We start from the raw sequence: 112,738 nt of genomic DNA, 5'->3' as shown, positions 1-112,738 counted from the left end.
GTGCGCGGCGAAGGGGCCGCATCGTGCGCTGGAGTTCGCCCGCGCCGCCGGCCGAACGCTGGTGATGGTCTCCAAGATTCGCGAGGCCGAGGAGCACGCCTTCTACGAGCAGCACATCATGTGGACGTGAAGAACCGGCAGGCACTGGAGCTGGCCATTCGCCGAGACTGGGGTGTGCCCACCGCCGTGGGTCGATTCGAGCGGCCTCGAGAAGCTCGACCGGACGGCCTTGGTGCGCAGGAGTTCTCGATCGTGCGGAAGTGATGTCCGCATCTCGCGTTTGATGGCGAATGTCACTTGCCATGGTTACCTTGTCATCTCACGTCCACGACCCGGTACGCGTGAGGATCCTTCGTGCAGCAGCGGCAGTTTGTTCAGTCGTGGGAAACCGACCGCGGCGGCTGCCGGAGACAGGTGCTCACGATGACAGAATTGGGCCCGCTGGACACGGGATTCATGACCATGGAGGACACCGATCGCCATATCAGCATGGGGATCGGTACGGTGGCGATCATGGCGCGACCGCGACCGTCACGCGGGGAACTCCGCACCTGCCTCGCCCGCGGGGTGGAACGTCATCGCAGGCTGCGCCAACGCGTACGCCGCGCACCGCTGGACCTCAAGGCACCGGCCTGGGAGGACGACCCGAATTTCGATCTGGGACACCACATCCGGTGGACCGCGCTGCCCGATCCGGCCGACGAGTCGGCGTTGCGAGAACTGGTCGCGACGGAACTCACCGAACGATTGGATCGCGACCATCCGCTGTGGGAAGTCGTCGTGGTCGACCGTCTGAGCGATGACCGCTGGGCGCTGATCGTCAAGGCACACCACACCATGGTCGACGGGATCTCCGGTGTCACGCTGTTCGAAAGCTTCTGCGACGCAGCGGAAGACGAGCCGCGCGGGTGGCGTGCACCGGGCCGAACACGGTCATATACCAGTCTACCGCGAGTGGTGGCCGGGGTGATCCGGCTGCCCTACATCGTGCCGCGCGTCACCGTCGGCACCGTTCGCATCCTTGCGCCGGTGCTGCTCGCGGCCGTCACACCGGTGGCCGAATCCTCGCTGAACGGCCCGATCGGGCGGCAACGCCGCTATGTCGTGGCGCGGACGTTGCTGCCGCAGGTACGTGAGATCGGTGCCGCCTTCGGCGTGACCGTCAACGACGTGGCCGTCGCGGCCATCGCCGCCGCCTACCGCCGCTTGCTGCTCAGCCGGGGCGAGGAGCCCACCGCGGGCAAACTGCGGATCATGGTGCCGGTGTCGATGCGGACGGCGAATGCGAAAGAAGTTCTGGACAACCGGGTTTCGGCGATGATTCCGTACCTGCCGATCGAGATCGAGGATCCGGTCGAACGCCTGCTCGTCGCCCACCAGAGGATCGCGCGGCATCGGTCCCGAGGCGAACCCGAGGCCGAGGCATCGGTGCTGCGGGTGGCCGGGTGGCTGCCGTCCGGGTTCGTGGGATTGGTGTTCCGGCTGGCATCGTGGATCCCGCAGCGCGGGGTCGGTGCCCTGGCAACCAATATTCCCGGACCACGCCACCAGCTGTCGCTGGGCGGTCGGGAGGTACTGGAAATGTGGCCCTGCATCCCGATCGCGCTGCGGGTGCGCATCACGATCGCGATCCTCAGTTACGCCGAGCGGCTGACCTTCGGCATCACCGGTGACTACGACACCGCGCCCGATATCGACGTGATCGCCTCGGGTATCGCCACCGAAATCGCCGTACTGCTGGCCCATGCCCGCGGGCGGCGCCCACCGCGCCGACTGGTGCTTGTTCCGGGCCGCGGCGTCGGCTCCCATACCTCACAATCGCGGAACATACGGTGAGAACCCCGGTATGCCCGAGGCGATCCCCCGGGCATACCGGCGGTGTTCAGGCCACCCGGCGCAGACCCTGGCTCTTCTCCAGTGTCTGGGCTTCGTCGATCTGCCGACGGGCCATTCCTTCGAAGAAACCGAGGATCGGCTGCCAGAAGTAGGCCGCGCCGGCGATGATCAGGCCGGTGAATACGATGCCGAGCGGGTGGTTGCGGATGTGCAGGCCCCATGCGGCGAACACGTCGAAGTCGGTGATCCACGTGGCGGCGATCCCGAGCACGACGTAGGCGACGGCGATGAACTCCCGCGCCATTTCCAGATACCGGACCACCAGCCGCGACACGATCAGGGCCGCGAGTCCGAGCAGAGCGATCAGTCCGAATGCTTCCATGGTTCGAATCTCCTTGTTTCGAATGGTCGAGCCGGCCTTTACGATCCGCCGCCGAGGCCGGGGCCGACGACTCAATACGGGACGAACTGCACCTATACCGTCACCGTGGCCGTCGACGACTATCACCCCGTGGTGCTCTACGACACCACCGGCGCGGCCGTGCTCTACCCGAGCGGCACCATCGATCCGGTCTTCGATATCCACACCCTGCAGGGCACGGCGACGGTCAGCTGGACCCCGACACGGCCGGGTATGCACCGCATCTACACCGCCCAGCCGCCCTATGCCGGACCGGTGATCGATGTGTTGGTCGGAAACGGGATCAATACGGGATCGGCTTGCATTGTGCTGCCCTGACAAAGTAGTCGCGTCTGCGGGGACAACGGATGATGTTTTGCCCTTGGTCCTGTTATGCGGGAAAGCCAGGCTGGGTGCTGTCGGGTGACGGATCCGTGTCAGGATCACCGATTTTCGAGAGGACTAGAAGAATATGAAACCGTTGTCGGAATCGCTGATGGATCTCGCGGCTCGGGTGAAGCAGGTCGAGGAGGCATCCGCCGCGGCCCGGGAGAAGAATCGCGCGGCGCTGCAGGCTCGTCGTGAAGCGCTGGAGACCACCGTCGAACATGAAGGAAGCGAGTTCGAAAAGACCGCTGCGGAACTGCGGGTGGCCGCGCGAAGGTGGTGGTCGGAGACCCGGGAGGCCATCGAACGCCAGATCGGCGTGATGCGTGGCGACTTCGAGAAATGGCAAGCCGAGATCAAAGCGCAGCGAGCGACCCGGACCGCCAAGGACGACAAGACACCTGCGGCGGCCCACTCGACTCGCAGTGCTGCCGAGGAGCAGTCGGATCAGAGCAGATCGATGCAATCCCCGCGGGATCTGCAAGTGATCTCATACACAGAGGAGCAGCCGTGACCACTGCCCGTGACCTTATGCAGGTCGATGTCGAGACTATCGCCGAGGACGAGTCGCTGGCCGAGGCCGCGCGTCGTATGCGTGCGGCCGGTATCGGCGCATTGCCGATCTGCGACCGGGTCGGCACTCCGGTCGGCATCGTCACCGACCGCGACATCATCATCAAATGTGTCGCCGTCGACAAGGATCCGGCCCGTACCAGCGCCGGTTCGGTGGAGCAGGACGTGGTGTACACCGTGGACGTCGACACCGATCTCGCGGACGTCCTGGCGATTATGGAGGACTACCAGATCCGACGGCTTCCGGTCACCGAGGACGAGCGGCTGGTCGGCATCATCACCGAGGCCGACGTGGCACGCGCATTACCGGAGAAGACCGTCGGCGAATTCGTCGCCGCGGTGTGCGCGCCCTGACCCAGAGGAGATGATCCACGATGTACGCACGCGATATTCTCACCCGCCCGGTCGTCACCGTCCGGCCGGAAACTCCACTGCCGGAAGCGATTGTGCTGTTGACCGAGCACGGGTTCGCGGCGTTGCCGGTCATCGACGATGCCGAGCACGTGCTGGGCATGCTGTCGGAATCCGATGCACTCGGCGCCGGGTCCGCGCTGCACACCGCGACGGTCGAGGCCGTGATGGCGGTTCCGGCGCAGGTCGTCCATCCCGGCACCGCGGTGGCGACGATCGCCACCCGCATGCTCGACCACCATCTGCGATCCCTGCCGGTCGTGGAGGCCGGAGTGCTCGTCGGGATCGTCGCCCGCCGCGACCTGCTGCGGGCACTGGCCCACGCCGACACCGACATCGAGGCGAAAATCCGTGCCCTGCTGGACATCTACGCCGGCAGCCGACCTGTGAGAACCGTTGCCGCCCTGCGCTTCACATACGCGTAGTAGCCCGACTTCGATACCTGCAGAAGCTGTGCCATGCGGCGAATCGAAAACCGATGCCCTGCAGGCTGATCAGTACCAGCAACGCCGGTGACATCGTCGGGGCCGGCGTACTCGGCCATCAGATCGAACCTGGCCGGTTCGTCTGCATCGCGGCAAAGTACGCCGACGCTTTTTTCAGGAACGCAATGTCTTTGTCCTGCTCAGCGACCTGCCTTCGCAGTCGCTGCAACTCGGCTCGCTCCGCGGCACCCAGAGGCTTCTCGCCATGCACCTCGGCCGCAGCGATCCTGCGCCGCTCGTCCTTGACCCACGTCCCCAGCAAACTCTCGTGAATACCCAGTTCCCGGGCAACTTCAGCGACCGTGCGACCGGAATCGATCACACGATGCGCAGCCTCGACCTTGTACTCGGCCGTAAACGACCGACGCTTACGAGGAGGCATGCGGACATCCTTTCAACAGGATCGGTGATCCTGTCAACTCGGTGTCCACAACCCGGGGTGAACCTCACCGCACATACGCCCGCGCCCGCAACCGCGGCTCCGCACGACAGAACCGGCCCGCTACCCGCCCGAACAGATCATCCAACCCGGCCACCCACGCCGAGAGATCCTCATCGATCGACACAAACCACGCACGCTACCGCCGACCCGATCCGACGTCAGCCGAATCGATGAACCACTACATCACGAAATGATGCTGGAGTACTAGGAGGGTACCGGCCCGGACTACCAGATCTCCGACGTAGGTTGCTGGATCGACAACAACACCCTCGAAGGGCGCGTCGACGGCTCAGTGGTCGATGGTGCATTCCAAGTTCGTCACCAATCAGCCCATTGTCGGTCGATGCGGCTCTCTCTACGGCTGAGCACTTCCAACACCCGCGACACCGGCACATCGCGCGGTACCGGAAGACGGGTCGCTCGGGCTCTGAGCCCGAGCGACCCGTCTGTGTCCGGGCTGGCCGAGCGCGACAAGCGAGCTGTCGATCCGGCAGGCACTCCCGCCCGATACGGCAGCGGCACGTGTCCATTTCCTAGGTCTGGCAACGTGGCGAGTTGGTGCTCAATGCGTTCGATATCCCTCGTCGCCTTGGTTTTTCGATGCCATATGCCATCGATCGCGTGCGCGGGCGCTTTGGCAAGGAACGCGGTGTTGCCCAGCTTGATGTTGGTGCTGTCGAGGTCCTTCTGCGCTGCGGCGAGGTCCAATTCGAGGCGACGCATGTTGCAGCGCGGCGCGCCAATTGCGAGATGAACGGTGCAGTGATTGTCTCCTGCGTCTGGCCGCAGACCGCTGAACCGATGATCGAATCGTCCCGAATCCTGTGTGGGGGACTGCTGATCGACGTCCGATTTGCCGTGGACCAATCATGGACCAATGCCCTTCTGCGTGACGGACTTGTGGACCGATCATGGACCACCCGATCTACGCGTAATGCCCGTGACCTGCTGGTACGCTGGGCGAATATGCGAGCACAACGGGTATTGCGTGCACGAAATATCCCTTTCGAGCGCTATTCTCGGACTGGGGGTCACGGGGTTTGAATGGCGGGGGCGGGAGTTGTAGACAAGCTTGCTGATGCGTTGCTGCATTGGCGAAACTGACACACGCGTCGGTGTGTCGCCACGCCGGACGAGCCGTTGTTCTATAAGTCGATCCATGCGTTCGAACTGCCGCCTCTGGGAGACGACCGCTCTGGGGTGCGGCGTCGGTGCCGCTGGAAGGGGAAGCTGGTGAGCTCGGCGCCGGGACGGGGGAGCGGTGGGTGAAAGGATTATTCGGCACAGGCTGCACCGTCGCATCGTGTGCACTGCTGCCGATCACGCGCATTTTCGCAGGTCGATCCGTGTGGTTAAAGTATGTATCCCCCTCCGGACACAACCAGTACGCCCACGGGTGGGTTTGGGGTAGTTTCCGCCGCAACCACCCGTGTTTCGTGGTTGTAGGTCAGTTTCAGGCCCAGTTGCCTGTAGATCTCCAGCTTGTCGGCCGGGTCTGCTGAACGCAGGATCGACAGCAGTCCGCCGAAGGAGTCCACGAGCAGGCGGATCTCTTCTCGGCTCATTCGTTGGTTTGCAACGGCTTGGTCTCGATCGCGGCGATACGCGCTGTGTCCCAGGCCGCGATGAGCGTGGGATCCGCGCCAGCTTCCAGCGCTGCCCGATGCCCGGGCGAGTTTCTGGTCGTGTTCGGCCGGTGATCGATGCGATGGCGATGGCGGTGAGCGAGACAGAGGTTCGCATGGCGAGGATTGCCCAAACTGTGGGTGAATGGCGCGGGGGAGTTTGCGTCATCCGAGGCAGGATCGGACAGCGTCGGCGAGGTTCGATGCTCGCGGGTCGTCGGGCCGGAGATTCCAGAGGTTGGTGACGTAGCTGAAGCCGACACCGGAATCGGGGTCCGCGAAGGCGATCGATCCACCGGAGCCTGGGTGGCCGAACGATGCCGGCCCGGCCATCGGTAGCGAGGGGCAGGCTCGCCAGAATCCGAGCGACATGTAAAAGGAGCGGTCCGGTGGATGTTCAGTTCCGGTGGGAGCCCGTACATCCACGTCTTGTCGGTCTGAACGATGCTGGCCCGCGTGACGATTGACGGATCGAGCAGCGTACTGCGGAGCTGGACAAGAAGTACCCGTACCAGCACTGAATTCCGGTCTGTCCGCTGACGGCCGCCTGCCCCCGGGTTCGGGGCAGGCGGACCTTGCTCGTATTTACGGTTTACGCACGGCCAGTTCCGAAAGGTCATGCGACGCAAAAGAATAAAATTCACCTGTCGGCGGCGTCCGGCCGCCGGAAAGGTGGGGCGTGTGATGAAGGGGAAGGTTCTCGACGCCGTGCTCGTGGTCGGCTTCGCGATCGCGTTCTTCACGGTCGCGATCGTCCATCCGGGCCTGGGTAACGCGCTCATCGCCTGGGGCGGTTTGGTCGTACTCGGCTACTACAACTCGTTCGTACGACACGATCGGGGCCTGGAACGCGCCCAGCTCAGCGTTCCCGGCCGGCCGATCGATGTGCGAGACACACTGCGCGGCGCGTGGCGCTAGGGTGATCCTGGTGCGGGTCAGACCTATTCGGCAATTCTGGTCAAAGCGTCGGGCATGAGGTCGATCTTGGCGATCAGGGTGCGGTAGCGGCGCAACACATCCTCGCGGTCGGATCCTTCGGAGATCGACTCCACGGTCGAGCGTTCGATCATCGCGGCCTGGTTCAGCAGCACCCGGCGGCGGTCGGGATCGGTTGTCCGATCGGAGATTTCGGCAAGCGCGTCGAGTTGGCGGATCATGATCGCGGGCATACCGCGCCCGGCCTGACGGATCTTCTCGAAAGCCCGCTGGACCAGGCGCTCATAGCTCACTTGCGTCGCGATGACACGGATCAGCCCGTCACCGTCGCGGCGCACCGGGCTGGGATCCCAGCGGGCCGCGATTCGGCACAGGCAGTCGCCCAGCCAGTCGATACAGGTCAGGGCTGTGAACGTGTCGTTGACGGCGGGAGACAGTGCGCGCAAGGCGATTTCGACGATCTGGTCGATACCGAAGGAAATGTCCTGGGTGAGTGTGCGTGTGGGGCCCGCGATATGTCCGCGTGTGAAGTTCTCCGAGATCGGTCCGGCGGCCTCGGCAGGCCAAACGCGTGCTACGACCTGTCCCTCGGTGAGGAAATGGCCGGGTCGGTAGGGCAGGTGGATGACCGCGTCCGCGGCGGCGGCCATCCGGAGCAATTTCTCGTAGCGGATGTATTGCAGATATCCGCTTCCGGCGACGCGGACCTGCCCGCCGGATTCGGCCAGGCGGGTCAGCAGTTGCTCGGCGGACGGCCCGCGCGGCGGGGTCGGGTTCGGGCCGTCCTGATTGGCTTCGATCGCGATCGAGACCTCGGTGGCGATCTCGGCGATCACATTCGGCAACTGGATGGCCGTCGCGATGTGGTTGATGAAGTAGATCAGCACGGCCAGGTCGGCGACCAGCGAGGCGATCGACACTGTCGTGGAGATGTGCGGCACGAAGTCGGCGCTCACGGTTACCAGAGCCGCGATCGCGTACACGAAGGTCGCGACGAAGGTGCCGAGTGTGATCTGGGTGCCCCGGTCGCGGATGAAGTTGCGCAGCATACGCGGACCGAATTGGGTCGACGCAAGGGTGAGCGCCACGATCGTGATCGAGAAGACCACACCGACCACGGTGATGATCGCCGCCGCGATCGCGGTCAGGACCTGCCTGGCCGCATCGGGTGTACCGCCGATGACCCAGGAAGGAATCGTCAAGTCGCCACGATAGACCGCGCGGTCGAGGGCGTAGGTGAGCACGAACAATCCCACCGCCGTGACGACCTCGAGGGCGGGAACGAACCACAGATTGGTCCGCAACATTTCTCGGCGACGATCGAATTCGAGATGAGTGCCGGCCACAGTACCTCTCGGGGGTCTCGTCTTGGCTGAAACGTGCCGACCAGACTTCCCGGCTCTCCACTGTGAAATCTACACCGCGCAGCAGCATCGACGGCTCAGCATTGCTGAGCCGAACGCTGTACTGGGCTGTGCCGCGAGAGTATCGAGTAATTCCACGACGTAGCGGTGGCTGACGAGTTCACGCAGCCACGGGAGGTCGGGATGGTCGTTCATCGGGGAAATGCCGCCTCTGTCGGTCCGAACTGTTGACACGTGAAGCTAGGACGGCGCCGGCACTCCGCCGGTGTGTTGTCCGAGCTCGACGAGGAACAGGATTGCCAACAGCAACCCTGTCGAGGAGCCGGGCTATGCTGCTGGCCGGGTGCTGGACGAGTCTGGGCCACAGCGTTTTTCGATCAAGTCCAGCAGACCGTCCACCGCTGCCAGTGAGGACCATTCGTCGCGGTAGACCAAGCCCGGGTACGAGTCGGACCGTGCGACGAACGCCGATTCCCGCGACGACCAGTCGACGTGGACAGACGACAGGCTGATTACGTGATCGATGGAGACCATGGCGCCGCCTCTGTGGGAACAAAAGACCCAGAACTTCATTCAATAGCGAACTGCATTGGTGTACAACGACATTTATGATTTCTCTACCCCCACCCGGTCGGTGTTTGCGCTTCTTTGCCGGGCGTGTTCGCCTTCCGATTGTGCCGCCCTGAAGCTTCAGCGGCGGACGCGAAGCACCATCCGCATCGAGAGATACCGCCGCAGCAACGTATGTCGCAGGGAGCGAGCCGGAGGCGTTGGCGCGGTGGCGAGTTCGGCTACCGCTTGTTTCGGTGAATTGGTTCGGGGAGAGGTGAACAGTGCCGCGACCTCGGTGGCGGTGTCGGGTTCGGCGAGGACGAGGACCTCGTCGCCGATGCGTAGCACGGTGTCGGGGGTGACGGTGACCAGGCGGCCGTGGCGGATGATGACACTGATCCACAGGTCATCGGACGGCAAGTCGGCGACGGTGGTGCCGTCGGCGATCGATCCGGCGGTGATGGTGAAGCGGTGCAAGCTTTCGGGTTCTTCCTCGAATCGGGCGTTCATTCCCCATGGCCGCGGGTTCACCGTGTGCAGCGGGACACCCAGGCGCCGGGCGAGGGCGGGCACCGCGCCGCCCTGCACGATGACCGAGAACGCCACGACCACGAAGATGATCTCGTAGGCCCGCCGGCCATCACCGACTTGTGCCTGGAGGATGAACATGCCGAGCAGGATCGGTACGGCGCCCTTCAGTCCGGTCCACAATACGAAAAGCCGCTCGCCGCGCTCGAGATCGACCCGCCACAGCAATGCCCCCAGCAGCATCGGGCGAATGACGAGGGCCAGCAATATCGCGAGCGCCAGGCCGATCCACAACGCATGTCCTTCGATGACACCGTGCGGCCCGGTGAGCTGAATGGTCAGGCCGAGCATGACGAACGCGACGATCTCGGCCAGATTCGCCAACGCCGAATGGAAACGCTCGATTTCGGCCTTGTACGGAGCGCGCTGATCGCCCACCACGATGCCGGCCACCAGGACCGCGAGGAAGCCGGAGCCGTGGGCCAGCGTGGTGAGCCCATAGATGGCCACCACGCACATCAGCACCCGTAGCGAGTAGAGCCCGGCCGCGGGCAACAGCACGGTCCGCATGAACCACAACAGTCCCAGGCCGCCGACCAGCCCCGCGCTCGCGCCGACGAGGATCTGCACCGTGAACGCGCCCGCCACCGAACCGAACGCGCCCCAATCGAACTGGGTCGTACCGAGCAGGACGACCAGCAGCGCGATGCCGACCGGATCGTTGGCGCCGGATTCACCCTGCAGCAGAACCCCACTGCGCCCGAGGATTTGGCGGCGCCCCAGCACGGAAAACACCACGGCCGGATCCGTCGGCGACAGGGCCGTACCCAACAGCAACGCGATCCGCCAGTCCAATCCGAACACCAGGTGCGCGGTCAACGCCAGCGCGATTGCGGTGGCCAATGTGCCCACCGCGCCGATCCAGACGATCGCCGCGGCATTCGCGCGAATCTGGCGCCAGCCGATCTGCATCCCGCCGTCGAACAGAATCACCACCAGGGCGACGGTGACCACCCGCTCCACCTGCTCGATCGGCACCGCCTCCAGCCGCGGCCAGACATCCGAGGCCGCCGCCGCACCCAACAAGAACACCGCCGACACCGGCACCGGGAACCGATCACCCAGCCGATGCGACAACACCGCCGCCAAACCGACTCCGGCGACGATCGCCAACATCACCGCGAACGGCACCACATCATTCATCACTACCGGCCGGAACGACGGGACCGATGTCGATCACGAGGGGCGGGTACCTGGTGGGGCCGTCACACGCACAACGCACCGACATGTGTCCTCCTGGATCTCACGACCGAAACACAAAGTCGCCGACCAGTCTTCCCGGCACACCCACGTCAACCTTAACGGCATGGTGACGCCGATACGGCCCCCATACCAGCATTCGCGGTTACCGCAACCGCGGCGGACGCACCGTCAAGGTGCCACGGGGCGTTCGTCGGCGACGTAGCGGATCAGCACCTCGACCGGGTCGACGGTGACCAAGCCGTTGGTGACGATGTCGTCGATCTGAGGCAGGAAGTCGCGAATGCTGTCTTCGGCGTCGACGATGATGACCACAACCGGAATGTCTTTGGACGGTGCGAAGAATCGTCGGCTGTGGATGCGGTAGTGCGTTCCGTAGCCCTCCATGCCGCGAAACACCGAGGCGCCGGCCAATCCGGCTGCGTGGGCGCGGCGCACGATCTCCCGCCACACGGGCTCGCGCCCGCACGTGTCGCCGTCGCCGACGAAGATCGACAACCGTAATGCCTTGCCCGCCACCCGCATCACTGCTCACCCTCTCCACAGCCCGTCGGGGCGATCGTCACCCTGGTCCGTACCGGCGGCGGCCTCTCGACTGCTGTCGATGGGGGCCGCTCCAGATGGAAGTACCCACCGGCCGACCATCCCGATCCAACTCCGCCGCACGGCCGGCGATCAAGGGGTGCGTGAGCGTGAGCCGCGCGGTATATACGGCATCTTTACGAACGGCCGGTCAGCAGAGGCGAAGTCGGTGTCGGACGAATGCCATGCCTGCCGTGCGGGTGCCTGGCTGTCGGAGTCGCGCTATCGCACTGATCGGACGCGAAGGGCTTGCTGCCGATCGTTTCCGCGCGCGGCCACGATGATCATGCCGTCGACCGGCTCGCCGCGATCGAGTCGAAGGAAGGTGGCCCGGGACAAGAGAATGTCGAGTCCCAGCGCCTCGCAGGCCGCAGCGGCGATCAGATCGAACGCCTCGACCTGTCCGACAAGGAACGTCGCAAGGTTGTTGCCGACCAGCGACTGCTCGAACCGTGGCGTGTAGTCGTCGAACAGTGCTTGGACGTAGGCGATTTGTGGCAGAATTGCCCGTCTTGTCATTTGGTTCGACAAACTACCGAATAGGCTCCGCACCAAAGGAATTGGTTACGAGTTCCATACGGCTATCAGTGGCCGTACGAACCGCTGTTCTTTACGGTTCCGAGGGTGTCAAGGAACCGTTAAACCGGGCCGGGAGTATTGCCGGGGGCGGCCGGATAGGGTGTTATCCCAGTGTGATTGCAACCGTCGGCCCTCGTCGCCCCCTGTGCGTCGTTGCCGACGTTGCCCGGCACTGGGTCGAGCAGATGCCGTCCGCTCTGGAGCTGTTCGGCTTCCAGAGTGAGGACGAGCCGCCGAGTCCGGTGTAGCCGGTCCGTCATATCCCTTGCCGTGCACGTATCTGTGCGGCGGTGTCGCCATTGTCCGTGCGACGTTCCACACCTTCCCGCGAGTTATCGCGAACCTCTCGTGTGCTGCTCCCGCCTCTGCGCGGACCGCACGCCCTCATGATCGGAGAGCTATGCCCGCAAGCCCGTCCAGCAGCCGCACCGTCCTCGTGACCGGGGCCGATACGCGCCTCGGTGTCGCGACGGCGCAGCAGATACTCGCTGACGGAGATACCGTCATCGCACACATCCTGGACAAGAATCACGCCGACGAGACACTGCACCGCCTGCAGGCCGCGGCCGAACCCGGTCGAGTACGCATGGTGCAGGCCGACTTCGCCCGGTTGACCGAGGTCGACGAACTGGGCCGTACCCTCGCCACGGAATTCGCCCGGCTGGATGCCCTGATCAATGTCGCGTCGATCGCTGCTCCCGATGCGCGCACCCATACCGAGGACGGGCACGAATTGACGTTCCAGGTCAACTATCTGGCCCCGCAGCGCCTGACCATGGCACTGATTCCCGCGCTCGCCGCCGCTCGGGGCCGGGTCGTCACCGTCACGTCGAAACTGCACGCCGCCGGGAACATCGACTACTCGGATCTGGATCGCACGCGCGGAATCTACACGCCCCTCGCCATCTACGCCCAGTCCAAGCTGGCGCTGACCATGTTCAGCCGTTCCCTCGCCGAAACCGGGCCGGACGGACTGGTTTCGCTCAGCGTGGATCCGGCCGACTTCGAGATCGACCTGCCCCGGCTGCGCAGCCACCGCACCGCGCCACTCGACAGCGCCGCGGCCCTGCTGGTCCAGCTGGCCACGCCCGGCACGCCGGTGACAAACGGCGGCTACTACGAGGGCGCCGAACCCGCCAGCGCCCCGGCGTTGGTGCGCAATTCACGTGCGCGCACCCGGCTCGCTGCGTGGAGCAACCAGCTCACCCACGTCGCCTGACCCATCGAGCAATCCTCCAGGAGGAATACATGTCCAAACGAGCCAGTAAGAAGCGCGGCCGTCGTAAGAAGAAGGCGAACCACGGCCACAAGCCGAACCAGCGCTGATCGACCTCGGGCACAGCCACCACAGGCGGGTTCAGGGTGTGCCAGGGCTGGAGCCGCCGCGAGCCCGAAAGGATTGCGGCGGCTTCGCCGTTCGCGATTTCGTGTGCCGGAATGCGGCGTCACCTGGCCGCACGGTGCTCACAAACGCCTCCAACCGTATGAATCTTGCAAAAAAGCCGGTCAGCAGCGCCAAGGGGACGTCAAAGCGCCTCATACGACCGCACGGACGCGTCTAACTTTCAGTTCCTGTTCCGGTCGTCTCCGGGCAGCGAGGAGATGGTTCGAATGGTCGGCGAGGGCAACGATTCGGTGATGCTGGACGGGTTGGCACAACATCGCCACGTCATCCAGATTCTCGACCTCCTGTCCGAATCCGGTTGCAATACCGCGCTTCTGATGAGATTCGTACCGGCGCGGAGCGGGGATCTGGCGTCGGCTCTCGACCTGATCGCAGCGCATGGACTCCTGGTAACCGATGACCACGGCAGGTGCGACGACCCCATGACAATTCCCGGGGTGCTCCGACTGACCGACCGGGGTGAGGCGGTCGCGCGAGCGCTGGCCGACCGCACGGTCACGACGACCGAATACAACGGTGACCGACTCGCAGGGCATCGCTGCTCGGCCCTGGGCAGAACCGTCGCGTGGGTACTGAACTTGCGCCGTCACAGGGTGACAGGACTTCCCCCGATGTCTCGCGCATGACGTGGCACCTCGGGTAGTACCCCGATCGACCTGCTCCAGCGGGTACGGCGCCGCTGCTGGAGAGCCGGATCTTCACGGCGACGAGGATTACCGTGCAGGACGATGTCGGACTCGGATTGGCTGCCTAGGGCGTCGGGCGCCAATCCCGGCCGCCGCGGCCGCCGATACACCCAGCGGCCCCAACGCACGGGATCCGAAATCATATTCCTTTGTCATACGGCAGGTTTGGCTATGCCGGCACTTCGGTTGTTCACAATGACGCAGGATTTCTTCGGCTCGATCGCGCGGCTCTATTCCACATGTCGCGCTCGACTTCGCTGAATCGCGACGCCCTGGGCTTGGCGCGATGCGGCTTTCAGCAGCCGCGGTACCGAGGGCGAAAGGAGACCGAAGTCCTCGACGAACCGTCTCGCGATCGAGGGCTGTGTGACCCCTTGGGCAGCCCGCCAGCATCAGTCACGCCAGATGCTCGAGTCGAGGACCATGTCCCATGTCGGGTGCAACGGGCTCGGGTGACGCGAGTGGATGATGTCCGCGGCGAGGGTGCCGGGGGATGCTTTGCGGGGGTTGGCGAGGGCTTGGGTCTCGATGACCTGTGTCATCGCCCGGCTGCCGCCCAGGCGTGGGTACGCGTGGTGGACCAGTGTCGCGTATTCCGGTGACACGCCCCCGTCGGTGAAGCCGACGTCGATGCCGATGCCTGCCACCGCGATCCAGATCTCCGGTGGCCGCCGCCGTCGATACACGGGTGAGCCGATGAATCCGGAGGTGTGTGCGGCGATGGCGTCCCAGACGATATCGACACGCGAGTCGGTGACGCCGTTGTCTTCCAAGAATTGTGCGGCGTGATCGGCGCCGTCGACTTCGAATCGCTGGTCTCCGTTGGCGTTTTCGGAGAGTCCGAGGTCGTGCAGGGCGCAGATCAGATACATGATTTCTTCGTCGTAGTCGATGCCGGGACGGAACCCTTGGTGTGCGGCGGCCGCGCGGCCGAAGAGGAAGCCGCGCACGCTGTGGTTGCGCAGGTGGGGTGTCAGGGTCCGGTCGATGAGATCGCTCGCCTTGTCCGCCAGCGGTGTCGAGGGCAGGGTCAATGAAATCGGTTGTGCCGCTACGGATGTCCGGGCCGGAACAGGTGCGGCGACGCTTTGTCGCGGCGGAGTGTGGGAAAGGCTCACGCCGCCGAAGTGTGGTCATCGAGGTCGGTCGGGGCCAGCGTCATGTCCGTCATCTTGCGCATCGTGTCCCCGCTGATGCCATAGCGGTCCACCAGCGCGCTCCGCAGGGTTTGGGGGGAACCGAATCCGCAGCGCCGTGCGATCGCCGCGAGGGGGAGTTCGGTGGAACGGATCAGCTGCGCGGCGGCCTCCGCACGGGCCGAGCGCACCGCCCGCGCCGGGGTGGTGCTCAGATGGGTGGCGAACAGCCGGGTCAGATGCCGTGCGCTCACCCCCGCCCGGGCCGCGAGGGCAGGCGGGGTCAGGTCCTGGCCGAGGTGGCTGGTGATGTAGCCCAGCAGATCTCGCACCAAACGATCCTCGGGCGGTGGCGCGGCCAGGAACATGCTGATCTGCGCCTGATCGGCGGGGCGGTGCAGATAGGTGACCAGCGCTCCTTGGGCCGAGCACCGACCTTCACCGGCAACGACTACGGTGCAACCGGCCGCATGTCGACCTACGGCAACTCATGTGCGGGCATCGTCGGGCACCGGCAAGGCATCGTCTCTGCCGATGGAACCGCGCTGACACAGGCTGCCGCCGGCGCTATCGGCCATTCAGCCGGGCGCACTGAACCGTGGGCGTGCCTACCTGAAAACCCCTATAAGAAAAGCAGTTCGACGACCTATGGCGGGAAACATGCTGGTCCGCAATCGATTTCGATACGGCCGAAGGACATCTGTGCTTCCATGCTGAACCATGACACATCTGCCGAAATGGACGGCCGGAATCCTGACCTGCGCCGTAATCGCCTTACTGACAACAACATTCGCTGCCACGCCGGCTGTCGCAGAGCCGCCGACCGATGATCAGCCACCGAGTCACTCCGCACCGGGGTCGGGGCGCACGCCGTGGAAGTTCCAGCCCGACGGCACCTCAGCCATCGATCTCGCGATCCCGAACAACAACGAGATCGTCGCAATGCGAACTCATTTCACCGTCCCGCCGCGGCCGCCCAAGCGCGGCACGCTGTTCCTGTGGCCCGGGCTGGAACCCGCTCCCGGCGGCGGCGACTACGACCCGATCGGACTCGGCGTGCTGCAACCCGTACTCACCTGGGGCGACAGCTGCGCACCCACTGCGCAGCCGCGGACCTACTCGACCTGGTGGATCTCCGGCCAATACGTCAATGTCGGCGACGATCCCGATTACCAGGGCTGTCACTCCGGCCGGGCCATGTCGGTGGCGGTGGGTGAGGCCCTCGACATCGACTTCGCTCTGGATCGCTCCAGCGGTGTGTGGACCCAGACCGTCACCGGGCGATCGGGTTCGGTGCGCTACGCGATCAACATGCGCAGCCAGAATCAGAATCGCGCGATTTTCGCCGTCGAGCCTTGGGACAACGCGCAATTCGCGCGGCAGCTGGTCTTCTCCGACACCACGATCACCTTCCGCGACGCGGACGCACGGGCTTGCACCGATCCCGACGTGAGTTACTCCGGGACCGGTGGCGCTATCTCGAAGCCGACGACGACCGACGGTCGGACGTGTCACATCGGCACCGCCACGGTCAACGGCACCGAAGGGCGCAACGCCCCGCAGTGATCGAGCGCAGTGGAATCGGCGCCACGCAACCGCCGTGCCACGACACGCACGAGCTGATCAGCCTGCCGTCACCGTCTCCCGGGTAGTGCTGGCCCCACGCTGGACCGGGCGGTGGCCGCAGTGGCGATCCGCATGCTGACGGGATGGAGCGCGGCGGCGCGGAATCCTACCGTGAGGGTGTTGTAACTGCCCGCCGACCTTCGCCCCCCCGGAACCGGCTGGCGCTACAGCAACACCGGCTACCTACTGGCGGGCATGATCATCGAAAAAGTCACCGGCACACCGTGGTACGAGGAAGTCGACCGCAGGATCCTCACCCCTCTCGGGCTCGTACATACCAGCTACCCTGGCAGCGCGGTCACGATTCCCGCCCCGCACGCCACCGGATATACGCAATGGCCCACAGGCGGACTGGTCGACACCACCGAGAACCGGCTCGGCGTATTCGCCGCCGTCGCGGGCGCGCTGATCACCACCACGGCCGACCTCAACACTTTCCTTCGGGCATTGCTCGGCGGCAAACTCTTGCAGCCCGAACAACTTGCCGAAATGAGGAAGACCGTCGACACCGACGCCGAGGTCGGATCGATCTTCCCCGGCGCCCGCTACGGCCCTGGGCCTTTTCTCGATCGAATTGTCCTGCGGTGGAGGGTATTGGATGCACGGCGGCGACATCCCGGGCTACAAAACCAGAGACGGCGTCACCGACGACGGCACGCGCAGCGTCGTGGTATCCATGTCCACCCTCCTGCAAGACTCCGACGCCCACCGGATCGCCCAGGAGAGAATACCGCCATGACCCTCGTCGGGGCATTCGGATTCGGCTGTTCCGACGTGCCGGAGCACGCCTCACTCACCGGCTGGCCGCAGGGGCCCGGCCTTGCCGCGGGTGCGTGGTCGGCGTGGCGGGCGGGGGCGGGTGTCGGTCGGCGCGGGGTGATGGGCGTGGAGGAGTTCGAGGACCGCCAGGCTGGTGCTGTGGAGGAGCGTGTCGAGTTCGTCGAGCATGTCGGCGGTGGCGGCGCCGGCGGCTTGGAGTTGTTCGCGCGTGGCGTCGTGGCGGTCGAAGACCATGCGGAGCTTGTTCAACCGTAGTCCGGCGTCGAGCATGCACCGGACGAGTTTGTCGGCCGATCCGGTGGCTTCGACGAGCCCCGGTGCGGCCTGCGGTGGGCGTATCGGGTGGATGTGCTTGTCGGGCAGATCGAGTGCATCAGTCATCGACACGACTCCTCGCTGACTGTGTTCCCTCCCGCAGCTTCCGAGGCGGCCCTGCCGGTTCGCGCACGCGTCGATCATCGTCCCGGCAGGGGCCGCGCAGCGAAGACAACGGTGGATCATCGTATTTCGGATTGTCGCGCCCCCTTTCGGTCTGAAGGAACGCAGTACCGTTATAGCACCGGTCCGCCGACCATGAAAAGCGCAAATCCGCGCCGAAATAGTGGCGCGGAAGATGGTGAGCAGCAACGCTATTCACGTTCCGATCCAATGCCTGCGGGAATCGTTCCGGGACCGGCGCGGTGTCGCGGACGCGTGTCACGAAATGTATGCCAAGGCTTCGTCGGGCTCGACACCGGCGCTCCGACTCGCGCTCGCGCGGCGGCCTCCCGACGTGCTCTGCGCATCACCGTCACCGACACGGGCAAATGAAAACGCCCGCGCACAATCCTTATCGCGGCCGAGGCATCGCTCTCATGCGCTCTTTGATGAACGACGTCGAAGCAGTCATAGGCCCAACCGGCACCACCGTCATACTCTGCGCGGCGATCACCAATTCGATGCCCAGTCCGTGAGCGCATGCCGAACTCGGCTCGGGATCCAACGCCCGGCACGAACCCGACGCGGTGGCCCGGCAACTTGCGCGGCAAGGAGTGGTCATCCGTTATCGCGCATGCATCGCGGTGTCGCGCCACGGGGTTAGCAGGGCGGCCTCGGCGATGTGCTCGGGGTCGTAGGTGTTGAGTTCCAGGCTGTCGAAGAGGGCGACGATTCGTTCGCCCTGCTGGTCGGGGGGCATGTCGGTCGAACGGTACAGCGAGCCGGCCGCGCGGGCGCCCGCACGGACGCGGCGGCTGCGGTCGATGCGCAGGGTCTCGTAGCGGCGCAGGCGGGCGGGGACGTCGGCGGGGCGGGCATCGCGCAGGAGTACGGCCAGGGTGATGGCGTCCTCGACCGACTGGTTGGCGCCCTGACCCAGATGCGGGGTCACCGCATGGGCCGCGTCACCCAGCAGAGTGATGCGGTCGGTCGACCAGGTCGGCAGGGGAGCGCGGTCATAGATGCCCCAGCGGAAGGTGTTCTCCATGGTTGCGATGATGTCGCGAACCGGGGTGTCCCAGGTCTCGAAGGCGGTGGCCAGGGCGCTGACCTCGCCGGGAGCGCTCCAGGACTCCTCGATGTCCAGGTTTGTGGGGACGAACGCGACGAGGTTCAGCAGCGCGCCGTCGGAAACCGGATACACCAGGAAACTCTGTTTCGGGCCAACCCACATCGCCATGACATCGAGGTCGGTGATTTCGGCCAGGCGGTCGGCGGGGATGAGGCCGCGATAGGCCATGATTCCCTCGCTGACCGGCGCGGACTTCGGGCCCACCAGCGGCTGGACGGCCGAGTGGATGCCGTCGGCGCCGACCAGCACGTCCGCTCGCGCGGACGAGCCGTCGGCGAAGTCGATCCGCACACCATCGGCGTCCTCGACCGCGCCCACGAACTGGCGTCCCAGGCGCACCGTGCCGGGCGGCAGTGCGGAGAGGAGCAGGTTCTGGAATTCCGCCCGGTGCAGCGGGAAAGTGTGTTCCACCGGATATGGCGGTCGGTAGCCGGGGATCGGCTCGCCGCGCCAGTTCTGCATCGTCACGTTCGAGAGCTTTCCGGCGATCGAGGCCACCGAGTCCAGCAGGCCCAGCCCCGCGTAGACGCGTGCGCCGTTCGCGCCGATGGCCACGCCCGCGCCCAATTCCCGCAGCTCGCTTGCTTTTTCGTAGATCGTCACGTCCACGCCGTGCCGGTGTAGCGCGATACCCGCAGTCAGCCCGCCGATTCCGGCCCCTACGATCGCGACCTTTACCTCACCCATCTGGCACTCCTCCCAATCGCGTACGTGCGCCGCATTTCTGGCGCCGATTCCAGACTCACCCCGCGCCCGGTGCGCTAGCCAGGGTGTATGTCACCCAGGATGCGAGCGGCGCGACCTACCATGGCCAAGTGGCCGCGAACAGGTTGGGAGAGTTCCTCCGCGCTCGTCGTGAAGCGGCTCCTTCGCAGAACGGGTCTGCGCACCAGCGGCGGCGGACGCCGGGGCTGCGCCGGGAGGAAGTGGCCGCGCGGGCGGCCGTCAGCACCGATTACTACACCCGGCTCGAACAGGGGCGGGAACGGCATCCGTCTCCACAGGTGCTCGACGCTCTCGCCGTAGCGCTCGAACTGTCCAGTGCCGAGGCCGGCTATCTGCGCGGTCTGGTCGCCCCGGCGGGGACGCCGCGGACCTTGGCCGACACTGTGCCCAATGAATTCCTGCGGCTGGTCACGCGGTCGTGGGAATTGGGTCCCGCCTACGTGGTCAATCATCGCGGCGACATTCTGGTGAGCAATCGACACGCGCAGCAGATCCTCGAGCACTTCGAGATCTCGGACAATATGCTGCGCATGCTGTTTCTGGACCCGCTGGCGCGGCGGATGTGGGGCGATTGGGAGACATTCGCGCGATTCCTGGTGGGTGGTATTCGCAGGAATCTCGGTCCGGACCTCGACAACTACCCGGATATCGCCGCGATGATCGCGGAGATGTCCGAGCGGAGCCAGGAATTCAGTCGGTTGTGGCACAGCCACGAGATCGATGTGCGCGAACACAAGCAGAAGCTGTTCCGGCACAGCGATTTCGGCGAGATCCGGCTCGACTTCGAGCTGCTGACGGCGATCGACAGTCCGGGGCAGCTGCTCGTCCTGCATCGGACGAATCGTGAAGGGCTGGACGCCGAGGAGATCTGACCGCCGGGATCGGTTCCTACGGCGACTCCATCACGTCGGTCACGCCCACCTTGGTCTCCTTGTCCGCGGCCGAGGTCGGTGCGATGGAGGGTGGCGCGCCGGAGTCGAGGAACGCCGTGGCGACGGCGCAGAGGGCCAACAGGCCGACCGAGAGGTAGAGCGAATCGGACAGTGCCGCGCTGTAGGGCGCCGCGAGGAAGTCGGGGAGATGGTCGCCCGCGGAGGACGAGCCGTTGGGTAGTGCATGTGTCGTCATGCGCGCGGCGAGTAGTGCGCCGATACCTGCGCTGCCGAGCGCCGAACCGAGTTGGCGGTTGGTGTTGTAGACGCCCGAGGCCGTCCCCATCTGTTCGATCGGCAGGGTTCGCATGGTGGCCGCGGGTAGCGGCGCCCAGATGAATGCGTTGCCGACACCGCAGACCGCCCCCACCACGCACATCAGCGGGATGGATCCGTGCGGGGTGACGAGGGTGATGAACCACCACATCCCTGCCGCGAACAGGGTGAAACCGAAGGTCAGCAGATAACGGGGTGAGACCTTGTCCGACAGTTTGCCGACCAGGGGTGACAAACTGCCGGACACGATCGCCATGGGGGCGACGACCAGCGCTGCCCTGGTCGGGGACAGATCGCGTACCGCCTGCAGGTAGAAGTACGACGGTACCGCCTGCGCCGTGGCGGCCGCCGACAGCGCGCTGGTAGCGATATTGCCGAGGGAGAAGTTGCGGTTTCGAAACACACTCAGTGGCATCAGCGGCTCGATGCTGTTGCGGCTCTGGTGGATCAGGAATACCGCGAGGACGGCGAGGCCGCCGAGAATCAGGCCCCACACCCAGCCCGCCCAGTGGTAGCTGTTGCCCTCCTGGATGCCGATCACGAGCGCCGACATCCCGATTGCGACCAGCGCCATGCCCGGGATGTCGATGCGGTGGTCAGTGGTCGGCAGCACCGGAATCGACCGTGCGCCCAACGCGAACGCGATCACCCCGATCGGCAGATTCACAAAGAAGATCCACTGCCAACCGCCGCTGTCGACGAGCACACCACCGAATATCGGGCCGATCAGCGCCCCGACGCCCGCGACACCACCCCACACTCCCATGGCCGCACCGCGCTTGTCCCACGGGAAGATTCGACCGATCACCGCCATCGTCTGGGGTGCGATGAGCGCCGCGCCCAGGCCCTGGACCGCCCGCGCCGCGATCAGCGATTCGATGCTGCCCGCCAGGCCGCACCACAGCGATGCCATCGTGAAGATCGAAACACCGCCAAGGTACAGGTATTTCGGCCCGAACCGATCACCGAGACGGCCCGTGACGAGCAGCGGCACGGCGAAGGTGAGTAGGTAGGCGCTGGTCACCCAGATGACTTTGGGCATATCGGTGTGCAGGCCGATCATGATCGCCGGGTTTGCCACCGCGACGATGGTCATGTCGAGCAGGATCATGAAGTAGCCCACGCACAATGCGCCCAGCGCCGCCCAGGGGTTCATCCCCTTTTCTTTTTGTCGATCCGAATGCATCCGCGACCTTTCCCCGACCGCCCCGATTTGATGGCGCACCCGATGAGTGGGTGATACAGCCAAGCCCCGCAAGCAGTCTCGTCCGGCGGGTGATGTTGGTCAAGCATTTGCTTGGCCAATATTGCTGCCAGAAAAGCCAATTCAAGTTCCCCCCGCGGGTGACCTGTTGCCGCAACTACTTCAGAGCGATGGTCGCGATGCCGCGCAGCGTGACCGTGCCGTCGGCCAGGGTGGCGGCAAGTTCGAGTTCGGCCAGGTCGCCCTCGACAGCGGTCACCGTCGCGGTGCACACGGGTTCGGCGTGGACAGGAGTGATGGCGCTGAAGCGGACGTGCCAGGACCGGATGTATTCCTGGGGAACCCAATCGGTGAGCACGCGGCCCAGGTAGGCCATGGAGAGCATGCCGTGGGCGAAGACGTCGTCGATGCCGACGGCCCGACACGCGTCGATATCGATGTGGATCCGGTTGTGATCTCCGGACGCGCCCGCGTAGAGCGCGAGCGTCGTCCGGCTGATCGGGGGGAGTTTCAGGACACGGGTGTCACCGAGGTTCAGCGGAGCAATGCACATCACGCACCGGCCTTCTCAGCGGCTCGCGCGGGGGTCGCGGACGATGGTGGTCGCGCGCAGGCACGCGATCGGCGCGCCGTCCCGGGTAACCGCGGTCGTGCGGACGACGAATTTCAGTGCGCCGCCCTTCTTTTCGTAGTAGTCGCTGACCGAGCTCGAAAAGGTCAGCGGTTCACCGGCATACGCGAGCCGGTGGAAGAAGAACTGCTGCTCGCCATGCAGGATCGTCAGCGGGTCGATGCCGAGCACCCGCACGACGTTCTGGTCCGGGTCGGGCCGGTCCATTTCCATGCAGAACAGGAATGTCGGGGGAATGGGCAGGTCGGGGTGCCCGGCCGCCCGCGCGGCATCGAGGTCGCGGTACACCGGGTCGTGCTGGCCGGTCGCGTCTGCGAAGAAACGGAGCCGGCCGCGCTCGGCGGCGACGGTGTGTGCGGGGATGGCCGTGCCGATCACACCCGAATCCAATCTGGGCATCCGCCCTCCTTTACTGCTGTGGATCGACTCGGCCCGGGACGTCAGCGCCCGCCGAGGCGTTCGCCGGGCAACCCGCTACCCACCGCACAACGTAGCGTGCGGAACCTCTTGGACGGCAACGGTTATCGTGAGCCTGCGCCGCGATCTCGGCGGAACCGAAATCCGGCGTCGCCGCCGATTCCCGACCCTGCTTCCCCCGTATCGAAAGGCCCACTCGCATGGGAACTTTGACCGACAAGGTCGCCGTCGTCACCGGCTCCGGCCGCGGCATCGGCCGCGAGATCGCGCGCAAACTCGCCGCCGAAGGCGCTCGCGTGGTCGTCAACGACCTCGACGCCGAACCGGCCGCCGACACCGTCGACACCATCGTGGCGGCCGGTGGCCGGGCGGTCGCCTGCTCCGGATCGGTCACCGAATCCGGCTTCGCCGAGCGTGTTACCGGTACCGCGATCGACACCTTCGGTGGTCTGGACATCATCGTCAACAACGCGGGTTACACCTGGGACACCGTCATCCAGAAGATGACCGACGAACAGTGGGACACCATCATCGACCTCCATCTGGGGGCGCCCTTCCGGATCCTGCGGGCCGCGCAGCCCTACTTCAGGGCGAATCCGGTGGACTACCACCGCAAGGTCGTGAACATATCGTCCACCTCGGGCGTCTACGGCAACCTCGGCCAGGTCAACTACGGAGCCGCCAAGGCCGGCGTGATCGGCCTGACCAAGACGCTCGCCAAGGAGTGGGGCCGCTACAGGGTCAATGTGAACGCGGTCGCGTTCGGCTTCATCCTCACCCGCATGACCGAGGCTGTGGCCTCGGACAATTCGACGCTCGAGATCGACGGCCGCCATATCAAGATCGGACTGAATCCGGCGAAGGCGGCATCGGCGGCCTCGATCATTCCGCTCGGCCGCGCCGGCACGCCGGTGGAGGCGGCGGGCGCGGTGTATCTGCTGTGCACCCCGGACGCCGACTACATCAACGGGCAGTGTCTGGTGGTCGACGGCGGCCGAGTCTAGAAACAGCGGTGAGGTACAGCGCAGGGCCGAAAGTGGCAGTGGCACAACGGCGCGGTAGAACAGCATGGAAACATTCGGCTGGAGTGCCCGACGTCCGTTGACCGTGTCGGAGGCCAGGTTCGGAAATTCCGAATCCGGCCCCCGAATCAGTCGGACCTGATGACCTGGGAAACGTGTGTGAGAACTCTGGATGAGCGGCTCGGCTACCTCGTTGTTCGAGCGGGGCTGCGAGTGCGCAAGCGTTACGTTGCTGAGCTTGCCGGGCTGGAAATGCTGCCCCACCACCATGCGATCCTCAGCAGGCTGCGGCAGCACGGGCCGACCTATCAGGCGGAACTGGCAGCTCAGGCGGGCCTGGCGCCGGCCGAAGCAGTGGGCTATTTCGACAGTCTTCGACACGTCGGATACGTCGTGCGGGATCGAGACCCGGTCGACCGACGCAAATGGATCGTCATCCTGACCCAGGCGGGCGCCGACGCGCTCGCCGAGGCGGACCAGGTTCTGGATGCGTTGGAGGCCGGCATCTTCGCCTGCCTCACCGAGGCCGAGAAGGGTGTGTTGGCGACGCTGGTCGTGCGGCTGGCGCAGACGCTACCGGCCTGACGCTCAGCGGGAGGCGCTACGGCACGCCGGGTCCCACCCCGGCCGACAAATCGCCGGCGGGCCAAGCACTTCCGAGAATGGTTGGCGGTGCAAATAAAACACGTTCTAGTTACAGTGGGCGATGGCAGAGGATGTCGGCGATGAGGATCGTCGCCCTACCGCGCACCAGGTCCGGGAGTCTCGGGTGCGTGCCCGCGAGGGGGTCTGCGGTGATCGACAGTTAGTGGAGGGGCCATGGAGTGTGTCGACGAGTCGGAAGAAACAGCGGGTAGATCGCGCTGCCCGGCGGACGATCACCGCAGCGGTGCGATCTTGTCGGTTGTCTCGATCTCCTTGTCCCAGTTACGAATCGGTGATTCACCCCGAGCGTCCGGCGCGGATGAGCGGCATATATCGGCGCTGGTCGAGGCCGGTGACGCGGTGCCGCCCATCCTGGTCCATCGATCGACGATGCAGGTCATCGACGGCGTTCACCGGGTGCGGGCCGCGCAGCTACGTGGCCTGAAAGTCATTCCGGCAGTGCTGTTCGACGGTGACGAGCGCGAGGCATACGTCAAGGCTGTACAGATGAACAGCACGCACGGTCTGCCGTTGTCGCTGTCCGACCGCAAGATCGCGGCCGCGCGCATCCTGACCTACTTTCCGGATTGGTCGAACCGGCGGCTGGGCCTGCTGGTCGGCCTGTCCGACAAGACCGTCGCGTCGATACGGGAGTGTTCGGGTGGCGGCGCGTCGCCGGCGGCCAATCGGCGGGTCGGGCGCCGCCACGCGGAGCAGCTGGTCCGTGCCGATCCCCGGGTGTCGGCCAAGGAACTGGCGCTCGCCGCAGGCATCTCGCTCAGCACCGCCAAGGAGATTCGCCGAGCGGTTCGGCTCGAAGCCGCGTCCGCTACGGACAGTGGAACCGGCGCGCCGGACAAGGCTCCCGAGCAGGATCTCCGGGAGAAGCCACGCGGATATGCCAGTGTTGCGAGGGGGGACGATCTGCGCGACTCGACTCGGCTGATCCGTGGTCTTCGAGCAGATCCTTCGTTGCGGTTCAGTGACCACGGGCGGCGGCTCCTGCGAATTCTCGACCTGCTGCCCCGGGAGGCTCGGGCCTGGACCTCGATGGCGGAGGGGCTCCCGTTGCATTGCGCTCCGCTGATTGCCGGGTTGGCCCGGCAGTACTCGAAAGATCTGGAATACTTTGCGCAGGCGGTCGATAGGAACGTCGAGGCCGCGGAAATGCAGAACATTCGAGTCCCGCGTTCGTCTTGATCGGAGATCGGATGTGGTCGGCGCCGTGCGGTCCGACCACTTCCATATCGGCAGATCGACCGATACGGTCGTGGCCAATGCCTTTGTCATTCAATTGAGTTGCAGCTGAGCGGCCGATCGCTGCTGGCCGATCGCGCCTGATTTCAGCTGTCGTTTCGTATGCGATAAAGCGGGGAGGAAACTTGAGAATCGGCTTCACGGACGGTCAGGAGAAATTGCGTATCGAGCTGCGTCAATACTTTTCGGACTTGATGACCGAAGAACGCAGGACGGCACTCGCAGGGCCTGGCGGTGAATTCGGAGACGGTGTCGCATACAAGGAGATCGCTCGTCGGCTCGGGCGGGACGGATACCTGGCGATGGGCTGGCCGCGCGAATACGGTGGTCAGGGGCGTTCGATGATCGATCAGCTCATATTCACCGAGGAAGCGGCCATCGCGGAGGTGCCGGTTCCCTTCCTCACGGTCAATACCGTCGGGCCCGCGATCATGCGGTACGGCACCGAAGCGCAGAAGAACTACTTTCTGCCGCGGATCGCGCGCGGTGAATTACATTTCGCCATCGGCTATTCGGAGCCGGAGGCCGGCACCGACCTGGCGTCTCTGCGCACCCGTGCCGTACGTGACGGGGACGAGTATGTGATCAACGGCCAGAAGATGTGGACGTCGTTGATCGAATACGCCGATTACATCTGGCTGGCGGCGCGCACCGATCCGGAGGCGAAGCGGCACAAGGGCTTGTCCATCCTCATCGTGCCGACCGAGGCGAACGGATTCTCCTGGACCAAGATTCACACGGTCGCCGGCCTCGGGACGAGTGCCACCTATTACTCCGACGTTCGCGTTCCGGCGGACAATGTGGTCGGCGGCGAAAACGTCGGATGGAACCTGATCACGAACCAACTCAATCACGAGCGGGTGGCACTGTCGGCGGCCGCACCCACGCAGGAGGCGTTGCGCCAGGTCCGGCAATGGGCGCAGACCACGAAGTCGCCCGACGGGTCTCGCGTCGTGGATGCCGAATGGGTCCAGACCCATCTGGCCCGCGTTCATGCCAACGTGGAATATCAGAAGCTGCGCAGCTGGAAGATCGCCTCCGACGCGGATTCCGGCGAGATCACCATGGCCGACGCATCCGCCACCAAGGTCTTCGGGACGGAATTCGCGCTCGAATGCTACCGGCTTCTGATGGAAGTGCTCGGAGCCGGCGCCATCGTCCGCTACGACTCCGTCGGAACGATGCTGCGTGGCCGAATCGAGCGCTACCAGCGCTCCTCGCTGATCCTCACCTTCGGTGGCGGGACGAACGAAGTGCAGCGCGAGATCATCGCGGCCACCCTCGGCCTGCCCGTCACCAGATAGAACGAGGACACAGCAATGGATTTCAGTCTTACCGAAGCACAACAGGACCTCACCGGGATCGCTACGAAGGTGCTCCGGGAGTGGGCCGACAAGAACTCGCGGCGCGACACGACCGGATTCGACGCGCAACTGTGGCGGTCCTTCGTCACCACCGGCCTGCTCGATGCGGCACTTCCGAAGACGGTCGGCGGCAACGGCTTCGGGATTCTCGAGCAGTGCTCGATCCTCACCGAGATCGGTCGATTCACAGCGCCGGTCCCGTATTTGAGCAGCATTCTGGTCGGTGTCGCCGCCATTGCGGAGTTCGGCGACGCCGACCAGATCGAACGGTGGGCGCTGCCGGTCGTGCAGGGCGACCTCGCGATCGGTCTGGCCCTCGGCGCGGGCGTTACGGTGACCGAATCGAGGCTGAGCGGGACGCAAACGGCAGTCACGGCAGGAGCATTCGCCGATGCCTTCCTCGTGGTGGCCGACGGCGGCCTCCATCTCGTCGACCGGCTGCAGTACGGCGTCACAGTCACCCCCCAGCGCCTGCTCGACGCGGACGACGGCGCACTGCTGGAACTGGACAACGTCGAGGCGGTTTTTCTGGGCGGCGCCCACGCTGTCGCGTGGGCGCTGCGGCGGGCCACTCTCGGCTGGTGCGCGTGGCAGCTGGGCGTGCTGGAACAGGCGTTGTCCCTGACCACCGAATATGCCCGGACCCGTAAGCAATTCGGGATCCCGATCGGAGGTTTCCAGGCTGTACGGGCGCGGATCGCCGAGACCTATATCGATGTCGAAGCGGTACGGCTCACCCAGTGGCAGGCCGCCTACCGAGAGGCAGCGGGACTCGCCAGCGAGGCGGAGATCGCCATCGCGAAATTCTGGGCGTCCGAGGCAGGTCACCGGGTCGCACACACCGCCGTCCACATCCACGGCGGCGTCGGAATCGACACCGACGGTCCGGTCCACCGCTATTACGTGGCCGCCAAGCGCGCGGAGTTCTCGCTGGGTGGCGCCACCGCACAGCTACGGGCCCTCGGCGCCCTCCTCGCACACGAGCCGGCGTGAGGGGGAGCTTGTGACTCTGTGGACCGTTCACCACGACCTGCGGGCACCGGAATTCGGCACCCCCGCCGACCGGCTGTACCGAGCGGCGCTGGAGATCAGTCAGTGGGCCGACGAGCACGGCGCCAGTGGAATAGTCGTCTCGGAACATCACGGTTCGGCCGACGGTTTCCTGCCGTCACCGTTGACCATGGCCGCGGCCGTCGCCGCCCGCACCCGGCACGTGACGATCACGGTATCGGCGCTGATCCTGACGCTGCGTGATCCGATCGCGACCGCCGAGGACGCGATCGTCGTGGACATCCTCTCCGGCGGCCGGCTCATTGTGGTCCTCGCGCCCGGCTACGTCCCCGGCGAGTGCGAGATGTTCGACATCGACTTCGATCGCCGCGGGGAAATCTTCGAGGAGAAGACAGCGGTATTCCTGCGGGCACTGTCCGGCGAGAAGTTCGAATACCGCGGGCGCACAGTGCATGTGACGCCACAGGCGATCCAGCGGCCACGTCCGGTCGTGATGATGGGCGGGGCGGCGCCCAAACGCGCGGCCCGCCTGGCCGACGGATACGTTCCCGCGACCGGTGATCGAGCGTTGGCCGATGCGTATCTGGCGGAACGACGACGGCTGGGCAAGCCGGCGGGGATCGTCGGCCGCTCCGGCGGACCGCAGTGGGTCTTCGTCACCGAGGATCCGGACCGAGCGTGGGCCCGGCTCGCGCCCCATGTCCTGCACGAGGCCAATGCCTATGGGGCCTGGTCAGCGGCGGCGCCCGGGGCCAGCCCCTTCGCCGTCTTCGAGAATGTGGACCAGGTCCGGCGCAGCGGACTGTTCGCGGTCGTCACCCCCGCGGAATGTATCGACCTGACCCGCAGCGGAACTCAGCCGGCCAACGTCGTGTTCAAGCCGCTGGTCGGTGGGCTGGATCCCGAGATCGGCTGGGAATCACTGCAACTGTTCGTCGATCGAGTGCTGCCGGAAATCACAGGTAAGGAGAGCTGATGGCGATATTCGCCGAGCACGAGGGCGGATTCGAACCCCTTCCCTTCGCGGGTGGTCAGTGGGCCGCCGGGACGGTCAACGGATCGGCGCTGGCCGGTCTCGCCGCGAATGCGCTGGAAACGGCGCATGGTGAGCCCGGGTTCCGGGTCGCCAGATTCACGATGGACATCTTCCGGCTACCGACCTTCGCGCCGCTGCACCTCGACACCACACTGGTGCGAGCGGGTCGCAGCGTCCGCATCGCCGATGTCGCTGTGCGGCAGGGTGATCGCCCCATCGCACGGGCGTCGATGGTCTGCGCCCGAGCCTCGCGGGATCCGGACGGCACGCGGTGGCAACCACATCGCGCGCCCATGGCGCTTCCGGAGCGGCTGGCCGGATCCGACCTCGTCGACCCCGTGGTCTGCTGGGGCAGCGATGCCCACCCGGACGGGTGGAGCGAGACGATGTCCGAACATCAGAATTCGAGCCGAAAGCGGTTGTGGTTCAACCAACCTCGGCTGCTCGCGGCCCGGGACAACAGCCCGTTCGTGCGCGCCGCCATGGTGGGCGAGATGACCAACACCCTGACCAGTTGGGGGGACCGTGGTATCGCCTACATCAACCATGACGTCACGGTGGTGCTGACCCGGCTGCCGATCGGGACCGTGGTCGGGATCGAAGCGGAGAACCATCTCGCCGCGGACGGTGTCGCCGCCGGTGTCGCGACCATGTGGGATCGCGCCGGATGTTTCGGAATCAGCACCGTCAGTTCGATGGCACTCGGCACCGGCGCCCTGGATGTTGCTCGTAATCCCCACGATTGGGAAAAGACCGAAGAAATGAGTACACAATGGTGACCCCGTTGCTGGTCCGCGGTGCCTCCCCTGCCGGAGATCCGGCCTGGATCGTGCGGGATCATCGGACGTGCCGGAGCCTGCTCAACGACGATCGGCTGCGCCGGTACCCGTGCTCGGATATCGAGAACCCGTCGAGCTTCACCACATCGGTCAGCCTGCAGTTCCGCCCGGGTGATTCGAATCCGTGGCCGGACGATCTGGTCCGCCGCATGCTGGGCGCCTCCTTTTCCCCGCCCCGGATGAAGGCGCTGGAGCCGGCCATCGAGGTGATCGTCCTCGAACTGATCGGCGACATGCGCCGCGCCGGTCCGCCGGCCGATATCCGCGGGGCACTGGCCGAGCCGCTCGCGGCGCTGACCATCAGCCGGATCATGGGTATTCCACGTCAGGACCACGAACGGGTGATGCGGTGGTCGGACGGCTGCCTCGACATCGCGAACCCCGAGCGCGCGGCGGAAGCGGACCGGCAGCTCATGACGTACATGGAAGATCTGCTGGACGAGAAGCTGCGAAATCCCGCCGAGGACTTGATTTCCGACATGATCGGATTCGTGCGCGACAATCCGGGGGAGACCACCCGGGTCGACACCATCCGCCTGGCCGCCGGGCTCCGATTCGCCAGTCAGCTCAATACCCCCGCCGCCATCGATCGCGGAATCTATCTGCTGCTCACTCATCCGGAACACCTGACGGACATCGGAACTCGGCCGGGTGCGATCCGGCAGGTGATCGAAGAGGTACTGCGGCACCCACATCCGCTCGCACCCCGCGTCGCGGGAGTCCCGCGGTATGCCCACGAGGACATCGCGGTCGGTGAAATCGACATTGCCCGTGGTGATCTGGTGATCTTCGATCTCGATGCGGCCAACCGTGACGAGGACGCTTTCGACCAGCCGCTCGAGTTCCGCCCCGCGCGCCAGAGCAATCAGCACCTGTCCTTCGGTTACGGCGCGCACTACTGCATCGCGGCATCGCTGGCCCGGCTCGAACTCAAGGTGGTCTTCGAGAGGATCTTCGATCTGCTGCCGAATCTGCGGCTCGCCGCCGGCATCGACGAGCTGGTGGGCCAGACCAACCGGCTCTCCGGCGGAATGGTCCAGCTGCCCGTGACGTGGGACTCGGAACAGGAGAACTGATCATGTCCGGATGCCCGATTCACAAGTATCCGTCGGGGGGACCTCGCGGTCTGAAGATCGACCCCGTCATGCGGCGGATCGCCGACGACGGAGGCGTCGCGCGCCTGCAGTTGCCACACGGCGACGCGTGCTGGGTGGTCACCGGATTCGACGACGCTCGATTCGTCTACTCCAGCAAGAGCTTCAGCCGCATCGGGATGAACACCGACTCCGCTCCACGCTTGACCGAGGGCCTGCTTCTGCAAGGCGCCATCGGGTGCATGGAGGACCGCGATCACGTCAAGCTACGGCGTGCGGTGCTGCGCGAGCTGGACGCGCCGCGCCTGGCGGCCCTGGAGGCACACGCCGAGGCGATGATGTCGGAGCTGTTGGCGGCGTTCGCTGCCAACGGAGGTGGTGACTATCTGTCGGAGGTCGCCCGGCCGTTCGCGCTGCGCGTCCTGTCCGAGCTGCTCGGGCTGCCCTGGGCGACAGCGGAAATGATGTCCGCCTGGGTACAGACGCTGTTGACCGCCTCGGGTCGGGGCGCGGATCCGGCGATCATCACCGAGGCTTATACGGGGTTGGGGCGCTGTGTGACCGAACTGGTCGCGCAGCGCCGGGCGACCCCGGGGCAGGACTTCATCTCGGCAGTCGCCAATCGCCGCGAACTCGGCACGAAAGAGATCGCTATCGTCGTGATCTCGCTGCTGGCAGGTGGTTTCGAGTCGTCGGTCACGATGTTGAGCAAATCGGTCCTGTTGCTGCTGACCCGGCCCGATCTGCGGAAGGAACTGCGGAGGGATCCGACCCTGGTACCGGTGGCGGTCGAGGAATTTCTGCGCACGATATCGCTGGCCGGCGGCGAGTCGATTCCCTGGCTCGTGCGGGAGCCCGTCACGCTGGCGGGGGTCGAGATGGCGGTCGGCGACCACGTCATGCCGGCCGCGGGTGCGGCCAACCTCGATCCGACCGTGTTCGACGATCCCGAGGACGTACGGTTCGATCGAAAGAACACATCGCACTTGGCTTTCGGCCACGGTTCTCACCTGTGCCTCGGCTACCAGATCGCACGCATGGAATTGCGGGTGGGTGTGCGCGCCTTCGTCGAGCGTTTCGAAGATCCACTTCTCGGCCTCCCCGCCGAATCCTTGAGCTGGCGGGAGGATTCGGCAGTATGGCAGCTGAACGAGCTACCAGTTTCAGTTGGGAGAAACCAGTGAACGACTCCGCCCGCACTGCCGCCGACGCCGCCACCCGGCCCGAGCCGACCGGATTCTTCGAGCCGGCCGATCACGGTTACTCGCCGCTCGAGACGGCTCGGGGACCATGGGGACAAGACACGCTCGGCGGACAAGCCTTGGCGGCCTTGGCGGCCCGTGAGCTGGAACATCATTGTCCGATTGCCTTCGGCGGCGGCCGTATTACCGTCGACTTCATTCGGGCGACGACTTTCGGCCCCCTCGAATCGCGCGTGGAGGTCGCACGGAGCAGCTCGCGGATCGCGCTGGTCCTCGTCGATCTGGTGCAATCGGATCGCGTGGTGCTGAAGGCATCCGGACTGTTCGTGGCTCAACCGGCGGGTGACAACGGTGGTGGCAACGCGTGGTCTCCGGACTCGGAATTCGTGTATCCGGCCCTGCCGCCGGCGGCGCCCGGTCCGCAGCCCGCGCTGATGAGTTCGGCCGGCTACCCGGACGATTGGTCCAGCGACTTCTCCGCGCACCGCAACAATGCGCGCAAGCGCATGTGGGCGCCGGCGATGATCTCGGCCGTGCACGGCGAGGAGGCGTCTGCGTTCGTTCGGGTGTCGACCCTCGCCGAGGGGACGAGCTTCATTACCAACTGGGGAGGTGAGGCCGTGCCATATATGAATGTCGATTTCACGATGAACCTGCTGCGCATTCCGGAGCCGGGTGGGCTGGGACTCGAATCCAGCGGTCAGTTTGTCGCGAACGGGATTTCGGTCGGATCCGCATCCCTGTACGACGAGAAGGGAATCGTCGGAGTCTCGTCCGTGACGTGTCTCGCACTACCGAATCGTAGTGTCAAATTTTGACAGGTGTGATGGTGAATCAATCGAAGAGTTCTGACGTCCGGCATGTTGTCGTAACCGGCGCCGCGGGCAGTCTGGCCCGGCCGGTGGTGCGATCGCTTGCCGAACGCGGTTATCGGGTACACGCCGCGGTGCATCGCCCGGAGCAATTGGATATCTATGCCGATGTTCCGGGCGTCCAGTGCGATGTCATGGACGTGACGGACGCGGTGAGCGTCGGCGCGTACGGTGACGCCATCCGTTCGGCGAGCGGCGGCCTGTACGCACTGGTGAATTGCGCCGGTATCGCGGTGCAGGGCCCGCTCGAGCTGATGGGCGAAAACGAGTTCATCCGAGTGGTGGACATCAACGTGGGCGGGATTCTGCGGGCCACCAACGGATTGTTGCCCGCCCTGCGTACCTATGCGGGTCCCGGACGTCCCCGGATCGTCAATATCAGTGCCGGAACCGGGCGTACCGCGGTGCCGCTGTTCGGGCTGGCGTCGGCGAGCAAATCCGCGGTGGATTCCCTGAGCGCGGCGTACCGGCTGGAACTCGCCCGCTTCGGGATACATGTGGTGTCCGTCGCCATGGGTGCGGTCGAGAGCGACATCCACGAGAAGTCGGCGGCCGCGCTGCGGCGAACCGCACTCGAGCGGCCCGATCTCAGCGACATGCTGTACCGCGACACGATCGAGCACCTGACGGCCCGCATGGACAAGTACAACCTCATGGATCCCCGCGTGGCGGCCGAGCATGTCGTCGGCATTGTCGAGCGGGAGAATCCTCGAGCTCGCTGTGCCGTCGGCCGGGATGCTCGGGTGCTGGCCGGAATCGCGTTCTTACCGGACAGGATTCGAGACGTCCTGATGTCCCGTGGCATGGGACTGGTATAGGGAGGCGGCTGCGATGAGTATTGATGAAAACAGGTGTCCGGTGGACCGCGGGGCCATCGAACCGATCGCGGGGTCGGGCGCCGGCAAAGAGATTCCAGGCCGAACGGAAAAGCTGGGACTCGCCATCGCCGTGGAGACCAAACGCCATGGGCCGCTGTATGTTCTGGAGAAACTGTGGCGGGAACACGGGGATGTGTCCCAGCTGCATATCGGACCCAAGCGAATGATTCTGCTGGCGCACCCGGAGCATGCCCGGCGGGTCAATCTCGAGCATGCCGACAATTACACGAAGGGGCCGAGCTACGACCAGATCCGAAAATACTGGGTAGGCGGCAACGACGGACTGGTCACCAGCGTCGGCGCGGAGTGGCGGAAACAACGTCAATTGTTGGCGCCGCACTTCACCCGCCGGGCGGTAATCCGGGATCACGTACCGGTGTTCTCGGACGACATCGCGTGGTTCGCCGAGCGCTGGGCCCGGATGGCACGGGTCGGTGCGTCCATCGAAATGCCCGCGGAAATGGCGATGCTGGCCGGATCGATCCTGCTCAAGAGCCTCTTCAGTACGACGGCCCGGGATACCATCGCCGAGCTGGAGAGCGCTGTCGAAACGCTGGTGCAGTACAGTTCGGGCCGCCATACGGACCGATTCAAACTGCCGCAGTGGTTGCCCTCGGCGAGTCGAGAGAAGTACGAGGCCGCCCGCAAGCGGGTGGACGAATTCATTCTGCGACTCATCGTCGACCGGCGCGCGATGCCCACCGATGAACGGCCGACGGACCTCCTGACCCACATGATCGCGGGGGAGGACCCGGACATTGCCCGCGATGCCGCCGATCGACGCCTGCGCGATCAATGCGTGACGATGTTCATCGCGGGCTACGAAACGACGGCCAAGGCACTGTCGTTCGTGTGGTACCTGGTGGCGAAGTATCCGGAGGTCGCGGCGAATCTGCACGCGGAGGTCGATGCGCTGCCCGAAGACGTCGAGCCCGGCGATCTGGAGACCGCCGCGCCCTACTCGCTGGCGGTCGTGAAGGAAAGCCTGCGCCTCTATCCCACCGCATCGATCTATGTCCGGGATGTGGTGGAGGACGATTTCATCGACTCGCATGTGATTCCGGCCGGCGGGGTCGTCGTCCTTGCGCCGTACCTGACGCACCGGCACCCGGAGTTCTGGTCCGATCCACTGCGTTTCGATCCGGAACGATGGATAGGCAACGCGGAGAAGGGAAGACACCCGTTCGCCTTCCATCCCTTTGCGGGCGGACCACGAGTATGCATCGGAAAGAGCTTCGCGTATCTGGAATCCCAGGCCATCCTGGTCCACCTGGCGCGTAGGTTCGAACCTGTCACGCCCTACGGCTACGAGCCGAAACTGCGCATGCACGGAGTGCTGGAACCGGGCAACGGAATGCCGATGTTCCTAAGGGAGCGAAACGTATAACGCTTCCTTCGGTCTGCCCTCTGTTTCATTGGGCGTTCTTTGGAGCTGTGATGATAAAATCTGATCAAAATACCTCCGCCGTGTTGCGCGCGCTCGCTCCGAGCGAATGTATGTTCGTCGGCCTTGCCACCGGGAAGACAGTTCGAGTCCGCGGTGTGCTGGACATCGAGGCGCTGGGCGAGGCATACACCGCGCTGTGCCGTCGTTACCCGTTTCTGGGTGCCTATCTGGAGCCGACGGAAAAGGGCTATGTATTGGTCCGGCCACCGGTTTTCATGGGTAAGGTGCGGCAGGAAAGCCCCAAGTCGACAGACTTTCAACCCTGGCTCGAGCGGCGACCGCAGAGCGCCGTTTGCGTAGAACAAGACTCCGACGGCGCGCGGGTATCGCTGCTGACCCATCATTGCGTGGCGGATTCACGGTACGGCAGTGCCGCATTCCAGGACCTGTGGCGGCTCTACACGCAGATTGTGTTGAACGGCAAGGTCGAAGACATATCGGAACTGCCGGAGCCCCAGCCGATCGAATCCCTACTGACTGCGCGTGGCGTCGGGGATATATCGAGCAACCACGCGGGCGGAACACGGTTCGGGCAGCCGAACTCTGCCGCGACGTTGTCGCTGGAAACTGCTCGGAGGCGGTTCACTGTCGCCGAGACGAATGCTCTCACCGAGTTCGGTGGAAGAAACGGACTGACAGTACACGGCATCCTTGCGGCCGCGATAATTCTGGCTGAAAAGGAAGTCGGTGGTCAGCTGCTGTCAGAGCTGTACTACACCTATCCCGTCGACCTGCGGGAGCGTCTGACTCCGCCCGTGGCTCCCGCGGGCGGCACCAACGTCCTGGGTTATGTGCAGTTCAACCCGGATCCCACTGTCGCGCCCGAACTCTCGGCAATCGGGACGGCCGTGAACGAACAGCTGACAGCGGGGTTGTCGACGGGTGCGATCGTCCACTCGTTGATCTATGCGGCCAGTGCTGTCGGTACTTCGCCGTCTCCAACGCCGGGCAAGATCATGACGACAAGCGCCGGTCGAATAGCTGATTTCATTACGCCGCCGGGCCTCATTGTCGAGGATCTGACCACCATAGTCTCTCCACGGATGCTCGATCCGACAAACCGTCGCGGCCTCTACGCCATCAACAGCTTCGGCGGCCGACTGTCCATAGAGATCCATCATCGACCCGGTGCGGCGGATATCGAGAACCAGCGACTTGCCGCGTTGACCGATCGCCTGATTGCTTCCGCTGTCCTATCCGGTAGGTCTCGATGACTCATGAGCCGATGGCCGTCACCGGTCTTGGATTCACCCTGCCCGGACTGGTCACCACGGTGGACGGTTTCTGGGAGCGCATTCGCGGCGGTCACCCGGCCCTAAGACCGTGCACTGTCCATGACCGCATCACCGTCATGGCCGGGCAGCTCGGTCACGACCCGGTGGTCGCTGGACTCAACCCGGCACATGAGAAGAAATACTCCCGCGACATCCTGGCCACGATGGCCAGCATCGGCCAGGCCCTCGAGGACGCCGGTCTTCCGATGACCGATCCTGGCCGTATCGCGATCGCTGCCGCTTCCTCGCGAGGTCCGATGGCCTGGTGGTCCCGTAGGGAATGCGCCGGCACAGGGATCGGCTCGGTGATAAACGGCCTGGCCGGCACACCCGCAAGCATGGCGGCGATTCATTTCGGCATCCGCGGCATGGTGAGCACCCTGTCCTCTGCCTGTGTCAGCGGGGCGCACGCGTTGCGGCTGGCAGCAGCCCAGCTTGCCGACGGCGAGGCCGACGCGGTCGTGGTGGCCGGTCACGATTTCCCCCTGACAGCGGAATTCGTGGCGACCTACTGCGATCCGGCAACACGTGTGATCAGCGTTGGCCGCACGGTCGAGACCTCGATCCGCCCTTACGACATCGACCGGGATGGCACGACATTCGGTGAAGGCGCAGTCTCACTGATCGTCGAACGAGAGTCCGACGCCCGCGCCCGGGGCGCGCGGATTTACGCGTGTATCTCGGCCATCGGTAACGGCAATGAAGCCGATCACCCGACCAGCATGGACAAGACGGGGGTGAAGACCGAGCAGTTGGCCCGCAGGGTCGTGCAGCGGGCCGGGTTGTCGACGGCGGATATCGACTATGTCTGCGGTCATGGCACCGGGACTCGGCTCAACGACTTGTCCGAGAGCAGAGCCGTCCGGGGGTTGCTTGGTGAACAGACCGATGTTCCGTTGACTTCGGTCAAACCGGTGTTCGGGCACCTGTTGGGAGCGTCGACATTGATCAATGTTGCCGCTACTGCGCTCATGATCCGTCACCAGACCGTGGCCCCGACCGCGAACTGCCGACAACCCGATCCCGAATGTGGCTTGGATCCCGTGTCGGGTGCGGCTCGTTCTCGTACGATCGATGCCGCGCTGTCGTTAGGGTTTTCCATCGGCGGCAATACCTCGGTAATCGCGATGACCCGCTGAGTGGCCACCCTGGAAATCTGAACCAGGCGAATTGCCGGTTTTCGGAATCATTGACCGATAATGTTGCTGGACAGCAGAATCCCTGGCGGGGAGGCCGCGATCGCGAATTACCCTCCGGGACAAGGGCTCACGTATCGAACGGATGCTCATAATTAAAATCGTCTTCGAGAAGCTGGAGATCGCGTTGAAGTCCGCTCCGAGTGTAGCGTCGCGAACTATGGCCGACAGTTCCCCGCTCATCACCGAGGTTTCCGACACCGCCCGCTGGGTCGCCGCCTACCGTGCCGCCGAATCCGCCCGCCCCGACGCCCTGTTCCACGATCCGCTCGCGGATCGGCTGGCGGGCCCGCGCGGGCGGGCAATCGTCGGCGCCGCGCCGCGCATGATGCGCAATGGCTGGAATCTGGCGGTCCGCACCAAACTGATCGACGATCTCATCGCCGCCGCGGTGGGCGATGGCTGCGACCGGGTACTGAACCTCGCCGCTGGCCTGGACACCCGGCCCTATCGGCTCGACCTGTCCGCCGAATTCCCTTGGATCGAAGCCGAACTGCCAGAGTTGGTCGCCGAGAAGAACTCGCTGTTGGCCGACGAGAAGCCGCGCTGCGCCCTGACCCGCTACGCCGTCGACCTGGCGGACGCCGATGCGCGCGCTGCCTTCCTGGAGGAGGCGCTGGCCGGGGCGACCAAGGCGCTCGTGCTCACCGAGGGCTTGCTCTACTACCTGCACGAGCCCGATGTCGCAGGGCTCGCCGAGAGCCTCCGGCGACCCGAAATCGGCTGGTGGGTCATGGATGTCGTGAACAGCAGGGCGATGAACGGCATGAACGAACACGTCGGCGAGCTGATATCCAACGCGCCCTGGCACTTCGGACCGGACGATCCGCTGGCGTACCTGGCCGAGCGCGGGTGGCAAGCGCTCGAGGTGCATGACCAGTTCGCCGCAGCCGCCCGCCTGCACCGGCTGCCACCGTCCTTCAAGCCGTTCAGCGATCTGCCGCGGCCCGATCCCCGCGAGCGGGTCGCCGACCGCCTGTGGAGCGCGGTCATCCGGGTTACCCACTGACCAGCATCTCACCGCGTGCCGAGTTGCCGAATCAGGTGGCTGCGTCGGTAGCGGGCGTACCCGATGCCGAGGGCTTTGCCGACCAAGCCGCCCGACAGGACCGCGGTGACACCGCCGACGATCATGCCGAGAATGGAACCGGATCCGGGCGGTGCGAGCCCGGCCAGCAGCGTGAGCGGATAACCCAGGCCCGCGAGCGCGGCTACGACAGTTCCCGTGCCGCAACCGCATTCGCGTCCGAGCCGGTCGATCTCGGCGTGTATGTCCTTATCCGGCATGGCCTCACTCAATGGGAGAGTCCGTCGACTCGGCGCCCAAGCAGTGGGGCGGGAAGTTGGCGACGATGTAGTCCCAGGCGGCCTTGGCCTCGTCGAAGACGAAGCTGGGTTCGCCGGTGAGATAGATATCCGGGACCAGCCACCAGCTCCACCAACTGTTCTGCCTGGAGGAGTACATGATTCGGTTGACGCCGTCGGTATGGCAGAGCCCGAAGTAGTGGCCGAGTTCGTGGATCGGCACGTACTTCCAGATCTGGTTGGGCCGGTTGTCGATGAATGTCGCGCCGGAGGTGATGTTTCCCGGCAGTCCGCAGGCCGTGCGCTCCAGCGTGGCCGTCAAACCGCGCAGGGTATCGGTGTAGCGAAAGATGCCGACCACCACCGGATGGCAGAGTTGATGATCGGCCCCGGGGCGATCCACCGTCTTATCGATGCGCCCGACCTTGTCGATCAGGAATCTGGCCAGCGCGCTGTTGGCGTCCGCGGTATCGAAGCCGTGCTGGACGATGTGGCCCGCCGAGTCGACCGGTACCCGGTCGGTGTCGAAGCTCATCATCAATCCGAGTTCACGACCCTTCTCCTCGGCGGTGCTCACCCGTTCGTCGAGGGCTCCGTCGCGCATCGGCAGCACGATGAACGGCGGTCCCTGCCGTCCGCGCGAGGAAAGGTAGGTGTCGAGGTCATCTTCGGAGATCGGATTATCGAATTCTCCACCGCCACCCCCGCCGACGACGATTTCTTTCTTCAATGTTTTGTAGCTCTTGCGATTCCAGAAGCCCTCGTCGAATTCGAAGCCGCACAATGCACGCAGGTTGATGGCGCCGGTCTCATGCAGCACAACCAGATTCGGCGCCGTGGGATCTGTCGTCGAGGGCGTCTCGGAGTCGAGCACCGTGCGGTACGCCGTTGCGTTCATGCGCAGGCCGAACGCGCCGTGGTCGAGCCGAATGGCCTCCTCGATCTGCTCGAGCGTCGTGCCCGAGTACTTCTTCTCCAGCAGTCCGCGAACGTAGTTGCGCAGTCGCCAGCGGTTGATCTCCTCGATGATGTAGGCGATGGTGTCGCCCAGGAATATGATGCGGCCCAACCCGATCGCACCGAGAACTATGCCGATCCCGATTTGGAGCAGCCCGTCGAGGATGCGCCGCCAGTCGAGGGTGAATATCCCTGCGACGACGTCCCACAGACCGCCCGCGAGGTCTTTGATGATGCCCCAGACAACCGCCACCAGCTTGCATACGGTCCGGGTGACCCATTTGCCGACCTTCACGATCACCCACCGGATCACCTTCACGAAGTACGTGACGAACCAGCACACCCAACCGCGCGGGTCGTACCACGGATAGTCCTTACACTTCTTTTCCTGTCTTTCTTCCCATTCCTCGACGGGTTTGGAAACCTCTTCCTCGATCCACTCGGTGATCTCGGTACAGACGAGAGCCATGACATACACCTCTACCCACCCCGCGAGCCGGGAGCACTCGCGCCATTGCGAGCGGACGACTCCCAGCCTGCGGAAAGCAGTGGGTATGGCTATATACGGCCGGCGCGGTTTCCGCGTTTCTCCGAAAAGGGAAACAGTCCTGATTCGTAATGTTCGGAGGGTCAGTTCTCGTGCTGCCCGCGGTATATCCAGATATCGACGTACAACCGCTCGTCGAGGCGCACTCGCTCGGGCTTGTCGGCGGCTACCCAGTTGGCCCCGGCAACCCAGCCGCCGGGGGCGGTGAGGGCGGTCGAACCCCGCTACCGCGCTGCGGAACTGGACTTCTCCATGACCGTGTGACCGCCGCCGAGTGTCGAGCGGGACGAGCGGGGATCAGCGGAAGGCGTTGGCGTGTACTTCGGCCCACTGATCGAAGGTGCGCGGGGGACGGCCGGTGACGCGCTGGACGGTGTCGCGGACGATCGACTCGTCGATGGCGCCGTCGACGTAGAAATCGAAAAAGGCGTCCACGTATTGCGGCGGTGTGGTGCGCAGCAATTCGGTGCGGGTTTCGTCGTCGGACATCGGGATGCAGCGGAGGTCGCGGCCCAGCGCGCGTCCGAGGAGGGCGATCTGGTCGGCGGGTAGGAGGGCCTGCGGGCCGGTGGGCCACAGGATTTCGCCGTGATGGGTGTCGGTGGTCAGGGCACGGGCCGCGACCGCGGCGATATCGGCGGGGTCGATCAGCGCCAGGGCCACGTGGGGGAACTGGGCGCGTACCTCGTCGCCGTCGCGCAACTGGGGTAGCCATCGCAGCGCATTGGACATGAATGCCGCCGGGCGCAGGATCGTCCACGACAGCCCGGATTCGGTGGCCTCACGTTCGGAGGCCATCATGTAGCGGGTGACGGCATTGGCCTCGTTGCCGGTGGCGGCCGAGGTTCCCGACAGCTGCACGATGTGCTCGACACCCGATTTCGCCGCCGCCGATACAACTCCTGGATAGCCCGGGAGCACGAACGCGGCCCGGACGTCGGCGCACGCGGCCGCTACGGTGTCCGGCGCGGTCAGGTCACCTGCCACCGCCTCCACCGTCGGCGGCAGGTCGGCCCGCCGCGGGTCGCGGACCAGCGCCCGCACCGGTTCCCGCGATTCAGCCAACGCCCGTACCAGCTCGGAACCGATATTTCCGGTGGCACCCGTGACCAGGATCATGTCGCGCTCTCCTCGATTTCGTCGGCGCCTATGACGGTGCCACGAATTTGCTTTGATGGTAAGCAATTTGGTGAGGAGCGCGGATACCGTGCCGGTTCCTAGGTTCCGGCGGACCCGAGATCGAGTTCGGTGAGTTGGTCGAGGATTTCGAACAGGCGCGTGCGGGTTTCGGGGCTGAGGGTGAGTATGTCGAGGTTGTCCAGGGTGACCGTGATCGTGCCCGCGTCGTCGAGTCGGTAGGTGCGCTGGGACCGTGGTGGTTGGGCCGGGACGATCGAAAGGTCGGACGCGGCGGGGGATGGTGCGGGGCTGGTCCCCGTGGGTACGGGGATCCGTGCTGCCAGCTCCGTCATCATGGGTCCGGGTCGTACGGCGCGTTTGGCTTGGCTCGGCATGCGAGACAGCCTGTCAGATCGCCAGTTCGAGTGTGTGCTTGTTCACTGTGTGTGTCGGGTTGAGGGCGTTTCGGGTGTTGGTCGGATTTCATCGCGAGCGGCGAACCGGCTCGGGCGAGGCGACCACGCAGGCAACCGTGTAGCCGGTCGATCGCTTCTGTCAGAGTGCTGACGTGGGAATCCCACGGCGACAAGCGATTCGACCAGCCGGGTCCGGCCGCGATCACTGTCGCTCCGGTTCGGCTCGGCGCGCGCAGGGCGTACGGGTTCGCGGTGAACGGGGTGTGGGACCACAGCATCAGGATCGAGGATCGACCGCTTCGCTCGATACTGTCGCCCAGTGCGGCCACGGGCAGATCCGCGCCGAGCATCTGGGAGTTCGTTCCGCGTTCGGCCAGTGCGGCCCGCAATGCCTCCAACGGCAGTGTGTGCTGCTCTGCCGGTGCGCAGGCGAGCAGGATCGGCCGACGTCCCTGGCGTGCGGGCGTGTGGACACGGCGGAGGCCGTTGCTGACGGCCCGGGACAGCACGTGTTCGACATCGACGCATCGTTCGGCGCGGCTCTGCCGGGCGACGACATCCCCGAATGCTGGGCGGCACAGTCGTTCCCAGGTCTCCACCACCCCGTGAACGTCGATATTTCTCTCGATGAGCGCGGTCGCCGTTTCGCAATCCAATGTGAACGCCGCCTGTAGCAGGGGGTCGACGCTGTCCTCGAGTGACGGCAGGTCGTGGCCCACTGTCCGGGCCGCGGCGGCGGGACTCGCGCCCGTGCGGACGAGGGCGACCATGCGGGCGATCGCGGTGATGTCGGCATCGGAGTAGAGCCGATGACCACCGGGGCGATGCGGTCGGGGGCCGACACCGTAGCGCTGATTCCAGCTGCGCAAGGTGGCGGTCGGAATGCCCAGGCGCTCCGCCGCCACCCGCACCGGGTAGGTGGCGGGCATATTCATCTCCGATACGGGGTCCGGTAAGCGACCGGTCGGTCCAGTGGGGGCGGTAACAGAATAACTCGGATACACGCATCGTTTCTGCATCGACTCTTGGGTATTGTCGGATCTGTCCGCCGCAGGCTCCACATTCGAGACGGCAGCGACGCAACCACCAGGAAAGGTGAAGACATGCGGTGCGATGTGACGGAGTTGCCCGTCCTGGCGAGTGAACGGGTTGGTGAGGATGTCGGTGTCTGGTGTGAGCGGATGCGTGCGCGAGTGCGGGACACCGTGACGGACTTCGTAGGCGCGCGTTGCCGGGAGCATCTGGACGTCCCCGAGACCGCGGTCCTCGCGCAGGTGATCACCGACTTCGCGGCGCGGGGGAAATACCTGCGATCGGCGTTTCAACTCGCGGGCTGGTTGACGGTCGAGCCGGAGCGCCGCGCGGCGGTGCGAGCGGCGGCCAGCGCGGAGCTGCTGCATTGTTTCGCGCTGATGCAGGACGATGTGATGGATCAGTCCGCGGTGCGTCGGGGGATGCCCGCCGCTCATGTGCGGTTTGCGCAATGGCATCGCTACCAAGGCTTTTCGGGCGAATCGGAACGTTTCGGGGAGTCGGCCGCGGTACTGGCGGCGGACCTGTGCCTGGTGTGGGCTGAGCAGTTGCTGCGGGAAAGCGGTGTGAGCGCGTCCGCGCTGGCGCGGGTGATGCCACGCTACGCGGCGATGCGCAGCGAGCTCGCGGTCGGGCAGTTTCGCGATCTGGTCAACGATTCCGTCCGACGTCCGGCGCTGGGCGATGTGCTGGCGGTAGCCCGCGCGAAGTCCGGAAACTACACCGTCCGGCGTCCGTTGGAGTTGGGCGCGACGCTGGCCGGGGCCTCCCCGGGCGTGCTGGCGGCGTTGGCGCGCTACGGCGCGGCGGTGGGGGAGGCGTTCCAATTGCGCGATGATCTACTCGGGGTTTTCGGTGATCCCGAGGTGACCGGCAAGCCGGTCGGAGACGACATTCGTGCCCGCAAGGCCACCTCCGTGCTGGTGTCCGCCCGCGATCACGCCGAGGGAGCCGCGGCCGCCGAACTCGACCGGTTGGACGCCATGGCCGAACTGCCCGCGGCCGCGGTGGCCCGGTACGTGGAGATCCTCGAGGACATGGGAACCCGCGAGCGCGTCGAGAAGCTCATCGAACACCGAGTACACGAGGGTCTCGCGGCCGTCGCGGACGCCGCGATCTCGCCGCGCGCCCACGCCGTCCTGACCCACCTCGCGCACTCGTGCACCGACCGTACGAACTGACAGAGAGGCCCATTCATGCGCACCGTACGCGGTGGAACCGACCGAGTCGTCGTCATCGGCGCGGGATTGTCCGGGCTGTCCGCGGCCTTGCACCTGGCCGGTCGAGGTCGGGAAGTGGTTGTCCTGGAAAGGAATTCCTACCCCGGTGGGCGGGCCGGTCGCCTCGACGCGGGGGGATACCGACTCGATACCGGACCGACCGTGCTGACGATGCCCGACATCGTGGAACAGACGTTCGCCGCCGTCGGCGACAGCCTCGCGCACAGGCTGGATCTGGTTCCGCTGGCCTCGGTGTACGACGCTCGCTTCGCCGACGGTTCGCAGTTGTCGGTCCACAGTGACCTCGATGCGATGGTCGCCGAAGTGCGCCGCTTCGCGGGCGCGGCGGAGGCGGAAGGCTATGTGCGACTTCGTGACTGGTTGACGCGGTTGTATCACGTTCAGTACGAGCGGTTCATCGCGGCCAATATGGACTCGCCGCTGTCGGTCCTCACGCCCGCGCTGGGAAGGCTGGCGGCGATGGGGGGTTTCCGCTCGGTCGACAATCGAGTCTCCCATTTCCTGCGTGACGAACGGTTGCGGCGTGTTTTCAGCTTTCAATCGCTGTACGCGGGCGTCTCACCCCATCGCGCGCTCGCGGTGTACGCCGTGATCGCCTATATGGATACGGTCGCCGGGGTGTTCTTTCCGCGCGGTGGCGTGCGCGCGCTACCCGACGCGTTGGCCGCGGCCGCCGGTGACGCCGGGGTGGACCTGCGTTACGGCTCGACCGTCGCGGCGCTGGAACGCCGCGGCTCCCGGATCACCGCGGTGCGGACCGTCGAGGGGGATCGATTCGCCTGCGACGCGGTGATTTCCACCGCGGAGCCGCATATCTCCTACGCGTGGCTGGGGACTACGCCGAGGCGTCCGGTGCCTTTGCGGGCCGCGCCGTCGGCGGTGGTGGTGCATGTGGGACTGCCCGCGGGAACCGATATCGGTCATCACACCATCAGTTTCGGGGCCGCCTGGCGGCGCACGTTCGAGGAACTGATCGACGAGGGCCGGTTGATGAGCGACCCGTCGCTGTTGATCACCAGGCCGACCGCGACCGACCCCACACTGGCGCCACCCGGTCGCGATTTGCTGTCGGTGCTCGCACCGGTGCCGAATCTCGCTGCGCGCCAGGGAGTTCCGAAACTCGATTGGAACAGTGAGGGCGAACCGTACGCGCGTCGGATCCTCGAGGTGGCGGCCGAGCGGGTACTGCCCGGATTGGCCGATTCCGCCGATATTCTCGCGACGCTGACCCCGGCCGACTGGGCGCGAGCGGATATGACGGCGGGAACTCCGTTCAGCTACGCCCACAGCCTCACCCAGACCGGGCCGTTCCGGCCCAACAACTTCCCGCGTACCACCGACAATATGGTGCTCGCCGGATCCGGCACCGTCCCCGGCGTCGGCGTGCCCACGGCGCTGATCTCCGGGCAGCTGGCCGCGGACAGGATCACCGGGTCGACTCGGCGTTCGGCCGGTGCGGGCATCGTAGGAGCGGGCCGTGGCGCAGCGTGAGCTCGATGCCGCCGGGATCGCGAATCCCGCACTGCGGCAGGCATATTCGCAGTGCCGGGCGTTGAACGCGGCGCACGGGCGTACCTACTATCTGGCGACCCGGCTGCTGCCGCCGGATCGCCGCCCCGCCGTGCACGCCCTCTACGGATTCGCCCGCTACGTCGACGATCTCGTCGACGAGCCGGAGTCCGACGCCACCTCGGAAGACGTGCGATCTCGAATCGCCTCCGTGGAGCGGCGCTTCGCCGACGGGGTCGCCGAAGGCCGCAGCGACCTTCCGGTGGTGGCCGCGGTCGTCGACACGATCCGACGCTATGAGCTCGATCCCGCGCTGTTCACCGCGTTTCTGGAGTCGATGCGCATGGATCTGGAGATCACCGACTACCGGAATCGGACCGAGCTGTGCCGGTACACCTACGGCTCGGCGCAGGTGATCGGGCTGCAACTGCTTCCCGTGCTGGGCACGGTGACCGACGCGGCCACAGCGGCCCCGCACGCCGCCGCGCTGGGGGATGCGTTCCAGCTGACCAACTTTCTCCGCGACGTCGCCGAGGATCTCGATCGGGGCCGGATCTACCTTCCCGCCGACGAACTCGCCGCCTTCGGCGTGGACCGCGCCCGGCTCGAGCGATGCCGGGCGCAGGGATACGCGGACGGCGCGGTGCGATCCGCCCTCGCCTATCAAATCGACCGGGCCCGGGCTGTCTACCGGCACGCCGCGCCCGGCATCGATATGCTCAGCCCCCGGTCGCGTCCGTGCGTGGCCACCGCCTTCACCCTGTACGGTGCGATCCTCGACCGTATCGAAGCCATGAACTACGACGTGTTCGCCGGACGTGCGACCGTCGGCGCCGCGCGCAAGCTTCGCGTCGCAGTGCCCGCATATCTACGCGCGCGACAGGCGAGAGAGCAGAGCGAAAAACGTATGAAGACATCGCATCGCCGAGACGGGTAGTGCGGTCGCGAACCGCTGACGGAGACGACGCGGGGAAAGGAATTCGGTATGGCTCGATATCTGGTGGCGGCGACGCCGATCCCCGGGCACGTGGCGCCGATGACGGCGATCGCCGCGGATCTGCGGCGGCGCGGTCATCAGGTGCGGATGCTGACCGGCGCGGCATTCTCCGGGGCTGTCGCCTCGGGTGTGTCCTTCGCCGGTCTGCCGGAGGACGCGGAGGTGATGCGAACGCGCGTCGGGCACGGCAGAATGCCGGGGTTGCTTCGACGGTGGCGCGCCGGGCGGGCCGAACTCGATGCGAACTTCCTGGCGCCGATCGCAGGCCAATACCGCGCGCTGACAGCGGAATTGGATCGGCGCGACTACGACGCGGTACTGGTCGATGTGATGTTCACCGGGGCGATTCCGCTGCTGCTCGCCGCCGGACCACGGCCGCCGGTGATCGTCTGCGGTGTGGTGCCGCTGATGCTGAGCAGCGCCGACGCCGCACCGTTCGGTGTCGGCTGGCGGCCCGAGGCCGGGCGCGATTACACGCTGATGAATCGGTTCGTGCAGCGCGTGCTGTTCGGTGGTGATCAGTCCCGGCTCGACGCGATCCTGCGTGAGTGGGACCTGGGACCGGCCCCGATGTTCCTGCTGGACTGGCCGGTACTCGCCGAGGCGATGGTGCAGTTCACCGTCGCGGAGTTCGAATACCCGCGGCGCGATCTGCCCGCCACGGTGGTCTTCGCCGGTCCGATCGTTGCGCCCGCGCCCCGGCAAGCCGTGCTGCCGGACTGGTGGGGCGCGCTCGACCGCGCGAAGACGGTCGTGCACGTGACCCAGGGCACCTGGGACAACAGCGATCTCGATCAACTGATCCGGCCGACCCTGGACGCGCTCGGCGACCGCGCCGATGTCGTGGTCGTGGCGTGTACCGGCGGCGCTCGCCCGCCGAGTGGTCCCATCCCCGCCAATGCGTATGTGGCGGAGTTCCTTTCGTACCAGCGGCTGCTGCCGCACGTCGATGTGATGATCACCAACGGCGGCTACGGCGGGGTTCAACAGGCGCTGAGTCACGGGGTGCCGTTGATCGTCGCGGGCGATACCGCCGACAAACCGGAGACAGCCGCGCGCGTGGCCCATTTCGGCGCGGGGATCGACCTCGGCACGGCCCGCCCGCGCCCCGCGGCCATCGCCGAGGCCGTGGACCGGGTACTGACCTCGCCGCGAATGCGTGAGTCGAGTGGTCGGCTGGCGCGCGCGATCGCGCACAGCGCGCCCCTCGACACGCTCGCGGCGGTGCTGGCCGAGACAGCGGACGTGCGTTGCCTGTTCGACGGTACGACGAAAGTGCCGACCGGAGACAAATTCCCGATATCCGCGACCGGCCCCGCCGATCGCGAGTGAGGAAATCCCCATGGACCGATGGCAATACCTACTGCTGCTGGCGGGCTGCCTCATAGTGACGGCTCCGCTGGAATTTCTCGGTTCGGGCGTGTACCGCCGACCCCGGACGCTGGGTATCGCCCTGCTGCCCGCCGCCGCGTTCATCGGATGGGATCTGCTGGCGATCGCCACGAACATCTGGCACTTCTCACCCCGCTACCTGCTCGGTGTGTGGTTGCCGGGGGCGATCCCGATCGAGGAGTTGTTGTTCTTCGCCGTCGTCCCGGTGTGCGGTCTGCTCACCTTCGCCGCCGTCGAGAGGCTGCTCGGCATCGTCTCCGATATGCGGCACGGGCGACGCGACGCGACGGAAGGGACGGCGAAATGAGTCTCACGGGAATCGGTTACACGGCCCCGGCGCTCGGCGCGGTCGTGGTGGTGTGCGCCGCGGAATGCGCACTGTTGCGGACCGGGCTGTTCCGGCGGCCCGCCTACTGGCTCACCATGGTCATCGTCTTGGGCTTCCAAATCGCGGTGGACGGTTGGCTGACCAAACTCGACGCGCCGATCGTGCTGTACAACCCGGATCACATTCTCGGACTTCGATTTCCCTGGGACATACCGGTGGAGGACTTCTTGTTCGGATTCGCCCTGGTGACCTCGGTCCTGCTCAGCTGGGAGTACGCGCGGCGACGTCAGGCGGTGACTCGGTGATCAACCATGAACCGACCCTGGGCGAGGCTCGCGATCGGCGGCGGGTGCACTATCCGGCGGCTGCCGGGCGACTCGACGTCGGCCGCACCGGCGCCACGCCGCGGGCGGTGGTCGTGGGCGCTGGAATCGCCGGGCTGGCCGCCGCGACCGGACTGGCCGAACGGGGGTTCCACGTCGATGTCATCGAACGCGAGCGGTATCTGGGCGGACGCGTGGGCGGCTGGACCCAGCGACTGCACGACGGCGGCCGGGTGGCGATGAACCGGGGCTTCCACGCCTTCTTCGCGCAGTACTACAACTTGCGAAAGCTGTTGTCCCGTGCCGATATTCGATTGCACCGGCTACGCGACTATCCGCTGATCGACGATCGAGGCAGGCGCGACACCTTCCGCGGGCTGCCTCGTACCCCGCCGTGGAACGCGCTGGCCTTCGCATTGCGCAGTCCGACCTTCGGCCTGCGGGATCTGTTCCGGCTCGACGCGCGAGCCGCCGAGCCGCTGGTCACGGTGTCGGTGCCCGGCATCTATGAGCGGCTGGACGATCTGGACGCCGAAACCTTCCTGCGCGCCATCAATTTTCCGGACGCGGCGCGGCATCTGGCGTTCGAGGTGTTCTCCCGCAGCTTCTTCATCGAACCGCACCGCATGTCCGCCGCCGAGTTGGCGATGATGTTCCATATCTATTTCCTCGGCTCCAGCGAAGGGCTGATCTTCGATGTGGCGCCGGACAACTTCGACGTGAGCGTCTGGGAACCGCTGGCGCGCTACCTCACCTCGGCAGGCTGTCCCGGTCGCGTCGAGTTCCATCTCGACACGTCGGTCGAGCGTATCGAGCCCGAGGCGACCGGATTGCGGGTGATCGACGACACCGGCGGCGAGATCGCCGCGGACGCTGTCGTTCTCGCCGCCGACATCGCGGGCCTGCGCCGGATCGTCGCGGCCTCCCCGGACCTCGGTGACGCCGAATGGCGTTCGCGGATCGGCGCATTGGCGACCGCGCCGCCGTTCGCCGTGCGACGGCTGTGGCTCGACCGTCCGGTGCGAGCGGACCGGTCGAGCTTTCTCGGCACCGGCAATCTGGATCCGCTCGACAACATCAGCGTCCTGAATCGCTACGAACGCAATGCCGCGGACTGGGCCGGGCGCACCGGCGGCAGTGTGGTGGAACTGCACGCGTACGCCGTTTCCGACGCCGACTCGCGGCCCGGCGTGCGAGCCGACACCGAACAGCGAATGCTGGCTCGGCTGCATCAGATCTATCCGGAAACCGCCGCCGCGCACATCGTCGGACAGACCACGCTGTGGCGGCAGGACTGTCCGCGGTTCGCGCCCGGCGATTTCGCCCGGCGTCCCGGAGTGATCACCCCGGATTCCCGGCTGGTACTGGCCGGGGACGGTATTCGCGTCGACCTTCCCGTGGCGTTGATGGAACGCGCCGCCACCACCGGGTGGCTGGCGGCCAACACGCTGCTGGCGCGGTGGGGCGGCGCGGGCCACGATCTGCACTCGGTGCCCGCCGATGGGCGCTCGAAGGTACTGCGTAGGGCGGCGAACTTGGGGAGGCGCTTCGGATGACCGATCGAACCGATTCGGCCGGATGGTCGAAAAAGATTCCGCTGCAACGTTTCTCGCCGGAGAAATGGTCACGGCAGCGACCGACCTACCGGGACGCGGATCCGACGTTGATCAGCGCCGCGCTGGACTGGTCGCAGCGGCTGCCCTCCGGTAACTGGTACGTCTTCGCCTCGAGCGGCAGCATCCGCGGCGACCGTCCGTTCGGCGCCACCGTCGGCGGGGTCGAGATCGTGGCGTGGCGCGATGCGCGGCAGGTCCTGCACGTCGGTCCCGCCGCCTGCCCGCATCTGGGCGCCGATCTCGCCACCGCGCAGGTGGAGGACACCGCGCTGCTGTGCCGGTGGCACGGAATGCGAGTGGGTGCAAAGGATTCGAAGCGCTGGGCTCGGTTCCCGAGTTATGACGACGGCGTGCTGGCCTGGGTGCGGCTGGACGCCCTCGGCGGGCAACCGCCGACCGAGGCGCCCACTGTGGGCGCACGCCCGGCCGACACCACCGTCCATGCGGTGACTTCCCTTGTGGGAGTGTGCGAGCCGCGCGACATCATCGCCAACCGGCTCGATCCCTGGCACGGCTCCTGGTTCCATCCCTATTCGTTCGCTCGGCTGGAGGTCACCGAGGCGCCGCCACGCGAGGCGATCACCGAGCGGAATCACAGATTCCTTGTCACTGTGACCTTTCGGGTGACCAGGACGCTCGGCGTACCCGTCGAGGCCGAATTCACCTGCCCGGACCCGCGCACGATCACCATGCGCATCGTGGCGGGGGAAGGCGCGGGCAGTGTGGTCGAAACCCATGCCACGCCAATGGGTTCCGGGCCGGACGGGCGCAGTCGTACGGCCGTGATCGAGGCGGTTGTCGCCCACTCCGATCGGCCCGGATTCCGGCACGCGCGCCGGATCTCACGCCTGCTGCGCCCGCTGATGAACCACGCGGCGACCCGGTTGTGGCGCGACGACCTGGCCTACGCCGAACGGCGCTATCACATTCGGCAGAACCGACCGTAACAACCTGCCCCGCTTCGGTTATCGCGCGGTACGCGCCGGACGGGGTTGGTCGAGACGGGGAAACAGCAGTTCCTGGACGAGCAGCAGAATCGCGGCGGCGGCGGGGATCGCGAGCAACGCCCCGATGACCCCGAGCAGGGCTCCGCCGAGCAGGGTCGCGACCACGGTGACCAGACCGGGGACCTGAACGGTGCGGCCCATGATGGGCGGGACGAGCAGGTAGTCCTCGACCACGCGCAGTACCAGGAAGAATCCGAGCGTGGCCAGGCTGACCGGCAGCGAGACCGTCAGCGCGACAACGGTGATGATGATTCCGGCGACAGTCGAGCCGACCAGGGGAATCAGATCCAACACGGCGACGAGCACCGCGAGTAGCAGAGCGAAGGGCACATCGAAGACGGCCAGCCAGACGAAGGTCAACACGGCGGTAATCGCCGAGATGAGCAGATTACCGAGAACGTAGCCGCCGACCTTGGCGAAGATGGCGTCGCCGATGAGAATCGCGCGCGGGCGGCGTTCGTGGGGGAACAGCCGGTATATCCCGGCCCGCAGCATCGGGAACGTGGCGGAGAAGTAGATCGTGAGCACGGCGACGATGACCGTGGCCGATATCGCGCCGAACACCATCTTCCCGGCCCCCATCACTCCGCTGGCCAACGCCCCACCCGTGCCCGCGCCGCCGCCGAGACTGTCGAGACCGTGCTGCAATTTCTCGTCGAGGCGGAACCGCTGGGCCAGCGATCGCACCGGCGGGTACTGGTCCTGCAGCCGGTGCAATTGGTCGGGAGCGTGATCGACCAGCGCGCGGCCCTGATCGATCAGCGGCGGGACAGCAGCGGCGAGAAACCCTGCCACAGCGGCCAATCCGACCACCACCACCAATGTGACCGCCCAGCCGCGGCGCACCCGGTGACGCACCAGCCACGAGATCAACGGCTCCATCCCGATCGCGAGAAACAATCCCGCCACCAGAAGAAGCAGCACCTCGCGGGCGGCCAGCACGAATCGGACGGTTCCGAGGGTGACCAGCGCCCCCGCGGTCGCGGTCAAGCCGACCATGAACGGGGAATACCGATCGAATCGCCGCCCGGGCTTGCCGAGTGGATGATCCTCGGATTTCAACTCCTCCGCCGCCGCCTCGGCCTGCGTAATCGGTTCGGGCTCATCGGCTGGATGCGGCTGTCCCACCCAGTCGCTGTGTGCCCGCTCGCCCCGATCGTCGTCGTTCATAGGCTCCCGCCCTGCTGCCGTGCGTACTGTCCGGCAGCGGCGTACCCGGATACGCAGGGGATATTCGAAGGGCGCGAGGTGTTACCTACACCACTGACGCGGGCCGGTTCGTCGGTGGGACCGCGGGTATGTCCGATGCGCGGGTGCGACGCCCGTGAGGGAATCGGATACCGGAGGTTATTGTGTCGCAGCACGACAGCGGTCCCCGTGAGGCAGTCGAGGGGATCATCGAGGACGTCAAGGGCAAAGCCAAGGAAGTCGCCGGGGTGATCACCGGTGACGAGAACCTCAAAGACGAGGGCAGCGCCCAGCAGGACAAGGCCGAGGCGCAGCGCACCGCGGCGCAGAAGGAAGCCGAAGCCGAAAAGGCCCGCCTGGAGGCGGAAGTCGCGAAGGCCCGCCAGGCCAGTCACGAGAACAACGAATAGCCCAGGCCCCGTTCGGACAGAAGTACTGCGGCCCGCCTGCTCTGGCGGGCCGCAGGCCCGGAGATTTCAAGCGATCGGCCGGGCACGCCGCCTGAGCCCTGGTCGGTCGGTGATACCGCGTCTCTACCGGGAGGCGCCGGGCGTCACCACGCCGGATTCGTAGGCGATGACAACGAGCTGGGCGCGGTCGCGGGCGTCGAGTTTGGCCAGCAGGCGGCCCACATGCGTCTTGACCGTGGCAACGCTGACGGTCAGCGCGACACCGATTTCCGCATTGGAACATCCGGCGGCGACATGGGCCAAGACTTCTCGTTCCCGGTAGGTCAGCCGCTCGAGGATGTCGGCGCGCGGGGCGGGTGTCGCTGGCTTGCGGGCGAAGGCGCTGATCATGCGGCGGGTGATGCTCGGTGTCAGCAGGGCATCGCCGCTGGCCACGATGCGGATGGCGTGGAGCAGCTGCTCGGGTGGCGAGTCCTTGAGAATGAATCCGGCTGCGCCGCTGCGCAATGCGCGGAAAACATGCTCGTCCTGATCGAAGGTGGTCACGACGAGGACGTGGGGACCGTCGGCGCTGTCGGCGGCGATGTGCTGGGTGGCCTCCAGACCGTCCATCATCGGCATTCGGATATCCATGAGGACGACGTCGGGCCGTAGCTGCCGGGTCAGGCGGACCGCCTCGCCGCCGGTACCGGCCTCACCGACGACGGTGAGATCGGGCGCGGAGTCGACCAGGACGCGAAAACCCGCGCGCACCAACGCTTCATCGTCGGCGATCAGCACACGAATCGGGTTCGGCGGGTGCGCAGGCGCGGGCTCAGACATGATGGCTCGCCTCGATCGGGACATCCACGATCACGGCGAATCCGCCTGCTACGCGGGGACCCGCCTCGAATCGCCCGCCGAACAGCGACACCCGCTCCCGTATGCCCGCCAAACCCATGCCCGAGCCGCTGGCGCCCGTATCGGGCGCCGCTTCGGCGTCCGGGCCGTCGTCGAGGATCGAGACGGTCAATTCGGTGTCGGCCCAACGCATTTCCACTCGCGCGCGGTTGGTATGCGCGTGTTTGACCACATTGGTGAGGGATTCCTGGACGATGCGGTAGATCGTGGTCTGCAGCAATGCCGGACAAGTCACCGGCGTCCCCGACACCCGAAGCTCCACCACCAGGCCATCGTGCCGCAATCCGTCCACGAGGGCGGGTATCGCATCGAGCCCTGGTTCGAGCGGTTCGTCGGATTGTGCGGGCTCCCGTATCCGTGAAAGGACGGCCCGCAACTCGGTCAGCGCCGAGCGGCTGGCCGTCTCGATGGTGCTCAGCGCCTGCCGCACCTCGGCGGGATTCTCATCGATCAGCAATCGCGCGACGCCGGAGCGTACGGCCACCATGCTGAGGGTGTGGGAGATCAGATCGTGCACGTCCCGCGATATTCGCAGCCGCTCCTCGGCGCGGATCCGGCGTTCGGACTCCGCTTCCCGCCGCCGTTGTTGCTCGGCGATTCCGTGCCGATACTCGCGGCGGGTCCGCAGCGAATCGCCGATCAACCACGCGGGCAGGGCGATTATGAGCTGCACGGCGTCCTGATCCTGGTCGGCGTGCCAGTGGAACGCGATCATGACGCTGAGGTGGATGGCGATCAGCGCGAGAGTGGTTGCGGGAATGGATATCCCGCGCCGCCGCTGATTCGCCAGGGTGAGCACCGCGATTCCCAGCGCCGGACCGGTATTGCTCACCCAGGGCGTGAATCGCACACCGGCCAGCGCGGCCGCGCACAGCACGGCCGTGACGGCGACGAGCACGGCCAGCGGCCAGCGACGCCGCACGAGCAGCGGCGCTGTGGCCGCGACTCCGAATGCCGCGATCTGCGCGGTCGATCCGATCCCCGTCGCCATGCCGATCACCAGCGGACCGGTGAACGCCACCAGACAGAACAGGGCGATCGCGGTATCGAGCCGGTCCGGCCCCGCGGAGTCGGTGCGGTGCCGGACTGCGAACCGCTGATGCCATGGTGGCGCGGACAGCGCAGCCGAAGTCGCGGGCGGTGCTGCGGTCATCGACATAACCCGACCGTAGCGCTCGGCCCGCTGACCGCGCATCGGCTCCCGGAGGTCATCCTCGGGTAGGACCCGCCGCACCGATCAGACCACGGTGGGTGCGCAACTCGCGACCGCGAGCCGACGACCCGGCTCGATGCGGACGCGAGGATGAGGATATGAAAACCCCAGGTCCCCAGCACATCTCCCGCGGTGCCGACGCAGCGGATGCCCGTGACCGCGCGATCCGGCTGTCGCCCGCCCTGACGGCGATCGCCGTCGTATCCCTCACCGCGGGCATCGTGTCGGGCGGTGTCGCCTACCTCGGCCGGTCCCCACATCGGGAGGAGCATGTCGCGGGCACGGCTGCCTGGTGGCCGCATCTGGCACTGCTGGCCCTCGCGGTCGTCGTGGCCCTCATCCTTCGCCGCCGCACTCGTTCACCGCGGACGCTGGTATTCGCGCCGCTCGGCTCGCGTGCCGCACAGCGACTCCGGCGCACCCTGTCGGCGGCCTGGCGGCGTCCCACGGTGGCGCTGCGTCTGCTGGCCGGCCTCGTGCCGATGCTCCTACTGGCGTACATTCCGTGGCGCATCGGGGTACAGATCCTCGGCGGCCTCGACCCGAACTTCACCGCCAACGCCTGGGGCGGGCCGAGCTATGTGGGCGCGATGGCCTGCCACTACCTCGACGCTGCGCTGTTGGTCGGGGCGGCCGCGGGAGTACTGAATGCTCTGCTGCTCCCCGCGGAGAAGTCGAGCCGCTAGCATCGCGTCCGAAAATTCCGCGCGACGCTCGAGTGGTCAACGGGTCCGGGCATGTCAGGGCGTACGAGGACCACGACTACCGAGAGGGTCCCGCTGATCACGACGGTTTGCCACGTGCCGCGGGCCGAGATCCGCGCCGGGATCGCCAGCAGATCGATGGGGCGGCGCGGGCCCTGGGTGTTTCGGCCCAGGCCGAAACAGGGTGCCTCCGCCCGATCGTGATTCCTACGCTGCTCGAGTTGCCGAATTCCGAGGAGGCTCGAGATGACGAGTGATGTTGTGTATCAGACCGACACCGTATCCGTGGGTCAGAGTGTGTCGGCCGAGGAATGTCGGCCGCGTCGCCCCGCCGAGCGGCCGCGGACCGTCGCCGAACTGCTGGTCGGATTGGATCCGTTTCTGGCCCTGTCGCGATGATCGGACGTAACGTCTGTCCGGATGACCAGCTGGAGTGTTGTATGAAGCGAATCCATTTCACGCCCGAGGACGCGATGCGGGTCCGGATCGGGCCGCCGCTGAGTCCGTTCGGGGAAACCCTGCTGGCCGCCCGCATGTTGCAGCGGAGCAGGGCGGGGATGTTCACCGGTTGGCGCGCCCAGGTCCGCGACACCGTGCCCGTCGATTTCGGCCTGCTGGCCGAACTCGTCCCGCCCGACAACGATTTCGTCGACCTGATCACCCCGCTGCGCGAGGCTCGTTCGATGCCGGAGGCGCTCGAGGCATTGCGGCTGGCCCCGCGGGAGGAACTGCGCCGCGAGGTGAATTTCACGTTGGAGCGGCGAGCTCGGCGCTCCAACGCCCCGATCCCGGCCTGGGCGGCGACGCTGCCCGACCGCGACGGCGGTGTGCTGCGCGATATCGCGGCCGCGGTCGAGGCATTCCATTCGGTGGCCTTCGCCGGACGATGGGCGCATGTGCAGACCCACCTCGATCTGACCGGCGAGCGGCTGGCGCGCACGCTGGCCACCGAGGGGGTCGAGCGACTGCTGGCCGGACTGGGGCGCTGGCGCACGCCGGTGCTGGAGATCGCCACGCTGGGACCGCCCCCGGGCTCGGAGTTGCGTTTGCGCGGAAGGGGTTTGACCATCACCCCGTCGCTGTTCGCCTGGCCCGACCCCATCGCGCTGAAATCCAGTGTCGACGAAGGCGCGCCCGTGCGGCTGATCGTGCCCGCGCTGCGAGATCCGGGCGACTTCATCGCGGCCTGGGGCCCCCGGCCTCGCAACGACGCCCTGGTCGCCCTGCTCGGACGCACCCGCGCCGCGGTTCTGGAAGTCGTCGCCGCGGGCTGCACGACCACCGAATTGGCTCGTCGCCTTGCTGTTTCGCCCGCCACCGCCAGCGAGCACGCCTCCATCCTGCGTCGCGCGGGGCTGATCGACAGCCGTCGTGAGCGCAATGCCATGCGACACGAACTCACCACCTTGGGTGCGGCGCTGCTCGATGGTGAGCTGGATCGAGGTCTGCGCAGCGCGTGAGTGGCCGACGGTCCCGCGGAGTATGCGCGGCGCTACCTCGCGTTCAGTCACTGGATGCTCGCTACCGGCCCCACCGCGTGATCGTCAGCGGGCACCGAACATCGCGGTCCACCAGGGGCCCTGGTCGAGTAGGGAATTGCCGCGGCGGGGGTTGCCTTTCAGAGCGCCGATTCCGGTCGACTTCCAGGAACAGTTGAGGAGGTTTTCCCGGTGGCCGGGGCTGCTCATCCAGCCGTTCATGATCTCTCGGGGGTCGGGTGCGCCCATGCCGATGTTCTCCGAGACCTCACCCTGATAGCCCTGGGCCCGCGCGCGCTGTTCCCAGTCGCGGCCGTCGGGGCTGAAGTGGTCGAAGAATCGACGGTCTCGCATGTCCTTGTTGTGCAGGCGCGCGGCGCGGGTCAAACGCTCGTCCATTCGTAACGGCTGACAGCCCTTCTTGCGTCGCTCGGCATTGAACAGGTCGAGGACCTGTTTCTCCCATGCGGCCTCGCCCTCGACGTCGCCGGGGGCGGGCTTCGCCGGTTCATCGGGTTTGGTCGGCTGCTCGGGTTTGGTGGGCTGCTCGGGTTTGGTCGGCTGGTCGGGTTTCTGCGGCTCACTCGGTTTCGGCGGTTTGGTATCGCCGCCCTCGCAGTCCGGCGCCGCGGGCTCGTTGGTCCCGGTGTCGACGAAGGCGTCGCTGATCCACCGGCCGCTGTCGAGCTTGTCCCATACATCGGTGGCGCCCCACCTACTCTCGACGCGATCGCCGCGAGTGGTGCACACGATGGTCACGCGATCGCGGTGGCGAGCCCTGCCGACCTTGGCGCTCCGCAGGCTCGGGCCGGATCGCAGATTGACCGGCCAGCGCCCGTTCGGCGACTCGACCGTCCCCGTCCCGGGCTTGTCCGGCGCGGCGACTGCCGGGCCGGACATCGCCCCGCCCGTGACGACAACCATCACGCATACCGCGCCGAGCGCGACTCTGGACCGCCGAGTGGTGAACTCCCGCAACATATCCCGGGCCTTCGACACTGAACTCATTCGATACTGCCTCTTCCCTGATAACGAATCAGTTACGAAGCGTAGAGTTCGATGGCCAAGGGGCCGAGTGAGGTTAGTTCCAGCTTAAAGCGCCGGTACCTCGGCGTAATCGCGAAAACCGCGGCATCCGAGCCGATCTGGGGAAATCGCTCGATCGGCGGTCAGTACAAGGTTCAGCGGATGTGGACGCTTCTGCCCTTGTTCGTGTAAATCGACTTCCCGGGCTCGATCGTCTGGTCGACCCCGCCGCGGCAGTGTTCTCCGGTGTAGACGACGGCCTTGGTGTCGGTGTGGTTGACGATGGTGAGATTGCCGTGTCCAGGGCTGTAGCAACCATGCGGATTCGAATACGTGAATCCGTTGATGGAGATCCAGCCGGTGGCCGCGTCGGCGGGTCCTGGAACGGCAAGGCTGAGCAGTGCCGCCGCTATGACAGAGCCGAGGGTGGCGGTGATCCGATGCACGATCTGTCCTCTCGATTCGGAGCCTGGTGGAGCACGTCGTATCGACACCGCGAAGCTGACCACGAATCGCTTCCATGGATGGCCCGATCGGATCGAACGTCTTCGGCCCGTAGGGGTTTGGGTTCGAGGGGCGCGCGTGACCGCGCACCGCGTCCACGTTCATCCGCAGGAGTTCGGCTCTGCGTACTTCACGACCGAAAGGATCCGATCCGCGAAATGCGCTGAGCGCACGCCTGCGGTCGATGCAATTCGGCGCGGGGTGATGAATTCGGCCGGGCTACTGGTAGGTGGGGTCGGGCCAGGGGCCGATGGATCGGGAGCGGACGGGTTCGAGGAGTCGGGGCGTGAGGGTTTGGGGGAAGTCCGGGCCCCAATTGGTCGGCTCGCCCGTCATGGCGACTCGGGGGTTGTCGGTGTACCAGTCGACCAGGTCGGCGTCGGAGCGGACGATCCAGGTGCAGCCTTGTTCGGGGTGGGCGGTGAAGTCGCCGTGGCGGATTCGGGCGGGACGCCAGAAATAGGTTCCGGGCCACATCTTTCCGTAGTTGTAGTCGAATCCGCCGGCCAGGCAGTAGGCCTCCTCGCTGCAGGGGTGGTGGGCCAGGGGTTCCTCTCGCCAGCCGGGTTTGGCCCTGATGAGGCGGGTGTAGAAACCTGTCTGCTGGTCGCGGTGGAGAAGTTTGATGTACAGGCCGGGGACGGGTGTGCCGCCGAGGTCGAAGCGCATGGGGCTGCCGTCCTCGACGTCGATCCACGGCATGGCCGCGGAGTCCAGGACGGTGAGTTTCTGGTCGGCGCGGACGAATGCGCGATCGGAGTCGGCCCGCTCGAAGTGCCAGTCCCCGTGCTCGCGGAACAGTAGGACCTCGGTGCCCGCGGCCACCGAAATCGGCGGGGTCAGAACACCTTTCGGGGCATGCCAGAATCCTTCGGGGCCCAGCTCGGTGGCCCCGATGGTAACCCGGCCCGACAGGACGAACCATTCGGTGTCGGCCTGATGCACTCCGGCGGGCCGAGACCAGTCGCCGGTGAAGCGGATCTTGAGCGAGGCCGAGCCGTCCTCTTCGTCGTAGCTGAGGTTGCGTTGTTCGGCGGTGCCGGTGGCGTGTTCGAACTCGGCGAGATGCCAGATCAGGTCGCGTTCGTCGATGAGTTCTACATGCGGACGCATGAGGTCTCCTGAAGGGAGGAAACGGTTTTCGCTACAGAATGTACTGCTATTTCAAATCCAATACAAGATGTATCGTTTATTCTGTGAACGGACCCGGACGACCGGCAGGCCCCGCCGCCGACACCGAGGAGCTCGTATTGACCGCCGCGCTGAAACTCGTGCTCAGCGAGGGCGCGGCCGCGTTGACCGCGCAGCGTCTGCATCTGCTGACGGGCGTGGCGCGCACGACCATCTACCGGCACTGGCCCACGCCGAAAGATGTACTGGCGGCGTTGATCTCGGTGGCACCACACCCGACGCCGCGGTCGACCGGCGATCCGGTCGCGGATCTGCACCTGGAGGTCGATCTACTCTGTGATCGGTTGCGGGACAAGCCGGTCGGCGCATTCCTGCGCGCGCTGGTGACTGCCTCGTCCGCCGATCCGGACTGTGTCCCCCTGCGGCACCGCTATGTCATGGACCTGCTCGAGCCGTTCCGCCGGGCGCTGGGCGCGATCGGACGCCCGGGGGAGAGGCGGATCGAGGAGGCCGCGCTGGCGATCATCTCGCCGCTGCTGGTTGAGGTGCTACTGCTCGACCGGTCGGTGGACCGTCGGCACGCGCACCGTACCGTCGATGAGGTTGTGAGGGATATCGGATGACCAATGCGGTGGGCCCTCGGGCCGTTTTCGGGGTGATTGTGCCCAGTACGAATACCGTTGTGGAACACGACTATTGGCGCGCCGGGGTGCCGGGCGTGGCCTACCGGGCCGGATCGATGTACATCCCGAATCCGGTCATGGCCGACGATCGGGACTTCACCGGACTGCTGGAACAGATTCGCGCGTCGATCGACACCGCGGTGCGGGATGCGCTGACCGCCGAACCCGATCGCCTGGTGATGGGTATGTCGGCCGAGACCTTCTGGGGAGGAGTGGCGGGCAATGCCGCCTTCGAGCGTCGGCTGCGGGAGCGCACCGGTCTGGCGGTGACCACGGGGGCGAGTTCGTGCCGGGCGGCGCTGCGGGAATTGGGGTGTCGGCGAATCGCGGTGTTCTCGCCGTATCAGCCGATCGCCGATGTCGAGGTCGGTCGATACTTCACCGAGGCGGGTTTCGACGTCGCCGCGATCACCGGATTGCGCTGTCCGACCGCGATGGATATCGCGCGGGTCGCGCCGGAGCGGCTGCGCGCGGTGGTAGCCGGGCTGAATGGTCCCGAGGTGCAGGCCATCGTGCAGGTGGGCACGAATCTGTCCTTCGTCGCCCTCGCCGATCAATTGGAAGCCGAACTGGGCAAACCCGTCATCGCCATCAATGCGGCCACCCTCTGGCACGCGCTGCGCGAGCACGGAATCGAGGACCGGGTGGCGGGGGCCGGATGTTTGCTGCGCGAGCATTGAGCGCGGTAGCCGCTCAGGAACCGTACAGCACCTGCGCGTCCGGAACGGCGGCGACCGAGGCGGCGGCGCTCGGGTAGTAGTCCGGGGTGGTCGTGCCCGCGAAGAAGTCGTGGGTCCATCCCAGCGCCAACCGATGCAATGCGTTGACGTTCGCCGACACCGGTGTGCCGCAGAGTAATTCGCCGAGCGCGTCGGAGCTGGCCCCTTCGGCGTCGGTATGGGATCCGCCGCGGAGTCGCACCCCCACGAAGGGCCGGTGCAGGTCGCGCTGGAGCGCGGCGGTGCCGCTGCCGAAGCTGTTGCACCACGAGGGCGAGCCCGCCACCGCCAGAATCGGCAGACCGGTGGCGTCGAGCTCGCCGAGAGCGCGGTCGGTGTTGTCGCCGAGGAACGACATGACCGGATCGAGCAGCACCAGCCCGCGCAGTCCCGCCCACACCTGTGGTGCGTTCGTGCGCAGGCGATCCGCGACGTACTCCACCGCCTCCGCGCCCGCGGAATGGCCGACGAAGACGAATTCCCTCGGGATCACGGGAACGTCGCGTCCGGGGCCGACCGCGGCGGCCAGGCTGACGCCGAGCGCGCCGGTGGGATCGCCCGACAGCAGGGCCGCGACATTGTTCAGGAACGCCGTATTGTCACCGAGATTCTGCATGGTGCAACCCGACAGGTTCAGGAACGGCAAGCTGGGCGCGAACACCAGATAACCCGCGTCGGCGAAGGTCTGCGCGAGGTCGGCGACATTGGCGTTGCTCCGGGCGAATCCGTGCTGTAGCCAGATCAGTCCGCGCGCTGGTCGCGTGGGTAGATACCAGTCCGCGCTCTGGCGCAGAATGTCTGCGGCGCAGGGGATCTCGATGGATCCGGGCAGGCCGTCGGCAACGGCGGGGGCGGCCGGGGCGATGAGGGCGGCAGCGGTGACCACGGCTGCCAGAACCGATCCCATGGGGATCATGGCGACTCCAGGGGAGCAGAGCCGTTTCCATAGATGGAATGGCGTTTCGTAACGGTGTGACCTTCGTCAGCGTACCCTGGCCGCTATGTTTCGTTGAGAGAAACGCTGTTTCAATTATCTCGACGATGGGAGGATCTATGCGATCGGCACTGTATGTCCCGGCGAATCGCCCGGAGCTGTTCGACAAGGCTCTCGCGGGTCCCGCCGATGTGATCCTGTTCGATCTGGAGGATTCGGTGCCGCTGGCGGACAAGTATGCGGCACGAACGGAGATCCTGGCCTGGCTGCGGACCACCGCCGCCGCCCCGCAACGCGTTTGGGTGCGCGTCAACGCGGGCGAGCTGGGCCGGGAAGATCTGTACGCCGTCGCCGCGGCGGATGTCTCGACCATCTGCCTGGCCAAAACCGAATCCGCCGCGCAGGTTCGGGCGGCGACCGCGATCGTGGCCGCTCGGGAGGCTCGGTCCGGCCGTGTCAGCGTATGTCCGCTGCTGGAGAGCGCGGCGGCGGTCCTCGCGGCGCGTGAGATCGCCGAGGCCCCGCGCGTACGGCGATTGCAGCTGGGCGAGGCGGATCTGCGCGGCGATACCGGGATCGACCCGGGCCCCGGCGATTTCGAGATGCTGGCGATTCGCACCCAGATCGTGCTGGCAAGCGCCGCGGCCGGTATCGAACCGCCGCTGGGTCCGGTCAGCACCGACTTCTCGGACTCCGAAGCGCTGCGGTCCTCGACCCGGGCGTTGGCGCGGTTGGGGTTTCGGGGTCGAGCGTGTATACATCCCGCTCAGGTCCCGATCGTGAACGAGGTGTTCCTGCCGTCACCCGAACGACTCGCCGCCGCGCGCGCTCTCGTCGACCGCTTCGAGCAGGCGAACGGCGGCGTCGTCCTCGACGCCCGCGGGCGCATGGTCGACCTCGCCGTGGTTCGCGCCGCGCGCCGCCTGCTCGACGGCTGACACCGCTGCTCAATGCTCGCGCAACAGCGCGCCCGCGCCCTCGATGCGATCATCGATACCGTTGTCGCGCAATGCCATCCACCATGTGGCCGCATTGATGGCGATGACCGGTTTGCCCAGCCACCGCTCGGCCTCGTCGGCGAGCCGGACCATGGAGAGATTGGTACCGCATTGGACGAGCGCGTCCACGTCCTCGCCATCGACGCGGCGCAGGGCCGCGCGGAGCTCGTCCTCGGTGACGTGGGCGATCGATACGGCTGTGCGGCAGCACAATCCCTCGATCGCGGCCACCTCGAAGCCGAGCTCGCCGAAGAAGCGCACCACATTCTCGTCGCCGATCGGCTGGTAGGGGGTGACGACGCCGATTCGTCTCGCGCCGTTGAGCTCGAGCGCGCGGCGGCACGCCTCCGCGCCGGTGGCGACCCGCAGTCCGGTGAGATCCCGGATCTGCTCGACGAACCGCCGACTGCCCGCCACACCGCCCCAGAAGGTCTCCGCGGACATGCCCATGACCATGTAGTCCGGTTCGCAGGTGGTGACTCGCTGGCAGGCGGCGGCGATTTCGGCGCGAATCTGCTGGAGCAGCCGGTCCATGGCGTCGTCGTCGTTCATGCTCTGATCGCGAATGTGTATGCGGCCGAAGTGAGTTGTCACCCCGGGCACGGCCATGCGGGCGAAGTCGGGTGCGACGACGGTGTTGGTCGAGGGCGCGAGGACCCCGAATTTGGCTCGCCAGCCGAGAACGTCAGGCATCGGAGGGCTCCTCGTCGAAGATGTGTCGGGTGCGGAAGGGGGCCAGGGCGAATCGGCTCATGACCTTGGTTCCTGTCAGCCAGCGCACGTGTGCGCCATTGCGGGTCCGTGTGACGGCCCGTTCGGCCAGCCAGGGGGCCACCGTCTCCACGCGGTCGGCGAGGATGTCGAAGACCTTGCGCGCCTTGGCCAGTTCGCGCGGATCGGCATAGCCGTGCGTGAGCAGGTCGGTGGCGACCATGCCGGGACTGAGCAGTCCGACCGATACCCCGGGCGGCACCTCCGCGGCGAGCGCCTCGGTGAGATAGGTGACGGCGCGCTTGCTGGCGCCATAGATCGACAGTCCCGCGACGGTGCGTCCGTCGCTTCCGAGGCCCTCCATATTCCAGACGTGGCCGCGTCCGGCGGCGGCCATCCCGGCGATCGCGACCGCGCATCCGTTGACGACGCCGAGCAGGTTGGTTTGCACAGTGGCCTGGATCTCCTCGATCGGCAACTGCCACAGCGGCATTCGGATGTGGCTCACCCCGGCGTTGTTGATCCAGATATCGACCGAGCCGTACCGGTCGACGGCGCAATCCCATACCTTCTGCAACTGCGCGCGATCGGTGACATCGGCGGTGAGGGCCGAGGCCCGCTCGGGCAACTGGGCGCGCAGCTGCTCGACCCGGCGAGAATCGCTGCCGCACAGTACTACTCGATGCCCCCGGTCCAACAGGGCGTATGTCATGCCGAGCCCGATGCCCCGCGTGCCACCGGTCACGATCACGGTGCTCATATCCGCTCCAGGACGCCGTGCAGCACCGCGGACAGCACATTGCGGTCGAACAGTTGATACACCACGGCCAGCGTCCTACCCGCTCCCATACCGGGCTCGGCGTCGATCATGAACTCCCGGCCGATGATTCGCCGCCCGTCGGTCAGGTGCAGCCTCGGATGGTTGGCCCGGCCGTAGGCGGTCGAGTTCCCCCACAGTCCGGGACCTTCGTGAAACCCGCGCGTCCCGTCGCGCCGCACCCTCGCCCCGGCGTCCAATTCGATCGCGCCGGACAGGGTGAGGTGGTGCTCGGCGGTCAGCAGGCTCAGCGGCTCGATCGTGAGTGTGGTGTGCGCGCCGCCGCGGTGTCGCTGATCGGCTCCCCATACCTCGAGCTCGCCGCTGTAGTGGCTGTCACCTTTGGTGGGAAGTATGAAAGATGTCGCGCCGCAGCGTGTCTCGGTGTCGACGCGGTCGTCCACCAGGGCGGGATCCCGGGTGTACACACCGTTGAACACGCCGACGACGGCCGGGCCCTGCGACAGCACCGAGGAGTAGATCTGGGTGTCGTCGATGGTTTGGTTCCAGGTGTTGAGGCTTACCTGCCAACCGGGTCCGTAGTAGTGCGCGTCGACGAAGCCGCCGTAGGGCTGGCCCGATCCGTAGAAATCGGGACCGGTGTAGACGCGGTTGTCATCGGAGTCGACGACCCCGAAGGCGAATGGCGCGCCGAGGGCGAAACGTCCGGCCAGCGGGCCGCCGCCGGTGAGGCCGCCCGCCATGTGATAGGTGGTCGTGCCGTCGGCGAAGACCGACGAGCGCCGGATGTCTTCGAAGCCGAGCCAGGTGCCCTGCGCGTCGAACAGCGAGGGGCGGCCCACCCATTCCCCGGTGATGCGTTGTTGCCAGGCGCTCGGAGCAGGGGAGGAGGTCATGACAGCAGCTCCGCTCGGACGTGCTCGGCCTGTCGCGCCCCGAGGAGCCGAGCGACCTGTGCCCATACCGGATCCACCTGGGGGCTGAACAGATTCGCCCGATTGGCCCGGTCGCGGGCGGCCGTATCGACCTCGACCGCGGGGACGCCCTTGTCGACCAGCGACAGCCAATGGTCTACATAGGCGTCGACCGTGGGGCCGAGCTGCTCGAACGCGGCCTCGGTCGCGCGGCATACGACCATCCACGGTGACATCATCGCCCGCTGGCGCGGTCCGACCGCGGCGGGCGACACCCCCTCGATCCGCCAGGCCGCTTCCAGCGGTGTCGTGAGCGGCAGGAATGCGGCATCGAGATATTCCAGTGCGACGGCGAGATCGACCCGCGGGATCAGATCCAGATGCATCGCGAAATGTTCGCTCGCGTGCACCGAGTCGAGGGTGAAGTGGGGAACGGCGCTGTCGGCGGGCAGGAATGCGAAGATCATGTGGCTGTCGAGCCCGATCCGCGGCGCCACCAGATCGACGGTGACCACTTTGTCGATCGGACCGCCGCGCAGCACGCGCAGTCGTCCCACCGGATCGGGGGATATCTCACCGGTCAGGGCGACATCCTCCGCGATGTCCAGGCCGAGAGCGTCGCGAAGATGCTCCAGGGTGCGTTCACAATGCTTGGCGGGCAGGCTCATTGCGCATTTCCTCCGGTGCGGGCCTTGTGCACCCAGGCGCTGGCCAACTCGGGGTTGTCGCGGCGGGCGGGTGAGGCGATGACGGTGGCGGTGCGCCGCGGCGCGTCGCCGGTGACGATATCGTCGTCACCGACCCACCAGCCCTCCTTGATCAGCTGGGTTCGGCGGCGACGGTAGGCGACCTGAAGCGCGTCGCTGCGTACGTGCAATTCGTCGGACAGGTCGAACGGGAGCAGTTCGGGGCGTTGGGATTCCACGACCGGTCGGTCCTGCAGCAGGATCTTCTCGATCCGTTTGCGCGCGTTGGCGTCGGCCCAGGAGCCGGTGAAGAAGTTGCGGTAACCCATAATCTTGACCAGCGTGCGGTCCTGCGACAGCGGGATATTGAAGTCGTAGAGGATCAGATCCCCGATGGGCAGCCGGACGTGCAGTTTCACGATATTGGGCAGGTACCACCCATTGGTCACCGTGACGTACTCGGGTCGCGGCCGACGGCGCGCCAGCAATCCCCACAGGCCCGTGGGCGGTGGCGGGCTCAGTTGGATGTCGGCCTCCGCCGACCAATCCGTCTGCTGCACACGGAAGTCCGGGATCTCCGGCTTGGCCGGATTGCCGAAGGAAGCGCCGTGGACGAACGGGGTGTGGGAGGCGTCCACGACATTCTCGAAGGTCCGTTCGTAGTTCGCCTCGACGACCATGTCGTAGTGCACGGCCCGGAAGCTCGGGTCGTCGTGCTGGGGAATGTGCGGAATCGGGGGACGCTGGTCCTCGGGCAGGTCCCCGAGGAAGGCCCACACCATCCCGTAGCGCTCCAGCGCGGGATAGGCGTCGACGCGCGCCTTGCGCGGGATGGCGCGTTCGGCCGAATTGGCCGGGATACGAACGCATTTGCCGTCTGCGTCGTATTGCCAGCCGTGGTAGGGGCAGGTGATGCAGTCACCGGTCAGCGCGCCCATCGACAGCGCGCCGCCGCGATGTACGCACAGATCCGACAGGCAGACCGGTTCCCCGGATTCGGTGCGGTAGAGCACGAAATCCTGGCCCAGGCAGGTGACACCGCGCGGGGTGCGGCCGACCTTTTCGGCGAATTCCAGGGCGTACCAGAAGTTCTTGAGCATGATCGGTGGTCTCCTAGCGCCGTTTCAGCAGCACTCCGTCGTCGAAGGTGTTCAGCTCGGCTCGCGCCGACCGCGAGCCGTGCAGGTGGGTGCGCAGGAACGCGGATGTCAATCGGGCGAACGGGGCGAGGGCCGAGGTCTGCGCCGGGCCGTCGAGGAAGGCCCGGGCCGCGGTCGGATCGGGGTCGGCGATGCCGAAATGGTTGGCGCCCGGCACGATCGCGAGTAGGTGCTCGCCGTCGGGCAGCGCCTCGTCGAAGGTGCGCCGCACCGGGTCGGGGCGGTTCTCGCCGTCCTCGCCGTAGCGGTCGGCGCTGCCCTGGATCACTCCGTCGTTGCCGCCGACGCCCAGCAGCACCGGGCAGGTCACCTGCGCGGGCACGACCGTGCCGGGTTCCCAGCCGAGCATGGTCGCGACCATGGTGTGCGCGCCCCAGGCGAAAACGGCGGCGACAGCGGGGTAGAACCGCGCCGACTGCAGCACCACCGTGCCGCCCGCGGAATGTCCGCCCAGCGCGATTCGGTCGAGGTCGAGCGCACCGCGCAGTGGGCCGGACGCATCGAGTTCGGTGAGGGCCTCGAGGATCGTGCCGATGGTCGGACAGGTGGGGCGGCTGCCGTAGGCGCCGGGTTCGGCCGCCGACAGCTCCACGCCCGGCGTGAGACCCATTTGTCCGCCGAACAATTCGGCGACCCGGTCGAAGGTGACCACCACGAAGCCGTCGCCGGCGAGTTCGGTGGCGAAGCGACGGTAGCTGTCCTGGGCGACGTTCACCCCCGACAGGAACAGGATCACCGGATAGGGCGCGCCGATCGGGTCGGGGGCGAAGACGCCGGTCAGCCGTTCGGTATCGTCGCCGGTCACCGCCGCTGGATAGTAGATCTTCAGATGTGCGGTATCGAACGGCGCGTCGCCGCCGGTGCGCACCGACCACCACAGGGATCGAACGACGGTCATGCGCGGGGCCTCTCCAGAATTCGATCGCCACCCCACAGGCCGCGCACGAGGCGGTCGGTGAGTTCGTCGCCGAACATGCGCCTGCCCATGACATTCGCCGGGTCGCGTTCGGCGATATTGCGGCGCACGGCCAGATCTCGCGCCGCCAGCGCCGGACGCTGCTGCGGGGCAACGGGTTCGGCCTCGTCCACCCATCGCAGCCACTGTTCCACGCGCGCGGTGAGCAGCTCGGCCACGGTATCGAGGTTCGAGCGGACGGGCGGGAAGGAATAGCAGTGGGCCGTGGGGGACAGGCTGGCTCGGATGAAGCCGGTGCGACTGGTGAACCAGGTGAAATCCGGATGCTCGGATTTGAAGGTCGACCACGGTTCGTCGGCGTCGCGGTAGTAGCGGTCGTAGTAGTCGGCGTCACCGATCAGGTCGCCGCGCGGGATGGCGTCGACGTAGAACCACCCCTGCGGCCAGAGCAGCAGCGCGCAGCCCAGATGCGGCACGGCGGTTCGCGGTCCCAGCCACGCGGTCAGGTGCAGGTTGACGAATCCCGTTCGGGGATCACCGATCCAGGAGTGCACCAGCCAGTCGATCTCCGGACCCGCGTAGGCGGCCAGTCGGCCCGAGGGCCCGTTGTCCGGATCGCCGTAGGACTCCAGATCCGCGGTGGAGGGGTCGCGGTGCAGCTCGAACCGTTCCTCGATACGCGCCCGCAGCGTCTGCAGCAGTCGCTGCCATTCCTCGAAGGTTTCGGTGACGTCGGCGCGTGCGGTCGCGTCGACCATCTGCTCGACGTGTTGCACGGTTTCGCTCATCGGTGCTCCAGTTCTCTGGTCAGAGTCGCCAGCGCGGCCGGGGGCCGGTCGGCGATCAGGTCGGTGCCCTTGGATACGGCGCGATTGACCGCCTGGGCGGGCGCGATCTCGGCGCGGGCGTCGGTCGAGCCCGGCGCGACGGCGGTGATGACCGGGTGGCTGATCGCGCCGGTGAACGGCCCGCGCCATGCGGTCCACAGGGTGAAGTCGGGGGTGAGAGCGTGGATGCCGCCGGTCAATTCGCCCGTTGCGGACGTACCGGCGACGACGACGTTGAGGCGGTTCTCGGCGGACCGCTCCGGCAGCCCCAGCGACAATTCCCACGGCTCGGTCGGGGTGCAGCATACGGCCGCCACATCGGCGTCGGCGACCGCGGCCAGTCGGAAGGTTTCCGGATACAGCGCGTCGTCGCCGACCACGATCGCGAGCCGTCCCCAGGGAAGCGGGAAAACCGTGAGCTCACTGCCCAATTCGCGCAGCCACGCATGGCGTTCGGTGCGGTGCAGCTGATCCTGTCGGCCGACGATACCGTCCGCCGATACCAGCAGACCGGTGTGCCGATCGCGATCGCGCACGGTCAGCACCGCGTGCGCGGGCGAACCACGCAGGGCGGCAACGACATCCGTGACCGGAATCGGCGCGAGTTCGGGTAGCACGATCAGGCGTACCCCCGCGGCGATCGATGCGGCGATCGGGTCGAGGGCAGGCGCTACCACTGCCGCCACGACGGATTCGGCTCCGGCGGGGGCTCGGCGGCGCGTGGGGCGGTCGAGCGGCCGGTACAGTTCCGGTCGTCGCGCCGCGAACAGATCGGTGCCGTCGGGACGTCGTTTGTCATCGGCCCGGGCGATAGCGATATCCGCGACCGCGATCGCCTCGCCCGTCGGTGGCGCCTTGGCCACCACCGTGCCGTCCGGCGCGACGATCTGGCTCTCCCCGGCGCCGTGGAGTCGATCGGCCGGAACTCCCAGCCGTGCGGCGATATCGGGTAGCTGTGCCTCGGGCAGCAGCGGACCGATCTTGTTGGCGGCCACCACCCACACCCTGTTCTCCGCCGCGCGCACCGGGATGTGCAGTCCGGCCTCGTCGGTGGCGAAGGAATTGAGACTGTTGAGCAGCAGTTGCGCGCCGCGGATCGCCAGCGACCGGGTGACCTCCGGAATCACGCCCTCCATACAGGCGTACATCCCGATCCGGGCCGATCGCGTCGGGATCACCGGCGAATCGGCCGTGCCGGGATCGAGGTGATCGTTCTCCGCGCCCATCAGGATCTGTTTGTCGGACTCGCCGAGTAGTTCACCCGCTGGTCCGAACAGCAGACCGGTTGCCGTCGTGCGCCCGTCCGACCGGGCGAGGGTGACCCCCAGCTTGACGAACATCGCGTGCCGCGCGGCCCGCTCCGCGATGGCGGTGAGGAAGAAATCACCGGTCGCGCAGGCCATTGCGCGCGCATGGGCGCGATCGGCGTACCACGATAGGTGATTACAGAACTCCGGAAGAACCACCAGCTCGGCCTGTGCCTCGGCGGCGGCATCGATCATTCGCAGACACGCGTCGAGGTTGTTCGCCACATCGGTACCCGCAGCGAGCTGTGCGGCCGCGACCCGGACCATCGGCATCGCCTCCCTCCGAGAAGCACGTTTCGTACATCGAAACATTGTTTCCAACTGCCTGTCCAGCGGTTGCTCGAAAACGACTCGTTTCCAAGCGGTTACGGCCCGACCGGCCTTGACGCGGACGGGTGCGGCGAGTTCAATAGGGCCACTGCGAAACTCTGTTTCCTATAGGGAAACATCGGCAGGAGGTAGGTATGGTCGCCGTGGCGGGCGTGGGACCGGCGATCGGCGTCGTGCTGATCCTGCTGGCCAAACCCTTGGCCGGTGAGGCCGGAATTCCCGGCGCGGTGAGCGGGTACATCGCGCTGACGGCGCTGCTGCTCGGATGTGCGACCGTGGCCTGTTGTCTGCGCGCGCCGCACCGACTGTCCGCGGGGTTCTGCGGCGGGTGTGCGCTGGTTTCCGGTGTGGCGCTGATGATCGCGGGACTCGTGCCCGGCGTCGTGGCGTTCACCGCCGGGGTGCTCCTCGCCGGTGCGGCGGTGGGGCCCGCGCTGGTGGCGGCGCGAGCGCTGGTAATGCGCGGTGCCCGGACGGTGGGGGTCTGGTACGCGGCGATGGCTGCCGGATCGGCGCTCGGCGCGGCACTGGCCGGTGGATACGCCCAGCACGCCGAGCGCGCGCTGCTCATCTGCGGGGTCGGGACCACGGCGATCGGAATTCTGCTGGTGTGCACCAGGTCCCGGCTGACACCTGCGCCCGATGCCTGGACGGACGAACCGGCGCGGGCGTTGCGGGCGCTGCTGCCCGGCTACTTCGCCGCGGGTCTGGCCCTCGGGCACGCGGTCCTACCGGCGCTGCATCTGCTGCTGTTCCGCTGGGACATCCTCGACGGCGATCACTGGCGCTGGATGGCTGCGGCCGGAATCGCCACCGTTGCGGCGGTCCTGCCCCCGCGTCGAATGGGAGCGGTACCGCCACTGCTCATCTCGGCCGCCGGGGGAGCGGTGCTCATCGCGACCGCACCGGCGGCATGGGCCGTCGCGATCGGTCTCGCGGTGACGCTCGCCGCTGTGGGCCGCGCCTTGGCCGCACTCGATGACTGTGCGCTGGGATCCGATAACGCGTCCGGGGTCCGGATATCGGCGGCCACGGCCCTGCTCACCGCGGCGGGCGGACTGACCGGACTGGGAACCGTTGCGGGAGTGAGCCGCTGGTGGGGCACGGGATCCGCGCTGACGCTGACGGCCGTCACGGTCTCGATGCTGGCCGTCGTCACCGGCCGGTTGATCGCGCCCGGCCTGACCGAGAGGGTTTCATGAATCGCCGATATCGGACCGCCTCCCTGATCGCGGCGCTGGTGTTTCTCGCGCCCGCGCACGCCGCGGCCGCGCCGGGCGATTCGGCGGTCCTGCAGACCGATGCCCGTTCCGGGCTCGCGGAGGGGCAGCGAATCACGGTGCGCGGCAGCGGGTTCCGGGCTGGTTTGGCGGCCGTGGCGGTGGGGCTGTGTCGCGAGGGATTCACCAACGGATTGCGCGACTGCGACCTCGACGGTGGCGCGACGTTTGTGAACATCGCCGCCGACGGCACGTTCGGCGTCATTACTCTGGTCGCGCATCCGCGGTTCAAAGATATCGACTGCCGGGCGCAGCGGTGCGTGATCGCCGCCGCCCCATTGCCCGGTACCGAACCGCCGACCGTGATCGCCGTTAATTCCGCTGCGGTGCCGGTGGATTTCGCCGGTTCCCTGCTGCCCGCGCCCACCGCGGCAGCCACCGCGCCGACGCCCGTTTCGGCCACCGACACGAGCGGGCCATCGACGCTGCTGTGGTCGCTGACCGCGGCGCTGCTGGCCGCCCTCGCCGCCCTCGCCCTCGCCGACCGGCGGCGGCTGTAGTCCATTCATCCGCTGAATCCACAGGAGGAAATATGTTTCGAGCGGGACTCGGTTGTGCGGCTGCCGCCATCCTGGTCGTGGTCGCCCCGAACGCGCTTGCCGCGCCGCAGCTTCGGCCCAGCCAGACCGACAATGTGACCGTCGGTCAGCAGATCACCGTCGCACTCGACGGCCTACCGCCCAATATGCCGCAGGTGGCGGTCGGCCAGTGCAAGCCACAGATCGTCGCCCCGAGCGACTGCAATCTGACCGGATCGCTGCTGGGCAATGCCGATGCTCGAGGCGCCTGGCAGCCGATGACCGCGGGCGCGACGGTGACCCTGGTCGCGACGGTCGGCGGCGTGGACTGCACCGCGGCGCCCGGCGCGTGCGCACTCGCGGTCACCAGCCTGATGAACCCGTCGCAGATTCTCGCCTCGGTGCCGCTCACTTTCGGCCCGGCGGCAACCACGGCCGCGAAACCGATCGGCAACGAAGCCCATTCGGCGGCCGAGTCGAGCAAGTCCGATTCCGGCTCGAACGCGTGGCCGATCGTTGTCGGCGTCGCGATCGCGGCACTGGTCGTGATCGTCGCGATCGGGGGCCTGATCCTGCGGCGCAGAGGAGGTATTCGCTGACGAACTATCGCTCGTGAGCCCGGGGATAGGCGCGAGGCGACATCCCCGGGCCGCCGGGGCGGAAGGCCGCGGGTGCGTGCACGACCGTGGTCTGGAGATATTCGCGCAACCCCTCGTCGGCGTACTCCCGGCCGAAACCGCTGCGCTTCACGCCTCCGAACGGCGCTCGCAGCGACATTCCGGTCCGGTTATGGGTATTGACGAAGGTGAAACCCGCCTCGAAGCCGGTGGCGAATCGAAAGGCGCGGTCCTCGTCGGCCGACCAGACCGAGGCTCCGAGTCCGAGCTCGCCCGCGTTGGCCCGAGCGAGCACCTCGGATTCGTCGCGGTAGGTCAGTAAGGGCACCGCCGGGCCGAACTGCTCGCGGCACACCAGCTTCGCGCTGTCGGGCAGATCTGTCACGAGTACCGGGCCGACGAAGTAGCCCTCCCCGCCGGGGCACTTCGCCAGCTCGATCACGCGTCCGCCGTCGGCGCGGGCATCGGCGATGAGCGCGGTGATCCGATCGGCGGCCGAACGCGTCACCACCGGGCCCATCGTCACCTGGTCGTTCAGCGGATCGCCGACCCGCAGAATGCGATGGGCGGCGGCGATATACGACTCGGTGAACTCCGCGGCCCGGTGCCGCGGCACATACAATCGCTTGGCCGCCATACAGACCTGGCCGGAGGTCGCGAACGAGGCGAGAACCAGCCGCTCGAAATCGTCCGGGCCGAGCGCGAAATCGTCGAGAAAGACGGCGGGATCGTTACCGCCGAGTTCGAGTACCGCCGGGGTGATGTGGCGTCCCGCCTGAGCGGCGATCTGCGCACCGGCGTGTTCGCCCCCGGTGAAGGCGACCTTGCGCACCGAGGGATGAGCCACCAGGGCCCGCACCACCTCGGGCCCGCCGTGCACGACATGGACTCCCGGAAGTGACTCCGCCACCCGCGTGACGGCCAGCGGCGCCAACGGAGAAGGCTTGAGCACCACGGTGTTTCCGGCCGCCAGCGCGGGTCCGAGCTTGATCATCGCGAGAATGATCGGCGCGTTCCACGGCGTGATCGCGGCGACCACCCCGAACGGACGCGGCGTCGACCACAGCCTGCCCTGCGGGTCGTCGACCACGGTTGTCGCGCAGACGTGGGGCGCGTTGTCGCACACCCACCGCAGATAGGTCGCGGCGAAACCGATTTCGCCGCGGCAATCGACCACCGGCTTACCGGACTCGCGCGCCAGCAGGACGGCCAGTTCCGCACACTGCTCGTCGAGCGCGGCCGCGGCGCGGGCCAGCGCGGCCAGCCGCCCGGCGATCGGCATGCGCGACCATTCCCGGAACCGGCGCTCGGCCTCGCGCACCACGCCGTCGATCTGCTCGGGCGTGGTGCGCGGCACCGCGCCGACGATCTCGTCCGGGCGTGCCGGGTTCTCGCGTTCGATCATCGAAGCCACCACCTAGAGCGAATCCAGCAGACAGGCGCGCCGCAGGTGGGCGCGCGCGGCGGCCGGGTCGGCCGCGAGCGCGCGGACCTGTCGGCGGAATTCGCCGACGTCACCGCGCAGCCGGTTGTAGTTGGCGTGGCTGGCGGCCTGCACATGGTCCACCGCGATCCGGCGACGCCGTTCGGCGACCTCGTCCAATGCCGCCTCTGGACCGCCGTGCACCACATCGGCCAGAGCCTCGGACAGTGCCACCGCGTCATGGATTCCGCTGTTCATCCCGAGCCCGCCGAGGGGGTTGTTCACATGTGCGGCGTCGCCCGCCAGCAGGACCCGTCCGATCCGGAAGCGTTCGGTCACGCGCTGATGCACCCGGTACAGCGCGGCGTGCCGTATTCGCCACGGCCGCCCGATATCGGCGATCGCGGTCAAACGCTGTGGCAGGCGGCGTATTTCGTCCTCGTCGCGGGTATTCGCCGCAGTGGGCAGCAGTACCCGCCAATGGTCGGGCGTGCGCAGCAGTACCAGCCATTCCGCGGGGTCGAAGATGTAATTGATCGGCGCGATATCGGACAGGACTGTCGCGAGTTCCTCATCGACCGAGGCCACGAGGAAACGTTCGGGATAGGTCGAGCCGTCGAAGGGCGCTGCGAGGCTCGCGCGCACGACAGAATGCGCGCCGTCGGCCCCGATCAGCCAATCCGCCCGTAGCTCACCGCGCGAACTCGACACCACGACGCCGTCGTCGTCGGCCCGCACGCCCCGCACACGATGGCCGAATCGCACATCGGCCTCGGAAGCCAACGCGTCCAACAGAATCGGGGTGAGTTTGCTCTGCTCGCACTGCACCCGGAACGGGAAGGCGGTGTCCTCGGCGAGTACACCCAGATCCAATGTGGCGATCGCGTCCCCGCCGCGCTCGCGATATTGAAAGGTCGACGCGACGATCCCCTTGTCCAGCAACGGTTTCAGCACCCCGAGCCGTTGCAGCATTTCCAGTGTCGGCGGATGGAAGGTCGAGGCCCGCGACTGTTCGGCCAGGCCGTCACCCTGTTCCAGGACCGTCACCGGCACGCCACGTCGAGCCAGCGCCAGCGCCGCGCTCAGCCCGACCGGCCCCGCGCCCGCCACCAGGACGCGGGTCATGAGGTGTGCAGGGCGAAACGCCCCTCGACCCCGACGACCCGCGCGCCGGTGAAGAACCGCAGCGTCTCCGCGGTCCCCTCCTCACCGAGACCGGACCACTCCCACGCCGGTCGTGGCGTCATCGGGTGCAGGCTCATGGCCGAGGAGCCGTTCACCTTCACCTCACCGGCCCGAATTCGCTGAGCGACAGCCAGCGCCCGGTCCTCATCGTCGCCGCAGACATAACCCTCCAGGCCGTAGGGCACGGCATTGGCCAGCGCCACCGCCTGCTCGACGGTCTCGTAGGCCACCACACCCGCGACCGGTCCGAACACCTCGTCGGTGAGATCGTCCGCGAGCAGCGTGGGCGGAACGTAATTGCCGGAAGGCATTGCGCCGCCGAAGGATCGGTGGTCTCGCCCGAGCGCGCCGCGCACGGTGTGCACATGTCGCGAGTGGATCAGCGGCCCGAATTCGGTGTCGGGATCCAGCGGCGGGCCGACGCGTAGGGCATCGAGCCGCTTGCCCACGGCCTCGACGAGTTCCACCCGTCGTCGCGCGGGAACTATCAAACGCCCCAGCGCACGGCACCATTGGCCGTTGAGCGTGGTGAGCAGTTCGGCGGCCATCCGGGCCGCGGTGTCGAGATCCGCGTCGGGCAGCACGACAAGCGGGTTATTGCCGCCCAATTCGAGCTGGCACGGCCGGAACAGCGGCGCGGACGCGGCCGCGATCGACCGGCCGCCGCCGAGACCGCCGGTGAACGAGACCGCCTTGATCCGCGAATCCGAGACGAGTTGGGAACCGGTGGCCGGGCCGCCCTGGACCAGTTGGAACATGCCCGCGGGCACGTGTTCGGCGATCGCCTCGGCCAGTACGACAGCGCTGTAGGGCGTCAATTCGCTCACCTTGAGGATCACCGGGCAGCCCGCGGCCAACGCGCTGGCCACCTTGTGCGCCGCCATCGGCGCGGGCGCGTTCCACGGCACCAGGCACAGCGCCGGACCCAGCGGTAGCCGGTGGACCTGAACGCCGTCGCGATCCGCGCGACGGACGCCGGCGCGAATCTGCCCGGCCGCCAACCGGAACGAGCCGGTGACGATCGCGGTCAACAATCGGGTCTGGGTGACCGGCACACCGGTGGTGGCAGCGTCCAGCTCGGCGATCCGATCCAGCCGGGACTCGAGGGATTCGGCGATCGCGTCCAGTATCTCGGCGGTGATCTCGCCCTCGGCCCGGTCCGCCACGGCGAGCGCGCGCTCCACGCGCTCCGGGGCGGTGGCCATCGCCCGGCCGAGCGCCGTGCCGGTGGCCGGATCCTCCAGTGCCAGAGCCAGTTCCACCGTCGGTGTACCCCAGGTGTGGTCGATCAGATCGGCGATCGGCGGCAATTCGATGCTCATCGGCCGTCCTCCGGTGCGGTGGTGAACAATTCGTTGGCCTTGGCGTCGGTGACGATCCGGGCCACCTCGAGCATGCCGCGCTCGGCGGGGAACGTCATGACCAATCCCATGGCCAGATCCCGCAGCGCGCGTCCGGCGATGCCGTCCATGGCCGCCGCCGAGGTGCCGCCCGCCTTCAACGCCCCCAGCGCGACCTGGAAGCAGGCCTCGGTGACCGCGCCCTTGCCCAGACGCCACTGCGCGAACACCTCGGGCTTCGGTTTGATCGGCGGCTCGACGGTCTCGATCGTCAGTTGGTAGCGCAGCCACAGATAGGCCGTGCGCAGGTGCCGGGTCATCTCGCCGATGAGCACCTGATGCACCGGTGAGGAGGCGACGGGCCTGCCGGTATCGGCGAAGGTCTTCGTCGTCGTGGCGGCCAGCGTCTCGTCGTAGACGCGCTGGGCGCAACCGGTATAGACGGCCGCGATGGCGAGCTGATTGCCGACGAACGAGCCGCGGCTCATGCGCAGCATCTTGGTGAACGCGCCCGGTACCGCCAGCGCTTCGTCGTCGGGGATGAACACCTCGTCCAGCCGGATGCCGTTATTGGCGGTGGCTCGCATGCCCAGCCCGTTCCACGGCGCGCGCACGCTGACGCCGGTGGCGTCGCGCGGCACGAAGAAGGTGGCCAAACCCTCTGCCGTGTCATGGTTTTCGAGCTTGGCGGAGGTGAGGTAGTAATCGGCCACACCGGTCGCGCAGCCGAAGGACTTCTCGCCCTGCAGAATCCAGCCCCCGTCCACCTTGCGGGCGGTTGTGGCGATGGTGATGTTGGCCTGTTCGGTCTTCACGGATTCGGAGGCGAAATTGGCCAGCCATGTTCCGGCCGCCATCCGGGTGAGCACCTTCTCCGCGAAGGCGCGGACCACGGGCACCTCCTCGTCGGCGAACAGTCCGGCGTCGATGGCCTCCAGCGGCAGCAGTCCGCGGGAGGCGCTGGTGTTGTGGAAGAAATACGCCAAAGCGGTGGAGGGACAGGCGGTTCCCATGGCGAAGGTGGCGGCGGCCAGATCCCGCAGGGTGCCCCCGAGACCGCCGAACTTCTCCGGCACCACCAGCCCGAGCAGGCCCGCCGCACGCAGGAGTGCGATATGTGACGGCGGGAAGGTCGCGGTGCGGTCGGCCTCCTCGGCGGCCGCGCGCAGGGCGGGCAGTACCGATTCGACTCGCTCGGCGCGTTCGCGCTCGGCCTCGGTCATATCCTCGACAAGCTGTTCACCGATCATCGGGCGGTCCCCTCGTGGAAAGTGCGGTCGTGATAGATCAGTGGGGCGGCCGGACGCGGTGTGGCGGCGTCCTGGACCGAACCCAGCACGATGGTGTGATCCCCGGCGGTGTGGCAGGCGGTGACGAGGCAGTCCAGCCACGCCACCGCATCGGTCAGCACCGGCGCTCCGGTTGTGGCGGCGTCCCAGTCTCCGAGTGCGAAACGGTCTGCCGCACGGTCGCTTTCGGCAAAGCGGCGTCCGATCTGTTCATGATCGTGCCCGAGGACATTGACCGCGAAAACGCCATTGCGCCGAATCTCGCGGCACGTCGTTCCCGAGGAGAGCAGGCATACCGAGACCAGGGGCGGAGTCAGCGCCACACCGGTGAACGAGCTCGCCGTCATGCCGTGCGGTTCGCGGTCGGGGCGGGTTGTGGTGACCACGACCACGCCGGTAGCCCACTGGGCCAGCACCGTGCGGAGATGGTGGGGATCCACGAATCTCTCCGTTTCGGTAGTGGAAACGCTGTTACGCACAAGGTAACGCCGCGCCGCGTCGTCCGCAAGTGCGATGGTGTTTCCCATCGGGAAATCAGCCGCCTAAACTGGCCGCGTGCCAGAATCCGAATCCGACAACCAGAGTCGTTCGGTCGCCGCGGTCGAACGGGCGATGGACGTGCTGTTGCTGTTCGGCCGCAGCGGCCGGCCCGATCTCGGCGTCACCGAGATCGCCACCGAGCTCGGCATCACCAAGGCGGCGGTGCATCGCATCCTGACCGCGCTGCGCAGTCGCGATCTCATCGTGCTGGAACCGACCACGCGCCGCTACGCGCTCGGCCATGCGGCGATCGCGCTCGGGCGGGCCTATCTGGCGCGCACGGATCTGCGCGTGATGGCGGCCCCGGAACTGCGGCGGCTGTCGGCGGTGACCGGTGAGACCTCCACCCTGTCGATTCGGCGCGGCGATACCCGCATGTACGCCGATCAGGTTGTGCCCGACCAGGAATTGCGTATGGAGGTCGCGCTCGGGCAGCCGTACCCGCTGTACGCGGGCAGTTCGTCCAAGGCGATTCTGGCGTACCTGCGCAAGGAGGAGATCGACGAGTATCTGGGTCGCCACGAGTTGACCCCGCTCACCGATGCCACCATCACCAAGGTCCGCAAGCTGCGCGCGGAGCTGAAGGAGATCAAGGAGCGCGGCTACGCGATCTCGCTGGGGGAGAGGCAGATCGGCGCCGCCTCGATCGCCGCGCCGATTCTCGATCACGACGGCGGTGTGGTCGCCGCGATCAGTGTCTGCGGCCCGCTGTCGCGCTTCGAGCCTCGCCTGCGCGAGTATGTTCCGGTGCTGCTCAAGGCATCCAACGCGTTGTCGGCTCAGCTGGGTTACACCGGCTGACTACAGGTGCGCCCCGGGTTTGAACACGCCCAGCGCCGCGGCCGCGAGCACGCTGCCCCAGATCACCCAGACGTACGGGAGGCAGCCGTCGACGCTGCGGCGCAGGGCGTGCTCCACCTGCTCGTCGGATCCGGAACCGAGTAATCGAGCGAATGCGGAACCGAAGGGGCGCAACGTGATCCGAATGCCGATCCCGGCCGCGATCGCGGCGGCGTAGAGCAGGATCTTGCCGCCGAGCCAGCGCGGATCGGTGGTCACGCCGAACGGTTCGGTGGCGAGCAGCGCGTAGCATCCGGCCGCGGCCATGCCGATGATCACCGCGATCCGGGCGGCGAGGTCGGCGCGCACGACGAGCGGGAACCGGCCGTGGGTGCGATGGGTGGTGACGGCGAGCGCGAGCCAGACCGCGGCGAACAGCCACACCAGCGCCACGAACCACCAGGGAAACAAAGCGATTCCGAACAGGTGCGCCCCGTGCGGAGCCAGGGCCATGAGCGTGACGCCGCTGGGTAGAAACAGCACGAGACAGATCTTGGGCGCCAGATCCAGCCCGCTCATGACGGCCAGTGCGGTCGCCCGGGCCGCGGGCGTCAGGCGTGGATCGATGACGAAGCGGCTGGAGTAGAACACGCCCAGATCACCGCCGAGCCAGAACACGAACAGCACCAGGTGCAGCAGGATCCACCAGCCGTGCGGATGCGCTCCCATGTCGATTATGTTGCCTTCCGGTGTATTTCAGCTCAGCACGGCCAACGCCGCGTCGAGCCGCACGATATCGGCGTACTTCGCGCCCAGGTCGAGCAGATTGGCCTCGTGCAGGCGCGGATCGCGATCACCGCACGCGTCGGCGACCACCAGCGGCCGGAAGCCGTGCTGCAGCGCGTCGGTGGCCGTGGCGCGGATACAGCCGCTGGTGGTGAGGCCCGCGATGCAGAGGGTATCGATACCCTGTGCGGTCAGGGTGGCCGCCAGCGCGGTGCCGTGGAACGCGCTGGCGTACTGCTTGCTGATGACCACCTCGTCCGCGCGGGGTGCGGGCGCATCGAGGAAGTCCCCCAGGGGATTTCCCGCCTCGAATACTCGCAGCGCGGGCACCTTGCGTCGGAACAGGCCGCCGTCGGCGGTGCCGGGACGGTAGACGACCCGGGTGAACAGCACCGGATACCGATGGGCGCGAGCATGTTTCACCAGAACCTCGGCGGCGGCCACGGCGTTCTCGACCGGTGCGCGCAGCGGTGAGCCGTCGGTGAGATACGCCGCGCAGATGTCCACCACGAGAACCGCCGGTGAGCGGCCCGGGCCGAGGGTGGCGGCGAAGCCGTGGCGACGGTAGTCGGCGGCCAGGTCGGACATGCGCACTCCACTCAGATGACGCCTTGTTCGGCGAGGCGGGTGAGTTCCTCGGTTCCCAGGCCGAGCAGTTCGCGATACACCTGGTCGGTGTGCTCCCCGAGTTCGGGCCCGATATGGCTTATCGCGCCGGGTGTTTCGCTGAGCCGGGGAAAGACGTTCTGCATCGGGAGCGCACCGAATTCGGGGTGGGCCAACCGCACGATCGCGTCGCGGGCCGCGAAATGCGGATCGGTGAACATGTCCCGGGCCGTATAGATCCGGCCCGCGGGCACGCCCGCGTCGTGCAGCAGCGCCAGCAGCGCCTCGGCGGGCCGGGTGCGGGTCCAGTCGGCGATGATCTCGTCGAGTTCGGTCATGTTCTCCCCGCGCGCGGCATGGGTGGCGAACCGCTCGGCGGTGGCCAGTTCGGGCTGTTCCATCGCACTCGCCAACCGGGCGAAAACGCTGTCCTGATTCGCGGCGATGAGGATCATCTCGTCGTCGGCGGTCGGATAGACATTGCTGGGAGATACGTTCGGCAGCACCGCGCCCGTGCGTTCTCGCCGATAGCCCGCCACTTCCCATTCCGGCAGCAGCGATTCCGTCATCGCGAGCACGGCTTCGTAGATGGCCGAATCCACGATCTGGCCGCGCCCGCTGGTGTGCCGGTGATGGACCGCGGCCAGCGCGCCGATCGTGGCGAACACCGCCGCCAGCGAATCGCCCAGGGAGATACCGGTTCTCGCGGGCGGATGGCCGGGATCGCCGGTGATGTACCGAATGCCGCCCATCGCCTCGCCGATGGAGCCGTATCCGGCGCGCGGGGCGTAGGGGCCGTTCTGCCCGTAGCCGGTGACGCGGACCAGGATCAACCCCGGATTGTCGGCGCGCAGCATATCGAAGCCCAACCCCCAGCGTTCCAGGGTGCCGGGACGAAAGTTCTCCACCACGATGTCCGACTGGGCGATGAGGTCGCGGGCCAGGCGCTGACCCGCCGCGGTGCGCAGATCGCAGGTCACCGATTTCTTGTTGCGCGCCACCACGGGCCACCACAGCGAGCGACCGTGGGGCTTCTCCCGACCCCACTGCCGCATGGGATCGCCCTGGCCGGGCGATTCGAGTTTGATGACCTCCGCGCCGAGATCGCCGAGTAGTTGGCCGCAGAACGGTCCGGCCAGCAGCTGTCCCATCTCGATCACTCGCAGATCGGTCAGCGGCCCGGGCGCAGTGGTGGTCTGGTCTGACATGTGATCGCTCCCCGTCGTGCCCTGGAATGGATACACTGTATCCCAGAGCGAAACATGGAACAAGATCGCGCACAGGAGGATTCGTGCACCCGAGCATTGTCGAGGTGGCTCCCCGGGACGGATTGCAGAACGAGCCGGGGACCGTGTCCACCGCGGCGAAGATCGAGCTGATCCGCCGCAGCGCCGACGCCGGACTGCGACGGATCGAGGCGAGCAGCTTCGTGAGTCCGAAGGCGGTGCCGCAGCTGGCCGACGCCGAGGCCGTACTGTCGGAAGTACCGCGACGGCCCGGAATATCCTATGCCGGACTGGTTTTCAATGAACGGGGCCTGGACCGCGCGCTCGCGGCGCGGGTGGACGAGATCAATGTCGTCGTGGTGTCGACCGATGCGTTGAGCCGCCGCAATCAAGGCTGTTCGACCGAGGAGGGCATCATCCGCTGGACTTCCTTGGCCGCGCGGGCGAGGGCGGCCGGGTTGTGGCGCACGGTCACCATCGCGGCGGCCTTCGGTTGCCCGTTCGAGGGCGAGGTGCCCGAGCGTCGAATTCTCGAGTTGGCGCGCCGGGTCGCCGCCGCGGAGCCGGACGAGATCGCCCTGGCCGACACCATCGGTGTCGGCACGCCGGATCGGGTTCGCCGCCTGGTGGCGGGAGTCGCACGGATCGCGCCGAATGCGTTGGTGCGCTGTCATTTCCACAACACTCGCAATACCGGTTATGTCAATGCCGTGGCCGCGCTCGAGGCCGGCGCGCATGTCCTCGACGCGAGCACCGGCGGTATCGGCGGCTGCCCGTTCGCCCCGGCCGCGACCGGAAATATCGCTACCGAGGATCTGGTGTACGCGCTCGACCGGATGGGCATCGTCACCGGATTGAACCTGGAGCGTCTCATACGCACGGGGTTGTGGCTGGGCGAAGTCCTCGGTAAGCCGGTTCCGGCTCTACTGGGCCGAGCGGGCGCCTTTCCCGGTCGCGACGGCCTCGCGTAGCGTGCTCAGCAAAGGGGCGAGATCGGTGAGTTCGGCCAGGCCGTAGACGATTTCGATCAGGGTGTCCGCCTGTGCGCCGGTGAGGCTGTCGGCGGTATTGAGGCGGAATTTGGTGGCCAATTCCTCGGCGGTGAGCGGATTGTCCGGGCCGCCGCGATTGACGTCGACCCGCTCGGTGCGGATCCGCCCGGAACGCAGCCGCGCGGTGAGCACGGCGGGGAACTGATGCGGGAAGATGCGATCGCAGTCCGGGTCGGGCATGCAACGCACCCGGGCCGCGAGTGCCAGGCGACGAGGGTCGCGGGCCGCCTCGTCGGTGAAGTCCTCGTGGAAGAGGCCGAGTCCGCCGCCGCCGAGCAGTGCCGCGGCCACGGTGTACGGACCGGAAAAGGCCGCGTGGTAACCGGATTCGGGTGCGGCCTTGGCCGCGGCGGGTTCGCCGATGGTGCGCAGCGCCGCCGACGGTGCGCCGAGTTCCAATTCGACGATGTCGTCGGGGTCGATGCCGGCGTCGCGCAGACGCAGCGCGGCATCGATCCCCGCGTGGGTGAAGTGGTTACAGGGGTAGGGCTTGAAGAACACGTGGGGCAGTTCCCACTCGACACCCAGGCCGCTGGTTATCGCGGTGACGTCGTAGCGGTCGCCGCAGTGGGCCCGCAGCAGTCCGAAGCGGCCCTCGAGGACGGTGGGGGGACCGGTGAGGCCGGTGCGGGCCAGTTCGGCGGCGGTGACGGCCGCGTGCGCGGCCCAACCGCAATGGACCCGTTTGACCGTTCCGCCGGTGCGATTGGCCTCGAGCAGCCCCGAACCCATACTGGCCGCGATGGCCATCGCATGGGCGATGCCGCATTCGTCCAGGCCGGTCAGCATGGCGGCCGCGGCGGCGGCGCCGAGGGTCCCGCAGATGGCGGTGGCGTGCAGTCCGCGTTCGAAGAACACCGAATTGCGCAGCGTCTCATCGTAACCGGCCAGACCCAGTCGCACGGTGATCTCCACGCCGACACCCACGGCGTCGAGCAACGCCGTCCCGCTCGCACCGCGCGCTTCGGCGACCGCGAGCACGGCCGGGACCACCGAGGCGGAGGGATGCAGGATCGAGGGCAGATGGGTGTCGTCGAAATCGAGTGCGTGCGCGAGGGTACCGCCGAGCAGTGCCGCGGACGGGGCGGGTACGCGATCGGACAGGCCGAGCGCGGTCGCCTGGCCGCGGCCGCCCCATTCGGCCAGTAGGTTTCGCACCGCGTTCGCGGGAGCCAGGTTCACCGCGGCGATGCTGTTTCCCAGGACATCGAGCAGTCGTCGGGCCGCGTCGGCGCGCAATCGGGTCTCGAGGCCGCTGTGGCGAGCCGACTGCGCGAAGGCCGCCAGCCGCTGGACGACGGTGAGCTGATTCATCGACTCACCGCCGCGAGCGGTCGCACCGGCGAACCGGTCCCGCCGACGATCCGCAGCGGCGCCAGCAGGAAGACGAATTCGGTAGTGGCGCTGTGGGACAGCTGCTCGAGCGCGAGGTGTTCGAGGATGTGTATGCCCCGCTCGACCAGGAGGACCCGATGCACCGGCAGGATTCTGTGCCCGTCCCCCGGCGGGATGCGCTCGTATGCCGTCGTATCCGCCCCGGTCGCCACGATCGCCTGCGCCGCGAGCCATTCGGCCGCCTCGACGCCCACCCCGGGCACACCGGACGCGTCGCCGAGATAGGTCTCGGGATCGTCGAAGTGTCGTGCCCATCCCGTGCGGATCAACGCCACGTCCCCGGGTTCCGGTGTCGCGCCGCCTGATTCGGCCGCCCGCCGGAGATCCTCGGGGGTGATCTCGTATCCGCCCGGCAGTGCGTCCACACCGTGCAATCGCGCGATATCGAGCAGGACACCGCGGCACAGCAGCCCCGGCAGATGCTCGGCGCCGTGTGCGCTGAACGCGCCGCCGCGCTGTGCTTTCCGGGCGTCGACGCCGCCGTGCAGACGCCCGTCGTGGCTGACGTGGCTGAGGGCATCGATATGCGTCCCGACATGTCCGCCGGTCACGATGATCTCGCTGGCGGCCGATCCGCCGTCGGGCCGGATCGTGTCACCGTGTCTGCGCGCCAACATCATTCGGAAGCCGGGATGATTCGGCGAACAGGGCATGCCGGTGAACAACGGTTGCCCGAGCTCGATCAGCCGCACTCCCGCCCGTACCGCCGCCAGCAGCGTATCCGTCATCACAGGACCCCCATCGTGGCCAGCCGCTCGAGTTCCGCGGTGTCGATTCCGTACCGGCCCAGCACTTCCGGTGTGTGCGCGCCGAGCGCCGGGCCGGTCCATCGAATCCGTCCCGGTGTGCCGGACAGTCGGAACAGCACATTCTGCATGCGCACCGCCCCCAGGTCGTCGTCGGGCACGGTGGTGACGGTCTCCAGCGCGCGGTACTGCGGATCGGTGAATATGTCGGCGGCGGTGTAGATCGGGGCGACGGCGGCCTCGGCCTTCTCGAATTCGCGGATCACCTCCTCGAGGTCACGCGCGGCGACCCAGCGGTTCACCGCGGCGTCGAGTTCGTCCGCATGCGCCGCGCGGCCGGTTCCGGTCGCGAACCATGGCCGATCGGTGAGTTCCGGGCGGCCGACCAGTCGCATCACCCGCGCCGCGATCGACTCGGTGCTGGTCGAGACCGCCACCCAGGCGTCGTCGCGGGTGCGATACACATTGCGCGGCGCGTTGTTGGCCGACCGGTTGCCCAGCCGCGGCGGTAGTTCGCCGAGCTGGTCGTAGGCGATCAGCTGCGGACCCAGCAGGGCGAGAATCGGTTCGATGATCGCGAGATCCACCTGCTGTCCCACCCCGTCGCGCTCACGCGCCCGCAACGCGGTCATGACCGCGTAGGCGGTGGCCAGGGCCGCGATACCGTCGGCGAGGCCGAACGGGGGAAGGGTCGGCGGGCCGTCCGGCGCACCGGTCATGGCTGCGAAACCGCTCATCGCCTCGGCCAGTGTGCCGAAACCGGGTCGGTGAGCGTACGGGCCGAATTGGCCGAATCCGGTGACCCGGGCCAGGATCAGGCGCGGGTTGATCGCACGCAGCGCCTCGTAGCCCAGTCCCCACCGCTCGAAGGTGCCGGGGCGAAAGTTCTCGATCAGCACATCGACGTCGGCGACCAGCCGGCGGAGGATGCGCTGTCCCTCCGGGTGGCCGAGATCGAGGGTGACCGATTTCTTGTTGCGGCCCAGCATCTTCCACCACAGGCCGGTCCCATCGCGCTGCGGACCGTGCCCCCGCGCCGGATCGCCGCGCGGATGCTCGATCTTGATCACCTCCGCGCCGAAATCGCCGAGCAGGGTCGCCGCCATCGGCCCGGCGAACAGGGTGGCGACGTCCAGGACCCGAATCCCGGCCAGTGCATCGGTCATCTTCCGACTTCCTCTCGATGCCGACGGTTTCCATGAGGGAAACGAACTGTCGTTGACTACCTGGGAGTGTACTGCAATGATCACACAGATCGTAAAGCCGTTTCGCACAGAGAAACTGGAGAGAGCTGTGGCGGCAACCGACCTGCTGATCCGTAACGCTCGCGTGGTCCGCCCGGGAGCGCAGTCGGAAACCCCCGCGATCGTCGACATCGCCGTGACCGACGGCGTCATAGCCGAAGTGGGCCCGAAGCTGGCGCCGTCCGGCGCGCGCGTGGTGGAAGCCGAAGGGCTGCTGGCGTTTCCCGGTGTGGTGGACGCGCACCAGCACTGGGGGATCTATCGCGACCTCGGCGAGGACACCGAATCGGAGAGTCGCGCCTGCGCGCAGGGCGGCGTCACCACGGCCCTGAGCTATCTGCGGACCGGCCGCTACTATCTCGACCGCGGCGGCTCCTACCGCGACTTCCTGCCCGAGGTCTTCGACCGGACGCGTGGTCGCGCCCATATCGATCACGGACTGCACCTCGCGCCGATGAGCGCCGAACATATCGATGAGATCCCCTTCCTGGTAGAGGAATTCGGCATCACCTCGTTCAAGATCTTCATGTTCTACGGCGGACACGGCCTGCACGGGCGCTCCGACGATCAGGCCGATTTCCTGATGCTGCCGCCCGGACAGACCTACGATCTGGCGCACTTCGAGTTCGTCATGCGCGGTGTGCAGCGGGCCCGCGAGCGTTACGGTCCGGACATCTCGTTGTCGCTGCACTGCGAAACGGCCGAGATCATGGCCGCGTATACGGCGCTGGTGGAACAGGATCCGCGGTTGACGGGCCTGCGCGCCTACAGCGCCTCGCGGCCACCGCATTCGGAGGGTCTGGCCGTGACGATCGCGGCCTATCTCGCGCACGCGACCGGTCTGCCCGCGATCAACCTGCTGCACCTGTCCTCGGGCGAGGCCGTCGCCGCGGCCCTGACGATGGCACAAGCCTTCCCGCACATCGACTTTCGTCGCGAGGTCACCATCGGACATCTGCTCGCCGATGTCGACAGCGCGCACGGAATCGGTGGCAAGGTCAATCCGCCGCTGCGCGAACGCGCCGATGTCGAGGCACTGTGGCGGCATGTGCTGGCCGGTGAGATCGACTGGGTGGTCAGCGATCATGCCTGCTGCCGTGACGAACAGAAGTTCGGAGCGAATCGTGACGACGTGTTCGCCGCCAGATCCGGCTTCGGCGGTGCGGAGTACCTGTTGCCCGGCCTGGTCGGCGAGGCGCATCACCGCGGACTGCCCTTGTCGCGCGTCGCCGATCTCACGTCCGCGAACCCGGCGCGTCGCTACGGGCTCACCGCCAAAGGCGACATCGCGCCCGGATATGACGCGGATATCGTTCTCGTGGACCCGGATGCGCGCTGGACGGTCCACGCCGGTGATTCCGAATCGGCGCAGGACCACACCCCGTTCGAGGGATTCGAGATGCGTGCCAGGGTCATCGATGTGTTCCTGCGTGGTCGGCGGATTCTGCGGGCCGGAAAAATCGACGAGGCGCCGGGCGGCCGATACGTACCACGTCAGCCGTTCCGGCGCTCGTCTGGCGAGAGGATCAGGGCAGGGTCGTGATGGTTCCGGCGGTACGCAGACCCTCGTAGTACGCGCCACCCGGATAGGCGTCGGGAGTCTTGACGCCACTGACGAAATCGCTGGCCCATATGGTGCTCAGGGTCTGCAGGGCGGCGACGTTCTTGTCCTGCGGAGCGCCGCACAGCGTCCGGTCGGGGCCGGGGGCGCTGGCCGCCTCGACATCGATATGCGAACCGGTGGTCAGTCGCACCCCGAGGAACTGGCGTCCTTTCAGCTGGTCGAGCACGATGCCGGTGCCCGACCCGTCGCGATTGCAGGTGTAGGGCGGCGCGGCGACGGTGAGAATCGGAAGCTGGGTATTGGCAAGGTGATTGAGTGAACTCGGCAGATTGTTGCCGATGAAACTCTTGACCGGATCGAAGAGGACCACCCCGCGCACCCCGGCGAAGGCCGCGGGGTAGTCCGAGCGCAGCTGCTGAGTCACGTACGGGACGACCTCGCCACCCGCGGAGTGCCCGGCGAAGATCATCGTCCTCGGCAGCGTGAGGTTCGATCGACCGGCTCGCGCCTTGGCGTCGGCGAAACTGCGGCCGAGCTTGTCGTTCGGATCGGCGGCCTTGCCGAACAGGTCCGCGACATTATGCAGGAAATCGGTGTTGTTGCCGAGGTTCTCGAGTGTGCATCCGAAGGTGTTCGCGGTGGGCAGGGTCGGTGCGAAAACCAGAAACCCTCGAGCAGCAAAACGTTTCGCGGTATCGGTGACCGAGTCGTTCGCACTGGCGAAGCCGTGCTGCAACCACAGCAGTGCCTTCGGAGTGCCGGTGGGGAAGTACCAGTCGCTGCTCTGGCGCAATATCGTGAAGGCGCAGCGGATCTCGACCCGATTGGACACCTTGGTGACCGGATCGGCGGCAGCGGCGGGGGAGATGATCAAGGTGATGAGAGCGGTGGCGAGAGCGCAGGCGGTCGCGGCCGCACGGTGAATGCCCACTGTGACTCCTTGGGGCGATGTTTCCTTTGGGGAAACGGTGTTTCAGTTTTGTGAGAGATACTGTGAGCTCGGTCGACGCTCGGCGTCAAGAGGTTCCGCGGGGTCGGCCGACGATGGCGTTCGACCCCCCTATTGCCAGGAATTCGCGCGGGACACATTGCTGCTAGCGTTCGTCACGCGCGGTGCTTCACGCGGCGGTCCGACTTGTGACTCGGAGGTCTTGTGGTGGTGAACAGCGGGCTTCGGCTGGTGCGGGCAGTGGTCGCCTCGGGATTGTTGATGGCTGGTTTGCTCGCGGGATGCGGTACTTCGAATCAGGCCGTGCCCGACGCGCGCTCGGTGGTGCCTACTCGTTCGGGGCAGGTGCGTGGGCAGATCGCCGATGATCACCGCCTGTTCGCCGCCATCCCCTACGCGGCGTCGCCCACCGGTGCGCGGCGCTGGCAACCCCCGGCCGCACCCGATCCGTGGACCGGACAGCGTGACGCCACCGCCGCGGGCCCCCGATGCCCCCAGACCGGTTCGGGTAATGAGCCCGTCGGGTCGGAAGACTGCCTGAACCTCAATGTCTGGACCCCGGTGTCGGCATCGGACCGTTCCCGATTGCCGGTGCTGGTGTGGATTCACGGGGGCAGTTTCATCAATGGCAGCGGCCGCGATTTCACGCCCGTGGGGTTGATGAATGCCGGGAACATGGTGGTCGTCACCATCAATTACCGGCTCGGCGCTCTCGGCTTCCTGGCGCATCCGGCGCTGGCGCACGACGGCGGGCAGGTCGGCAATTTCGGGTTGCTCGATCAGCAGGCCGCGCTGCGGTGGGTGCGCGACAATATCGCCTCCTTCGGCGGCGATCCGGCCGCGGTGACCATCGCGGGCGAATCCGCGGGGGCGATGTCGGTATGCGATCACCTGATCTCACCCGCCTCGGCCGGGTTGTTCCGCGCGGCGATCCTGCAGAGCGGGCCGTGCCAGGTGCAGGCCGACCGGGACACCGCGATCGCGGCGAGCCGGGACTATGCCGAAAAGCTGGGATGCGTCGGCGAGACGACGGCGATCGCGGCCTGCTTGCGAGCGGTCCCGGTCACTCGAATGCTGGATATGCCATTGGCTTTCGCGGGCAATGGTGACGACAGGATACCCGGCCCGGTCACGGGCGAAGCGCTGCTGCCGAGCAATCCCGTCGCGGCCGTGCACGCGGGACAGGCCGCGCGGGTACCGGTGCTGATCGGATTCACCCACGACGAATCCACGCTGTTCGCGGCGGAGAGCTATCTGAAGAACCCGCGGGATTTCACCGCCGGGAACTATCCCAATCTGCTCGCGGGCATCGTCGGTGGCCGTGCCGAGGAGGTCGCGCGTCGCTACCCCGTGGGGGACTACGCCCATCCCGTGCTCGCCTACGCCGCGGTCGGCACCGATCAGGACATCGCGTGTCCGGCTCTCGACATGACCGCCGCGCTGGCGAGATCCGCCTCGGTCTACAGCTACGAATTCGACGACCCTCACGCGGCGGCGCCCACGGAATTGGCGGGTCTGCCGTTCCCGCTCGGCGCCGCCCACGCCCTGGAACTGCCCTACCTGTTCGACCACGTCGAAGGGTTCCCCGCGGGACACTCCACGGACCAGCGAGCCTTGGCGCGGCAGATGATCCGCTATTGGGCCGCCTTCGTGAACACCGGCGACCCCGCTGTCGCGGATCAGCCCGCCTGGCCCGCCTATCAGGGGCAGCGAACATTGCTACTGGCTCCCGGCGATTCCCGGGTGATTACCGACGCGGCCACCGAGCATCGGTGCGATTTGTGGAACGCCGTGGCACCCAAATGAATCGACACGGAACGGCGAGGGTGACGAGTCGCACGTTTCTGTCGCCGGGGAATCGGTTGTAATCTTCCTTTCGTCTGGCTAATCATTAGCGAATTTCCGATTCGTCGGTGTGATGCGATGTCGGCTCGACATGAAGGCGGCTTCGGTGAATGGCAGTGGAGCTACGTTCTGGATGTGGTGGCGTGATCGCGGCGAATACGACTGCGTTCTCACGACACTGCGATCCCACGGTGCGCTCGGCCGGGTCAAATTCCTCCTCGGCTCCGCCGGTCTGGTGATGGGGACGCTCTGCGTGCTGACCGTACTGATCCACGGTGAGGTGATGGCCCGGGCAGCGCTGACGCAAGCGTGGATCGAGGCCGCCGCCGCCGTGGTGTGGACAATGCGGTGGTGGGCGGCGTGGCCGCGGCGCGCGGAGTCGCTGGCGTGGGTCGCGCTGTTCGATGCGGACTCCGTCGCCAACGACACGCTGGTGTACAACCGCGTGTTCTCGGTACTGGGCGTATTTCTGCTTGTGGCCATGGCCGCCTACGTGACGGTGTTCCACGGTTCACGAGTTCTGATGCTGCACATCGGATGGTCGCTGCTGGCGGCCGCGGGCCTTGCGCTACAGCTGCTGCGCGGTGTGCTGCCGGCGGATGGGCAGGGCGTGCGCGGGCGGACGGATGCCACCATCGGGATCGCGCTCGTCCTGGTCATAATCCTCGTGATCGGGATCATGATGCCGCTGATTCAGTTCTGCCACTGGCTCATGCGGGTGGATTCCCGGTCGGATCCGTTGACGAAGCTGTTGAACCGGCGGGGCCTGGACGCGCAGCTGTTGCGCCTGCCCGGTGGTTCCGGCCCCCGATATGTCGCGACGCTGGATTTGGACCGATTCAAGGCCGTCAACGATTCCTTCGGGCACTCCTTCGGCGACGAGGTGCTCACGCGGACCGCGCGGCGATTGGCCGCCTCGGCCGATGCGGGAGCGCTCGTCGCGCGCACCGGCGGGGAGGAGTTCGTGGTGATCGGTCACCTGCGTGAGGACGCGGTGACGACCGCCGAACGGCTGCGCTCCGCGATCGAGACCGTGGACGTTCCCCCGATCGCGATCACCGCCAGCGTGGGGCTGGTACAGCTACAGGCCGGACGACCGTTCACCGAGTCGACCTACCGAGACCTGCTACGCCTGTCGGATTCGCTGATGTATCAGGCGAAAGCTCTGGGCGGCAACACAATTGCCGTCAGCTATTTGGACGACGAGCGGGTGGGGTGTGATCGAGCCGAATTCGGCGGTTGACGAGATCGGCCGTGCGCCACCCGGGCACATGCCCACCGGAACTCGCCAGCAGCTACATCGCGAATTTCCTCATCCAGGGGCAATAGGGCGATAGTCCATTTTTCGGCGACTCCGCAAGTCGTGAAATCACTTTCGCATCAGTCGCCCATGGTGGGGGCGCGGATGTTCTGTAGGCTGGCGCCGTGGTCCGAGCGTTCGCTGGACACGAACAAGTTCACCGAATGTACGAGGACGGTATGGCCACACCCGGATTCCCCACGAATACGCTCGACAGCGAAGGTATGCCGCTGTGGATCAGCGGGCTGGCGAGTGAGGATCCCAATCACTGCGTTCATGTGGTTCGGGGGCTGGAGCCGGAGGCGGCGCTCGAGGCGCTGGGAGCCGAGGCGCGGCTGTTCCGGTCGTGCGAACTGCCTGCCGACCGGCCGGACGGGCGGATCTCCCTGCCCGCGGCGGCGTTGGGCGCGCAGAGCGGCGATGTCGGAACGCTGTTGGCCGGGCGCGTCGGCGAATGGACCTTCGTGTACGACGACTGGGGGACCGCCGACGATCCGGTAGCGCTGTCGGCCGACGGGCGGGTCGCGGCGATGAGCTACTACTCCATCAATGCCGATGCGAGTCTGACCTACTGCGTCGATGGCGACCGAATCGCCTGGATCAATGTCGACGATCTCGAGCTCGACACCGATCTGGCCGAACTACCCGAGGAACTGCGCGCGGCGTTCGAGGCGGCGGGCACCGTCGAATTCGACTATCTCGAGCCGGGCGAGGCCGATTTCTCCCTCTGCATGCGCGCGGTGAGCGCGCTGGCGGGTATGCCCTATACCCTCGACGAGCTACGCCGAATCCCCTTGTTGCTCACGCCATTCGGCTGAAATCGACGGAGAGGAAATCTCATGCGATACGACGAATACCGGGCCCGGGACGCGGTCGGTCTGGCGGAACTGGTGGCCAAGGGTGACGTGCATCCGCGGGAATTGCTGGAGGTCGCCTCGGCGCGCCGGGATCAGGTCGAGTCTCACATCAATGCGATCAGCCTGCCCATGGACGAGGTCGGGCGTGCCGCGGCGGCGGGGCCGCTCGAGGGGGCGTTCGCGGGCGTGCCGTTCCTGCTCAAGGATCTCGGCCAGGATTTCGCGGGCTATCCGACCGCGTCGGGGACCGGGCCGTTGCGAAAAGTGAAGGCCGACAAGAACAGTACGCTGGTGCAGCGGTGGATCGACGCGGGCCTGGTGATCTTCGGCAAGACCACGACGCCCGAATTCGGCGCGGTCGCGGTCACCGAGACCCGGACCTACGGTGCGACGCGCAATCCGTGGAATCTCGAGCGCACGCCGGGTGGTTCGTCGGGAGGCTCGGCGGCCGCGATCGCGGCGGGGATCGTCCCGATGGCCGGGGCCAGTGACGGCGGCGGCTCGATCCGCGTCCCGGCGGCCTGCTGCGGCTTGTTCGGTCTCAAGGCCGGACGCGGCATGGTTCCGGCGGGTCCTGATGTCGCCGAGAGCATCTTCGGCGCGGCCACCGCCGGTGTGCTGTCGCGCGGTGTGCGCGATTCGGCGGTGATGTTCGACATTCTCAGCGAACCCGATCCGGGCGGGCCCTACCTGTCGGGCCGGTCCGCCCAGTCCTACGCCGCGGCGGTGGAGACGCCGCCGCGCCGACTCCGCATCGGCTTCACGCACGAATCCCCGCTGGGCACAGCGGTACACGCGGAGGCGGTGCGCGCGGTCGAGGCGACCGCCGCGTTGCTCGAGCGGCTCGGCCACGCCGTCGAGCCGGCCGCGCCACATATCGACGGCCGCAGCGCCGCACAGGATTTCATGACGGTGTGGACCGCCAATCTCGCCGCGAAGCTCGCACACACCCGAAAGCTCACCGGCGCGGCCGATACCGAGTTCGATCTCGTCACCCGCGCGACGGCCGCCGCCGGACGCACTCACTCGGCCCGCGCGTTGATCGATAGCCATGGCCGGTGGAACACGTACACGCGCGCGCTCGCCGAGTTCCACGACACCTACGATCTACTCCTCACACCCACCCTCGCCGAGCCGCCGCTGCGCATCGGCCAGACCAAGCAGCCCGCGGCCGTGGAAAAGATCATGACCCTGCTGCTGAATCTGCGTGCGGGCGCGGCCATCACACGCAGCCCCCTCTACCACGAGGTCGTCCTCGCCAACCTGGCCCCGATCCCGTTCACCCAGCTCGCCAACATCACCGGCCGCCCCGCGATCAGCGTCCCCCTGCATCGCACCGCCGACGGCCTCCCCCTCGGCACCCAATTCGTCGGCCCCCTCGGCTCCGAATTCCTCCTCCTACAACTGGCCGCCCAACTCGAGCAGGCCCAACCATGGGCCGACCTCGAACCACCGCTCGCGGCGACCGGGTAGTTCGACTGTGCTGTAAAAGCTCTGGGGGCAATCTGGATGAACGACTACGACAGCTTCGCCGAGGCCTATGCGGCCGAGAACGACGCCAATCTCTACAACGCCTACTACGAACGTCCCGCGATGCTGGAACTCGCTGGCGAGGTATCCGCCAGGCGGATCCTCGACGCCGGTTGCGGATCGGGTGCCCTGACCGCAATGCTGCGCGATCGCGGAGCCCACGTGACCGGTATCGACGCGAGCACTCGAATGCTGAACCTGGCCCGACAGCGCCTCGGCGTCGACTCGGATCTGCGGGTCGCCGACCTGGCCGACCCGCTGCCCTTCACCGACGACTCGTTCGACGACGTCATCGCCTCACTGGTATTCCACTACCTGGAGGATTGGGGCCCGACACTCACCGAAATACGCCGAGTGCTGAAACCAAAAGGCCGCCTACTCATTTCGGTCGATCACCCCTTCGTGGCCTACGGTTTCCAGCGTCAAGCCGGACACGCTCCCAACTACTTCGAGACCTACCGATGGAATTTCGAGTGGACCCTGGCCGGCGAGTCCGTGCCGATGAGCTTCTGGGCCCGCCCCTTACACGCGATGACCGATGCCTTCGACACGGCCGGTTTCCACATCCGCGCCATCGTCGAGCCCCAGCCCGTGCCCGCCGCCCGGGAGCTGTTCCCCGAACAGTACGACGCCCTCACCACCAATCCGAGCTTCCTGTTCTTCGCTCTGCGGACCGACTGAGCGCTGCTAGGAGGGGGTGGGGGCCAGCCATTTCGCGATGGTGGTCACCACTGCCGGGTCGACATGGTGGGGCATTTGTAGATCCGCGGGGGTCGAGGATCCGTTGCCGGGGAAGAACATGTGGTCGTCGGCCGCGAAGACCTCGATGGTCACGTCGGGCTTTCCCTCCAGTCCGGCCCGCCATCCGGCCAGGTCGTCTGTTTCGGTGACCTGGTAGTCGCGACCGCCCTGCAGCACGAGGATGGGTCGGTCCAGACTCGCGGCGGTGGCTACCTGGTCGAACTCGCGCAGGTCCAGCCAGTAGGAGGCGGGCCAACCGAACAGCAGTTCCGCGCTGGGGGTTTCGGGGGGCAGGGCCGGGTCCTCGGTTCGAATGATCGCCTCGTGTGCGATGGTCGCGTCCGTGGTCGGGTCGAGTTCGGCGACGCGTTCGAAGACGCGCCGCGCGGCCCGCGGTAGTGGGACCGTGTCCGTGGCCAGCATCACCACGCCCGCGATCGAGGGTTCGGCCGCGGCGATGCGGACCGCGGCCTTACCGCCGCCGCTGTGGCCCGCGACGAAGACCCGGCCGGAATCGACCACCGGCTGCCGCTGCAACAGCCGCACCGCGGCAAGCACATTCGGCTGATATTCCTCGACCATTGTGAACCCGGGTTCGTGCTGCAGCCGGGTGTGCACGTGCGTCACCTTGTCGAACCGCAGCACGGCGATATCGTGGCTGGCCAGACCCCACGCGATATCCTTGAACGGCTTGTTGGGTCCGAAGGTCACATCCCGATCGGTGGCTCCGGAGGAGATCAGCACCACCGCCGGGCAGCCGCGAGCGTCGCGCGGCAGGGTCAGTGTGCCCGCGACGGTGAACGGTCCGCACTCCAGCGTGATCTCCTGTTCGACGAATCGGCGCGGCGCGGCGTAATGCGGTGGGGTCCAGCTGGATTCGGCCAGGGGAGCGAGTCGCAGGCCGTGCAGCAGTCCTGTCGCATCGACCGCCAGTCGTACCTCGAGCCCGCCGTTGTCGCAGCGCACCGGCACAACGGCCCGGGTGAGTTGGTCGTCGATCCGCGTGACGGTCACCTCGCCGAGAGTGTGGATCGCACCGGTCTTGACGGTCTCCGCGGCCCACCCGGTCCGCACGGTGTCGGTGGATACCGCCGCCGCCAGCGCGGGCGCGAACAACTTCTCGAGTTCCTCGAAACGTCCTTCGCGCAGCATCGCCACCACCGCCGTCGCCACGGTTACCGAATCGGTCTGTCTCGTCATCGTTCTCAACCTTTCTCGTATGATGAGAACGTTAGCAAGATATGAGACTATTGCGAAGTGGATGCTCTGGAACTGGTTGCACACCCCGCGCGATTGCGGATCGTGCACGCATTGCGCGGCGACCGCATCCTGACCACGGCCGAGTTGTGCGCCCGGCTGCCAGGGGTTTCGAAGGCGATGGTGTACAGGCACGTCGAAGCGCTCGCCGCGGCCGGAATCCTCGAGGTCGCGCGGGAACGACGGGTGCGTGGCGCGGTCGAACGACACTACCGCCTACGCGCGGACCGAGCGGCAATCGGCCCCGAGGAGCTCGCGGCCGCCACGATCGAAGATCATCGACGAGTCTTCGTCACCGCGATGGCCGTACTGATCGCGGAGTTCACCGCCTACCTCGACCACGGGAACGCCGATCCCGCAACCGATCTCGTCGGCTACCGCCAACACGCCCTCAGGCTGACCCCCGAGGAACTGACCCAATTCATCCTGGACCTACAGCAGGTGATCCTGCCCCGAATGACCAATGAACCCACCCCCGACCGCGGCCGCTACCTCCTCAGCCCCATCCTGTTCCCGGTCGAGGAGGCATCGGGGGAGTAGGACGAAAACCGTTTCGGCACAGGCGTGGCCGTTGTTACGGTCAGCCGGTGCCGTCTCACTACCACGTAACCTCCGCCCTGAACCGCGCCTCTATCGCAAAGTTCGGATTGGACTGGCGTCGTATGGGCGCCGCGCGAGGTATCGCGGGCAGTGACCGGCCTGAACAGGCGGGTTGTTTTCTCGCGCTCGATGAGTTCGAGTGCGAATGGTTCGTTCGGATGAACAACACCGGAGGGCCCGTGGACGTTTGGGAAGTCCACGGGATAGCGGCCGACGATCTCGTCGTGTCCCCGGAGGGCCATTACTACTATCCCGGAACGATCGCGGCAGCTCAGCTGCGCTTGGTGCGGCGAGATGTGCCCGCGGCCCGACTATTCGACGATTGATGTCATCCGCTCGTCGTAACCGGTGCGGGGGTCGATCACGCGTCCGGCGGCCCACCAGTTCTCGCGAGCGGTTTCCAAGATCCGGAAGGCGACGTCCTCCCTGTGCACTCCGGCCTTGTCCTGAAGGTGGGCGACCAGTGATTCGAACAATGCCTTCTTGGTGTCGGCGGCGCGGTCGTTGAACGACAATGTGATGCACATCAGGCGGTTCGTACGCGGGATCCCGAATGCGACATCCTCATGGAACACCGCGCCTTCCGGGAACTCGTGGAAGAAATGGAATCGGTCGTCGTCGGGGATGGCGAGTGTCTCGACCATCGCCGCGTGGATGGCGTCGGAGATGGCCCGGCGCTGGTCGCGAGTGGTCGCGCCCTGGTGCAGATAGATGTCGATGAGTGGCATGTGGTTCTCCCGAAAGGCCGATCAGGGCGAGCAGGGCGACGGCCCGGTGTCGGTCGCCGACTGTTTCGCTGTCATGAAACTCAACCTACGTTCGCGTCCGCTATGCGACCAGCGCACATTGAGCATCATGGGTATGCTCATTCGGCATGGATTTGTCGTTGTCCGCGCTGCGGACGATTCGCGTTGTGGCCGAGTGCCGGAACTTCACGGCGGCGGCCGCCGCCCTCGACTACACCCAGTCGGCGGTGTCGCGTCAGATCGCTGCGGCCGAGCGGGAATTGGGCGCGACGCTGTTCGAGCGCGGATCGACGGAGTGCCCGAGGAGATCCGCCGCGTGACCCTCGCGCACGCCCCCGACCTGGAGCCGGACGTGGTGGTGCCGCTCGTGCGGGCAATGCGCGAAGCGGCCGCGACCCTGGCCGCGGAGCACAGCGGTCCGCCGCGATGATGATCTAGCCCCGACACACCGTGCATGGGTGAACGGCTCACCGAGCCGAGTACGACGGTCGCGGCAGAAGGGTCCCGCCGTCGGCGGTCCGAAGGATTCCGGTTGGGCCCGTTCGCCTTTCGGGGCGATGGGCTCGACCGTCTCCAATTCGCAACGACCCCTTGTTGCTCGGATGGGGCGGCCCTACACTGTGTGTATCTCATACATGCAGTACTAGGTACTACATGTTCCACCAAGGACGGTGAACATGGCAGGCACGAATCAGCGGGTCGCGTCCTATCCCAAGGCTCGGCGGATCGCGTTCCGCTTCGACCGCCCGGCGTCCGCGGGCCGGTACTTCGTCGAAAACGATATGGTCTACAGCCATTTCGTGGCCGGACTCTCGGGCGGGTTCCCGCCGGGGGAGGAGTCGTTCATCCGATCGGTGCGCCGATTCGCCGATCAGATCACCGATCCCGTGCTGAAGAAGCGCGTCGCGGGTTTCGTCGGGCAGGAGGCGATGCACGGGCTCGAACATCGGCGGCTGAACGACAAGCTGGTCGAGATGGGCTATCACATCGACTGGCTGGATTCGCAGCGTCAGCGGGACCGAATGATCCGCTTGGAGCAGCGAATTCCCGCGCTGATACATCTGGCCATGACCGCGGCCGCCGAACACTACACGGCCGTGCTGGCCCAGCGTGTGCTCTCGAGCGACGAGATCCAGTCCATCCCGGCCGAACCCGAATTCTGGAATCTGCTGAATTGGCATGCGCTCGAGGAACTCGAGCACAAATCGGTCGCCTTCGATCTCTTCCGCGCGGTCGGTGGCCCCGAGCGCACCCGAATCGGCGTCATGGTCGCCATGTTCGCGCTGACGATGCCGCTCACCTATACGAGCTTGGCCGTCTCGCTCGCCCGCGATCCCGAGGCGCGCCGTCAGCCCGTGCGGCTGGTCCGCGAGGCCTATCGGCTGTTCACCGGCCCGGTGTTCCGCGGCATTCTCGGCGAGCTGGCCCAATACATGCGGCCCGGCTTCCATCCCGACGATATCGACACCTCCGCCCTGCTGTCGCATTGGCAGGACGAGCTTTTCGGCGCCGACGGCGCCCTGGTCGACCACCTGAAGTAAATCGAGAAATGAAAGGACCGACCAATGACGATCGGTCGACATGTCGAGACGAAGCCGTCGGCGTATCCGAAGGTGCGGCGCATGCGATTCCGCTTCGGCGAACCCGAACCGATGGCTCATCACTTCGTCGTCGGCAATATCGTGCTCAGCCATCTGATTTCGTTGCTGTCCGCGGTGTTTCCGCCGGGTGAGGAATCGTTCATCCGATCGGTGCGCAAATTCTCCGACGAGATCACCGATCCGGTGCTGAAGAAGCGCGTCGCCGGATTCATCGGGCAGGAGGCCGTGCACGGCCAGCAGCATCGCGTGCTGAACGATCAGCTCATCGCCATGGGCTATCCGATGGTGCGGCTGTTCACCTTCGACAAGGATTCTCGACGGCAGCGATGGTTCGTGGGCGCGGAGAATCTGATCCCGCGCCAGGCCCATCTGGCGATCACCGCGGCCGCCGAACACTACACCGCGACACTGGCCAAGCGGGTGCTGTCCAGTCCGGAGATCCAGGCCATTGCCTCGGACGCGGAGACGCGGAATCTGTTGAACTGGCACGCTTTCGAGGAACTCGAACACAAGTCCGTCGCCTTCGACGTCTACCGCGGCTGCGATGGGCCCGAATCGGTCCGGATCGGGGTGATGGCGCTCATGTACGGGTTCACGCTGCCGGTTGTATCGCTCGGCGTACTGCTGTCGATCCTCACCGATCCGAGTGCGATCAGACCACTGCGGGTCGCCCGCCAGGCGATCGAGGTGTATCGGGGACCGATCGTGAAGGGACTACTGGGGGAGATCCGCGTGTATCTGCGTCCGGGTTTCCATCCCGACGACATCGACACGACCGAACTGCTCGAGCGGTGGCGCGCGGAGCTTTTCGGCGCGCAGGGCGCTCTGCTCGATCGCGTGAAATGACAACGGAACGACGAGGAATCGACAATGAGCACAGTCGCCGAGGGTGTCGGCGCGCCGGTGCGCGAGCGGAATACGCCGGATCACGAGGTCGTGGTGGTCGGCGCGGGATTCGGCGGCATCGGCGCGGGCATCGCGTTGCAACGCAAGGGCATTCACGACTTCGTGATCGTGGACAAATGGGATCGGGTCGGCGGAACCTGGCATGCCAACACCTATCCCGGTGTGGCGGTGGACATTCCATCGTTCATCTACAGCTTCTCCTATGAGCAGCGCGGTGACTGGTCGCGGATCTACGCGCCCGGCGCCGAATTGCGCGAGTACGCCGAGAACATGGTCGGCAAGTACGGTCTGCGCGAGAAGCTGCGCCTGAACACCACGATCGTGGCCGCGGCCTTCGACGAGCGAAACAGCCTGTGGCGGTTGAGTACCGACGGCGCGGCGGATATCACCGCACGGTACATCGTGCTGGCGATCGGCGGACTCGAGCGCCCCAAGATGCCCGATATCGAGGGTCTGGACGACTTCGGCGGCACCCTTCTGCACACCGCCCTGTGGGATCACGACGTGGTCCTGCGGGGAAAACGGGTGGCGGTGATCGGCACGGGCGCGACCGCGCTCCAGCTGATCCCGGCCATCGTGGAGGAGACCGCGCAGCTGACGGTTTTCCAGCGCACCCCGATCTGGGTATTCCCCAAGACCGATGCCCGGGTCGGCGCGCTGGGGCGAAGCATCCTGGGCAACAGGCGAATCCGCTCGGCGCTGCGGCTGGCGGGTAATCTGGCCACCGAGGTCTCGATGAGCGGTATGGTGGCCGGCCCGCCGTGGTTGACCGAGACATTCCGCCGGGGCGCGGAGATCCCGGTGCGGCGCTGGATGCGCGGCCAGGTCCGCGATCCGGTGATCCGCGAGAAGCTGATGCCGAAGTACGGGCTGGGTTGCAAACGGCCGTCGATGTCCAACGACTATCTGCCGACCTTCGACCGCGCCGACGTCAGCCTCGTCACCGATACGATCGAGCGCGTCACCGAGACGGGTGTGCGAACGGTCGACGGTGTCGAGCACGAGGTCGACGTGCTGATCTGCGCGACCGGATTCAAGCTGTGGGAGAAGGGCTCCGTGCCGCCGTTCCCGGTCCGCGGACGGCACGGCATCGATCTGGAACAATTCTGGGACGAGCACCGCTACCAGTCCTATCAGGGCGTCTCGGTCCCGAACTTCCCGAACGCGTTCACCATCACCGGCCCCTACGGCTTCGTCCTGGGCTCCTACATCTGGATGATCGAGGCCACCGCCGCGCATCTGAGCCGCGTGATCGCCGAGTCGAAACGCCGCGGCGCGCTCGAGGCCGAGATCCGTCCCGAGGCGCACGAGGAGTACTTCCGGGCGTGTCTGCGACGGCAGCAGAAGAACTTCCTGTTCACCCCGGTGTGCGCGGGCTCCAACACCTACTACATCGACGATCACGGCGACTCCCCCTTCCGCCCCAGCACGCACGGCGAGATGTACTGGCACAACAGGCATTTCGCCCTCGATGCCTACCGCTACACCCCGGGCGCGGCGGTGCCGCCGCGCGTTCGAACCCTCGCCGAGGAGCTGCTGTGAAGATCACCGGGATAACGCCGGAACTGGTCGTGGTGACCGGCGCGGGCAGCGGTATCGGTCGCGCGGTGGCCGTCCGATTCGCCGGTGCGGGTGCGCATGTGGTCGTCTCCGATATAGATCTCGACGCGGCGCTGTCGACGGTCGCGATCATCCAGGCCGCGGGTCATCGGGCCTCGGCCGCCCGGTTGGATGTCACCGATCCGCTCGCCTGGGAGCGTTTCGCCCGCGACGTGCACGCCGATCACGGCGTGCCGGATGTGGTGGTCAACAATGCCGGAATGCTGGTCGGCGGGGCCTTTCTGGATCTGGGGCCCGCCGATTGGGATCGGCAGCTGTCGGTGAATCTGCTCGGCGTCGTCTACGGCTGCCGCGAATTCGCGCGGCAGATGATCGACAACGGCAAGCGCGGACAGATCGTGAATATCGCCTCGGCGGCGGCCTTCACGCCCACACCGGTGATGTCGGCGTATTCGGTGTCCAAGGCCGGGGTCAAGATGCTCACCGAATGTCTGCGACTCGAGCTGGGTCCCAAGGGTATCGGCGTGAGCGCGATCTGCCCCGGGGTGATCAATACGAATATCGGCGAGCACGCGGTCACCGTCGGCGTGGATCCCGAGTTGGTCGCGCGCGGCAAGCAGATCACCCGGCAGATTCAGGAGCTCGCGGCCACGCTGCCGTTCTCGCCGATGAGTCCGGATCTGGTGGCGCGAGCGGTGCGGCGCGCGGTGCGCTACGACCTGGCCGTGGTTCCGGTCCGCGCGGAGGCGTGGCTGGGTTATTTCATGCAGCGCATCGCGCCGGGTGTCAATCGGCGCATGACACAACCGTTCTCGATGGAGCGACTGGAGCGCGTCGGTGTGCGGCTGCTGAACCGGTTCGGTTCCGGCCCATCGGTTTCGGCGACGGGACGCCCGCTCGAAGTGGGGCGTGGGGGAGCGGGCGGGTGAACCCGCGCGCCCATCGGATCAAGGTGCTCGACGTCATCGTCGAGACGGCCGATGCGGTCTCGCTGGTCTTCGACACCCCCGGGGATCTGGCCGCCCGATTCGCCTATGCGCCCGGCCAATTCCTCACCGTCGAGGTGCCCAGCGAGCGCACCGGTTCGGTGGCGCGCTGCTATTCGTTGTCGAGCAGCCCGCACTGCGAGGACCGGCTCACGATCACCGTCAAGCGCACCCGCGGCGGCTACGCCTCGAACTGGTTGTGCGACAACATCACCGCCGGATCGATCCTCACCGTGCTGGAACCCTCGGGGACGTTCACGCCGCGCTCGCTGCACCGGGACGTAGTGCTGTTCGCCGGTGGCAGCGGCATCACCCCGATCATGTCGATCATCAAATCGGTGCTGATCGGCGGCATCGGCGCGGTGGTCGTGCTGTATGCGAATCGGGACGCGGAGTCGATCATCTTCGCGGCGGGGCTGCGGGAATTGGCACAGCGGTTCCCGCAGCGGCTGAGCGTGACCCACTGGCTGGAATCGGAGTGCGGACTGCCCACCGTGGACCGGCTCGCGGCCTGGGCGCGGCCCCATCGTGGGCACGACGTATATCTCTGCGGCCCCGAGGAATTCATGCGTGCGGTCCATGCGGCGCTGGATCGGTTGGGGGTGCCCGAAAGCGTTGTGCGCCAAGAGGACTATCGCTCGCTGACCGACAATCCGTTCGAATCGCCCACGCGCCGAGCGGCTGCGGCCCAGGCGAATGGCGACCACCCGGCACTGACCGTCGAAATCGACGGGCAGATTCATCGGCTGCGCTGGCCGCGCCAGCAGAAGTTGCTCGACCTACTCCTCGACCACGGTATCGACGCGCCCTACGTCTGCCGCGAATCCGCCTGCGGTACCTGCGTGTGCAGTGTGAAGCGGGGCAGGACGCGCATGCTCGTGCGCGAGGCGCTCATCGACGACGAACTCGCCCAGGGCCTCACCCTGGCGTGTCAGACACTGCCGGAATCCGACGAACTGCACATCGTGTTCGATCAGTGACTACTCGACGACACGGTTTCGTGTCATGCCCGCACCTCCCGACGACCTCAGCGGGCTCGCCGGCCTGCGCGTCATCGCCGGGGTTCCGTGGGTCGGCGGATCGGCTAGGGTCGGATTCACTTGTATCTGCCCACCACCCAGTGACGGATCCCAAGATGATCGAGCTCGTACTCGCGGCGGTCGCCGTGCTGGAGGCCGCCGGTCTGGTCGCGTTGTTCGTACTGCTCGCGCGCAGCCGCCGCGAGACCGACGAACTGCGCCGGGAGTTCGACGAGTTACAGCGCCGGACCGAGACCCGGCAGCTGTTCAAGAACGGCGGCCGGGAAGCGGTGAAAACCGTCTGGGAGACGGCGAACCTGGTGCGCAAGAAAGGGTTACGGGGCGCTGTGCTCAGCTCGATCGAGGACCTGGCGGGTTGGGCGCAGGTGGAACGCCCCGATCTCGCTCGCCTGACGCCCGACGGTCACGTCGTCATCGCGTTCTCCGATATCGAGGGATCCACCGCGCTCAACGAACGACTGGGCGATCAGGCCTGGGTCAAGCTGCTCGATCGCCACGACCGACTGATCCGCAAATTCGTCACCAAATACGGTGGACATATCGTCAAGAGCCAGGGCGACGGCTTCATGATCGCTTTCGCCGAGCCCGAACAGGCCGTGCAGTGCGGTTTGGATGTGCAGCACGCGCTCGGCGGCGGCCGCGACCGGGTGCGCGTCCGAATCGGCATCCACATGGGCAGCTCGGTTCGCCGCGGCGACGATCTGTTCGGCCGCAATGTGGCGATGGCGGCCCGCGTCGCCGAACAGGCCGACGGTGGCGAAGTGCTCGTCAGCGAGGCGGTCCGGCAGTCGATCGCCGACGAGCCGGATATCGCGGTCATCGCCGAACGCGAGGTCGAGCTGAAGGGGTTGCAGGGCACGCATCGCCTCTACGCGGTCGACCGCGCCCGGCTCGACTCGCCGCGGTGATGGACGTCAGGCGACCACCGAACGCTGTGGTACGCCGACGTATTCGCTCAGTGGGCGGATCAGGGCGTTGGATTGGCCCTGTTCGATGATGTGGGCGGTCCAGCCGGTGATGCGGCTCATGACGAAGATCGGGGTGAATACCTCGATATCGAAGCCGAGCAGGTAATAGGCCGGGCCCGTGGGGAAGTCGAGATTGGGTTTGATGCCGGTCGCCTCGATCATGGTCTGCTCGAGGGTTTCATACATCCGGACCCATCTGTGTCCGTCGGTGGCCGCGGCGATATCCACCAAGGCGTTCTTCATCGTGGGCACCCGGGAGTCGCCGTTCTTGTAGACCCGGTGGCCGAAGCCCATCACCTTTTCCTTCTTGGACAGCTTGTTTCGCAGCCATGCCTCGGCCAGGGCGGGGTCGCCGATCTCGAGCATGTCGTGCATGACGGCCTCGTTGGCGCCGCCGTGCAGCGGGCCCTTGAGCGCGCCGATCGCGGCGGTGACCGCGCTGTAGATATCCGAGAGCGTGGAGGTGACCACGCGCGCGGCGAAGGTGGAGGCGTTGAAGCTGTGCTCGGCGTAGAGGATCAGCGACACCTCGAACGCCTTCACCAGTTCCGGTGCGGGGACCTTGCCGAAGCACATGTTCAGGAAGTTCTCCGCGAAGCCCATATGTGAGTGCGGCGCAATGGGATCCAGTCCGCGGCGGCGGCGATGGTCGGCCGCGACGATGGTCGGCAGGACGGCCATCATGCGAAGCGCCTTGGCGCGGTTGGCCTTCGGCGAATTGTCGTCCTCGAGCGGATCCTCGGCGCCGAGGTAGCTGATCGCGGTGCGCACCACATCCATCGGATGGCAGTTGTCCGGCAGCTTGGCGATCAGCCCCAGCAGCGAGCGGTCGGCGCGGCGGAAGGAGCGTTCCTGCTCGAGGAATCGCGCCAGCTGAGCGTCGTTCGGCAGTTCACCGTGCCACAGCAGATAGGCGACCTGTTCGAAGCCGCAGTGCGCGGCCAGATCCTGGACCGCGTAGCCGCGGTAGGTCAGCGAGTTCGTTTCCGGCACCACCTTCGAGATCGCGGTGGTGTCGACGACGACGCCGGCGAGACCTTTGTAGATGGTCGGTATCGCGGTATCCGTCATCGCTGGTTCCCTCCCAGGGTGAAATTGAAGATGTCGGAATCGAATTCGTTGTAGCGCTCGTACCGCAGCAGTTCGTAGAGGCGGCTGCGGTGCTGCATGCGATCGAGCAGACCCGCCTGGGTGCCGTGGTCGTAGATCTCGCGCAGCCCGGTTTCGGCGGCCCACATCGCCAACCGCAGGGTCGACACGGGATAGATGACGGCGTTGTAACCGATCGACTCGAGCGTCTTCGCCGTCAGCAGTTCCGACTTGCCGAACTCGGTCATATTGGCCAGCAAGGGAATCGAGACCGCGGCGCGGAACTTCTCGAAATCGCTCACCTCGCGCAGCGCCTCGGTGAAGATGAGATCCGCGCCCGCGTCGGCATAGGCGCGGGCCCGCTCGATGGCGGCGTCGACACCCTCGATGCCCGCCGCGTCGGTGCGGGCGCAGATCACGAAGTTCGGATCGCGCCGGGCCGAGATCGCGGCGCGCAGGCGGCGCACCATATCCTCGGTCGGGACCACGGCCTTGCCGTCGAGATGTCCGCAGCGTTTGGGATTGACCTGATCCTCGAGGTGCAGCCCCGCGATTCCGGCGTCCTCGAGTACGGTCACCGTGCGCGCGGCGTTCATCGGTTCCCCGAATCCGGTGTCGGCGTCGATGAGGACCGGCAGATCGGTCACGCGCGCGATCTGTTGCCCGCGCCCGGCGACCTCGGTGAGGGTGGTGAGTCCGATATCGGGCAGGCCCAGATCCGCGGACAGCACCGCGCCCGAGACGTAGACGCCCTCGAAGCCGATCTCCTGAATCAGCTTGGCCACCAACGGGTTGAACGCGCCCGGGAACCGTTGAATCCGCCCCGAGACCAGGCCGGACCTGAATGCCGCCCGCTTGTCCGCGGCGGAGGTGTTCGCCGCCAGCAGCCCGGTCACCGGAACAGTCCCTTCGCCAGTCGCGGCGCGCGCGCGAGCACCTCGTCGGAAACGGTGAAGGTGAGTCCGGACAGTTCGTCGGCCGACAGTTCGGCGGTGCGCTGGGCGACCTCGAGGAAGCGATCCTGTTCGGCGGGCGCGATGACACCCTCGGCGAGGGTGCGGAACTTGGCGATGTACTGATCGCGGGCGAAGGGTCGCGCGCCGAGGGGGTGCGCGTCGGCCACGGCCAGCTCGTCGACGATGACCTCACCGCTTTTCAGCGTGATCTCCGCCCGCGCGCCGAAGGCCTTCTCGTTCGGATCGGTGGAGTGATAGCGCCGGGTCCATTCCGGATCCTCGGCGGTGGAGATCTTGTTCCACAGCTCGATGGTGTCGGGACGCTGGGCGCGCTCGGGGGCGTAGGAACGCTCGTGATGCCAGACGCCGTCCTGCAGGGCGACGGCGAAGATGTACATGACCGAGTGGTCGAGGGTTTCGCGAGAAGCCCTGGGGTCGAACTTCTGTGGATCGTTGGATCCGGTGCCGATCACCACGTGCGTGTGGTGGCTGGTGTACAGCACGATGGTGGCGATCTGGTCGAGATCGCCGATGCGCTCGCGCATGCGACGGGCCAGATCGATCGGGGCCTGGCTCTGGTACTCGGCCGAATGCTCCTTGGTGTAGGAGTCCAGGATGGCGCGCTTGGGCTCGCCCGGGCCGGGCAGCGGCACCGAGTATTCGGCGTCCGGACCGCTCAGCAGCCAGGCGATGACACCGTCCTCACCCTCCCAGATCGGCGACGGCGCGCCCTCGCCGCGCAGCGCGCGATCGACGGCCTCGACCGCCATCTTCCCGGCGAAGGCCGGGGCGTAGGCCTTCCAACTGGAGATCTCGCCCTTGCGGGACTGGCGGGTGGCCGTGGTGGTGTGCAGGGCCTGGCCGATGGCCTGGTAGATGATCTCGGTGTCGAGTCCGAGCAGGGTGCCGATGCCCGCGGCCGCCGACGGTCCGAGGTGGGCGACATGGTCGATCTTGTGTTCGTGCAGGCAGATTCCACGCACCAGATCGATCTGGATCTCGTAACCGGTGGCCAGACCGCGGATCAGGTCACGCCCCGAGCGCCCCGCGTGCTGGGCGACGGCGAGGATCGGCGGGATGTTGTCCCCGGGATGGGAGTACTCCGCGGCGAGGAAGGTGTCGTGGAAGTCCAACTCGCGCACCGCGACTCCATTGGCCCACGCCGCCCATTCCGGCGAATACGTCCCGCCCACACCGAAAACCGTGGAACCCGGCTGATACGGATGGGCCAGCGCCTGGGCGCGGGCATTGGCGACCGGGCGGCGGGTGATCGAGGCGGCGGCGACCGCGGCATTGTCGATGATCCGGTTGACGATCATCTCCTCGGTGTCGGGCGCGACCGCCACGCCGTCCGCGGCGACCTCGGCGATTCGCCACGCGAGATGTTCCTCGCGGGGGAAGTTCTCCGCGGAGCGGTGGGTGCGGACGAGATGGTTCTTCACGGTCGGGGCCTCCCGGGCGTCGGTGTCATCGCTTCATTTCGCACGCTACACAGACCCGCGATGAGCGGAAACGCCCCGCAAGTGTCGATTTATGTGGAACAGAACCTGTCAAACTGTGAAAGTTGTGTAAATCGCCGCTGCTACATTGCTGTCATGCAGAAGATGTACGCGGGCGGTCGGTTGCGCGCGCTGCGGGAACAACGCGGACTGTCCCAATCCGCGCTCGCCAAGGCGCTCGGAATCTCGGTCAGCTACGTCAACCAGCTCGAGCACGACCAGCGGCCGCTGACCGTGCCAGTGTTGCTGAAGCTGAACGCGAGCTTCGATCTGGACATGGGCTTCTTCGCCGCTGACACCGACGCCCGGCTGATCGCCGATCTGCAGGACGTCTTCGCCGAGGATCCCGACGGCGTCACCGTCACGACCGCCGAGATCGACGATCTGGTCGCCCGGATCCCGGCGGCGGCCCGCATGCTGGTCGGGTTGCATCGACGACTGCGCGGCGCGACCGAGCAGCTGGAACGGGTATCGGCCGGAATCGACAGCGGCACGGCCGATCCCACCGCGGCGCGTCCGTACGAGGATGTGCGCGACTACTTCTACGACCGTCGCAATCACATCGCCGCGCTGGACACCGCCGCCGAGGAGCTGTTCACCCGCAACGGCCTCACCGTCGGCGGTCTGGATCTGCAGCTCACCCGAATCCTGCGCGAGCAGCACGGTATCGCGGTGGTGATCCGCAACGACGATCCCGATTCGCCCGGCCCCAAACGGATCTACGATCCCGACGCCCGGGTGCTGACCCTCGCGCGCCGATTGTCGCCGGGGCAGCGGGCCTTCCAATTGGCCACGCAGTTGGCCTTTCTCACCCAGGCGGTGACGCTGTCGGCCTTGATCGAAGAGGCCGACACCATGCCGACGCGGTCGCGCGGGGTGCTGCGCATCGGCCTGGCGAACTACTTCGCGGGCGCACTCATCCTGCCGTACACCCAATTCCGTGACGCGGCAGAGGCTTTGCGCTACGACATCGAACTGCTGACCGTCAAATTCGAGGTGGGCTTCGAAACCGTCTGCCATCGGCTGTCCACCCTGCAGCGACCCGCGCAGCGCGGAGTGCCGTTCTTCTTCATTCGCACCGACCGTGCCGGAAACATCTCGAAACGCCAGTCCGCCACGGCATTCCATTTCTCGCGCGTCGGCGGCAGCTGCCCGCTGTGGGTGGTCCACGAGGCCTTCTCCACCCCCGGCCGCATCCGCACGCAGATCGCCCAGATGCCCGACGGTCGCAATTATCTGTGGCTCGCGCGCACCACCGAGGAGAACACCCCGGGCTACCTGTCGCCCAAGCGTGATTTCGCCGTCGGCCTGGGCTGCGATCTGGCCTATGCCGACAAGCTGGTGTACTCCCACGGCCTGCCGATCGATGATCCCCGCACGGCCGTCCCGATCGGGCCCGGCTGCAAGGTCTGTGAACGTCCCGGCTGTGCCCAGCGCGCCTTCCCACAGCTGGGCCGACCGGTCGAGGTCGACGACAATCGGGCCCTCACCGTCCCCTACGCGCCCACGCCCGTGCCGTGAATCACAGCGTTGATCATGCTTGGCCGATTGTGGGGACTCGGCTATATTCGCCATCGCAGCTGGTTCGCCGGAGGCGGAAACGAGGAGCCCCTGATCCGTCCGAAGGCGTCGAAGCCCCCGCGGCGCGTGTCGCGTGGGTGAGAGGGAACGACCGCCGAGAGGTACGGCCCGGACCGGGTCGAAGCCCGCGAGTCCGAAGACCTGCCGGTTGTGCCGGATACGCCGTATCCGGCGGTCGTCGCCTCGTGGATCGGGCGCTACGCCGAGCGGGACCCGGGCACGGGATGATGCTTCCAGGGCTCCGGTCAGCGTGCGTTCCCTGTCGAGTGGCGGCCATCGGCTGCCTACCAGGGGGCGAATATGTATGCCATTTCCGCGCACGGCCGTGTGAACACCAAGGCCCGTGCGGTTCCGTCGGTCGTCCGCAGTCTGGATATCCACTCCGGCGCGCGGGTGCCGTTCTCGGTGGAGTTCAACCCACCCCGCGACGCCGACGGCGAGGCGCGATTGTGGCGCGCGGTCCGGGAATTCGAACGGATGCATCCGGCGTTCGTGTCGATGACCTACGGGGCGGGCGGCTCGACCAAGGATCGCACGGTGCGCATCACCGGTCAGTTGGCGCAGCAGACCACCCTCGTTCCGGTCGCCCACCTGACCGCGGTCGGGCACAGCGTGGCCGAGTTGCGGGCACTGGTCGGCTCGTACGCCGACCGCGGCATCCGCAATCTCCTTGTGCTGCGCGGCGATCCACCGGGCGATCCGCTCGGTGAATGGCACAGCCACCCCGAAGGTGTCGAGCACGCCGAGGAATTGGTGCGCATCGTGCGGGATCTCGGGGATTTCCATGTCGGGGTGGCGTCCTTCCCACAGGGACATCACCGATCGCCGGACCTGGCCACCGATACCGAGCATCTGGCCGCGAAACTCCGTGCCGGAGCGGAGTATTCGATCACGCAGATGTTCTTCGACGTGGAACACTATCTGCGCCTGCGTGATCGCGTGTTGCGGCACGATCCGGTCGAGGGCGCCAAGCCGATCATTCCGGAGTTGATGCCGATCACCTCGCTGCGCACGGTGCGGCGGGCGGTGGAGCTGTCCGGGCGGGAACTGCCCGCCGCGGTATTGCGTCGCCTGCACCGGGCGGCCGGTGACGGTCCGCAGGAGAATCGCGCCGCGGTGCGGTCGGCGGGAATCGAGATCGCCACGGAGATGGCGCAGCGCCTGATCGCCGAGGGCGCGCCGTGTCTGCACTTCATCACGCTCAATTTCGCCAAGGCGACGACGGAGGTGCTGACCAACCTGGGTTACCGGGTGACCGCCGCGCCGCTGAGCGCCTGATCGTCTATCCCCTTACCAGCCAATGGAGTTCACTGTGACCTCTTCGAATACCCACACGTCCATGACTCGGTCGCTCAGCGATCTGGA

The 112,738-nt window shown here is 66.7% G+C and carries 119 protein-coding genes (1 of these 119 cut by a window edge); 67 read left to right on the top strand and 52 right to left on the bottom strand.

Features of this window, described 5'->3' with window-relative positions; all coding sequences use genetic code 11:
- Together NP4_RS41095 and NP4_RS22345 are read left to right on the top strand one after the other, a co-directional pair.
- Positions 1–264 carry the end of a glycosyltransferase family protein gene (locus NP4_RS41095; protein WP_147288108.1) on the top strand. It extends 309 nt beyond the left edge of the window, so only the last 264 of its 573 coding nucleotides appear in the window; its start codon lies off the left edge, out of view; the stop codon is at positions 262–264.
- 159 nt (positions 265–423) lie between these two features.
- Positions 424–1,836 carry a wax ester/triacylglycerol synthase family O-acyltransferase gene (locus NP4_RS22345; protein ID WP_068001049.1) on the top strand — a complete coding sequence of 471 codons (1,413 nt, stop codon included), beginning with the start codon at positions 424–426 and terminating at the stop codon, positions 1,834–1,836.
- 46 nt (positions 1,837–1,882) lie between these two features.
- Here NP4_RS22345 and NP4_RS22340 read toward each other — a convergent pair whose 3' ends face one another.
- On the bottom strand, positions 1,883–2,218 hold the full coding sequence (locus tag NP4_RS22340; RefSeq protein ID WP_068001048.1) for a hypothetical protein: 336 nt from the start codon (positions 2,216–2,218) through the stop codon (positions 1,883–1,885).
- 105 nt (positions 2,219–2,323) lie between these two features.
- On the opposite strand from NP4_RS22340, the gene NP4_RS22335 reads away from it, so the two are divergent.
- The 4 genes from NP4_RS22335 to NP4_RS22320 all read left to right on the top strand — a co-directional run bounded on the left by NP4_RS22335 (position 2,324) and on the right by NP4_RS22320 (position 4,032).
- On the top strand, positions 2,324–2,575 hold the full coding sequence (locus NP4_RS22335; protein ID WP_068001044.1) for a hypothetical protein: 252 nt from the start codon (positions 2,324–2,326) through the stop codon (positions 2,573–2,575).
- 142 nt (positions 2,576–2,717) lie between these two features.
- A complete protein-coding gene (locus NP4_RS22330) occupies positions 2,718–3,137 on the top strand; it encodes a hypothetical protein (RefSeq protein WP_147288109.1) in 420 nt (139 codons plus the stop codon).
- Positions 3,134–3,550 carry a CBS domain-containing protein gene (locus tag NP4_RS22325; RefSeq protein ID WP_068001039.1) on the top strand — a complete coding sequence of 139 codons (417 nt, stop codon included), beginning with the start codon at positions 3,134–3,136 and terminating at the stop codon, positions 3,548–3,550. The genes NP4_RS22330 and NP4_RS22325 overlap by 4 nt, the downstream gene beginning before the upstream one ends.
- A gap of 20 nt (positions 3,551–3,570) precedes the next feature.
- Positions 3,571–4,032 (top strand): CBS domain-containing protein, encoded by a 462-nt coding sequence (locus NP4_RS22320; RefSeq protein ID WP_068001036.1) that lies wholly within the window; start codon positions 3,571–3,573, stop codon positions 4,030–4,032.
- A 118-nt stretch (positions 4,033–4,150) separates the two neighbouring features.
- Here NP4_RS22320 and NP4_RS22315 read toward each other — a convergent pair whose 3' ends face one another.
- Positions 4,151–4,474: a transposase gene (locus tag NP4_RS22315; protein WP_068001034.1), complete on the bottom strand. Its 324-nt coding sequence runs from the start codon at positions 4,472–4,474 to the stop codon at positions 4,151–4,153.
- A 378-nt stretch (positions 4,475–4,852) separates the two neighbouring features.
- Positions 4,853–5,194: a hypothetical protein gene (locus NP4_RS40100; protein WP_255285535.1), complete on the bottom strand. Its 342-nt coding sequence runs from the start codon at positions 5,192–5,194 to the stop codon at positions 4,853–4,855.
- Here NP4_RS40100 and NP4_RS42710 point away from each other — a divergent pair.
- Positions 5,093–5,578, top strand: coding sequence for a hypothetical protein (locus NP4_RS42710; RefSeq protein WP_245998758.1), 486 nt, complete (start codon positions 5,093–5,095; stop codon positions 5,576–5,578). The genes NP4_RS40100 and NP4_RS42710 overlap by 102 nt on opposite strands.
- Positions 5,579–5,886: 308 nt before the next feature.
- Here the strand turns inward: NP4_RS42710 and NP4_RS22310 are convergent, their stop codons facing one another.
- Positions 5,887–6,099, bottom strand: a complete 213-nt coding sequence (locus NP4_RS22310) for a hypothetical protein (protein WP_068001030.1) — start codon at positions 6,097–6,099, stop codon at positions 5,887–5,889.
- Positions 6,100–6,324: 225 nt separating this feature from the next.
- Complete coding sequence (locus NP4_RS43410; protein ID WP_211335989.1) at positions 6,325–6,585, bottom strand: serine hydrolase; 261 nt, start codon at positions 6,583–6,585, stop codon at positions 6,325–6,327.
- Positions 6,586–6,840: 255 nt separating this feature from the next.
- Between NP4_RS43410 and NP4_RS22305 the strand changes: the two genes are divergently transcribed.
- Positions 6,841–7,077 carry a hypothetical protein gene (locus NP4_RS22305; RefSeq protein WP_147288110.1) on the top strand — a complete coding sequence of 79 codons (237 nt, stop codon included), beginning with the start codon at positions 6,841–6,843 and terminating at the stop codon, positions 7,075–7,077.
- 23 nt (positions 7,078–7,100) lie between these two features.
- Here NP4_RS22305 and NP4_RS22300 read toward each other — a convergent pair whose 3' ends face one another.
- From NP4_RS22300 to NP4_RS22285, 4 genes are all read right to left on the bottom strand, one after another.
- A complete protein-coding gene (locus NP4_RS22300; protein WP_245998727.1) occupies positions 7,101–8,402 on the bottom strand; it encodes a DUF2254 domain-containing protein in 1,302 nt (433 codons plus the stop codon).
- Positions 8,403–9,149: 747 nt separating this feature from the next.
- Entirely contained in the window at positions 9,150–10,742 is a 1,593-nt protein-coding gene (locus NP4_RS22295; protein ID WP_082876116.1) for a cation:proton antiporter domain-containing protein, read from the bottom strand.
- Positions 10,743–10,970: 228 nt separating this feature from the next.
- Positions 10,971–11,324 carry a DUF190 domain-containing protein gene (locus NP4_RS22290; protein WP_245998733.1) on the bottom strand — a complete coding sequence of 118 codons (354 nt, stop codon included), beginning with the start codon at positions 11,322–11,324 and terminating at the stop codon, positions 10,971–10,973.
- A gap of 279 nt (positions 11,325–11,603) precedes the next feature.
- Positions 11,604–11,900, bottom strand: a complete 297-nt coding sequence (locus NP4_RS22285) for a hypothetical protein (protein WP_068001018.1) — start codon at positions 11,898–11,900, stop codon at positions 11,604–11,606.
- A 460-nt stretch (positions 11,901–12,360) separates the two neighbouring features.
- On the opposite strand from NP4_RS22285, the gene NP4_RS22280 reads away from it, so the two are divergent.
- The 3 genes from NP4_RS22280 (at position 12,361) to NP4_RS22275 (ending at position 13,991) form a co-directional block, all read left to right on the top strand.
- Positions 12,361–13,179: an SDR family NAD(P)-dependent oxidoreductase gene (locus NP4_RS22280; protein ID WP_068001014.1), complete on the top strand. Its 819-nt coding sequence runs from the start codon at positions 12,361–12,363 to the stop codon at positions 13,177–13,179.
- A gap of 29 nt (positions 13,180–13,208) precedes the next feature.
- Complete coding sequence (locus NP4_RS43405; RefSeq protein ID WP_373863858.1) at positions 13,209–13,286, top strand: 50S ribosomal protein bL37; 78 nt, start codon at positions 13,209–13,211, stop codon at positions 13,284–13,286.
- Between the two features lie 285 nt (positions 13,287–13,571).
- Positions 13,572–13,991, top strand: a complete 420-nt coding sequence (locus NP4_RS22275; protein ID WP_068001010.1) for a hypothetical protein — start codon at positions 13,572–13,574, stop codon at positions 13,989–13,991.
- Between the two features lie 452 nt (positions 13,992–14,443).
- Here the strand turns inward: NP4_RS22275 and NP4_RS22270 are convergent, their stop codons facing one another.
- On the bottom strand, positions 14,444–15,085 hold the full coding sequence (locus tag NP4_RS22270; protein WP_245998734.1) for an HD domain-containing protein: 642 nt from the start codon (positions 15,083–15,085) through the stop codon (positions 14,444–14,446).
- An 80-nt stretch (positions 15,086–15,165) separates the two neighbouring features.
- A complete protein-coding gene (locus tag NP4_RS22265; protein WP_245998735.1) occupies positions 15,166–15,519 on the bottom strand; it encodes a helix-turn-helix domain-containing protein in 354 nt (117 codons plus the stop codon).
- Between NP4_RS22265 and NP4_RS41085 the strand changes: the two genes are divergently transcribed.
- From NP4_RS41085 to NP4_RS40090, 3 genes are all read left to right on the top strand, one after another.
- Entirely contained in the window at positions 15,487–16,017 is a 531-nt protein-coding gene (locus NP4_RS41085) for a hypothetical protein (protein WP_169813785.1), read from the top strand. The two genes, NP4_RS22265 and NP4_RS41085, sit on opposite strands and share 33 nt — an antisense overlap.
- Positions 16,018–16,129: 112 nt before the next feature.
- Complete coding sequence (locus NP4_RS22260; protein WP_147288112.1) at positions 16,130–16,753, top strand: hypothetical protein; 624 nt, start codon at positions 16,130–16,132, stop codon at positions 16,751–16,753.
- A 186-nt stretch (positions 16,754–16,939) separates the two neighbouring features.
- Positions 16,940–17,848, top strand: coding sequence for a serine hydrolase domain-containing protein (locus tag NP4_RS40090; RefSeq protein WP_114755929.1), 909 nt, complete (start codon positions 16,940–16,942; stop codon positions 17,846–17,848).
- Positions 17,849–18,635: 787 nt separating this feature from the next.
- Here the strand turns inward: NP4_RS40090 and NP4_RS22250 are convergent.
- The gene (locus NP4_RS22250) at positions 18,636–19,829 is read right to left on the bottom strand and encodes an FAD-dependent monooxygenase (protein WP_068000998.1); all 1,194 of its coding nucleotides are present in this window, start codon (positions 19,827–19,829) and stop codon (positions 18,636–18,638) included.
- Between the two features lie 128 nt (positions 19,830–19,957).
- On the opposite strand from NP4_RS22250, the gene NP4_RS22245 reads away from it, so the two are divergent.
- Positions 19,958–20,740, top strand: coding sequence for a helix-turn-helix transcriptional regulator (locus NP4_RS22245; RefSeq protein ID WP_068001270.1), 783 nt, complete (start codon positions 19,958–19,960; stop codon positions 20,738–20,740).
- Between the two features lie 16 nt (positions 20,741–20,756).
- On the opposite strand, the gene NP4_RS22240 is transcribed toward NP4_RS22245, so the two are convergent.
- The 3 genes from NP4_RS22240 to NP4_RS22230 all read right to left on the bottom strand — a co-directional run bounded on the left by NP4_RS22240 (position 20,757) and on the right by NP4_RS22230 (position 23,310).
- Entirely contained in the window at positions 20,757–22,232 is a 1,476-nt protein-coding gene (locus tag NP4_RS22240; protein ID WP_114755930.1) for an MFS transporter, read from the bottom strand.
- Between the two features lie 205 nt (positions 22,233–22,437).
- Positions 22,438–22,833: a MaoC/PaaZ C-terminal domain-containing protein gene (locus tag NP4_RS22235; RefSeq protein ID WP_068000992.1), complete on the bottom strand. Its 396-nt coding sequence runs from the start codon at positions 22,831–22,833 to the stop codon at positions 22,438–22,440.
- A gap of 15 nt (positions 22,834–22,848) precedes the next feature.
- Positions 22,849–23,310: a MaoC family dehydratase N-terminal domain-containing protein gene (locus tag NP4_RS22230; RefSeq protein WP_068000989.1), complete on the bottom strand. Its 462-nt coding sequence runs from the start codon at positions 23,308–23,310 to the stop codon at positions 22,849–22,851.
- Between the two features lie 218 nt (positions 23,311–23,528).
- Here NP4_RS22230 and NP4_RS22225 point away from each other — a divergent pair, with 218 nt between their 5' ends.
- From NP4_RS22225 to NP4_RS22155, 15 genes are all read left to right on the top strand, one after another.
- The gene (locus tag NP4_RS22225; protein ID WP_068000986.1) at positions 23,529–24,332 is read left to right on the top strand and encodes an SDR family NAD(P)-dependent oxidoreductase; all 804 of its coding nucleotides are present in this window, start codon (positions 23,529–23,531) and stop codon (positions 24,330–24,332) included.
- A 177-nt stretch (positions 24,333–24,509) separates the two neighbouring features.
- Complete coding sequence (locus tag NP4_RS22220) at positions 24,510–24,935, top strand: MarR family winged helix-turn-helix transcriptional regulator (RefSeq protein ID WP_169813791.1); 426 nt, start codon at positions 24,510–24,512, stop codon at positions 24,933–24,935.
- 234 nt (positions 24,936–25,169) lie between these two features.
- On the top strand, positions 25,170–26,195 hold the full coding sequence (locus NP4_RS22215; protein WP_082876111.1) for a ParB/RepB/Spo0J family partition protein: 1,026 nt from the start codon (positions 25,170–25,172) through the stop codon (positions 26,193–26,195).
- Between the two features lie 182 nt (positions 26,196–26,377).
- Positions 26,378–27,556 carry an acyl-CoA dehydrogenase family protein gene (locus tag NP4_RS22210; protein ID WP_068000980.1) on the top strand — a complete coding sequence of 393 codons (1,179 nt, stop codon included), beginning with the start codon at positions 26,378–26,380 and terminating at the stop codon, positions 27,554–27,556.
- A 15-nt stretch (positions 27,557–27,571) separates the two neighbouring features.
- Positions 27,572–28,609, top strand: coding sequence for an acyl-CoA dehydrogenase family protein (locus tag NP4_RS22205; protein ID WP_068000977.1), 1,038 nt, complete (start codon positions 27,572–27,574; stop codon positions 28,607–28,609).
- Positions 28,610–28,619: 10 nt separating this feature from the next.
- Positions 28,620–29,603, top strand: coding sequence for an LLM class flavin-dependent oxidoreductase (locus NP4_RS22200; protein ID WP_169813790.1), 984 nt, complete (start codon positions 28,620–28,622; stop codon positions 29,601–29,603).
- Complete coding sequence (locus NP4_RS22195; protein WP_068000974.1) at positions 29,603–30,442, top strand: acyl-CoA thioesterase domain-containing protein; 840 nt, start codon at positions 29,603–29,605, stop codon at positions 30,440–30,442. Before NP4_RS22200 ends, NP4_RS22195 begins: the two co-directional genes overlap by 1 nt.
- Positions 30,436–31,578, top strand: a complete 1,143-nt coding sequence (locus tag NP4_RS22190; protein WP_068000971.1) for a cytochrome P450 — start codon at positions 30,436–30,438, stop codon at positions 31,576–31,578. The genes NP4_RS22195 and NP4_RS22190 overlap by 7 nt, the downstream gene beginning before the upstream one ends.
- A gap of 2 nt (positions 31,579–31,580) precedes the next feature.
- Entirely contained in the window at positions 31,581–32,780 is a 1,200-nt protein-coding gene (locus tag NP4_RS22185; RefSeq protein WP_068000968.1) for a cytochrome P450, read from the top strand.
- Entirely contained in the window at positions 32,735–33,616 is an 882-nt protein-coding gene (locus NP4_RS22180) for an acyl-CoA thioesterase domain-containing protein (RefSeq protein ID WP_082876109.1), read from the top strand. The genes NP4_RS22185 and NP4_RS22180 overlap by 46 nt, the downstream gene beginning before the upstream one ends.
- Before the next feature lie 11 nt (positions 33,617–33,627).
- Positions 33,628–34,488, top strand: a complete 861-nt coding sequence (locus NP4_RS22175) for an SDR family NAD(P)-dependent oxidoreductase (RefSeq protein WP_211335990.1) — start codon at positions 33,628–33,630, stop codon at positions 34,486–34,488.
- Positions 34,469–35,935 (top strand): cytochrome P450, encoded by a 1,467-nt coding sequence (locus tag NP4_RS22170; RefSeq protein WP_147288114.1) that lies wholly within the window; start codon positions 34,469–34,471, stop codon positions 35,933–35,935. The genes NP4_RS22175 and NP4_RS22170 overlap by 20 nt, the downstream gene beginning before the upstream one ends.
- A 155-nt stretch (positions 35,936–36,090) precedes the next feature.
- Positions 36,091–37,209, top strand: a complete 1,119-nt coding sequence (locus NP4_RS22165) for a phthiocerol/phthiodiolone dimycocerosyl transferase family protein (protein WP_068000954.1) — start codon at positions 36,091–36,093, stop codon at positions 37,207–37,209.
- Positions 37,210–37,220: 11 nt separating this feature from the next.
- Positions 37,221–38,408, top strand: coding sequence for a beta-ketoacyl-[acyl-carrier-protein] synthase family protein (locus NP4_RS22160; RefSeq protein ID WP_169813788.1), 1,188 nt, complete (start codon positions 37,221–37,223; stop codon positions 38,406–38,408).
- Between the two features lie 217 nt (positions 38,409–38,625).
- A complete protein-coding gene (locus NP4_RS22155; protein ID WP_068000949.1) occupies positions 38,626–39,474 on the top strand; it encodes a class I SAM-dependent methyltransferase in 849 nt (282 codons plus the stop codon).
- Positions 39,475–39,482: 8 nt separating this feature from the next.
- On the opposite strand, the gene NP4_RS22150 is transcribed toward NP4_RS22155, so the two are convergent.
- From NP4_RS22150 to NP4_RS22130, 5 genes are all read right to left on the bottom strand, one after another.
- The gene (locus tag NP4_RS22150; protein ID WP_068000944.1) at positions 39,483–39,752 is read right to left on the bottom strand and encodes a hypothetical protein; all 270 of its coding nucleotides are present in this window, start codon (positions 39,750–39,752) and stop codon (positions 39,483–39,485) included.
- A gap of 4 nt (positions 39,753–39,756) precedes the next feature.
- The gene (locus NP4_RS22145; RefSeq protein ID WP_068000942.1) at positions 39,757–41,196 is read right to left on the bottom strand and encodes a hypothetical protein; all 1,440 of its coding nucleotides are present in this window, start codon (positions 41,194–41,196) and stop codon (positions 39,757–39,759) included.
- Between the two features lie 375 nt (positions 41,197–41,571).
- Positions 41,572–42,393, bottom strand: a complete 822-nt coding sequence (locus tag NP4_RS22140; RefSeq protein WP_068000939.1) for an NAD(P)H-binding protein — start codon at positions 42,391–42,393, stop codon at positions 41,572–41,574.
- A 98-nt stretch (positions 42,394–42,491) separates the two neighbouring features.
- Positions 42,492–42,749, bottom strand: a complete 258-nt coding sequence (locus NP4_RS22135; RefSeq protein WP_147288115.1) for a hypothetical protein — start codon at positions 42,747–42,749, stop codon at positions 42,492–42,494.
- Entirely contained in the window at positions 42,746–43,738 is a 993-nt protein-coding gene (locus tag NP4_RS22130; RefSeq protein WP_245998737.1) for a MerR family transcriptional regulator, read from the bottom strand. Before NP4_RS22130 ends, NP4_RS22135 begins: the two co-directional genes overlap by 4 nt.
- A gap of 276 nt (positions 43,739–44,014) precedes the next feature.
- On the opposite strand from NP4_RS22130, the gene NP4_RS22125 reads away from it, so the two are divergent.
- From NP4_RS22125 to NP4_RS22090, 8 genes are read left to right on the top strand one after another with little or no spacing between them, the layout of a single operon-like run.
- Positions 44,015–45,022 carry a polyprenyl synthetase family protein gene (locus tag NP4_RS22125; protein WP_245998739.1) on the top strand — a complete coding sequence of 336 codons (1,008 nt, stop codon included), beginning with the start codon at positions 44,015–44,017 and terminating at the stop codon, positions 45,020–45,022.
- 15 nt (positions 45,023–45,037) lie between these two features.
- A complete protein-coding gene (gene crtI, locus NP4_RS22120) occupies positions 45,038–46,573 on the top strand; it encodes a phytoene desaturase family protein (RefSeq protein WP_068000929.1) in 1,536 nt (511 codons plus the stop codon).
- Positions 46,560–47,528: a phytoene/squalene synthase family protein gene (locus NP4_RS22115; protein WP_068000926.1), complete on the top strand. Its 969-nt coding sequence runs from the start codon at positions 46,560–46,562 to the stop codon at positions 47,526–47,528. The genes crtI and NP4_RS22115 overlap by 14 nt, the downstream gene beginning before the upstream one ends.
- Before the next feature lie 48 nt (positions 47,529–47,576).
- On the top strand, positions 47,577–48,920 hold the full coding sequence (locus NP4_RS22110; RefSeq protein WP_068000923.1) for a glycosyltransferase: 1,344 nt from the start codon (positions 47,577–47,579) through the stop codon (positions 48,918–48,920).
- 10 nt (positions 48,921–48,930) lie between these two features.
- On the top strand, positions 48,931–49,287 hold the full coding sequence (locus NP4_RS22105) for a lycopene cyclase domain-containing protein (protein ID WP_068000919.1): 357 nt from the start codon (positions 48,931–48,933) through the stop codon (positions 49,285–49,287).
- Positions 49,284–49,613: a lycopene cyclase domain-containing protein gene (locus NP4_RS22100; RefSeq protein ID WP_068000916.1), complete on the top strand. Its 330-nt coding sequence runs from the start codon at positions 49,284–49,286 to the stop codon at positions 49,611–49,613. The genes NP4_RS22105 and NP4_RS22100 overlap by 4 nt, the downstream gene beginning before the upstream one ends.
- A complete protein-coding gene (locus NP4_RS22095; RefSeq protein ID WP_373863857.1) occupies positions 49,613–51,187 on the top strand; it encodes an FAD-dependent oxidoreductase in 1,575 nt (524 codons plus the stop codon). The genes NP4_RS22100 and NP4_RS22095 overlap by 1 nt, the downstream gene beginning before the upstream one ends.
- The gene (locus tag NP4_RS22090) at positions 51,184–52,194 is read left to right on the top strand and encodes a Rieske (2Fe-2S) protein (protein WP_068000913.1); all 1,011 of its coding nucleotides are present in this window, start codon (positions 51,184–51,186) and stop codon (positions 52,192–52,194) included. The genes NP4_RS22095 and NP4_RS22090 overlap by 4 nt, the downstream gene beginning before the upstream one ends.
- A gap of 18 nt (positions 52,195–52,212) precedes the next feature.
- On the opposite strand, the gene NP4_RS22085 is transcribed toward NP4_RS22090, so the two are convergent.
- Positions 52,213–53,424 carry an AI-2E family transporter gene (locus NP4_RS22085; protein ID WP_082876106.1) on the bottom strand — a complete coding sequence of 404 codons (1,212 nt, stop codon included), beginning with the start codon at positions 53,422–53,424 and terminating at the stop codon, positions 52,213–52,215.
- Positions 53,425–53,606: 182 nt separating this feature from the next.
- On the opposite strand from NP4_RS22085, the gene mbp1 reads away from it, so the two are divergent.
- Positions 53,607–53,852 carry a microaggregate-binding protein 1 gene (gene mbp1 / locus NP4_RS22080; protein ID WP_068000911.1) on the top strand — a complete coding sequence of 82 codons (246 nt, stop codon included), beginning with the start codon at positions 53,607–53,609 and terminating at the stop codon, positions 53,850–53,852.
- Positions 53,853–53,975: 123 nt separating this feature from the next.
- Here the strand turns inward: mbp1 and NP4_RS22075 are convergent, their stop codons facing one another.
- Both NP4_RS22075 and NP4_RS22070 read right to left on the bottom strand, forming a co-directional pair.
- A complete protein-coding gene (locus NP4_RS22075; RefSeq protein WP_068000908.1) occupies positions 53,976–54,674 on the bottom strand; it encodes a response regulator in 699 nt (232 codons plus the stop codon).
- Positions 54,667–55,911, bottom strand: a complete 1,245-nt coding sequence (locus NP4_RS22070; RefSeq protein WP_082876133.1) for a sensor histidine kinase — start codon at positions 55,909–55,911, stop codon at positions 54,667–54,669. The genes NP4_RS22075 and NP4_RS22070 overlap by 8 nt, the downstream gene beginning before the upstream one ends.
- Before the next feature lie 152 nt (positions 55,912–56,063).
- Between NP4_RS22070 and NP4_RS22065 the strand changes: the two genes are divergently transcribed.
- The 3 genes from NP4_RS22065 (at position 56,064) to NP4_RS22055 (ending at position 58,129) form a co-directional block, all read left to right on the top strand.
- Positions 56,064–56,651, top strand: a complete 588-nt coding sequence (locus tag NP4_RS22065) for a hypothetical protein (RefSeq protein WP_211335991.1) — start codon at positions 56,064–56,066, stop codon at positions 56,649–56,651.
- A 264-nt stretch (positions 56,652–56,915) separates the two neighbouring features.
- Positions 56,916–57,068, top strand: coding sequence for a hypothetical protein (locus tag NP4_RS41700; RefSeq protein WP_169813787.1), 153 nt, complete (start codon positions 56,916–56,918; stop codon positions 57,066–57,068).
- Between the two features lie 41 nt (positions 57,069–57,109).
- A complete protein-coding gene (locus tag NP4_RS22055) occupies positions 57,110–58,129 on the top strand; it encodes an ArsR/SmtB family transcription factor (RefSeq protein WP_068000903.1) in 1,020 nt (339 codons plus the stop codon).
- Positions 58,130–58,213: 84 nt separating this feature from the next.
- Here the strand turns inward: NP4_RS22055 and NP4_RS22050 are convergent, their stop codons facing one another.
- The 3 genes from NP4_RS22050 to NP4_RS22040 all read right to left on the bottom strand — a co-directional run bounded on the left by NP4_RS22050 (position 58,214) and on the right by NP4_RS22040 (position 60,790).
- Positions 58,214–59,155, bottom strand: coding sequence for a CAP domain-containing protein (locus NP4_RS22050; protein WP_082876105.1), 942 nt, complete (start codon positions 59,153–59,155; stop codon positions 58,214–58,216).
- A gap of 173 nt (positions 59,156–59,328) precedes the next feature.
- Positions 59,329–59,619: a hypothetical protein gene (locus NP4_RS22045; protein ID WP_068000897.1), complete on the bottom strand. Its 291-nt coding sequence runs from the start codon at positions 59,617–59,619 to the stop codon at positions 59,329–59,331.
- A gap of 277 nt (positions 59,620–59,896) precedes the next feature.
- Complete coding sequence (locus tag NP4_RS22040) at positions 59,897–60,790, bottom strand: DUF4437 domain-containing protein (RefSeq protein ID WP_068000893.1); 894 nt, start codon at positions 60,788–60,790, stop codon at positions 59,897–59,899.
- A gap of 83 nt (positions 60,791–60,873) precedes the next feature.
- Here NP4_RS22040 and NP4_RS22035 point away from each other — a divergent pair, with 83 nt between their 5' ends.
- Positions 60,874–61,431 carry a TetR/AcrR family transcriptional regulator gene (locus NP4_RS22035; protein ID WP_068000890.1) on the top strand — a complete coding sequence of 186 codons (558 nt, stop codon included), beginning with the start codon at positions 60,874–60,876 and terminating at the stop codon, positions 61,429–61,431.
- Positions 61,428–62,171 carry a maleate cis-trans isomerase family protein gene (locus NP4_RS22030; RefSeq protein ID WP_068000887.1) on the top strand — a complete coding sequence of 248 codons (744 nt, stop codon included), beginning with the start codon at positions 61,428–61,430 and terminating at the stop codon, positions 62,169–62,171. Before NP4_RS22035 ends, NP4_RS22030 begins: the two co-directional genes overlap by 4 nt.
- A 13-nt stretch (positions 62,172–62,184) precedes the next feature.
- On the opposite strand, the gene NP4_RS22025 is transcribed toward NP4_RS22030, so the two are convergent.
- Positions 62,185–63,117, bottom strand: a complete 933-nt coding sequence (locus NP4_RS22025; RefSeq protein WP_156524931.1) for an alpha/beta fold hydrolase — start codon at positions 63,115–63,117, stop codon at positions 62,185–62,187.
- Positions 63,118–63,263: 146 nt separating this feature from the next.
- Here NP4_RS22025 and NP4_RS22020 point away from each other — a divergent pair, with 146 nt between their 5' ends.
- Complete coding sequence (locus NP4_RS22020; RefSeq protein ID WP_082876104.1) at positions 63,264–64,082, top strand: HpcH/HpaI aldolase/citrate lyase family protein; 819 nt, start codon at positions 63,264–63,266, stop codon at positions 64,080–64,082.
- A 9-nt stretch (positions 64,083–64,091) separates the two neighbouring features.
- Here NP4_RS22020 and NP4_RS22015 read toward each other — a convergent pair whose 3' ends face one another.
- Genes NP4_RS22015 through NP4_RS21980 form a run of 8 tightly spaced genes read right to left on the bottom strand, consistent with a single transcriptional unit; the run spans position 64,092 to position 71,714 of the window.
- Positions 64,092–64,835 (bottom strand): maleate cis-trans isomerase family protein, encoded by a 744-nt coding sequence (locus NP4_RS22015; protein WP_068000876.1) that lies wholly within the window; start codon positions 64,833–64,835, stop codon positions 64,092–64,094.
- Complete coding sequence (locus NP4_RS22010; protein WP_068000873.1) at positions 64,828–65,613, bottom strand: SDR family oxidoreductase; 786 nt, start codon at positions 65,611–65,613, stop codon at positions 64,828–64,830. The genes NP4_RS22015 and NP4_RS22010 overlap by 8 nt, the downstream gene beginning before the upstream one ends.
- Complete coding sequence (locus NP4_RS22005; protein WP_068000870.1) at positions 65,610–66,527, bottom strand: hypothetical protein; 918 nt, start codon at positions 66,525–66,527, stop codon at positions 65,610–65,612. The genes NP4_RS22010 and NP4_RS22005 overlap by 4 nt, the downstream gene beginning before the upstream one ends.
- The gene (locus NP4_RS22000) at positions 66,524–67,213 is read right to left on the bottom strand and encodes a hypothetical protein (protein WP_068000868.1); all 690 of its coding nucleotides are present in this window, start codon (positions 67,211–67,213) and stop codon (positions 66,524–66,526) included. Before NP4_RS22000 ends, NP4_RS22005 begins: the two co-directional genes overlap by 4 nt.
- Positions 67,210–68,331 carry an aromatic ring-hydroxylating dioxygenase subunit alpha gene (locus NP4_RS21995; RefSeq protein WP_068000866.1) on the bottom strand — a complete coding sequence of 374 codons (1,122 nt, stop codon included), beginning with the start codon at positions 68,329–68,331 and terminating at the stop codon, positions 67,210–67,212. The genes NP4_RS22000 and NP4_RS21995 overlap by 4 nt, the downstream gene beginning before the upstream one ends.
- A gap of 13 nt (positions 68,332–68,344) precedes the next feature.
- Positions 68,345–69,289 (bottom strand): alpha/beta hydrolase family protein, encoded by a 945-nt coding sequence (locus NP4_RS21990; protein WP_068000863.1) that lies wholly within the window; start codon positions 69,287–69,289, stop codon positions 68,345–68,347.
- On the bottom strand, positions 69,286–70,095 hold the full coding sequence (locus tag NP4_RS21985) for an oxidoreductase (RefSeq protein WP_082876103.1): 810 nt from the start codon (positions 70,093–70,095) through the stop codon (positions 69,286–69,288). The genes NP4_RS21990 and NP4_RS21985 overlap by 4 nt, the downstream gene beginning before the upstream one ends.
- Positions 70,092–71,714 (bottom strand): nitrilase-related carbon-nitrogen hydrolase, encoded by a 1,623-nt coding sequence (locus NP4_RS21980; RefSeq protein ID WP_245998746.1) that lies wholly within the window; start codon positions 71,712–71,714, stop codon positions 70,092–70,094. Before NP4_RS21980 ends, NP4_RS21985 begins: the two co-directional genes overlap by 4 nt.
- Positions 71,715–71,905: 191 nt before the next feature.
- On the opposite strand from NP4_RS21980, the gene NP4_RS21975 reads away from it, so the two are divergent.
- From NP4_RS21975 to NP4_RS21965, 3 genes are read left to right on the top strand one after another with little or no spacing between them, the layout of a single operon-like run.
- Positions 71,906–72,973: a hypothetical protein gene (locus NP4_RS21975; protein WP_068000860.1), complete on the top strand. Its 1,068-nt coding sequence runs from the start codon at positions 71,906–71,908 to the stop codon at positions 72,971–72,973.
- Complete coding sequence (locus NP4_RS21970) at positions 72,970–73,551, top strand: neocarzinostatin apoprotein domain-containing protein (protein ID WP_068000857.1); 582 nt, start codon at positions 72,970–72,972, stop codon at positions 73,549–73,551. Before NP4_RS21975 ends, NP4_RS21970 begins: the two co-directional genes overlap by 4 nt.
- A gap of 32 nt (positions 73,552–73,583) precedes the next feature.
- Positions 73,584–74,168: a neocarzinostatin apoprotein domain-containing protein gene (locus NP4_RS21965; RefSeq protein WP_068000854.1), complete on the top strand. Its 585-nt coding sequence runs from the start codon at positions 73,584–73,586 to the stop codon at positions 74,166–74,168.
- A gap of 4 nt (positions 74,169–74,172) precedes the next feature.
- Here the strand turns inward: NP4_RS21965 and NP4_RS21960 are convergent, their stop codons facing one another.
- From NP4_RS21960 to NP4_RS21940, 5 genes are read right to left on the bottom strand one after another with little or no spacing between them, the layout of a single operon-like run.
- Complete coding sequence (locus NP4_RS21960; RefSeq protein ID WP_068001240.1) at positions 74,173–75,591, bottom strand: aldehyde dehydrogenase family protein; 1,419 nt, start codon at positions 75,589–75,591, stop codon at positions 74,173–74,175.
- A gap of 12 nt (positions 75,592–75,603) precedes the next feature.
- On the bottom strand, positions 75,604–76,734 hold the full coding sequence (locus tag NP4_RS21955; protein WP_068000851.1) for an FAD-dependent oxidoreductase: 1,131 nt from the start codon (positions 76,732–76,734) through the stop codon (positions 75,604–75,606).
- Positions 76,731–78,116, bottom strand: a complete 1,386-nt coding sequence (locus tag NP4_RS21950) for an aldehyde dehydrogenase family protein (protein WP_068000848.1) — start codon at positions 78,114–78,116, stop codon at positions 76,731–76,733. Before NP4_RS21950 ends, NP4_RS21955 begins: the two co-directional genes overlap by 4 nt.
- Entirely contained in the window at positions 78,113–79,384 is a 1,272-nt protein-coding gene (locus NP4_RS21945) for an acyl-CoA dehydrogenase family protein (RefSeq protein WP_245998749.1), read from the bottom strand. The genes NP4_RS21950 and NP4_RS21945 overlap by 4 nt, the downstream gene beginning before the upstream one ends.
- Positions 79,381–79,863, bottom strand: a complete 483-nt coding sequence (locus tag NP4_RS21940) for a flavin reductase family protein (protein ID WP_068000845.1) — start codon at positions 79,861–79,863, stop codon at positions 79,381–79,383. Before NP4_RS21940 ends, NP4_RS21945 begins: the two co-directional genes overlap by 4 nt.
- 115 nt (positions 79,864–79,978) lie before the next feature.
- Between NP4_RS21940 and NP4_RS21935 the strand changes: the two genes are divergently transcribed.
- Positions 79,979–80,764 (top strand): IclR family transcriptional regulator, encoded by a 786-nt coding sequence (locus tag NP4_RS21935; RefSeq protein WP_068000843.1) that lies wholly within the window; start codon positions 79,979–79,981, stop codon positions 80,762–80,764.
- Here NP4_RS21935 and NP4_RS21930 read toward each other — a convergent pair whose 3' ends face one another.
- The 3 genes from NP4_RS21930 to NP4_RS21920 are packed head-to-tail and all read right to left on the bottom strand — an operon-like array spanning position 80,765 to position 83,343.
- Positions 80,765–81,472 carry a hypothetical protein gene (locus NP4_RS21930; RefSeq protein ID WP_068000840.1) on the bottom strand — a complete coding sequence of 236 codons (708 nt, stop codon included), beginning with the start codon at positions 81,470–81,472 and terminating at the stop codon, positions 80,765–80,767. It abuts the gene before it with no gap.
- Between the two features lie 27 nt (positions 81,473–81,499).
- Positions 81,500–82,117, bottom strand: a complete 618-nt coding sequence (locus NP4_RS21925; RefSeq protein ID WP_068000837.1) for an isochorismatase family protein — start codon at positions 82,115–82,117, stop codon at positions 81,500–81,502.
- Between the two features lie 11 nt (positions 82,118–82,128).
- Complete coding sequence (locus tag NP4_RS21920) at positions 82,129–83,343, bottom strand: CaiB/BaiF CoA transferase family protein (protein ID WP_068001235.1); 1,215 nt, start codon at positions 83,341–83,343, stop codon at positions 82,129–82,131.
- Between the two features lie 83 nt (positions 83,344–83,426).
- On the opposite strand from NP4_RS21920, the gene NP4_RS21915 reads away from it, so the two are divergent.
- Positions 83,427–84,332, top strand: a complete 906-nt coding sequence (locus NP4_RS21915) for a hydroxymethylglutaryl-CoA lyase (RefSeq protein WP_068000834.1) — start codon at positions 83,427–83,429, stop codon at positions 84,330–84,332.
- Here the strand turns inward: NP4_RS21915 and NP4_RS21910 are convergent.
- The 3 genes from NP4_RS21910 to NP4_RS21900 are packed head-to-tail and all read right to left on the bottom strand — an operon-like array spanning position 84,285 to position 87,720.
- Positions 84,285–85,727: an MmgE/PrpD family protein gene (locus NP4_RS21910; RefSeq protein ID WP_068000831.1), complete on the bottom strand. Its 1,443-nt coding sequence runs from the start codon at positions 85,725–85,727 to the stop codon at positions 84,285–84,287. The genes NP4_RS21915 and NP4_RS21910 overlap by 48 nt on opposite strands.
- Positions 85,724–86,536 carry a cyclase family protein gene (locus NP4_RS21905; RefSeq protein WP_068000828.1) on the bottom strand — a complete coding sequence of 271 codons (813 nt, stop codon included), beginning with the start codon at positions 86,534–86,536 and terminating at the stop codon, positions 85,724–85,726. Before NP4_RS21905 ends, NP4_RS21910 begins: the two co-directional genes overlap by 4 nt.
- Positions 86,536–87,720, bottom strand: a complete 1,185-nt coding sequence (locus tag NP4_RS21900; protein ID WP_068000825.1) for a CaiB/BaiF CoA transferase family protein — start codon at positions 87,718–87,720, stop codon at positions 86,536–86,538. The genes NP4_RS21905 and NP4_RS21900 overlap by 1 nt, the downstream gene beginning before the upstream one ends.
- A gap of 127 nt (positions 87,721–87,847) precedes the next feature.
- On the opposite strand from NP4_RS21900, the gene NP4_RS21895 reads away from it, so the two are divergent.
- Entirely contained in the window at positions 87,848–89,341 is a 1,494-nt protein-coding gene (locus tag NP4_RS21895; RefSeq protein ID WP_068000820.1) for a dihydroorotase, read from the top strand.
- Here the strand turns inward: NP4_RS21895 and NP4_RS21890 are convergent.
- Positions 89,325–90,293 carry an alpha/beta hydrolase gene (locus tag NP4_RS21890; RefSeq protein WP_068000818.1) on the bottom strand — a complete coding sequence of 323 codons (969 nt, stop codon included), beginning with the start codon at positions 90,291–90,293 and terminating at the stop codon, positions 89,325–89,327. The two genes, NP4_RS21895 and NP4_RS21890, sit on opposite strands and share 17 nt — an antisense overlap.
- A gap of 279 nt (positions 90,294–90,572) precedes the next feature.
- Here NP4_RS21890 and NP4_RS21885 point away from each other — a divergent pair, with 279 nt between their 5' ends.
- The 5 genes from NP4_RS21885 to NP4_RS21865 all read left to right on the top strand — a co-directional run bounded on the left by NP4_RS21885 (position 90,573) and on the right by NP4_RS21865 (position 96,524).
- Positions 90,573–92,117: a carboxylesterase/lipase family protein gene (locus NP4_RS21885; protein WP_068001232.1), complete on the top strand. Its 1,545-nt coding sequence runs from the start codon at positions 90,573–90,575 to the stop codon at positions 92,115–92,117.
- A 145-nt stretch (positions 92,118–92,262) separates the two neighbouring features.
- The gene (locus NP4_RS21880) at positions 92,263–93,399 is read left to right on the top strand and encodes a GGDEF domain-containing protein (RefSeq protein ID WP_169813786.1); all 1,137 of its coding nucleotides are present in this window, start codon (positions 92,263–92,265) and stop codon (positions 93,397–93,399) included.
- A gap of 221 nt (positions 93,400–93,620) precedes the next feature.
- Positions 93,621–94,274 carry a DUF6461 domain-containing protein gene (locus NP4_RS21875; RefSeq protein ID WP_245998750.1) on the top strand — a complete coding sequence of 218 codons (654 nt, stop codon included), beginning with the start codon at positions 93,621–93,623 and terminating at the stop codon, positions 94,272–94,274.
- Between the two features lie 21 nt (positions 94,275–94,295).
- The gene (locus NP4_RS21870) at positions 94,296–95,786 is read left to right on the top strand and encodes an amidase (RefSeq protein WP_068000810.1); all 1,491 of its coding nucleotides are present in this window, start codon (positions 94,296–94,298) and stop codon (positions 95,784–95,786) included.
- A gap of 36 nt (positions 95,787–95,822) precedes the next feature.
- The gene (locus NP4_RS21865) at positions 95,823–96,524 is read left to right on the top strand and encodes a class I SAM-dependent methyltransferase (RefSeq protein WP_068000808.1); all 702 of its coding nucleotides are present in this window, start codon (positions 95,823–95,825) and stop codon (positions 96,522–96,524) included.
- 6 nt (positions 96,525–96,530) lie between these two features.
- On the opposite strand, the gene NP4_RS21860 is transcribed toward NP4_RS21865, so the two are convergent.
- Positions 96,531–97,784, bottom strand: coding sequence for an alpha/beta hydrolase (locus NP4_RS21860; RefSeq protein ID WP_068000805.1), 1,254 nt, complete (start codon positions 97,782–97,784; stop codon positions 96,531–96,533).
- A gap of 57 nt (positions 97,785–97,841) precedes the next feature.
- Here NP4_RS21860 and NP4_RS21855 point away from each other — a divergent pair, with 57 nt between their 5' ends.
- Together NP4_RS21855 and NP4_RS21850 are read left to right on the top strand one after the other, a co-directional pair.
- A complete protein-coding gene (locus NP4_RS21855) occupies positions 97,842–98,381 on the top strand; it encodes a helix-turn-helix domain-containing protein (RefSeq protein ID WP_068000803.1) in 540 nt (179 codons plus the stop codon).
- 47 nt (positions 98,382–98,428) lie between these two features.
- On the top strand, positions 98,429–98,767 hold the full coding sequence (locus NP4_RS21850) for a hypothetical protein (protein ID WP_068000799.1): 339 nt from the start codon (positions 98,429–98,431) through the stop codon (positions 98,765–98,767).
- Here NP4_RS21850 and NP4_RS21845 read toward each other — a convergent pair.
- Entirely contained in the window at positions 98,753–99,169 is a 417-nt protein-coding gene (locus tag NP4_RS21845; RefSeq protein ID WP_068000796.1) for a tautomerase family protein, read from the bottom strand. The genes NP4_RS21850 and NP4_RS21845 overlap by 15 nt on opposite strands.
- A 146-nt stretch (positions 99,170–99,315) precedes the next feature.
- On the opposite strand from NP4_RS21845, the gene NP4_RS21840 reads away from it, so the two are divergent.
- The 7 genes from NP4_RS21840 to NP4_RS21810 all read left to right on the top strand — a co-directional run bounded on the left by NP4_RS21840 (position 99,316) and on the right by NP4_RS21810 (position 106,188).
- Positions 99,316–99,507 carry a helix-turn-helix domain-containing protein gene (locus NP4_RS21840; RefSeq protein ID WP_068000793.1) on the top strand — a complete coding sequence of 64 codons (192 nt, stop codon included), beginning with the start codon at positions 99,316–99,318 and terminating at the stop codon, positions 99,505–99,507.
- A 357-nt stretch (positions 99,508–99,864) separates the two neighbouring features.
- Positions 99,865–100,728 (top strand): metal-dependent hydrolase, encoded by an 864-nt coding sequence (locus tag NP4_RS21835; RefSeq protein WP_068000791.1) that lies wholly within the window; start codon positions 99,865–99,867, stop codon positions 100,726–100,728.
- Between the two features lie 24 nt (positions 100,729–100,752).
- Positions 100,753–101,634, top strand: coding sequence for a metal-dependent hydrolase (locus NP4_RS21830; protein ID WP_068000788.1), 882 nt, complete (start codon positions 100,753–100,755; stop codon positions 101,632–101,634).
- A 24-nt stretch (positions 101,635–101,658) separates the two neighbouring features.
- Complete coding sequence (locus NP4_RS21825; RefSeq protein ID WP_068000786.1) at positions 101,659–103,236, top strand: flavin-containing monooxygenase; 1,578 nt, start codon at positions 101,659–101,661, stop codon at positions 103,234–103,236.
- A complete protein-coding gene (locus NP4_RS21820) occupies positions 103,233–104,183 on the top strand; it encodes an SDR family NAD(P)-dependent oxidoreductase (protein ID WP_068000783.1) in 951 nt (316 codons plus the stop codon). Before NP4_RS21825 ends, NP4_RS21820 begins: the two co-directional genes overlap by 4 nt.
- On the top strand, positions 104,180–105,220 hold the full coding sequence (locus NP4_RS21815) for a ferredoxin--NADP reductase (RefSeq protein WP_068000781.1): 1,041 nt from the start codon (positions 104,180–104,182) through the stop codon (positions 105,218–105,220). Before NP4_RS21820 ends, NP4_RS21815 begins: the two co-directional genes overlap by 4 nt.
- A 155-nt stretch (positions 105,221–105,375) precedes the next feature.
- Positions 105,376–106,188: an adenylate/guanylate cyclase domain-containing protein gene (locus tag NP4_RS21810; RefSeq protein WP_068001224.1), complete on the top strand. Its 813-nt coding sequence runs from the start codon at positions 105,376–105,378 to the stop codon at positions 106,186–106,188.
- A 6-nt stretch (positions 106,189–106,194) separates the two neighbouring features.
- On the opposite strand, the gene NP4_RS21805 is transcribed toward NP4_RS21810, so the two are convergent.
- From NP4_RS21805 to prpD, 3 genes are read right to left on the bottom strand one after another with little or no spacing between them, the layout of a single operon-like run.
- Entirely contained in the window at positions 106,195–107,319 is a 1,125-nt protein-coding gene (locus NP4_RS21805) for a bifunctional 2-methylcitrate synthase/citrate synthase (protein ID WP_068000778.1), read from the bottom strand.
- Positions 107,316–108,233 carry a methylisocitrate lyase gene (prpB, locus tag NP4_RS21800; protein WP_068000775.1) on the bottom strand — a complete coding sequence of 306 codons (918 nt, stop codon included), beginning with the start codon at positions 108,231–108,233 and terminating at the stop codon, positions 107,316–107,318. Before prpB ends, NP4_RS21805 begins: the two co-directional genes overlap by 4 nt.
- Positions 108,230–109,735 (bottom strand): 2-methylcitrate dehydratase PrpD, encoded by a 1,506-nt coding sequence (gene prpD, locus NP4_RS21795; RefSeq protein ID WP_068000772.1) that lies wholly within the window; start codon positions 109,733–109,735, stop codon positions 108,230–108,232. Before prpD ends, prpB begins: the two co-directional genes overlap by 4 nt.
- Positions 109,736–109,888: 153 nt before the next feature.
- Between prpD and NP4_RS21790 the strand changes: the two genes are divergently transcribed.
- Both NP4_RS21790 and NP4_RS21785 read left to right on the top strand, forming a co-directional pair.
- Complete coding sequence (locus NP4_RS21790; protein WP_068000769.1) at positions 109,889–111,313, top strand: short-chain fatty acyl-CoA regulator family protein; 1,425 nt, start codon at positions 109,889–109,891, stop codon at positions 111,311–111,313.
- A gap of 360 nt (positions 111,314–111,673) precedes the next feature.
- Positions 111,674–112,651, top strand: a complete 978-nt coding sequence (locus tag NP4_RS21785) for a methylenetetrahydrofolate reductase (RefSeq protein WP_082876098.1) — start codon at positions 111,674–111,676, stop codon at positions 112,649–112,651.
- Positions 112,652–112,738 lie beyond the last annotated feature (87 nt).

Source organism: Nocardia pseudobrasiliensis NBRC 108224, from assembly GCF_001613105.1.
Taxonomy (GTDB): Bacteria; Actinomycetota; Actinomycetes; order Mycobacteriales; family Mycobacteriaceae; genus Nocardia; species Nocardia pseudobrasiliensis.
The sequence above is the reverse complement of the archived record's forward strand: the minus strand, read 5'-3'. Positions and strand labels throughout refer to the sequence as shown.

Coding starts and splice junctions, on each gene's coding strand:
- NP4_RS22250 (WP_068000998.1), bottom strand. CDS start 19,829: ATGGGTGAGGTAAAGGTCGCGATCGTAGGGGCCGGAATCGGCGGGCTG.
- NP4_RS21905 (WP_068000828.1), bottom strand. CDS start 86,536: ATGACGGATACGCTGCTGGCGGCGGTACGGGCGGGAGTGCGGCTGATC.
- NP4_RS41700 (WP_169813787.1), top strand. CDS start 56,916: ATGACGAGTGATGTTGTGTATCAGACCGACACCGTATCCGTGGGTCAG.
- NP4_RS21990 (WP_068000863.1), bottom strand. CDS start 69,289: ATGACCGTCGTTCGATCCCTGTGGTGGTCGGTGCGCACCGGCGGCGAC.
- NP4_RS22290 (WP_245998733.1), bottom strand. CDS start 11,324: ATGCGGGTGGCGGGCAAGGCATTACGGTTGTCGATCTTCGTCGGCGAC.
- NP4_RS21910 (WP_068000831.1), bottom strand. CDS start 85,727: ATGAATCAGCTCACCGTCGTCCAGCGGCTGGCGGCCTTCGCGCAGTCG.
- NP4_RS22145 (WP_068000942.1), bottom strand. CDS start 41,196: ATGGCTCTCGTCTGTACCGAGATCACCGAGTGGATCGAGGAAGAGGTT.
- NP4_RS21945 (WP_245998749.1), bottom strand. CDS start 79,384: ATGATCGGTGAACAGCTTGTCGAGGATATGACCGAGGCCGAGCGCGAA.
- NP4_RS22050 (WP_082876105.1), bottom strand. CDS start 59,155: ATGAGTTCAGTGTCGAAGGCCCGGGATATGTTGCGGGAGTTCACCACT.
- NP4_RS22260 (WP_147288112.1), top strand. CDS start 16,130: ATGCGAACTCATTTCACCGTCCCGCCGCGGCCGCCCAAGCGCGGCACG.
- NP4_RS22235 (WP_068000992.1), bottom strand. CDS start 22,833: ATGTGCATTGCTCCGCTGAACCTCGGTGACACCCGTGTCCTGAAACTC.
- NP4_RS21845 (WP_068000796.1), bottom strand. CDS start 99,169: ATGCCACTCATCGACATCTATCTGCACCAGGGCGCGACCACTCGCGAC.
- NP4_RS22135 (WP_147288115.1), bottom strand. CDS start 42,749: ATGATGACGGAGCTGGCAGCACGGATCCCCGTACCCACGGGGACCAGC.
- NP4_RS22340 (WP_068001048.1), bottom strand. CDS start 2,218: ATGGAAGCATTCGGACTGATCGCTCTGCTCGGACTCGCGGCCCTGATC.
- NP4_RS21995 (WP_068000866.1), bottom strand. CDS start 68,331: ATGCTCAAGAACTTCTGGTACGCCCTGGAATTCGCCGAAAAGGTCGGC.
- NP4_RS22065 (WP_211335991.1), top strand. CDS start 56,064: ATGAAAACCCCAGGTCCCCAGCACATCTCCCGCGGTGCCGACGCAGCG.
- NP4_RS22300 (WP_245998727.1), bottom strand. CDS start 8,402: ATGTTGCGGACCAATCTGTGGTTCGTTCCCGCCCTCGAGGTCGTCACG.
- NP4_RS22030 (WP_068000887.1), top strand. CDS start 61,428: ATGACCAATGCGGTGGGCCCTCGGGCCGTTTTCGGGGTGATTGTGCCC.
- NP4_RS21985 (WP_082876103.1), bottom strand. CDS start 70,095: ATGAGCGAAACCGTGCAACACGTCGAGCAGATGGTCGACGCGACCGCA.
- NP4_RS22005 (WP_068000870.1), bottom strand. CDS start 66,527: ATGACCTCCTCCCCTGCTCCGAGCGCCTGGCAACAACGCATCACCGGG.
- NP4_RS22230 (WP_068000989.1), bottom strand. CDS start 23,310: ATGCCCAGATTGGATTCGGGTGTGATCGGCACGGCCATCCCCGCACAC.
- NP4_RS21930 (WP_068000840.1), bottom strand. CDS start 81,472: ATGGGAGCGCATCCGCACGGCTGGTGGATCCTGCTGCACCTGGTGCTG.
- NP4_RS21840 (WP_068000793.1), top strand. CDS start 99,316: ATGGATTTGTCGTTGTCCGCGCTGCGGACGATTCGCGTTGTGGCCGAG.
- NP4_RS22180 (WP_082876109.1), top strand. CDS start 32,735: ATGGCAGCTGAACGAGCTACCAGTTTCAGTTGGGAGAAACCAGTGAAC.
- NP4_RS22130 (WP_245998737.1), bottom strand. CDS start 43,738: ATGCCCGCCACCTACCCGGTGCGGGTGGCGGCGGAGCGCCTGGGCATT.
- NP4_RS22110 (WP_068000923.1), top strand. CDS start 47,577: ATGGCTCGATATCTGGTGGCGGCGACGCCGATCCCCGGGCACGTGGCG.
- NP4_RS21975 (WP_068000860.1), top strand. CDS start 71,906: ATGGTCGCCGTGGCGGGCGTGGGACCGGCGATCGGCGTCGTGCTGATC.
- NP4_RS21825 (WP_068000786.1), top strand. CDS start 101,659: ATGAGCACAGTCGCCGAGGGTGTCGGCGCGCCGGTGCGCGAGCGGAAT.
- NP4_RS22215 (WP_082876111.1), top strand. CDS start 25,170: ATGGAGTGTGTCGACGAGTCGGAAGAAACAGCGGGTAGATCGCGCTGC.
- NP4_RS22160 (WP_169813788.1), top strand. CDS start 37,221: ATGGCCGTCACCGGTCTTGGATTCACCCTGCCCGGACTGGTCACCACG.
- crtI (WP_068000929.1), top strand. CDS start 45,038: ATGCGCACCGTACGCGGTGGAACCGACCGAGTCGTCGTCATCGGCGCG.
- NP4_RS43405 (WP_373863858.1), top strand. CDS start 13,209: ATGTCCAAACGAGCCAGTAAGAAGCGCGGCCGTCGTAAGAAGAAGGCG.
- NP4_RS21835 (WP_068000791.1), top strand. CDS start 99,865: ATGGCAGGCACGAATCAGCGGGTCGCGTCCTATCCCAAGGCTCGGCGG.
- NP4_RS22275 (WP_068001010.1), top strand. CDS start 13,572: ATGGTCGGCGAGGGCAACGATTCGGTGATGCTGGACGGGTTGGCACAA.
- NP4_RS22020 (WP_082876104.1), top strand. CDS start 63,264: ATGCGATCGGCACTGTATGTCCCGGCGAATCGCCCGGAGCTGTTCGAC.
- NP4_RS22010 (WP_068000873.1), bottom strand. CDS start 65,613: ATGAGCACCGTGATCGTGACCGGTGGCACGCGGGGCATCGGGCTCGGC.
- NP4_RS22000 (WP_068000868.1), bottom strand. CDS start 67,213: ATGAGCCTGCCCGCCAAGCATTGTGAACGCACCCTGGAGCATCTTCGC.
- NP4_RS21790 (WP_068000769.1), top strand. CDS start 109,889: ATGCAGAAGATGTACGCGGGCGGTCGGTTGCGCGCGCTGCGGGAACAA.
- NP4_RS22155 (WP_068000949.1), top strand. CDS start 38,626: ATGGCCGACAGTTCCCCGCTCATCACCGAGGTTTCCGACACCGCCCGC.
- NP4_RS22040 (WP_068000893.1), bottom strand. CDS start 60,790: ATGCGTCCGCATGTAGAACTCATCGACGAACGCGACCTGATCTGGCAT.
- NP4_RS21925 (WP_068000837.1), bottom strand. CDS start 82,117: ATGTCCGACCTGGCCGCCGACTACCGTCGCCACGGCTTCGCCGCCACC.
- NP4_RS22285 (WP_068001018.1), bottom strand. CDS start 11,900: ATGACAAGACGGGCAATTCTGCCACAAATCGCCTACGTCCAAGCACTG.
- NP4_RS21980 (WP_245998746.1), bottom strand. CDS start 71,714: ATGCCGATGGTCCGGGTCGCGGCCGCACAGCTCGCTGCGGGTACCGAT.
- NP4_RS21870 (WP_068000810.1), top strand. CDS start 94,296: ATGCGATACGACGAATACCGGGCCCGGGACGCGGTCGGTCTGGCGGAA.
- NP4_RS22105 (WP_068000919.1), top strand. CDS start 48,931: ATGGACCGATGGCAATACCTACTGCTGCTGGCGGGCTGCCTCATAGTG.
- NP4_RS22240 (WP_114755930.1), bottom strand. CDS start 22,232: ATGAACCCCTGGGCGGCGCTGGGCGCATTGTGCGTGGGCTACTTCATG.
- NP4_RS22055 (WP_068000903.1), top strand. CDS start 57,110: ATGAAGCGAATCCATTTCACGCCCGAGGACGCGATGCGGGTCCGGATC.
- NP4_RS21950 (WP_068000848.1), bottom strand. CDS start 78,116: ATGAGCATCGAATTGCCGCCGATCGCCGATCTGATCGACCACACCTGG.
- NP4_RS22310 (WP_068001030.1), bottom strand. CDS start 6,099: ATGAGCCGAGAAGAGATCCGCCTGCTCGTGGACTCCTTCGGCGGACTG.
- NP4_RS22140 (WP_068000939.1), bottom strand. CDS start 42,393: ATGATCCTGGTCACGGGTGCCACCGGAAATATCGGTTCCGAGCTGGTA.
- NP4_RS21965 (WP_068000854.1), top strand. CDS start 73,584: ATGTTTCGAGCGGGACTCGGTTGTGCGGCTGCCGCCATCCTGGTCGTG.
- NP4_RS21805 (WP_068000778.1), bottom strand. CDS start 107,319: ATGACGGATACCGCGATACCGACCATCTACAAAGGTCTCGCCGGCGTC.
- NP4_RS22090 (WP_068000913.1), top strand. CDS start 51,184: ATGACCGATCGAACCGATTCGGCCGGATGGTCGAAAAAGATTCCGCTG.
- NP4_RS21860 (WP_068000805.1), bottom strand. CDS start 97,784: ATGACGAGACAGACCGATTCGGTAACCGTGGCGACGGCGGTGGTGGCG.
- NP4_RS22085 (WP_082876106.1), bottom strand. CDS start 53,424: ATGAACGACGACGATCGGGGCGAGCGGGCACACAGCGACTGGGTGGGA.
- NP4_RS22190 (WP_068000971.1), top strand. CDS start 30,436: ATGGTGACCCCGTTGCTGGTCCGCGGTGCCTCCCCTGCCGGAGATCCG.
- NP4_RS21865 (WP_068000808.1), top strand. CDS start 95,823: ATGAACGACTACGACAGCTTCGCCGAGGCCTATGCGGCCGAGAACGAC.
- NP4_RS22315 (WP_068001034.1), bottom strand. CDS start 4,474: ATGCCTCCTCGTAAGCGTCGGTCGTTTACGGCCGAGTACAAGGTCGAG.
- NP4_RS22100 (WP_068000916.1), top strand. CDS start 49,284: ATGAGTCTCACGGGAATCGGTTACACGGCCCCGGCGCTCGGCGCGGTC.
- NP4_RS22195 (WP_068000974.1), top strand. CDS start 29,603: ATGGCGATATTCGCCGAGCACGAGGGCGGATTCGAACCCCTTCCCTTC.
- NP4_RS21960 (WP_068001240.1), bottom strand. CDS start 75,591: ATGATCGAACGCGAGAACCCGGCACGCCCGGACGAGATCGTCGGCGCG.
- NP4_RS22150 (WP_068000944.1), bottom strand. CDS start 39,752: ATGCCGGATAAGGACATACACGCCGAGATCGACCGGCTCGGACGCGAA.
- NP4_RS22185 (WP_068000968.1), top strand. CDS start 31,581: ATGTCCGGATGCCCGATTCACAAGTATCCGTCGGGGGGACCTCGCGGT.
- NP4_RS21970 (WP_068000857.1), top strand. CDS start 72,970: ATGAATCGCCGATATCGGACCGCCTCCCTGATCGCGGCGCTGGTGTTT.
- NP4_RS22025 (WP_156524931.1), bottom strand. CDS start 63,117: ATGGGATCGGTTCTGGCAGCCGTGGTCACCGCTGCCGCCCTCATCGCC.
- NP4_RS21885 (WP_068001232.1), top strand. CDS start 90,573: ATGGCTGGTTTGCTCGCGGGATGCGGTACTTCGAATCAGGCCGTGCCC.
- NP4_RS22345 (WP_068001049.1), top strand. CDS start 424: ATGACAGAATTGGGCCCGCTGGACACGGGATTCATGACCATGGAGGAC.
- NP4_RS21920 (WP_068001235.1), bottom strand. CDS start 83,343: ATGTCAGACCAGACCACCACTGCGCCCGGGCCGCTGACCGATCTGCGA.
- NP4_RS21955 (WP_068000851.1), bottom strand. CDS start 76,734: ATGACCCGCGTCCTGGTGGCGGGCGCGGGGCCGGTCGGGCTGAGCGCG.
- NP4_RS22070 (WP_082876133.1), bottom strand. CDS start 55,911: ATGTCGATGACCGCAGCACCGCCCGCGACTTCGGCTGCGCTGTCCGCG.
- NP4_RS21900 (WP_068000825.1), bottom strand. CDS start 87,720: ATGACCGATGCACTGGCCGGGATTCGGGTCCTGGACGTCGCCACCCTG.
- NP4_RS21830 (WP_068000788.1), top strand. CDS start 100,753: ATGACGATCGGTCGACATGTCGAGACGAAGCCGTCGGCGTATCCGAAG.
- NP4_RS22225 (WP_068000986.1), top strand. CDS start 23,529: ATGGGAACTTTGACCGACAAGGTCGCCGTCGTCACCGGCTCCGGCCGC.
- NP4_RS21875 (WP_245998750.1), top strand. CDS start 93,621: ATGTACGAGGACGGTATGGCCACACCCGGATTCCCCACGAATACGCTC.
- NP4_RS22205 (WP_068000977.1), top strand. CDS start 27,572: ATGGATTTCAGTCTTACCGAAGCACAACAGGACCTCACCGGGATCGCT.
- NP4_RS22320 (WP_068001036.1), top strand. CDS start 3,571: ATGTACGCACGCGATATTCTCACCCGCCCGGTCGTCACCGTCCGGCCG.
- NP4_RS22280 (WP_068001014.1), top strand. CDS start 12,361: ATGCCCGCAAGCCCGTCCAGCAGCCGCACCGTCCTCGTGACCGGGGCC.
- NP4_RS22295 (WP_082876116.1), bottom strand. CDS start 10,742: ATGAATGATGTGGTGCCGTTCGCGGTGATGTTGGCGATCGTCGCCGGA.
- NP4_RS22015 (WP_068000876.1), bottom strand. CDS start 64,835: ATGCCTGACGTTCTCGGCTGGCGAGCCAAATTCGGGGTCCTCGCGCCC.
- NP4_RS22075 (WP_068000908.1), bottom strand. CDS start 54,674: ATGTCTGAGCCCGCGCCTGCGCACCCGCCGAACCCGATTCGTGTGCTG.
- NP4_RS21810 (WP_068001224.1), top strand. CDS start 105,376: ATGATCGAGCTCGTACTCGCGGCGGTCGCCGTGCTGGAGGCCGCCGGT.
- NP4_RS21785 (WP_082876098.1), top strand. CDS start 111,674: ATGTATGCCATTTCCGCGCACGGCCGTGTGAACACCAAGGCCCGTGCG.